Origin of the sequence: Streptomyces sp. NPDC005794, assembly GCF_042871445.1 — a bacterium.
Taxonomy (GTDB): Bacteria; Actinomycetota; Actinomycetes; order Streptomycetales; family Streptomycetaceae; genus Streptomyces.
Genome location: NZ_JBIAIN010000011.1, coordinates 168487 through 264396 on the forward strand (window position 1 = coordinate 168487; position 95910 = coordinate 264396).

A 95910-nucleotide genomic window follows, 5' to 3' on the forward strand; every position below is an offset into this window, starting at 1 on the left:
CGCGACGTCCTCCTGCGCGGTCTGCGGGACGAGGGCTTCGACGCGGTGTATGCGTCGGCGACCAAGAGGAGCCACTCCGTGTCCGCACGGAGGTCCTTGCGGGAAGCCGCCTCTGCCAACGGCAGGGCAACCTCGCTGGCGAGTCGGCCGACCTTCGAAGCGGCCAGCGCCGCTTTCACGACAGCCGCCTCGACCGCTGCGGCTCCTTCTTCTGTCCCAGGGTCGAACGCGCCGTGGGCCCTCTCTCGCTCCTTGCGGGACCGGTACGGCCGGAGTGCGAGGATACCGTCGCTGATCTCGATGACCCGCCGCTGGAGGAAGAAGTCCGAGTCGTTGGACGCGCCCTGGGCGAAGTCCGCGGACGACAGGACGATCTCCGGCATCGTTGCCGAGAGGTCCTGCCAGAGGGAACTGAGAGCTTCGAAGGACTGTGCCTCCCAGCGGCGACGGTGAGCCTGGCTGATCGGAAAGACCACAGTTGGCAGCGTGAGACCGAGACAGATCAACAGGACGGCGAGCGCTGGAGACGTCACGCTGAAGACGCACGGTGTGGACACGAGCGACGAGCACTTCGAATGGTCGGGTACCAGGTTCAAGCCCGGGCCCAGGGAGACGGGGACCGTCAGCTTGTGCACGGTGTTGATCCACGGTGGCGCGGGCCGGTCGAGCGCCTTCGCTCCTGGCTATGGTCCAGACCCTCCATGTGACGGTCCTCACGGACGCCCTTCGGAGGTGCTGCGTAGGCTTGACCCATTGCCACGGTGGGGTTGCGAGGGCGGGCGAAGCCCCCCTGCGGCCACCTGACGCGACGTCAGTAAAGTCAGCAAGTGGTCAGCATGAGGCCTGAAAAACTTGGGGAAAGCTGCCCGGACGTGCGACTCGTTGTAGGGTGTCGAAACAGCCCTTGACCTGCATAAACGCAGGCAGGGAGCCTACTTGTGGGAGTGCCTCGATGATGCGTACCATGTTCAAGTCCAAGATCCACCGGGCCACCGTGACCCAGGCTGACCTGCACTATGTCGGCTCCGTGACGGTCGACGCCGACCTGATGGACGCAGCAGATCTGCTGCCCGGCGAGCTCGTACACATCGTGGACATCGACAACGGCGCCCGCCTGGAGACGTACGTCATCGAGGGGGAGCGCGGCTCCGGTGTCATAGGGATCAACGGCGCCGCCGCCCACCTGGTACACCCCGGTGACCTGGTCATTCTCATCAGCTACGCGCAGGTCGACGACGCGGAGGCGCGTGCGCTCGTGCCCCGCGTCGTGCACGTCGACGCCGGGAACCGCATCGTGGAGCTGGGAGCCGACGCCTCGGCGCCCGTCCCGGGTACGCGCACCGAGCGCAGCCCGCAGGCCGTGCCCCGGAGCTGATCCGCCACGCCGTCCACCGTACGAGGGAGTACCTGCCATGGCGCCGGAGAACACCGCAGTGGAGATCCAGGACGACCGTGAACACGGCAAGCTGGTGGCGTACGAGGACGGCACAGCCGTGGGGTACATCGCGTACTTCGCGATGTACCCCGAGCCCGGCGCACTCGTCGCCGTGCACACCGTCGTCGAGCCGGAACACGAGGGCAAGGGCATCGGTGGTGCCCTCGTGCGTGCCTTCTACGCCACGGCGGCCCGCGAAGGAGTCCCCGTCGTCCCTTTCTGCCCGTACGTCGTCAGGTGGGCACAGAGCCATCCGGAGGAGGCGCCGGAGGCCCCGGAAGAGCTGGTGCGCGGGGCCGAGCGGCAGCTCGAGTCGCATCCCGAGCTGTTCTGAGGCGGCTGGGCGCAGCGTCCGGGGGGACAGGAGCCACGGCGCGTACGTGTGGACTCGGCAGGCGAGGGCAGCCGCTCGGGGAGACGGTGGAGATGCGATCCACCCGTCCCGTTCGTCGCTGTTGGAGGACCGAGATGACACACCCGAATCCCGACCCCCTACCGCCCGCGCCGACGCCCCCGCCCGTGCCGGGGCCGCCGACACCGGTGCCCTCCCCGCCGCCCGTACCGCCGGGACCCCTGCCGCCCGGTCCCGCGCCTGACCCGATTCCGCAGCCGCCGAACCCGCACCCCGAACCGGTACCCGAGCCGGAGCCCTCCCCCCAGCCGGCGGGGTGAGCCGCTGTTTCTAGGGCCTCTCGTGCAGGCCCGTCAGCGCGTCGGCGTGGCGCAGCCCGCTCTCTGCTGCCACGGAGTCCAGTGACTGCGCCTCGCGCACCTGGGCGAAGCGCAGGCCGCTGGTATCTCCCGCGAAGCCGTACACCGCCGGCCTGGGCAGACTGTTGTAGGCCCACGGGGTGGAGAAGTAGTACGCCCCCGTGTCGTACAGGGCGACGAAGTCTCCCTCCCGCAGTTCGGGCAACTCCCTGGCATGGGCCACGATGTCCCCGGCGAAGCAGCACGGCCCCGCGATGTCCTGCACCATCGGCGGGCCTGTCCGGGGACGTCCGCCGCTGTCGAACGCGCCGACGCGGAGCGGCCAGGCATCGGGCATGAGGACGGTGCGGGTCGCGATCTGTGCCCCCGCGTGGGTGAGCGCGATGCGGCGCCCGCCCGCATCCTTCGTGTACTCGACACGCGCTCCGATGAAGCCGTTCTTTGCGAGCAGGGACCGGCCGAATTCGGTGACCAGGTCGTAGCGCCCGTCGAAGATACCGGGAGCCGCCTTCCTGAGCGCCGCCACGTACTCCGCGAAGGTGGGCCGGGTGTCGTCGTCGGCGAAGTTGACCGGCAGCCCGCCCCCGATGTCGAGCCCGGTGACCCGGCGCATGCCCAGCGACTCGTTGATCTCCTCGGCGAGCCCGTACGTCTCCGCGATGCCTGCGGCGATCAGCTCCAGCGAGCAGCCCTGCGAGCCGACGTGGGCGTGCAGCCGGGTCAGCCAGGGACGCTCGGCGAAGGCTTGGACGACCTGCTCACGGGCGCCGGGGTCACGCAGGGCCACGCCGAACTTCGAGGTGGCCGTCGCCGTGCTCATCGCTGCGATGGAACCGCCTCCCACCTGCGGGTTCACCCGGAGTCCCAGGACGGACGCCGAGCTGGGGGAGCGGAGCTCCTCGATGCGGCGGATCTCACCTAAGCTGTCCGCGTTCACGGCGACACCGAGCGCCAGCGCCAGCCGGAGTTCGTCGCGGGTCTTGGCGGGTGAGTCCAGCACGATCCGCGCCGGGGGGAAACCGGCCTCGACCGCGAGCCTCAGTTCGCCCGGCCCGGCCACCTCGCAGCCCATGCCGCAGTCGGCGAGCAGCCGCAGCACCGGAATCAGCGAGGCGGCCTTCGCGGCGAAGGTGTGCAGTACCCGTACGCCCGGCTCGGCGGCGAAGGCGTCCCGTAGCGCGCCGACGGAACCGCGTATCCCGTCCGCGTCCAGGAAGCCCGCGAGGGGATGCTCCTCGCCGAGCAGTCCTTCCGCCACCGCGAGGCGGAGCGCCTCGGCGAAGCGGTGCGGGCGCGGTGAGCGCGGGGGGCCCTCGGCTGCCGCGGAGCTCGACGCCGGCGTGGGGCGGGTGTCGTCGATGGGAGCCTCCCAGGTCGGCGCGTTCAGGCGATGAGCGGGACCACGGCCTCGGGTGTCAGCATCCGGAAGGTGAACGCCTGGTGGAAGTAGAGCCGGATGCTCGTCGCGTCGTGGTCCAGGTATCCGATGGACAGATCCTGGCCCAGGCACAGCTCGAAGTCACCCCCACGGGTGGACAGCAGGAGCCCGCCGGCGACGGCGGGCGCCCACAGGATGGGATCGTCGAGCTGCCGGGCCAGATGGGTGGCCACCGGATAGCCGTGGTCGGAGGTCTCGGTGGCCTCGGTGAACGCGTCGGCGCCGAGCAGCAGCCGGTACGGACCGTCGACACCCGCGAGCCGAAGCCGGGTCAGGGCTTGGCCCACCGCCGCCGGATAGTCCCGGGCATCGGCGGGCAGGGGCAGCGGGGTGTGCGAGGAACCGTCCCGCAGACCCGTGATGCCTGCCGCCGCGTACCCGTCGATGACGGCCATGTCCTCGGCGAACGCACAGGTGCGGGCCGCGTCCTTCACCGGCTGCCAGTCGCTGTCCGCCGAGCCGCGTTCCACGTCGTCGACGGCCGCTCTGGTCACGGTGAACGGCACCCGCCACTCGATGACCGGTGTCGCCGTCCGGGCACGGGCGATCACATCAGGGGTCGGCGGGTCGATGTCACGCAGATGCCCGTCGCCGATCGCCGACAGTTCCGGTCCCTGCGGGGCGCCGACGTCCACCACCCGGCGGCCCGCCACATGACGGCTGAAGGTGCGTCTGGCCTCTTCCTCGATCTGCTCCCAGGCGGAGCCGGTGACGGGGGCGAGCTCACGGTGCAGATTGTTCATCGCGGGGCGCTTTCTCGCAGGCTGCCGATACGCAGCGAACCGTCAAGGACCACTGCCGGGGCCGGGGACCGTTCCTCCGAGGGCTGAGGCTCCGGGACGGCTGTGGTTCCGGCAGGGGAGGGCGGCGGAGGAGGAGCGTCGAGGAAGTCGGCGCCGGGGGCGTGGAACAGCGTGCCGGTGACCGCCGTGGAGAAGTCGAGAATGCGGTCATGGGTGCCGGGCGGGCTGCCCAGGAACATGTTGCGGAGCATCTGCTCGGTGACCCCGGGGTCAGCCGCGTACCCGATGAAGTACGTGCCGAACTCGCCTTGTTCGAAGCTGCCGAAGGGCATGTTGGCGCGCAGGATGTCGCGTTCGGTGCCGTCGTCCTCGATGATGGTGTTCAGGGCTACATGCGAATCCGGCGGCTTGACGTCGTCGGCGAGCTCGATGTCGGTGAACTTCGTACGGCCGATGATCCGTTCCTGCTCCTCGGTGCTCAGCGTGTTCCAGCCGGTCAGGTCGTGCAGGTACTTCTGCACGACGACGTAACTGCCGCCCTGGAACGCCGGGTCCTCCGGTCCGACGACGGCCGCGGCCCTGGCGTCGTCCCCCACCGGGTTCTCCGTGCCGTCGACGAAGCCGAGCAGATCGCGGTGGTCGAAGTAGCGGAAGCCGTGTACCTCGTCGACGACCTTCACCGCACTGCCGAGCCGCCCGAGGAGCTGGGAAGCCCATTCGTAACAGACGTCCATCTGTTCGGCGCGGACGTGGAACAGCAGATCGCCCGGTGTGGCCGGAGCGTGGTGCAACGGCCCCCGCAACTCCTGGAACGGGTGGAGGCGGGCCGGCCTGGGACCGGCGAACAGCCGGTCCCAGGCGTCCGAGCCGATCCCCGTCACGCACGCGAGACCGGCGCTCGGCACCCGGAAGCCGATCGACCGCGCGAACGCGGCGAGATCGGGCAGTACGTCGCGTACGGCGGATTCGCCGCCCGGCTCGATCGTCGCGACCAGCACCACTGCGGCACTGGTCAGCGGCGTCACGACGGGCTGGACCGCAACGGGTTCCGGTACGGCGTCGGACATACGCGCACTCCGTGGGTGGTGGACAGGATCCCCTGCCACTTATCCACACCAAGCCCCCGGTCGCACCCCGGCCCGGCCCGGCCGGGCTATGCGGGCCTCCTCAGCCGTCCGTGGTCTCCGCCCTGTCGCCGCCCCACAGCGTGTACACGGCACCGTCCGGAGAGGACGCACGTCGTCCGGCCCGCTTCGGGGTCTTCTCGCCGGGTGCTTCATCCAGCGGACGACCGCTCCCGGGGCACAGGGGCCGCGACGTGGGGGCCGGTCGTCCCAGGCGGTGGTGCCTGAGGTACTGCGACCCACCTTCCCCACGACGTGACCCGGTCCGGACCGGGAGCACATGGAGCCCATGGGGGGAACGGGTCTTCACCGCGCTGGTGGCTCAGGCAGCCTCATCGCGGTCGCGCTACTCGGTAGTCTCCTCGCCGCCGTGTACACCGCGACTGTCGACCTGCCCTCCGGAGTCCCGGACTCCGCACGTGACCGCCTCGACAGTGCGCTCGCACTGGTCGGGGACGACAACCCGTCTTTGATCACCGCCGCATCCACCGCGTTCGACGACGCCTACGTCGCTGTGATGATCGTGGTCACCGCCGTCCTGGCCATCGCCGCGATCGTGACCGGCCTCCTCCTGCGCCGCTACGGCCCCGGATCGGCCCTGTCCACCCCCACCCATCACTGACGTGGAAGGCGAAGGCGTCAAGAGCGTCATGTTCGACTCCGTCGCCGCCGTGGCCGGCCTGACCAAGGGCGGATGTGGCGGTGCTCAGGGCCAGGAGGCCCGGGCGAGCGGCAGACGGCCGCATCCCGCCTCGGTCGGTCACCTCTGGGTGAGGCCGCGTGGTCGGCCTGTCGTACCTGTGGCATGCCCCTATGCGGTCGGTCGGGACATGCCACTATCTCACCATGGCGGAACTTCTTCCGAGGGCGGACTGATGCTGGACATCGAAGAGGCGACCGCGCTGGCCGAGAACTTCCTGGACCAGGAAGTCAGCCACGAGGGCATGACCTTGGCGCTCATCGAAGGGGAACGCGCCCCGGTGGGACGCAAGTTCTATTTCGACTGCCAGTCAGCTGCCTATCTGCGCAGCGGGGACCCCCGGGACATGGCCGTCGGTACGGGCTACGTCTGCGTGGACGGCGAGACCGGGGAGTGCCGCCTCCTGGGCGCGGTCGAGTCTGCCGAGCTCGACCTCTTCTGACCTCACCGGTCACAGCTCTCACGAAACGGCGTGAAGTGACAGGCCCGTGGTCTGCGGACCCGCCGGAACAACACCCACAACTCATCCGGCACCGACCGCTCCACCTGATCCGTCATGCAGTTGAGTCGCCGAGGATCCGCTCCCACAGCAGCCCGTCCCGCCAGCTTCCGTCGAGAAGGATCGAGGAGTGCGCGACGCCGTACGGGCTGAACCCGTTGCGGCGCAGCACCCGTTGAGACGGCAGGTTCTCCAGATTGGTGGACGCCTCGGCGCGGTGCAGCCCGAGTTCGTCCGTCATCACCCGGAGTGCGAGCCCGACGGCGCGCCCGGCGTGCCCTTGATTCTGGGCGACGCCGGCGATCCAGTATCCGACGGAGCCGCGGCGCAGATGCGGCTGAGGCAGGATGCCTCCGACGGTGACCTGCCCGATCAGCCGGTCGCCGGCGAGCACCACGCCCGGCCAGACCGTTCCGGCCCGGTATCCGGCCAGCAGGCCGTCGATGCGCTCCGCCTGGCCCTCCGGGGTGAAGAAGGCGGCCGGCTGGGCCGGTTCCCAAGGCCGGAACGCGTCGAAGTCCCGCACCCGGTGCTCGGCTATCAGGGCGGCGTCGGTGGGCTCGATCAGGCGGATGCTGGTGCTGCTGCGCATGGGCTGATCCTCGTCGCGGTGCGTCGGCTGAGCTGGCCAGCCTATGCGAGGGTGCCACAGCTGCCGCACCCCACGCCCGCCGGAGGATCGAGTCGAACGCACAGCTCGTGTCCTCGCCGGACAGGTCCGGATACCGGGTGTCGAGCTGATGCTGATGCGTGCTGTCCTCGACCAGGAGGCAGTGCCCGGCGGCCAGTCAGACGTCGAAGAAGCCGACCCCGGCTCGGACACGCGCGCCCTCGATCACCAGCGAGGGCCTGGACAGATCGTCGCAGCCGGCGTGCACCTCGCTCACCCGGTGTAGCTGAACTCGTTGCTCCCCGCGGTGGGGGTCAGATAGCCGTTGGTCAGCGCCCTGACGTTCACGGTCGTGGGCGCGATCGGGCTCTGGTCGGGCAGTGGCGCCCGCACGGTGATCTCGGTCGCGGTGGCGGAAAGGATGTCGGCGGTCTTGTTCCCGAAGTACACGACGGGGTCGGCCGCGAAGCCCACGCCGCTGATGAAGACCTTTGTCTCGAACGTTCCCGAGGACGGGGAGATGTCGTAGATCACCGCAGGCTGCGGCCCGTCATAGGCGAACTGGTTGAACAGCGAGGCCGGCGAGGTGCCCAGGATGGTGGTCACCCGGACGTCGACGACACCGGTTCCTTCGGGCACGGAGCAGGAGATCTGCGTGCCGCCCCCGCTGACGGTGACGCTCTGGCACGGGACGGTGCCGAAGTCGACCACGGTCTCGGACGATGCGGGATCCGTACCGAAGCCGCTGCCGTAGATGGTGATTTCCCTGCCGGCGGGTCCGTAGGTGGGGCTGAGACCGCTTACCACCGGACCGGAGCTCACCGCGGGTGCCCCGACCTGCCCCAGGTACGTGGAATTGGCGTGCTGGAAGCCCACCTGGGTCAGGAAGTCCTCGACCGAACTCCGTGTCGCGTACGGGTCGTACGTGCCGGGTCGCCCGTAGTCGGTGTTCATGGCGTACGAGCAGCCCGGCTGGACGTAGACGTTGGGCCCGGCGAGGGAGGCGATGGTCGACATGAGCGCCTTGACGTCGAAGTTGGCCGCCGGCCCGGGGGAGGGGTACCAGTTCTTGGCGGCGGCGAGATTCGCCCAGGCCTGCGGAATCAGGTCGTACGTGTTGTAGCAGTGCTCGTTCGCGCTCCACTGCAGCGAGTTGACGAAGTCGGCGAAGCCCTGATCACCAGCTGTGGGCGCGGCGAACGTCGACAGCGCGAACTGCGGTGTGCTGGGGCTCCAGTCCACCGTTTTCAGGTAGGGCGCGACCATGCTGGCGATACAGCCGCCCAGGCTGTGACCGGCGACATAGACGGTCGGTTCCGCAGGCAGCACCGCGAGGATCGCCTCGCCGAGCGCCTGCACAAGGCTGAGTCCGTCCGTGCTCATGCCGGCGATCTGCGTGAACGCGTCCATGGCGCCCTTCGACACGGAAACGGGCTGCGGCGATCCGCCGGCGGTGAACGGGACGACGGTGCCGACGCCGAGGTCCTCGAGCATGTCGGTCGCGTTGGTGGCGACCGTGCCGCGAATGACGACGGCGAACTCGGCCGAGCCGTTGGAGGCGAGGTACGCCAGGTTCGCGTTGTCCGGGCTCAGCCCGAGCCACAGCAGCTGCCAGGTGCCCCGCGTCGCGAGGGAGGTGTCGGCCAGCTGGGCGGTGATGCCCTTCCTGATCCGTGCCGCCTGGTCCGACAGGGTCTCCCCGGACGGACGAGGGGTCGCGCCGGCGGCCGCGATCGCTGTCAGGGTCATGGTCACCTGCCGGGTAGCCGGATCCAACGGCGGCACTGTCATGCCTGCTCCTCTGGTACTCGTCCGATGATTCGTGGCCAAGCTATGTGTCGAGCGGAATCCTGATGTTCGGCCGGCCATGCGGCGGGGCCGCGTTCAGGCGTTCGGCCCAGCGCGCATCACGCGCGCGATCCGCTTGTGGTTGACGCGCTTGAACCTCCGGAGGAGCCCAGGTGGAGTCATCTCGCCCTGGGCGTACGGGAAATGACTGGGTGTTCAACAGTCATGAGCGTTGCCCGTGAGGCGAGCTCGGCAACTCCTCAGAGGGGGAAGCCGTGTCTTCGCGGAACGCTCGCGGCACCGAGGGCTGACTCCTGTCCAGGGATTTAAAATCCCAAATCTCCCCTTATGACTTACTGTCATAAGTCATTGTTGGACAGAGCATTGATGTCGCGCCCGCCATCCGTACGCGAGGACCCGTCGCCGAAAGGGTGTGGCGCGGGTCACTGTTGACCATCCAATCGGCGGGCATTTAATATCGGCGGAAATGAGCCACCGTAGGGGAAGTCGAAAAAACGGACACGTCCTCGACCGGTCCCCTCCTCATGGCTCTGACGCAATTTTATGGACTTCTGGTAAGGAATGGCGATATCCAGCAAGCTCGCGCGAGGCGCCGCTGAACCATGAGGATATCTGCCTGAGAACCGCAGTGGCCCATCGTGCTTTCGTCAATCGGCTCCGTAAGGGAATCGGCCACGTCAGATCGCCGATCGCCCCCGCTGCACTCCCGCCGGAGACCCTCTGTCGTACGCACAGTTTCTGTGTGCACCTTCCGGATGTCGGGCCGAATCGTTCTCCATGGCCTTGCCTGCCGTACTCGCGCGCGACTGCCTCGACCGTTGGTCCTTCGTAAACGCAGGATCCGATTTACACCGCGTTCTTTTTCTAGTGAGGGGTAACCCGTGCCTTCCCCCCGAATCGCAGTCACCCATCACTCCGACAGAGAGACATCTCCCGCGCCCCTGTCACTGGCGCAGGAGCGGCTGTGGGTCGCGGCGCGCATGGACGGAGACGCCAGTGCCGCCTACAACGAGCCGATGCCCTTCGACATCCGGGGGCTGCTGGACCGGGACCTGCTCATCCAGGCGCTGCACCTGCTCGCGGTTCGGCACGAGGCCCTGCGCACCCGGCTGGTGCCCTCCGGCGGCTCGGCGCTCCAGGTCGTCGATCCGCCGGAGACCGGGTTCCCGGTGACCTTCGAGGACCTGACGGGACTGCCGGACGCGGCCGAGCGGTTCGCGCGGACACGGCAGGAGGTGGAAGGCACCCCCTTCCGCCTGGGCGAGGAACCCATGGTGCGTGGCTGCCTGGTGGCGCTCGAACCGGACCACCACGTGCTGCTCCTGACGGCCCACCACATCATCTTCGACGGCGCGTCCCGCACCCTGCTGCTGCGAGAGCTGGGCCTCTTGTACACCGCGCTCCAGCAGGGGCAGGAGGCGTCGCTGCCGGAACTGACCTGGCAGTACAGCGACTACACCCGCTGGCAGTGGGACTGGATGTCGGGTGAAGAGCCCGCCGAGCACGCCGCCTACTGGGCCGCCACGCTGGCCGGCGCCCCGGCCGTACTCTCCCTGCCCACCGACCGGCCTCGCCCGCCCGAGCAGGTCTTCCACGGCGACCGGGTGTCCGTGACGGTGGACGAGGACCTGACACAGGCCCTGCGCGACCTCGCCGCAGACAACGGTGTCTCCCTGTACGCGACCGTCCTGACCGGCTGGACGGTGCTGCTGTCCCTGCTCTCCAGCCAGGACGACATCGTTGTCGGCGCCCCTACGTCGAACCGCCGTCGCGGGGACGTCGAGGGCCTGATCGGCCTGTTCGTCAACACGCTCGCCCTGCGCACGGACCTGTCCGGCTCACCCGGTGTCAGCGACGTCCTGAAGCAGGTGAACCAGCGGATCCGCGACGCCCTCAAGCACGTCGACCTGCCCTTCGAGCGGGTCGTGGAACTGGTCAACCCTCCGCGAAGCCCGGCCTACACCGCACTGTTCCAGACCATGTTCGCCTGGGTCCCCTCCATGCGGAGCGAACTCGCACTCCCTCGTACAGAGGTCGAGTTGCGGGAGGACGCCGCTCACGTCCCCGCGAAGTTCGACGTGGCCCTGGCCCTTGCCGACGAGGGCCGAACCCTCACGGGGGAGATCGACTACGCGATTGCGCTCTTCGACCGGACGACCATCGAACGGTACGTACGCCAGTTCCTCCGGGTGCTGCGTCTGATGACCGAACGGCCGGAAGCCGAGATCGCCGACCTGACGTTGCTGGACGAGGACGAGCAGCGGGAACTCCTCGCCACCTTCAGCACAGGGCCCGCAGCTGCCGTACCGGGCGTGCCGGCACCGGCGGGCGTGCTGGAGCGGTTCGCGGCGCAGGTGCGCGAACGGCCGCAGCAGCCCGCGGTGGTGGCCGGGGACGAGGAGGTGGACTACGCGACGCTGGACCGCCGTGCCAACCGGCTCGCCGGTGCGCTGATCGCCCGCGGTGCCGGGCCCGACCGCGTGGTGGGCCTGCACGCCGGACGCACGGCCGAACTCGTCGTCGGCGTGCTCGGCATCCTCAAGGCCGGGGCCGCCTACCTGCCCCTCGACCCCGGACAGCCCTCGGAAAGGCTCACTGCCATGGTGAGCGACGCCGCACCGGTACTCGTGCTGACCGATCAGGCGCACGCCGCGGGCGACGACCGGCAGCTGTGGGAGAACCTGGCGAAGGTGGAGGCCGAGGGAACACGCGACGAAGCGCCGGCCATCGACGCGGACCCCACCCGGCTCGCCTACGTCATCTACACCTCGGGATCGACCGGCCGCCCCAAGGGCGTGGCGGTGACACACGGCAGCGTCGTCAATCTCTTCGAGCACTGGCGTGAACTCATGGGAGACGCTCCCGGTGAGGCGTCATCGGCCTGGTCGAGCATCGGCTTCGACGCGTCGGTACACGAGCTCCTCGTACCGTTGACCACCGGAGCGGTGCTCCTCATGGTCCCCGACGAGCTCCGGGGCGACCCCGCAGCGCTGATGGGCTGGCTGCGCGAGCACCACGTGACCCAGGCGTTCCTGCCTCCGTCCTACGTCCTGTGGATCGACGAGGATCCCGCCACGCGACTGGCCGGGCTGAGCCTGCGCCAACTCCTCACCGGAGTGGAGTCCCTGCCCGAGAGCGCCCTGTACCGCATGCGCGAGCTGCTGCCCGGCCTGCGCATCTGCTTCGGCTACGGACCGACCGAGGCGACGCTCTACTCCACTGCCTACACCGACCCGCAGCCGTACGAGCGGTCGTGCCCCATCGGGCGGCCACTGCGCGGCACCCGCCTGTACCTGCTCGACGACCGTATGCGCCCGGTACCGGCTGGGGTCCCCGGTGAGGTCTACATCGGCGGAGCGAGCCTGGCCCGCGGATATCTGAACCGGCCCGACCTCACCGACGAGCGTTTCGTACCCGACCCGTTCGTGCCCGGCGAACGCGTCTACCGGACCGGCGACCTGGCGCGCTGGCTGCCGGACGGCAACGCCGAGTACGTCGGCCGCCGCGACGACCAGCTCAAGCTGCGCGGCTTCCGCATCGAACCCGGCGAGGCCGAGGCAGCGCTGCTGGCGGTGCCTGGCGTGCGGGAGGCCGTGGTGCTGGCCGACCGCGACACCCCTGGTGGCCCCCACCTGGTCGCCGGCGTGGGATGCGACGCCGACGCCACACGGACGGCGTACGAGTGGTGCGCCGCCCTCAAGGACCGCCTGCCGGACTACATGATCCCCGTCGTGGTGGCAGAGTTCCCGCGGCTGCCGCTCAACCGCAACGGCAAGGTGGACCGGGCAGCAGTGCTGCGCGCCGTGGCAGGGGCCCACTCCGGGCGGGTCAACACGGCGGCGCCCCGCGACCGCGTCGAGATGGCGCTGTACCGGATCTGGCGGCGGGTGCTGCTGCACCCGGACGTCGGAATCGGCGACAACTTCTTCGAGCTCGGCGGTACGTCGATCTCGGCGATCAAGATGACGTCCGCCGTCCAGGAGGAACTCGGCGTGACGCTGCCGGTCCGGGACGTGATGCTGCACCCCACCATCGAGGCGCTCGCCGAGCGGCTGCGCAGCAACGGCACCGAGGCCTCGCGGACTGCGGAGCCCGGCAGTCTGGTGGTGGAGTTCCGGGCCGGTGCCGGCCGGCAGCGCTTGGTGTGCGTACATCCCGCCGGCGGCACCGCGTTCTGCTATCTGCCGCTGTCCACGGCGCTGCCCGACGACGTCGGCGTGGTGGGACTTCAGGCGCCCGGTATCAACCCCGGCGAGTCCACCCTGCCCGGTGTCGAGGCGATGGCCCAGGAGTATCTGCGGCTCGTCGGCCCCCGCCCGGACGAGGCACTGGTGCTGTGCGGGCTTTCCTACGGCGGCCTGATCGCCTACGAGATGGGCCGCCACCTGGTGGCGGCCGGACATACGAGGGTGAGCGTGGTCCTGCTCGACACCCATGGCACGGAGGACGTGGAACAGCGCGCCGCGATCGCGCCGGTCGGCATGGAAGAGTTCCGGGAGAAGCTGGTGCGCTTCAACGGCATGTACCCGGGCATCGACGACGACCAGGTGGCCCGATACCTGACCGTCTACAACCACCACCGCGAGACGGCGCGCGACTACGCCGTACCCGACTCGGCGGCTCGTGTCGTGCTGATGCAGGCGACGGCCGTGGAGGACGAGGACGGCGACGGTACGGCCGCCCGCCTTCGCGCGTTCTGGCGGCGCCGCGTCAGCGGTCAGTTCGTCGTGGAGCCGGTGGCCTGCGGTCACTGGGACATGTTGGAGAGCGACGAACTACCACGTGTTGCCGCCGTCCTTGCCGCGGAACTGGACCGGCTGGCAAGCGGTCCGGACGTGACCGAGCCGGAGCGCACGACACTTTCTGGTACGTCGGAGGCATGATGGAACCGCGCGTCGAACCTTCCCCCGCCGGCGTGGCCGAGGGCCTGAGCGCGCCGGTCGGGCTCGCCCTCGAGATACACCGACAGGCCCTGCGCTCACCGCAGGCGGATGCGGTGGCCGACGGCGACGTACGGCTGGACTACACGGCGTTGAACGCCGCAGCCGCCGCCGTGGCCGAGGCTCTGGGCCGCCGGGGCGTGACTGCGGGGCAGGCGGTGGCTGTGGCGCTGCCGCGCTCGTGGCGGCTGGTCTGCGTGATGCTGGGCATTCTGCGACTGGGCGCCCGAGTGGTGCCGCTGGACACACAGAGCCCTGCCGAACGCCGCCTCTTCATCCTGCGGGATTCCGCAGCGGCCGCCCTGGTGTACGCCGCCCCCGAGAGCGCTACCGGGCTTCCGCAGGGCGTGAAGGCGCTCGCCCTGGACACGCTGCTGCCCGGCCTCCCGGATGCCGCGGCCACCGTGCAGGCGCCGCCCGCCACCGGCGATGTGTCCTTCCTGTTCTACACCTCCGGGACGACCGGACGGCCCAAGGGCGTAGAGGTCCGCGACGCCGGAGTGATGCGGCTGGCACGGCCCGGCTACATCCGTGTCGAGCCCGGTCTGCGCTATTCCTGCCTGGCGAATCCGGCGTTCGACGCGCTGAGCTTCGAGGTCTGGGTGCCCCTGCTGACCGGTGGCTGCTGTGTGGTCCTGCGCGACGCGGAGGCGCAGACCCCGGAGCGTCTCGACACGGCGCTGCGGCGCGAGCGGGTGGACACCGTCTTCATCACGACCGCGCTCTTCAACGCGATGGTCACCGCCGTGCCGGACTGCTTCGCCGCGGCCGGCGAGGTTCTGGTGGGCGGTGAGCAGCTCGACGCCCAGGTGATGCGCCGCTGGTACCGGGACAACGCCGACAGCGGCACCCGCCTGTTCAACGTCTACGGGCCCACGGAGTCCACCACCTTCGCCCTGTTCCACCCGATCCCCAGGGACTTCGACGGTGAGGTGGTGCCGATCGGCCGGCCCCTGCCGCAGACCGGTGCCATCCTGGTCGCGCCGGGCCAGGAGAAGGTTGCCGCAGCCGGTGAGGTCGCCGAACTCCTGCTGAGCGGCGCGGGGCTCGCGGTCGGGTACCGCAACCTCCCCGAGGAGACCGAGCGGCGCTTCGTGCGGCTCGCATGGCTCGACGGCGGCGAGGAGCGGTACTACCGCACCGGTGACCTCGTACGAGCCGACGACGAAGGCCGGGCGGAATACGTCGGACGAACCGACCGTCAGGTCAAGGTCCGTGGCTTCCGGATCGAGCCCGGTGAGGTGGAACGGCGCGTTCTCGTCCACCCGGCGGTCCGGCGGGCCCATGTGTGCACACGCCGCGCGAGCCACGAGGGGCCGAACGAACTGCTGGCGTTCGTCGTCCTCCAACAGGAGTTGTCCTACGAAGAGTTCGACAGTCACATGGCTGCCCTCCTGCCCGCCTATATGCGCCCGCACCAGATTCATCTCGTGGAGGAGCTGCCGCTCAACGCCAACGGCAAGGTCGACCAGGCCGCGATGCTGGCGCAGGCTGACCGGCCCTGGCGGCCGGCGGCCTCCGACGGACCGGCCGCGACGGAAGCCGAGCGCGAGGTCCTGGAGCTGGCCGAGGAGATCCTGGGTGTCACCGGCCTGGGGCTCGGCGACCGGTGGATCGCCGCCGGCGGCGATTCACTGAAGGCACTGCGGTTCTGCTTCGCCATCCGGCAGCGGTGGGGCTGCGACCTGACACAGGCGGCTGTCCTCCGTAGCGACCTGGCCGCAATCGCCCAGGCCGTCACCACGGCCGGCCCCGACGAGGAAAGCGCCTATCCGGCACCGGTGGTCGCCGGTGCCCACTCGGCGCCCGCCACGAGCGAGCAGCAGCGGCTGTGGCTGCTGCAGCGCCGCGCACCAAGGTCCCGCGCGTACTCCGTCAACCAGGCCTTCCGGGTGGACGGGCCCGTCGACACCGCTGCCCTCCGGCGAGCCCTGCGGACCCTGGTGGCACGCCACGCGGCCCTGCGGACAGGCTTCGCCCTCGGGCCGCAGGGACTCCGCCAGACAGTCGGCGCACCGTACGACCCCTGGCACGAGCCGGGCACACAGCAGGCATGGGACGAGGACGAAGCGCACGCCTTCGCCGGCTCCTTCTTCGCCGAGCCCTTCGACCTCGCCGACCCCCGTATGCTCCGGGCCTGCTGGCTGCCCCGTGACGGCGGCGGAACGCTTCTGCTGCACCTGCACCACATCGCCGTCGACGGCTGGTCACTGAGCATCCTGCTGCAGGACCTGTCCGCCGACTACGCCGACGCCGATGTCGGAACCGGCCGGAACGCGGCATCAGTTCCGACCCCACTGGACTTCGCCGACTGGCAGAGCGACTGGTTCGCGACTCCGGCCTACCAGGCACAGCGCGATGAACTCCTGGCGTACTACCAGGGTCTGGAGGAGCCCCAGGAACCGCTGCCCGCCCCTGACGCGGATCCGGCACCGCGCGCGCGGCTGCTGCACACGTCACTCGACGCCGTACACCGGGCCAAGGTGGACCAACTCTGCGCAGAGCTCGGGCTGACCCGCTTCCAGGTGCTGCTGAGCGTGTTCTCCTGGAGTCTGTACGGCGTGACCGGAGTGCTCCGCCCGCGCATCGCCGCCCCGGTCGCCAACCGCCCGGTACGCGAGTTCGCGGACAGCGTGGGCATGATGGCGAACACCGTGCTGCTGCCCGTCACCGTCGCGCCCGGTGAGGACCTGCGCTCGCACCTCGCCCGCACAGCGACCGGCACCGGGCAGGTGCTCCGGCACCAGGACGTGGCGCTCGCGGACGTACTTACCGGCTGGGAGGCCGTCGGCGACGGCACCCCGTTCGATCTCCTGTTCGTCCTGGAGAACACCGACTTCGAGGGGCTGCGGCTGCCCGGCTGCGTCCAGCGCCCCCTGTGGTGGGCCGCGCCGGAGGCCAAGTGCCCGATGACGGTCTCCGTTCTCGAGCATCCCGACGGACTCGACCTCCTGTGGGAGTACGCCGAGGACCGATTCACCGGCGAGGCCGTCGAGGCGATGGCCGAGCTGTTCCGGCGGGGCGTGGACGCGCTCGCGTCCGGTGGCCGCTCCACCGCGCGGGAGCTGGTCGCGCCGTACCGGCGGTCCCTGCCGGAGCACGGGCGCGGCCCCGTCCAGGAACCGGGCTTCACCACCGTCGCCGAGGGCTTCGCACGGCAGGTCGCCCGCACACCGGACACCCCCGCGGTGATCACGGCCGACGGGAGCACCCTGAGCTACGCGGCACTCGACGCCCGCGCCGCGGCCCTCGCCGCGGAACTGGCCGACCGCTACCCGATCCCGGCCGACGGCAGCCCCTGCCGGGCGGCCCTGTACCTGGACCCGTCCGCCGAGCACGTGGTGGCGCTGCTGGCGCTGGCGCTGCTCAACGTCACCGCCGTCCCCCTCGACCCCTCCTACCCGGTCGACGTGCTGCGCGGCGTACTGGAGAGGGTCGACCCGCTGTGCGTCCTGGTCACGCCCGCCGGCGCGCCGGCGCTGGACACGCTGCTCCCCGACGGCGTGGCGCGCCACCCCGTCGTCCTGACGGACCCGGCGCCGCAGGAGAGCGTCGGCGCGAGCGCACCGTACGACGGGCGCCCGCACGACGGCACCCGACCGCTGTACACACTGTTCACCTCCGGCTCCACCGGCGTCCCTAAAGGCGTCCAGATCTCCGACCGGACGCTGTGCGACCTCATCCGGTGGCAGTCCGGCCCCGGCGGCCTGACCTCCCCGGCGGCCACCCAGCAGTTCTCGATGCTGGCGTTCGACGTGTCCTTCCAGGAGATCTTCGGGACGCTGTGCACCGGCGGCAGCCTCCAGCTCATACGCCCCGAGTGGCGCCAGGACGTCCCCGCGTTGCTGGAGCGACTGGAGTCTGCGGGGACCGAGCGGATCTTCATGCCCTATGTGGCCCTGCAACTGCTCGCCGCATACGCGGTCCGCCTGGGCAGGTTCCCCTCCCGGCTGCGCGAGGTGGTCACCGCGGGCGAGCAGCTCGTGTGCACCGACACCATCCGTCGCTGGTTCGCCGGACTGCCCGGCGCCCGGCTGTTCAACCACTACGGGCCGACCGAGACGCATGTGGTCAGCGCTCTGTGCCTGGACGGCGACCCGGGTCAGTGGCCCGAGCTGCCCGCCATCGGACACCCGGTGGCCGGCGCCGACCTGCGCGTGGTGGACGCCCAGGGCGACCCGGTTCCGTCCCGGTGCACCGGCGAGCTGCTGATCGGCGGCACCATGGCCACCCGCTGCTACCTCGACGAACCCGCTCTCGACGACACCCGCTTCGTCGAGCTGCCCGGTGAGGGCCTGTTCTACCGCAGCGGCGACCGGGCGTGGTTCGACCGCGAGGGCCTGCTGCACTACGCGGGCCGCGACGACCAGCAGATCAAACTGAGCGGACACCGGCTGGAACTCGGCTCCGTCGAAGCGGCCTTGCTTCGCCATCCGGCGGTGGCCAACGCCGTCGTCGCGCGTGAGGACGACCGGCTGACGGCCTGTCTGGAGGTCCGTGGCGAGAGCCCGTCCGCCGACGACCTGACCGCGCATCTCTCCGCTCTGCTGCCCTCCTACGTTCGCGTGGACCGCTTCCGCAGACTGAAGACGCTGCCGCGCACCCCCAGCGGCAAGCTGGACCGGCAGGCGGCGCTTCGGGCGCCGAGCGGGGAGATAGGCCGTTCGGCTGCCGCCCGCACAGTGCTGTCGACCGAGGAGGAGCGGCTCACCGCCGCCTTCGAGGAGGTCACCGGGGCGACGATCGAACCGGACCAGACCTTCTTCGAGGCGGGTGCCTCCAGCCTCACTCTCATGCGTTTCCACCTGCGCTGTACCACGGCACTCGGTCTGCGCTTCAGCGTCGCGGACCTGTTCGAGCACGTCACTGTCCGCTCCCTGGCCCGCCACCTCGCCGCCGGCGACCTCCCCGGCACCGGGACACCCGCCGCACCGGCCAGGAGACACAGCGGGACCATGGAGCCAGGCGAACCGATCGCGGTCGTCGGCATGGCGGTGCGGGTGCCCGGCGCCCCGGACCTCGCGGCCTTCTGGGACCTGGTGGTCTCCGGCGGCACCGGGATCCGACGGGTCGACGCCCCGGAGGGCGTCATCGGCGCGCACAGCACCCTCGACGGGATGCTCGACTTCGACCCGGGCCACTTCGGCATCAGCCCTCAAGAGGCGCGCCTGATGGACCCCCAGCAGCGTCACCTGCTGATGGCCTGCGTGCAAGCACTGGCACACGCCGGAGTCGCGGACACCTCGGCCGCGCGCGTGGGTCTCGTGGCCGGTGCCGGGGAGAGCACCTACTTCCAGTCCATGCTGCGGGAAGCCGACCCCGGCCGGCTGCCCGACGGCTTCCAGCTCGCCCTGCACCACGAAAAGGACTTCCTGGCCACCAAGGTGGCTTACCACCTCGGGCTGACCGGTCCCGTCTTCAGCGCCCAGACCGCGTGCTCGAGTTCCCTGGTCGCCGTGCACCTCGCGGCCGGCATGCTCCGGCAGGGCGAGGCCGAGACGATGCTCGCCGCAGGAGTGCTCGTCGACCCGGGGCTGACCGGCGGCTACCGCTACCGCCCACAGCACATCTTCTCCGCGGACGGCGACTGCCGCCCATTCAGCGACGACGCCACCGGGACGGTCGGCGCGAGCGGCGTCGGCGTCGTGGTCCTCAAGCCGCTGCGGCAGGCACGCCGCGACGGCGACGCCGTCTACGCGGTCATCACAGGCTCCGCGGTCAACAACGACGGTGCGCAGAAGATGAGTTACACCGCACCGTCCCTGGCCGGGCAGCGCGAGGTGATCCGGACCGCCCTGGCCCGCGCCGGACGCACAGGTGCCGACCTCGGCTACGTGGAGGCGCACGGAACCGGTACCCGACTGGGCGACCCGATCGAAGTGGGCGCGCTCCGGCAGGCATTCGACGTGAGCGAGTCCGGTCGCTGCGCGCTCAGCTCCGTCAAGAGCCAGCTCGGCCACATGGGCGCGGCCGCCGGTGTGGTGGGCCTGGTGCGCGCCGTCCTCGCCGTGCACCACAGCAGCATCCCGCCCCACATCAACTTCCGCGCCTTCAACCCGGAGATCGGCCCCGACCCCACCCCCTTCCACGTCCCGGCCCAGGCCACGCCCTGGCCCGCGGGACGCGAACGGGTGGCCGCCGTGAGCAGCTTCGGGATCGGCGGCACCAATGCCCACGTCATCGTGGAACAGGACACCGGGACCGGCGCCGCCGCAACCGGCGCGGTACCGAAGTGCCTGGTGCTGTCCGCCTCCAGCGCGGACGCCCTCGCCGCCGACGCAGCCCGGATCGCCGACTACCTGCAACGGCGGCCCGAGCGCTACGAGTCCGTGCTGCGCCATCTGCAGACCGGACGTGCGGCCCGCCACCTGCGGATCGCGGCACCTCTCGAGGACGCCGCCGCCGCCGCGCACTGGCTGCGCGCGGTGGCCGGGGGACAGATCGCGCACGGCACCGCGGCCCCGGACGCCGCGCCGGTTTCCGCCGTCGGCCGCACCGCCCACGACCTCGCCGAGGACTGGACCGCCGGAAGATCCGTCGACTGGCAGGCGGGCTCCGCCCCGGCGCCCTGGGACTTCCCGCCCCCGTCCTTCGCGCTCGCGGAGTACGACTTCGACCGCACGCCCAAGGCGCCGGCGGCGCGACCCCAGCGGCTGCCCCAGACCGACTGGCTGCACCAGCCGCACTGGGTCCGGCTCCGCCGTGCCGCCGTCGCGGGCACCACCGCACGCGCCGACCGCGCGTCCGTCGTGGTCGTCGTCGCCTCCACGAGCACGCCGCAGGCAGCCTTCGTGCCGTTCCAGGCCGTGGCGTCACGGCTGGTACGGGTGCACCCGTCCAGCGCGTTCGCCCGCAGGGGACCCGACGTCTTCGACGCCGACCCGGCCGACCCGGCGTCCCTGCGCCTGCTGCTCGACGCACTGTCCGAGGACAGCACCGACGACACCCTGGCCGACGCGGAGTGGGTGCACGCGCTGCCCCTGGACGTGACGGGGCCGGTCGGTCCCGGCACGCTGGGACATGCCCGCCACGCCTGCCTGGACACCACGGCGGCCCTGGCCCAGGCACTGCTCGGGCGGACCGGATCCCCGCGCGTGTGGTGGCTGTCGTACGGCGCCCGGCCCGTGGCCGGGACGGTGGACAGGCCCGAACTGGCGCTCCTCGCCGGGCCGGTCGAGGTCGCCCCCCAGGAGGCCGCCCTGGACGGCCACTGGCTGGACCTCCCCGACGGTGACCTCACCCGCTGGGCCGGACACGTGGCCTCGGCCGTCGCCGACGCACGCCGAGCCGGGCATCCCGGCGGCCAGGCTCTGCCCCGGCAGCTCGCGCTGCGGCAGGGCTACTGGTGGCGACCGGGCACCACGCCCGTGCCGGTGCCGTCCGGCACAGAGCCCCGCGTACCGTCCGGTGACGACACGGTCCACCTGGTGCTGGGCGGCACAGGGGGCATAGGCCGCGCCGTCGCCGCCTGGCTGCTGGAGCACACCGGCGGCAGGATCCTGCTGCTGTCGAGGAATCCGCGGCTGCCCGCCGAACTGACCCACTGGGGCGACCGCGTCGGCCTCGTCCCTGTGGATCTGGCGGCCGTGCCCGTGCACGAAGTGGTGGCGGCCGTCGCCGAGCACACACCGCGGCTGGACGGCGTGATCCACGCGGTCGGCCTCGGATACGGAGGGCTGCTCGTACGACGCGACACCACGGAGATGCGCGAGGCCGCCGCAGCCCGGGAGCAGGGCGCACTCGTCATGGAGCACCTGATCGGGACCTTCCGGCCGGAGATCGCGGTCTACTGCTCGTCGATGTCCGCCCTGCTCGGCGGCGTAGGCCAGAGCGACTACGCGGCCGGCGCGAGCCTCCTCGACGGCTTCGCCCACCACCGCGCCGGAGAAACGGAGACGACCGTCCGGATCGGAATCGACTGGGACATCTGGAGCGAGACCGGAATGGCGACCCGGGTCCTGAACACCGACAGCCGCCATCAGGCCCACCTGGAGGTCGGTCTGACGGTCGAGGAAGGCAAGGCGGTCTTCGCCCACGCCCTGGCCCTGCAACTGCCGCAGCTTCTCGTCTCCACCACCGACATCGATGCCTCCCGCGCGTTCTACGACCCGTCCGCCGGCGGCCGGGCGGAACCACTCGTCTCGCGGTCCGGGCCGGCGCTCCGCACGGACGGCGAGGCGGGTTCTTCGGACCAGGGCAGTGACACGGACCGAGCCGGCGCCATGGCCCGGGTGGTCCAGGACCTGCTGGGCGTGGACGAACTGGACCCGGAGGACTCGCTGTACGACCTCGGCGCCGACTCGCTGACCCTGATCACCCTGATCGCCCAGATCGAGGACGACTACGGCGTCGAATTCGACCTGGCCTCCTTCAGCCACCGGGTCAGCCTCGCCGAAATCCTGAAACACATCGAGACGGCCCTCACTCGCGCCGAGCCCACCGCAAGGGCGGCGGGGAACACCGCCTCGCAGGTCGTCCTGGACATCTGGCAGGAGGGAACCGGCTCGGCTGTCCTGTGTCTGGTACACCCCGTGGGCGGAGACATCCAGGCCTACCGGTCGCTGGTGGCAGCGCTCGGGCCGGCACCGACCGTGTGCCTCATCGCCGATCCGGCACTCCGCGACGCCGCGATGCCCGCGTGGTCACTCGCCGAACGCGCCCGCCAGTACGACGCGGAACTCCGGGACCAGTTCGGCGGCTCCGGCCACCGGCTCCACCTGGCCGGGTGGTCCTTCGGCGCCCGGGTGGCCATGGAGATGGCCGGCCTGGCCGAGTCGGCCGGACGGCCGTTGGAGGCGCTCCACCTGCTGGACCCACCACCGCCGCAGGCGGACGGGCTGGTTGCCGCCTACGACGAGACGCACCTCGAGCAGGTGTTCGCCGCCGAACTCGGCACCGGCGTCCCGTCGACGTCGGCGGAACACGCGCAGGCGTACGCCGAAAGGCTGGCCCGCTGCTGCCGGGCGAACCTGCGCAGCCTGGGTGAGCACCGGGTGCGGCCGCTCATGTCCACCCCCACGTTCCTGTGGCTGGCCGAACAGCCCACGGCGGGCATGCCCGCACCCGGCGATCCACAGGAGACGGACCGGCAGTGGAGCGCCTGTCTGCCCCCCTCCGCCGTGCGGCGGTCCCTGCCCACCGACCACTACGGCATCGTCGCCACGCCCCATGTGCGCACGGTGGCCGAGACCATCACGGCAACGTGGGCGGACCCGGCAGCCGATACCCGTCGCGAGCAGGACCCGGAGGGCGCCCGGTGAACCGCTGCCGGTTTCCGACCGTCCGGTGGTCGCGGCGGCCCGCGGTCGCCGAGCCGGACCCGCTGGACCTCGAGATCGTGGACCTGCACCGTCGGACCACCGGTTGGGACGGACGGCAACGCACCGGGCCGTGCGAGGCGGACGACGCGGTCCACGGCCCCCTCGCCTCGGGCCGCACCACCCTCGCCGAACTGCTCGACCGAGGCCTGTAACCCCCTCTGGAGGATGTCATGGAGTCATACGAGCGCGAAGCACTGGAAGCGGTGACCACGCGTCCCGTGTACCCCCACCGCACGCTCACCGTCGAACGGATCACGCCCGTTCTGGGCGCGGAGGTCTCAGGCGTCGACCTCTCGAAGGAGATCCCGGCGGAGCAACTGGAGGAGATACGCACCGCGTTCCGCGATCACCACGTCCTCGTCTTCCGCGATCAGACGATCACCGTCGAGGACCACAGGCGTTTCGCCGCGGCCTTCGGCGAGTTGCGTCCGGTGAACCCGCCGCCGCCCGAGGGCGACCCCTACGTCCTGGAGATCCGCACGACGTCAGCCGCGGCGAACGTGGCGGGCAACGGCTGGCACGCCGACGGCACCGCCGACGCCGAACCGTCGCTGGGGTCGATGCTCTACATCACCGAGATCCCCGAGCCGGGCTGCGGCGGCGACACCCTCTTCGCCAACATGCACCTCGCCTACGACATGCTCTCGCCGGCCATGCGCTCCCTGCTGGACCAGCTCACCGCGATACACGACGGCGCCCAGGCTCTGGCGGGTTACACCCCACCCGCCGACTACGTCATCCCCAAGAGCGAGCACCCGCTCGTCGCCCGGCACCCCGAGACCGACCGCAAGCTGCTCTACGTCAACAAGGCTTACACCAGCCGCATCCCGCAGCTCTCCCCCCAGGAGAGCCGGGCCCTGCTCGACATGCTCTTCGACACCATCGCCAGCAGGCCGGTCCTGCACTGCCGCGTCCGCTGGACCCCGGGAACTCTCGTCATCTGGGACAACCGCTGCGTTCAGCACCACGCGACGTACGACTACTACCCCTACTCCCGCTACGGCCGGCGCATCGCCATCAACGGCGGCCCGGTCAAGAGCTGACGGCGCGACCGGAGGAGGCGTTGCGCGGGACCGTGGGATCCGTGCACAACGCCTCACCGGTACCTGCTCACGCCGTGGCGTTCCCCCCGCGTCGGAGGAGCCGTCAGGAAGGCGCACACGGGCCTTCTGGGCCGAGCCGGTCCGGCCGCGACAACGGGTCGCGGCGCGGGACCGGTTCCGCCGGTCCGTGGGGGAGTCAGCCCGCGACGGTGTTGTAGTTGACGATCCCCTCCACCATGAGGGCGACCGCACCGGCCAGAGGGCTGGCCACGCCTCTCCCCACCACGTCAGGGAGCCTGTGCGCCTCGTCCTCGGTGACGGCCACCATGCCCCAGAACGCGTTGAAGCCCGAAGGATCCGTCGGCTTGTCGGCAGCCGCCGCCACTGTCACGACACCGCCTGCCTCGGCCACGGCCAGCGCGCCCATCTGCTGCAGCGTGTCAGGATCCCGCTCTTCAGTGGCCACTACGCTCCAACCGCTCACCTCTGTGCGCCGCACTGCGGCGAGGAGAACGCCGGCCGTGTCCGCACCGGTCACAACGATGTCAGGCAGGACAAGGGCCACCGGCCCTCGCGTCATCGGCAGAGCGGACCGGATCGCTCCGTCGAGACCCGGTTCGAACGATTCGTCCTGGTAGACGAAGACCATTTGGAAGGTCTCGGCATAGCGCGTGAGGTAACTCACCGTCTCCAGCTTGTGCGTCCCGAACACGACGACCACGCGCACATCGAGCCCGCCTTTGGCCAGTTCGACGACGGCTTCCAGACTGCGGTCCAGCACGGTGACCCCAGGAGACAGACAGTGCAGCTCCTTCGGGTACGGCGCCCCGAAACGCGTTCCGAATCCAGCGCAGGGCAAGATGACCGAAACGTCAGGGACGGCCACGGACGAACTGTGCATCGAGGAGCTCTCCGATTGTGTTGACGATCGGGAACCTTGCGCACCTCGCCGGTACGGGCAGCCCAAGGCAGGTTGACGCTGCACCGTCGACCCGAAAAGACACGTTGGCGCTCAACGTAGTCGCTGAGGTCGGCTCCCACGAGAGAAACGTAGCGCTGATCGACCAGATCGTTCGCGTGGGGCCCGGCGGATGCTCGCCGCCCCACCGGCCCCACCGCGGCCACCGTCGCGGGAGTGGGGGACCACCGATCCGTTCAGCTTCCCGCGACCTGGACTGCTGCCGCATACTCGTGATCACCGATACATCGCCGTCAACGGGCCTTGTTCGAAACCTGGGCAGACACGGGCCCACACGCAGGGGAAGACGCAACGGAAGAGGACGCGGAATGCGGGTGCTGTTGTCCACATACGGGACGCGTGGCGATGTCGAACCGCTGGTGACACTCGCGGTGCGCTTGCGGGCGCTCGGTGTGGAGGTGCGGATGTGCGCCCCGCCGGACGAGGAGTTCGCCGAGCGGCTCGCAGGTCTCGGGGTGGGACTGGTGCCGGTCGGGCCACCGGTGCGGGAGTTGATGCGCGGGACGACTCTGCCGTCGGCGGCGGACCTGTCCCGGTACAGGACCGAGATGGTCGAGACACAGTTCGACGTGTTCCCCACTGCGGTCGACGGATGTGACGCGCTGGTGGCGGCCGGCCTGGCGCAGATTGCCGCACGGTCGGTGGCCGAGGCTGCGGGCATCCGCTACGTGTACGCGAGCTATGCGGCGGTACACCTGCCGTCGCCGCACCATGCGCCGCCACCGAGGCCGGGCTGGCCGGAGCCGGAGGTGAACGACAACCGGACGCTGTGGGAGCTGGACGCCCACCACGTGAACGCGCAGTTCAGTGAGACGCTCAACGCCCACCGGGCGGCGATCGCCCTGCCACCGGTGGACAACGTCCGCGACCACGTCTTCACCGACCAGCCGTGGCTGGCCGCGGACCCTGTCCTGGGACCGTGGCGGGAGACGCCGGGCCTCGACGTGGTGCAGACAGGTGCATGGAGCCTGGCGGATGAACGCCCGCTCCCGGCCGACCTGACGACGTTCCTGGAGGCGGGCACGCCGCCGGTCTACGTGGGCTTCGGCAGCCTGCGCCCGTCGAAGGACATCGTCCGCATGGCCGTCGAGGCGATCCGTGCACAGGGGCGCCGCGTTCTCGTGTCCACCGGTTGGGCGGACCCGGACCTGGTCGACGGGGGAGACGACTGCCTCGCCACCGGTGAGGTCAACCACCAGCGCCTGTTCGGCAGGGTGGCCGCCGTGGTGCACCACGGCGGCGCGGGCACGACGTCGACGGCCGCCCGGGCGGGCACGCCACAAGTGGTGATACCTCTCCAGTTGTCGGACAACCCGTACTGGGCAGGCCGGGTGGCAGACCTGGACATCGGTGCGGCCCTCGATGGTCCGCCTCCCACCATCGAGTCCCTGGGCCGCGCGCTCAGGACGGCCCTGACACCCGAGACCCAGGCGCGGGCAAAGGCTCTGGGAAGCCGGATCCGCACCGACGGAGCGGCGGTGGCCGCGAGCCTGCTGGTCGAGGCTCTCCGGTGAGCGGGGCCGACCGGTGTGGCGACCTCATGTGGGCTGTTCGATAATCCGGTGCTGGGGAGTCGTGCACAGCGCGTGGACCTGCCCCCCCGACGCTGAGGCCGCCGCACGCGGATCGCTGGCGTCCGCGAGCAGCCGCCGCTCGTTGTACGGTGACCCGGCCCGGTGGACCGTCCTGTACGTCCGAGCAGCGGACCGCGATGACTCCGGCGGGAGTGCCCACCCGCAGCCTCTCGCCGGTGGGGCGACCGGTGGCCCGACGGACGGCGAATCCGCCCCGTCATCAGCTTTCGCGGGTGTCGGTCAGCTTTCGACTTCGGTTCTGTCGCCGCCCCAGAGGGTGTGGAACACGCCGTCGCGGTCGATGCGGTGGTAGGTGTGTGCGCCGAAGTAGTCGCGCTGGCCTTGGGTGAGGGCGGCGGGGAGGCGTTCGGCGCGCAGGGAGTCGTAGTAGGCGAGGGTGGCGGCGAAGGCGGGGGTGGGGACGCCCTGGGCGACGGCGGTGGCGACCACGGTGCGCCAGTCGTTCTGTGCGGCGGCGATCTCTTCGGCGAAGCTCTTGTCGGAGAGGAGGCTCGGCATCTGAGGCTGGGCTTCGTAGGCGCTGGTGATGCGGTCGAGGAACGCCGCCCGGATGATGCATCCGCCGCGCCAGATCGCGGCGACCTTGCCGAGGTCGATGTCCCAGTCGTATTGCGCGCTGCCGGCCGCGATCTCGTGGAAGCCCTGGGTGTAGGCGACGATCTTCGAGGCGTACAGTGCCTGCTCGACCTGGTCGGCGAAGGCCGCCGCCTCGTCCTCACCGAGTGTGCGGGCGGTCGGTCCGGCGAGGTGGCGTGAGGCGTCACGGAGGTCGGCGTGGCCGGAGACGGAGCGGGCGAAGACGGCCTCGGCGATGCCGGAGACGGGAACGCCCAGGTCGAGGGCGATCTGCACGGTCCAGCGACCGGTGCCCTTCTGCTCCGCCTGGTCGAGCACGACATCCACGAAGGGCTTACCGGTCGCCGCATCGATATGCGAGAGCACGTCCGCGGTGATCTCGATGAGATAGGAGTCCAGGCGCCCGGTGTTCCACGCGCGGAAGATGTCCGCGATATCCGCGGCGGAGTATCCGGCCACGTCGCGGAGCAGTTGGTAAGCCTCGCCGATGAGCTGCATGTCCGCGTACTCGACGCCGTTGTGTGTCATTTTCACAAAATGTCCGGCGCCGTCAGGGCCGATATGCGTGACGCACGGGGCGCCGTCCTTGGCCTTCGCGGAGATCTTTTCCAGCATAGGCCCAAGCGAGTCGTAAGACTCCTTGCTGCCGCCTGGCATGATGCTCGGTCCGTTGAGTGCGCCTTCTTCGCCGCCGGAGACGCCGGTGCCGACGAAGTGGACGCCCTGTTCGCGCAGCTCGCGTTCTCGGCGGCGCGTGTCCGCGAAGTGCGCGTTGCCTCCGTCGATGATCACATCACCGGGTTCCAGGAGAGGCGTGAACTCCGCGATCACTGCGTCCGTGGCCTCTCCGGCCTTCACCATGACGACCAGGCGTCGTGGCCTTTCCAGGGCTGCGACGAAATCCTCGGCACTCTCGGTCGCGATGAAATCACCCTCATCGCCGAACTGGTCGACGAGTTCGCGGGTGCGAGCAGCCGTGCGGTTGTGCACAGCAACGGTGTATCCGTTGCGTGCGAAATTCCGGGCCAGGTTCCGCCCCATGACGGCAAGGCCCGTGACACCGATCTGTGCTGTGCTGCTCATTGTGGCTCTGCCTACTTCCCGTTTCGTGGTTTCAGCAGGTCGACCCGACCGCCATGGTGGAACGGCTACCGAGCTTACGAGGTGCAAGCGATCGCGGACCGGGAGGCTGCGATGGTGTCGCCCATGTTCTCCGGACGGTTGTCGATGCTCTGTGGCACGACCGTCCGGTCCGTGCGGAGTGCGGCCCGCGGACCGGTGCGGTTGTGGACGGCGACGGTGTGACCGTGAGGGCGAGGCCGCTGCCCATGACAGCGCGCCCGGTGACGCCGATCCGGGGCGTGCCCTCGGACGAGGGAGTGGTGGGCATGCGGTGGCCCACTCCTGTTGCCATCGACGCACTCTTGCGCCGGGCGGGCGCAGGCCAGGGCGGACGGGCGGCGCCCGGGCCTGCTGTCCGTACGCAGCCCGGCCGTGTCCGCACGCCCGGCCCGGGGGAGGCCGATGCGCGCGGAACGTGGGCCGGGCGTGTCACACCGACCGGTCGGACGGTGCCGGGGTCCTCACCGCGCCTGTTCGGCCGTGGCGACACGCTCGCCGGTGGCGGTGTCGACGAGGAAGCCGCCGGACTGGTGGTGCCAGAGCTTGGCGTAGGCGCCGTCGGTGTGCAGAAGCTCGTGATGCGTGCCCTGCTCGACGATGCGGCCGTGGTCGAGCACGATGAGCTGGTCCATGGCCGCGACCGTACTCAGGCGGTGCGCGACGACCAGGGCGGTCCGGCCCTCCATCAGCTGCCACAGCGCCTGTTGGACGAGGGTCTCGCTCTCGGAGTCCAGCGCGCTGGTCGCCTCGTCGAGCAGCAGGACCGGTGCGTCACGCAGGATCGCCCGGGCGAGGGCGACCCGCTGACGCTGCCCGCCGGAGAGCTTGACGCCCCGTTCCCCGACCATCGTGTCGAAGCCGGACGTGAGTTGGTCGGCGAACTCGGTGACGTGGGCCGCGTCGGCGGCGGCGCGGATCTCCGCGTCGGTGGCCTCCGGTCGGGCGAACTGGATGTTCTCGCGCAGGGTGCGGTGGAACATGGCCGGTTCCTGCGGGACGTACGCGATCAGGCTCCGCAGATCGGACTGACGCAGCCGGCTGATGTCCTGACCGCCGATCAGGATACGGCCGGACCGGACGTCGGCCATGCGCAGCAGCAGCCGGGTGAGCGTGGTCTTGCCACCGCCGGACCGCCCGACGAGACCGATCCTCGACCCGCTCGGCACGTCGAGATCGAGCCCCTCGAAGATGGGGTCACCCCCGTCGTGAGCGAAGGTGACCTGTTCGAAGCGGACGCCCGCGGACTGCGGGCTCAGCGGCTCCGGTGCCGCGGGGTCCAGCACGGTGGGCTCGACGAGGAGCAGTTCGGTGAACTGCGCGGCCTCGGTCATCGAACTCTCGAGGCGGCGGTAGATCTGATTGAACTCGAACATGATGCGGGTCGAACCGGTGTAGTACGTGAAGGCGACCACGATCGCCTCCACGCTGCCGCCGCCGGCCCCGATCCCGACGGCGAGGAGCAGACCCAGTGCGTTGGTGAGCACGGACAGCGGAGCTACGAGGGTGTCGATGCGCAGATTGCCGTAGTCCCACGAGCGCAGCGTCAGCCGCCGGGACTCCGCGACCCGCGCCCGGTGCTCGGCGGCCTCGCGTTCCTCGGCCGCGAACGCGTGCACGGTGTCCATGTTCATCAGCGCGTCGGACACATGGCCCGCCACCCGGGCGATCGCCTCCTCGCGCCGGTTGACCAGTTTCTGCCGGCGCCGGATGAGCGGTGCGGCGCACACGGCGGTCACGGCGATCATCGTCAGCAGGCCGGCCACCAGCAGGGGATCGTAGGTCCACAGGATCACCGTGCCGAACAGCAGCGGAGCCAGGCTTCCGACGACGTTGAACGTGAGGGTGTCGACGAACTCCTCGAAGCGTGAGGCGAAACTCAGCACTCTCTTGGTCAGTGATCCGGCGAAGTTGTCCTGGAAGAACGAGGCGTCCTTGGCGAACAGCTCGTCCATTCCGGTGACGTACAGGTGCTCGATGCCTCGGGCGTCGACGCGGTTGAGGCAGTGGAGGCCCAGCCGCCACATCGCTTCCGCCAGGAGCAGCACTCCGGCGAACACCCCGACGTAGGGGAGCGCCTCACGGAGGCTCAGGGCCCCGTCCTCGGCGATCCGGCCGACGAGTTTGGCGACGACCAGCGGCGCGATGTAGGTGATCCCGATGTTGCCGAAAGCCGGGAGCATGAGCCCGGGGACGGAAAGTCTGCGCTGGCGGGAGAGCTCCCGCAGGTAGTGGCGGAGTGCGAGCTGGACCGGGCCCTTGCCCGGTCCGGTGCCGTGAGACTGCTGCGATCCCATGCCGACCTCATGTCGTTTCGCGGGCAGTTGCTCCGGACTCCGCCGTGGCGGGATCTCCGCGCCGAAGGCGCGACACGGTACCGGGCGGAAGCGCCGGCAGCGCGTCCATGGCAAGAGATCCGGGGGAGAAGAGTCTTGCGTGGCCGGACCGTCGGCGTCCAAGCGTTTTCCGGGGCGCAGGCAGCGCAACGGTGCGTTTCGGCCGGTCCTTCCGTGCCCCTTTGCACCGCGGGCGCACATGTGTTCACCGGTCGGGCCTCGCGCGGGCCGGCTCGCATGTTCTGTGCAGCAGTACGCCGGTGTGCCCGCCGCCCTCAGGGGCAGCCCCTGTCCAGCAGGACTCGTTCGCGCTCGCGCTCCGGGGTCGGCGACGGGCCCGGCGCAACTCGTCGTCAGGGTGCCGAGGGCGGTCGTACCGCTTCGTTCTCGGAGTCGCTCAGCAGCGCTTCGAGTGCGTTCAGGGAACAGGCTCCTCCCCGAACAGGTCTCGTTCCTCGGGGATCAGGTGCATCGCCGCTTCCTCTGCGGACGCCGCCGCGCCGTCGATGCCGACGTCCTGGGCGGTGAGGGTGGAGGGCACGTGCCCGTCGCCCTCCTGTGTGAGTCTGCCCGCGCGGTCCGTCCCCACTTCGTCCATGTCGTAGAGCTCCCCGTCGTCGTCCGCCGGATCGCCGGGACCGTCGGGTGCGGGATCGGTGCTCTCGGGGACTTCCCTGGTCAGCCGGCGGTCGAGGGACTCGCCCGTGTACTGCTCCGAGGCGGTGGTGCCCTCGTCGTCGACAGCCCAGGGCCGGTCCGGCGGGGAGTAGCCCTCGTCCAGGACGTCGGTGAGCCCGGACGTGTCCAGGGTGTCCTCCAGATCCAGCAGGTCTGCGGGGTCGGAGGCCTCCGGCTCCTGCGGCTGGTAGACGTCGTCCCCCCGGTCGCTGTCGCTCATGGCGTGTCCCTTTCTCCGGGTCCCCCTGTATGCAATTCCACTCCGGTCCGGCGACGGGCGCAACGGAAGCCGGATTCCAGGAGCAGCGACGCCATTCAGATGACAATGAAAACGATTATCGATAGCGTGTGTGCGGCCGGTCCGGCAGCCCCCGTACGGGGGTGATTTCTGCCTGCCCGCACTACCGACGGCACTGTGAACAGGGGGAGTTCGTGGCTCATCTACTGGTGGTCGAGAGCTGGGTCGGGTCGATGAGCAGACTGTTGCCACGGGCCCTGGAGGAGGCGGGCCACCACTTCACCTTCCTCACCCGCGACCTGCACCACTACCTCCGGTCGGCACCGGAAGGCGCGGCGCATCCGCTGCTCACCGCACGTAATGTCGTCACGGCGCCCACCAATGACGTCGACGAACTGCTTCCGCAGGTCGAGCAGCTGCACCGGGTCCTGCGTTTCGACGGAGTGGTCACGTCCTGTGACTACTACCTGCCGACCGCCGCCCGGATCGCCGCCCGGCTGGGCCTGCCGGGGCCCTCGGCCGAAGCCATGGAGAACGCCTGCCGAAAGGACGCCACCCGACGCGTCCTGGCCGCCGCGGGCGTCCCCGGCCCCCGCTTCGCGGTGTGTGCGGACGAGGCCGAGGCTGTCGTGGCCGCCCGTGACATCGGCTACCCACTGGTGGTCAAGCCGGTGGACCTCTGTGCGGGCATGTTCGTACGCCGGGTCGACGAAGCGGAGCAGCTGACCGCGGCCTGCCGGGCGATGGAGGCCTTCCCGCGCAACGCCAGGGGGCAGCGACGCGCGCCCCACGTCCTGCTCGAGGAGTTCCTCCGCGGCCCGGAGGTGAGCGTCGAGACCGTGATCTGCCGCGGCGTCGCGCACGTCGTCGGCGTGACGGACAAGAGCATCGGCGGAGCCCCGTCCTTCGTCGAGACCGGCCACATGTTCCCGGCCGCACTGGCCCCCGACGAGCTCGCCGCCGCGACCGGCACCGCGGTGCGCGCCGGGGTGGCGCTGGGACTCGACGACGTCGTCGCGCACACCGAGATCAAGCTGACGGCCGACGGCCCCCGGGTCGTGGAGGTCAACCCCCGTCCTGCGGGCAACCGCATCACCGAGCTGGTCCGCCATGTCACCGGGATCGACCTCGCCGCCGCCTGCGTCGATGTGGCGCTCGGCCGGGAACCCGACCTCCGCCGCCGGGAGACGGCCCTGCGCAGCGCGGCCGTCGGTTTTCTCGTTCCTGACGCGGCGGGCACGCTCGTATCCATGGAGGGCGCCGACGGTGTGCGGGACGCCGACGGTGTGCTGGAGGCGCAGTTCGCCGAGGCGGGCCGCACCGTCGAGGTGGCGGACAGTAACAACGCGTATATCGGTCACATCATGGCCGGTGACGCCACCGGCCTCGGTGCCCGCGACCGCGTCGAGACGCTGCTCGCGGAAGTGCGTCCGCTGCTGGTGCGCTCATGACGACGACCTCGCGCGCCCTCGTCCCGAGCCTCGACGCCCTGCTCTGCCAGGCCCTCCGCGGCGAACTCGGCCCGGACCCGCTGACCCGCCGTATCGCCGTGGCCTTCACGACGTCGCAGACCGCCCGGCACGACGGGCGGCGCGGCGGATACCGCAACGAGGTCCTCAGCCTCCGCCTCGACCGTGCCGTCGGCTCGTGCGCGGTCGAACCGGGCGCGCTTCCCGACGGAACCGCCGAGGACTGCGCCGGCGCGGACGTGGCCACGCTCCTCACCCACCCGCTGCTGCCGGTCCGGGTCGCGGCACTGGACGCGTACCTGATGGACGTCATGCCGCACACCCCGTCCCACGGCGCGAAGCCCGTGACCGTCCCCGCCGGAAGTTCGCTGGAGCGTTCGCAGGCACGGGCTGCCGCAGTCGTCGACCTGCTGGACATGCCGTCCGGCGGCACCGTCCTGGTGGTCGGCGTCGTCAACTCCCTTCTGGCCGAGCTTCGTTCCCGTGGGCTGACCGCTATCCCCTGCGACCTGAAGGGGGGCACCACCGAGTGGGGAGAGCCCATCCGTACGGACGCCCTCGGAGAGATCAGCCGTTGCGACGCGGTGCTGGCCTCCGGCATGACGCTAGGCAACGGGACCTTCGACCCGCTGCGCCGGAGGGCCCTGGAGCACGGGAAGCCCCTGGTCATGTTCGCCCAGACCGGAAGCGCGGTCCTGCCCCGCTTCATGGGTGCCGGAGTGGCCGCGGTGTGCGCGGAGCCCTACCCCTTCTTCTGGCTCGACGGCGGACCCGGCACCATCCACCACTACCGCACGGACGACGGAGGCACCTCGTGACCACGGCATCCCTGCCCGCCGCAGGACCAGTGCCGAGTTCTGGGCCGAATCAGCAAGCGGGGTCATGCGGCTTCGTGTCCAAGGCGGAGGAGGCCAACCGCGAGCTCCTCGCCCTCCTCGGCCGCACCCCGCTGGCCAGGATCACCACCGGACTGCCCCTGCCCCACCCCGGTTTCTGGGCCAAGCTCGAAGGGCACGCCGTCGGAGGAATGAAGGCACGGGCCGCCGTCTCCATGCTCCTGGGCGCGGAAGAACGCGGCGAACTGCTTCCGGGCGCACCGGTCGTGGAATCGACCTCCGGCACGCTCGGCATAGGCCTCGCCTTCGCCGGACAGGCCCTCGGGCACCCCGTCGTACTGGTCGGCGACAGCGAACTGGAAGCCCCCATGCGGCAGTTGCTCCGTTCGTACGGAGTGCGCCTCGAACTGGTGGACCGCCCCGCGGCGCGCGGCGGCTGGCAGGGCGCCCGTCTGGAGCGGCTGCACGACCTGTTGACCCGGCTGCCCGGCGCGTACTGGCCCGACCAGTACAACAACCCTGACAACACGGCGGGTTACGCCTCGCTCGCGGCCGAACTGGCCACCCAGCTCGACCACCTCGACATCCTCGTCTGCAGCGTCGGCACCGGAGGCCACAGCGCCGGGGTCGCCGGGCCGCTGCGCAGGCACTGGCCCGGCCTGCGCCTCATCGCCGTCGACTCCACAGGGTCCACGATCTTCGGCCAGGCCGCCGAGCCCCGGCTGATGCGAGGTCTCGGCAGCAGCATCCATCCGCGTAACGTCGCCTACGACGCCTTCGACGAGGTCCACTGGATCGGCCCGGCCGAGGCCGCCGACTCCTGCCGTCGCCTGGCCCGTGGCAACTTCGTCAGCGGCGGCTGGAGCACCGGCGCCGTAGCCCGCGTCGCCGCCTGGGCCGCGCGCACCCATCCCGGGGCCGCCGTCGCCACCGTCTTCCCCGACGGACCGCACCGCTATCTCGGCACCGTCTACGACGACGACTTCATGACCGCCCACCACCTCGACCCCGGCCGTGCGGCCGGATCCCCCGTCGACGTCCCGCACCCACGCACGCCGCATACCGGGGGATGGGCCAGGTGCACCACCGTCACCGATCCGCTGGCGGAACGAGTGGAGAGCCGGCCGTGAAACTCACCCAGCAGACCGTGCGGCTCGTCCTCGCCGAACCGCTGCGCATCTCGCGGTCGACCATGACCGCCCGTGACGCCGTGTGCCTCACCGTCGAACACGAAGGGCTCAGCGGCCATGGCGAGGCCGTCACCAGCGTCTTCTACGGCCTTGACACACCTACCCTGCAACGTCTCGCCACCCGGGCCGGTGAGCGGCTCACCCGCTTCACCGGGCCGGAGACCGCGCTGCACGCCCTGCGGGTCGGCGAACTCACCGCGCCCGGCACCCCGGCCGCCATGACCGCCGCCGTAGAGGCGGCGCTCCTCGACCTGGTCGGCAAACGCACCGCCACCGCCGTCCACCGCTTCCTCGGGTCGGCCGTGGCACCCAGGGCCGCCACCGCCCGCACGATCTCCCTGACCTCGCCGGGACGGGCAGCCGCCCAGGCCAGGGAACTGGGCGAGGCCGGATTCTCCGTCATCAAGATCAAGGCGGGCGACCGGGACCAGGAAGCCGATCTCGACCGGGTGCGCGCCGTCCGCGCCGCGGCCCCGGCCGCCCGCCTCCTCCTCGATCCCAACGGGGCCTGGTCGGCGGGCCAGGCACGCGCGCTCCTGCCCCGGTTCGCCGACCTCGGCATCGAGGCCGTGGAACAGCCCCTCACCCCCGGTGACCCGGAAGCCCTCGCACGGCTCGCCGCCCGGTCACCCGTGCCCGTCGTCGCGGACGAGGACGCGGTCACCTACGAGGACGCGCGCAGGCTCGCCGGAAGGGTCCACGGAATCAACGTCAAACTCGCCAAATGCGGTGGCGTCCACGCCGCTCTCCGTATCGCCGCCCTGATCGAGGACAGTGGCACGGACCTGATGCTCGGCTGTCTGACCGCCAGCAGCCTCGGGATCGCCCCCGCCGTCCACATCGCCGACCGCGCCCGCTGGACCGACCTCGACGGGCACCTCCTGCTCGCCCACGACCCCTGGACCGGCATCGGCGGCGAGGACGGATTCGTCGCGGCGGCGAGCCGGCCGGGGCTCGGCGTACGGCCCCGCACCGAAGCCGGGGTCCGGAGCGCGGCCTCATGAAGACCTGGCAGGAGATCCGAGGATTCCCGCTCGCCATCCGCCTGTTGCTGATCAACCAACTCGGCGTCAACACGGGCTTCTACCTCCTCATCCCCTACCTCGCCACCCACCTCGGTGGCAACCTGGGCATGTCGGCGGCCGTCGTCGGCGTCATCCTCGGCGTACGCAACCTGAGCCAGCAGGGCCTCTTCCTCATAGGCGGCTCCGCCGCCGACCGGCTCGGCGCCCGAGGCGTCATCATCGCCGGCTGCGCGATACGCACCGTCGGCTTCGCCCTCTTCGCGCTCGGCGACGGGCTGCCCGTACTGCTCGCCGCCTCCGTGCTCAGCGGAGTGGCCGGCGCCCTGTTCAACCCCGCCGTCCGCACCTATCTCGCGCAGGAAGCGGGGGAGCGCAGGGCCGAGGCGTTCGCCCTGTTCAATGTCTTCGCGACGACCGGCGCCCTCATCGGCCCTCTCCTGGGCAGCGCCCTGCTGCTCGTCGACTTCCGGGCCTCCGCGCTCACCGCAGCCGCGATCTTCGCCGTGCTCACCGTCGCGCAGGCCCTGGTGCTCCCGGCCCGGGATGTGCCACCGGCCACCAGCAGCGTCACCGCCGACTGGAGGGAAGCCGTCGGCAACCGCGCCTTCCTCGCCTTCGCACTGGCCATGGTCGGCATGTTCACCCTCGAGAACCAGCTCTATCTGCTGCTGCCCGCCGGCGCCCGTCAGGCCACCGGCTGGGACGGAGCCGCCGGACTCGTCTTCCTGGTGGGCACGCTCGCGGGCGTCGCCTTCCAGCTCCGGATCACCCGCGCACTGAAGGGCCGGGGGACCAGGGGGCGTTGGATCGCCGCAGGACTCGTGCTGATGGGGCTCGCCTTCGTACCGCCGATGCTCGTCACGGGCACGGACACACCACCGGACGGGGCCCTGGACGCCACGCTGCGCGCCCTGCCCGTACTGGCCGGAGCGCTCCTGCTGCATCTGGGAGTCATGACCGCACAGCCCTTCGTCATGGAACTGATCCCAGGGTTCGGGAGGCAGGCGCTGACGGGTACGTACTTCGGGATCTTCTACGCGGTCTCCGGCATCGCCGCGGCCGTCGGCAACGCGGCTGTCGGCTGGGCCATGGACGCCGCCCAGCGAGGCGGGGACGGCGGCCCGGCCGTGCTGCTCCCCTGGGCCTGCTGCGTGGCGGCCGGGCTGGCCTCGGCTGCCGGCGTGACCTGGCTGCAGCGCAACGGCACCCTGCCTCCCACACGGCCCGCCCCCGTGGAGGTGACGGCATGAAGCGCCGGACAGGGAATCTGCTCACCGACCGCCCGGAGCTCTACGAGGCCAGGTTCCCCGACCCCGAACGCCTCGCCGGGCGTTGGACGGAGGACCTCCTGCGACGGTACGGCGCGGGGCCGGCCGTCCTGGACCTGGGCTGCGGGACCGGCCGCGACGCGGCCTGCCTCCAGGACGCCGGACGGCGTGTCACCGCCGCCGACCTCTCCGCCACCATGCTCGACCACGCCCGCGCCCACCACCCGGGGCCGGTCTACGTACAGGCCGATCTCAGCCGGTTCGATTTCGGTCAGAGGATCTACGACGCCGTGGTGTGCCTGGACAGCTCACTGCTGTACTGCCACACGAACGAGCAGCTCGACGGATTCCTGACGTCCTGCCGACGCACCCTGGTGCCCGGCGGCCTGCTGGTCGCGGAGATGCGCAACGGCGCGTACTTCCTCGGCCGGGAGGAACCTCCCACCGGGCCCGCAGTCTCCCGCTTCACCTGGCAGGGCACGACGTACCGCTCGACCACCGCACTGCACGTCGACCGTGCCGCCCAACTCCTGCGGCGTACCCGCGGCTGGACCGCCGACGACGGCAGCCCACCCGTCGAGGAGCACTCCGCGTGGCGGCTGCTCCTGCCCCAGGAACTGCGCCACTTCCTCACCGTCCACGGCTTCGACGTCCTCGCCCTGTACGACGGCCCCGGGCCGCGCACCGAGCCGCCCTGGCGGCCGGGCGCCGAACCCGGTACCGCAGCCGACGGCGACCGGCTCCACCTCGTCGCCAGGAAGTCCGCCCATCCAGCAACAGGAGAACAGCCATGACCGCACCGGCCGACAGACACGAACGCTTCCCCGGCCTGCGCAGGCGCGGCTTCCTCGCCGCTGCCGGAGGAGCGGCAGGCCTCGGCGCTCTCACGCTCGCCGGATGCTCCACGCCCCCCGCAGGGAACGCCACCGGCAAGGGGGACGGCACCCCTCGGCGTGGCGGACGGCTGCGCGCCGCCTTCGCCGGAGGCGGCGCGAGCGAGACCCTCGACCCGCACCTCGGGAACCTCTTCGCCGACGCCGCCCGGAGCAAGGCGCTCTTCGACAAGCTCGCCGACTACGGCGCCGACCTGGCCGCGGTGCCACGCCTGGCCGAGACCTGGGAGCCGAACGCCGGCCTCGACCGCTGGACCGTCACCCTGCGGCAGGCGGAGTTCCACGACGGGAAACCGGTCACGGCCGCCGACGTCCTGTACAGCTACCGCCGCATCGCCGACCCGGCCGAGGCGTACCGCGCCCGCGCCTCCCTGGAACCCATCGACCTGAAGGCGAGCCGCGCCACGTCGGAGCGGACCGTCGAATTCGTACTCAAGCGGCCGACCGCCGAATTCCCCAACGTGATGGCCGCCTTCGGGGCCTACATCGTCCAGGACGGCGCCACCGCGTTCGACGACGAGCCGATCGGCTCCGGCCCGTTCCGCTTCGTCTCCTTCACCCCCGGGCGCTCCACCGTCCTGCGGCGCAACGACACCCACTGGGAAGGCGCACCGCACCTGGACGAGCTCGAATTCGTCGTCGCCAACGAGGAGTCCGCCCGGATCAACGCCCTCCTCGGCGGACAGATCGAGTACGCGCACGAGCTCAACCCCGCCACCGGACGCGCCCACGAGAAGGCGGGCAGCATCGAGATCGTCCGGCTGCGGAACAGTGCCATGCAGGCCTTCGCCATGAAGACCGACCGCCCGCCCTTCGACGACCCCCGGGTCCGCGAGGCGTTCTTCCTCATCGCCGACCGTCAGGAACTCGTCGACGGCGCCCTGTCCGGTGCGGGCGAGAAGGGCAACGACCTCTTCGGCAAGGGATACGAGTACTACGCGGACGAACTCCCGCAGCGCGAACAGGACATCGGCCGCGCCCGCAGCCTGCTCAAGCAGGCCGGCGCGCAGGACCTGAAGGTCACGCTCGACACCTCCGCCGTCGCCGCCGGTTTCACCGAGGCCGCCGGGATCTTCCGGGACCAGGCAGCACGCGCCGGAGTCACCGTCGACGTACGGATGGGCAGCAAGGACTCCTACTGGAAGGACATCCTCGACGCCGGCACCCTGTGCTGCTACCGGTCCGGCGCCATGCCCATCGAGTCGCACATCTCCCAGCGGCTGCTCACCGGCTCCACCACCAACGCCACCAAGTGGCAGGACAAGGCCTTCGACACGCTCTACCAACAGGCGCAGTCCACCAAGGACAAGGCGGCGCGGAACACCCTCTACGGGCGGATGCAACGGCAGCTGCACGCCGAAGGAGGCTTCCTCGTCTGGGGCTTCGGCGACTGGATCCTCGGCACCGCACGCTCCCTGCGTGGCGTCTCCCGCGAAGCACCCGCCAACACCCTGGACTGGGCGCGCTTCGACAAGGTCTGGCTGGCGTGAACGGACTGCGTTCCTGGATCGCCCGACGGCTGCTCCTCGGTGCCGTGCAGACCGCGGCCGTGGTGCTGCTGGTCTTCGCCCTCACCGAGGCGCTGCCGGGTGACGCCGCGGTGGCCTTCGCCGGGGATCAGCCCGACCCGCAGCGCATCGCGGCCGTCCGCGAGGCGATGGGACTCGACCGGCCCGCCCACGAGCGGCTGGCCGAATGGGTCACGGGGCTGCTCCACGGCGACTTCGGCACCTCGCTCACCTCCGGACGGCCCGTGGCCGGATTCCTCGCGGACGGCTTCGGCCCCACCCTGCTGCTCGCCACGGTCACGGTCGCTCTCCTGATCCCGGTGGGGGTGGGCCTCGGCGTACTCGCAGCCCGCCACGAAGGGCGGTTCACCGACCGGCTGATCAGCTCCGCGACCCTCGGCGTCTACGCGGTGCCCGAATTCGCCCTCGGAGTGCTGCTGGTGAGCGTCTTCGCCCTGCGGCTCGGCTGGTTCCCGCCGACCGCCGTCGGATACGGCACCGGTCTGCTCGCACACCCCGCCGTGCTCGTCCTCCCCGTCCTCGTGCTGCTCGCCCGGCCCGTCTGTTCGCTGGCCCGGCTGGTCAGAGCCGGCATGATCGAGGCGCTCGCCGCCCCCTACACCGCCCATGCCGAGCGGTACGGAATCCCCGGGGCCCGCATCCGCTACGGGCACGCCCTGCCCAACGCCCTCGCTCCCGCCACCCAGCAGCTCGCCCGCACCATCGACTGGCTGCTGTGCGGCGTCATCGTCGTGGAGGCCCTCTACGTGATCCCCGGACTCGGCACGGTCCTCATGAACGCGGTGGCCGACCGCGACATCCCCGTCGTGCAGGGACTCGCGGTGGTCTTCGGTCTCGCCACCGTCGTGCTCAATCTCGGCGCCGACCTCGTCACCCACCGGCTCGCGCCACGCACGGGGGCGGCGGCATGAAGCGGTTTCGCAGATACGCACCCGGAGCTGCTGTCGCCGCGATCCCGCTCGGCCTCGCCCTGGCCGGGCCGCTGTTCGTGGGGGAGCCCTCGGCCCGCGCCGCCTCCTTCACCCTCGGCGGCGGGCACCTGCTCGGTACGGACTTCGTCGGCCGGGACGTCATGCACCAGGTGCTGCTCGGCGGGCGGCCCGTGGTGCTCGTCGCACTGGCGGCCACCGCCCTGGCCTACCTTGTCGCCCTGCCGATCGGCCTGATCAGCGCGCTCACCCAGCGGAGATGGCTGGAGGACGTGCTGATGCGCCCGCTGGACGTGCTGCTCGCCGTTCCCTCGCTCCTCATGATCCTGCTGGTCGCCGCCGCCTTTCCGCCCGGAGCGGCGGGGCTCGCGCTGCTGGTGGCCTTCGTCTCCATCCCCGACGCGGCCCGGATCGTGCGCGCGGCCGCCGCTGAGGCGGCGTCACGGCCCGCCGTGGAGGCGCTGCGCATGCAGGGGGAGAGCTGGTGGCGCCTCGCCGTCGGGTACGTCGGGCGATCCATCCTGCGCACCCTCGCCGCCGACGCCGGGATCAGGCTGACCGGCGTGCTCTACCTGGTCGCCACCGCGGCCTTCCTCGGCATCGGGGTCGCTCCGGACGCCGCCGACTGGGCCGTGATGGTGGACCGCAACCGCACCGGACTGCTCATCCAGCCCTGGGCGGTCGTCGTGCCCGCCCTGCTCATCGTCGCGCTCACCATGGGCAGCAATCTGCTTGTCGACGCCGCCATGGAGAAGAACCGCACCCCCTCCCGGAAGGCCCGTAGGCCATGAATGAGAACCCCGTGATCGCCACCGTCACCGGGCTGACCGTCGAGGTCGGCGGGCGGACGATCGTCGACCGGGTCTCGCTGCGGGTCCGGCCCGGCACCGTCACCGCCCTGGTCGGCGCGTCCGGCAGCGGCAAGACCACCACCGGCCTCGCGCTGCTCGGTGAGTACCCCACGGGAGCGCGGGTGACCGGCGAGGTGGTCGTGCACGACACCCGGATCGGCTACATCCCCCAGCACCCCGCTGCCGTCCTCAACCCGGCCCGCCGCACCGGAGCCCTCCTGCGGGACATGGCGCGGCAGCAGGTGCGCGACCTGCCCCGGCCGCGACGCCGGGCCACGGCACGACACCGGGTGGCCGAGGCTCTCGCCGATGCCCAGCTCGCCGATTCCGGCGAGGTGCTGGGCCGCTACCCGCACCAGCTGTCCGGCGGCCAGCAGCAGCGTGTCGTCCTGGCACAGGCGCTGCTCCTCGGCGCCCGCGTCATCGTCGCCGACGAGCCCACCACCGGGCAGGACACCCTGACCAAGCGTCGTGTCGTCGACCAGCTCGCCGCGGTGGCGGGACGCGGCATCGCCGTACTGCTGCTCAGCCACGACCTCGACGTCGTACGCGAACTGGCCGACGAGGTACTCGTGATGCGCGGCGGACGTGTGGTGGAGCAGGGCCCGGCCCACCGGATCCTGGGCGCCCCCGCACACCCGTGGACCAAGGAGCTCCTCGCCGAACCGAGGACCGTGCCGTACGCGGACCCCGGGGGCACCGGCGCGGAGCTGCTGACGGTCAGCGGACTCGTCGCCCGCCACCGGACCGGCGGCGCCCGCGTCCCGGTGCTGAACGTGGACAGGCTCGCCCTCCGCAGCGGCGAATGCCTCGCCGTCGTCGGCCGCTCGGGCAGCGGCAAGACCACCCTCGCCCGCTGCCTCGCCGGTCTCCACCGCGACCACACGGGGCAGGTCCTGCTCGACGGCACAGTGCTGCCGCGCAGTCTGCGGGACCGCAGCCGTGCGCAGCTCGCCGCCGTGCAGTACGTCTTCCAGGACGCGCGGGCCGCCTTCGACGAGCACCGCCCTGTCCTGGACCAGGTGGCCCGCACAGCGGTACGCCTGCACGGCGTCGAGCGCCACGAGGCAGCGGCGGAGGCCCGGCGGGTGCTGACGGAGCTCGGACTGGACGAGGACCTCGTCCTCCGACCGCCCGGCCGGCTGTCCGGCGGCGAACTCCAGCGCGCGGCCCTCGCCCGAGCGCTCCTCGCGCGGCCACGCGTGCTGATCTGCGACGAGATCACCTCGGGCCTGGACCCCGTGACCAGGCGCTCCCTGCTGGACCTGCTCGCCACACTGATCCGCCGGCCGGGCGGGCCGAGCGTCGTGCTGATCACGCACGACCTCGACACCGCGGCACCGGCCACACGGGTGGCGGTGCTGGACGGCGGAGAGGTGGTCGAGGAAGGGCCCGGAGAGCGGATCCTGACCGTTCCCCGGCACCCCTTCACGGTCTCGCTGCTCGATGCTTCGAGAGAGTGGGGAGCCGCCGTACGTCGCTGAAGCGGAATCCGCACCACCTGTCCGGACGTACACTCGGCCCATGGGTCGCACCGTGTTCATAGGGAAGTGCCTGCACCAGGCCGCCCTCGGTGTGCCCACGAGCTGCCGTAACGCCCTGCACGGGCACGGCTAGCGACCTTCAAGCGGTCACCGCTCCCCGGGCGACGTCTCGCCCCGCTCCTCCGCGTACTTCCGCGCCCGAACCGAGCGCGCAGCACGGGCTCCACTTCCCCACCGCTGCTTCGGCGCACCGCCGTCGCGGCATTCCGGCGACGGCCGCACCACGGCTCGAGCCACCCCTCGAAGGGACCATCTTGAAGCTGAGCGAGCTGCTGGCCGGACAGACCCACCACGTCCTCCAGGGCGACCCGCAGAGGACGTACATCACCGCCGGAACGGCCTTCGACGCGGACCGGGTGGCGCCGGGATCGCTGTTCATCGCGGTGCCCGGGCACCTGGAGGGCGGCCCCGGCGCGGTCGCCCCGGCCCTCGCCCGGGGCGCGGCGGCGGTCGTCGTGGAGGACGGCTTCGAGCTGCCCGCGACCGTGGGCGACGTCTGTGTCGTGCAGGTGCCGGACACCCGGAGCATGGCCGCCGTCGCCGCCTCCCGCTACTACGGCGAACCCGGTCGCCGGATGGACATGGTGGCGATCACCGGCACCAACGGGAAGACCTCCGTGTCGTACATGGTCGAGTCCGTGCTGCGGATCTCCGAGGGGGCGAAGGCCGGGGTCATCGGCACGGCAGGCAGCCGCATCGGCGACGAGCTGATCCCGATGCCCCGGTCCGTGCTGACCACCCCGGAATCCCCCGACCTGCAGTACCTGCTGGGCTGCATGCGCGATCGCGGGGTGGGCACCGTGGTGCTGGAGGCCACGTCCATGGGCCTGCTGACGCACCGGGTCGACCGCACGTTCGTCGACGTGGGGGTCTTCACCAACCTGAGCCAGGACCACCTGGACGACCACGGCACCATGGAGAACTACCGGGACGCCAAACTCCGGCTCTTCCAAGGGCTGTGCAAGCAAGCCGTGGTCAACGCCGACGACCCGGTGGGCACCCTCGTCGGCACGATGATGCCCGGTGCGGTGACCACGTACGCCCTCGACGCCGAGGCCGACTACCGTGCCACCGACCTGGTCGTCGACGCCTCGGGTACCCGCTTCACGCTGCACCACGACGGCCGCAAGTACCCCGCCGCGATCCCCGCACCCGGCAGGTTCTCCGTGTCCAACGCGCTGGCCACGGTGGCGGCCTGCCACACCCTGGGCCACGCCCTGCCGGGCCTGGTCGCCGCGCTCGAACGGATGCCGCAGATCCCGGGCCGGTTCGAACGTTTCACGACCGAGGGCGACATTTCGGTGATCGTGGACTACGCGCACTCCCCGGACTCCCTGAACAAGGTGCTGAGCACCATCCGGGGTTTCGCCCGGTCCAAGGTCATCACCGTCTTCGGGTGCGGCGGGGACAGGGACACCACCAAGCGCGCCGAGATGGGCGAGATCGCCGGAACCCATTCGGATCTCTGCGTGCTCACCTCGGACAACCCGCGCGGCGAGGACCCCGAGAGGATCATGGACCAGGTCGCACCTGGCATCGAGGTCACCGGAACCCGCTACGAACGCTTCGCCGACCGCCGTGGGGCCATCGCCTTCGCCCTGTCGGAAGCCGGCCCGGACGACGTCGTCCTGATCGCGGGCAAGGGCAGCGAGCCCTACCAGATCGTCGGTGACGCGCTGCTGCCCTTCAGCGACATGGCCACCGTGCGGGAACTCGTCGGAAGCTGACCCCGGGGAGCAGACCGCCCCCGGGGCCAGAGGGCTCGATGCCCGGCATCCGTCTCCGCCGGAGCCCTCATGTGCGCGCGCCCCTGCCGGAGACCGCCGTCGTACGGAACCGTGCGCGGCAGACCGTGGGGGACACCCCCAGCACCTGCTGGAACGTCCGCCGCACGGTCTCCGCCGAGCCGAACCCCGCCCCCTCGGCCACCGAGTCCACCGGATCACTTCCCCCGGCGAGCAGGGCCTGCGCCGCTTCCAGGCGCACGGACTCGACGTACTGGCCGGGGGTCATTCCCGTCTCCGCGCGGAAGAGCCGCCCGAGATGACGGGCGCTGACGCCCGCACCCCGCCGCGCCGAGGGGGCGCGCCGCCATGGCCGGAGGGCCGTACATCCCACAGATCCGGACAGAGGTCGCGCCGGAGCGGGGAAGCAGCGGCCCGGCGTGATTCACCTCGGGTCTGCGTCAATCGACGCGACAACGGTGTTGGCCCCGACCGCCCTTCCGCTGCGAAGCTGAGCACCGTGCCCGCCCGGTCGGCGGCGGGACCGCGGTGGCGGGGGAGTGCGGATGAGGGTGTTCACGACGAGGAGCGGTGCGGTCGCGGGAGGTGCGTCCGTACATGCGCCCGGAGTGGTCGTGCTGCGCGGGATTCCGTACGCCGCACCGCCGTTCGGCGCCGACCGGTTCTGTGCCCCGCGCCCGGCGGCGGCCTGGGACGGAACCAGGGACTGTGCCGCCTTCGGGCCCGTGGCGCCGCAGTCGGCGCGGTTGCCGGGAGCCCCGGCCTGGTCTCCCGGGGACGAGGACGTCCTCAGCCTGAACATCTGGACGCCGGGTCACGAGGGCGACGCGCTGCCCGTGCTCGTCTGGATCCACGGCGGCGCCTACGTCTTCGGTTCCTCCGCGCAGCCGGACTTCGACGGTGCCGTCCTGGCCGGCCACGGGCTCGTGGTCGTCACGTTCAACTACCGTCTGGGCTTCGAGGGGTTCGGTCATGTCCCGCCCACCGCCGGCACGGACCCCTGCCCGGACAACCGGGGCCTGCTCGACCAGATCGCCGCGCTCGAGTGGGTCCGGGACAACATCGCCGCGTTCGGCGGTGCCCCCGGTCGGGTCACCGTGGCCGGACAGTCCTCCGGAGCGACCTCGGTCGCCTGCCTGATGGCGATGGACGGGGCGCGCGGACTGTTCCGGCGCGCCATCGCGCACAGCGCCGTGAACGCCTGCGCCTCGCCCGGGTCCGCCTCCCGCACCACGGCGGAGGTGGCGGCGGAGGCCGGTGTGCGCGCCACGTACGACGGGCTGGTGTCCGCCTCCCCGAAGGTGCTGGTCGAGGCCTCCGACCGGGTTGCCGACGGATACCGGCGCGACCCCGGATCCGGAGCGCGCCACTACGACCCGGCGATCTACGGACCGGTGGCAGGGGGCGCCGACCTGCCCCTCGATCCGCTCACGGCGTTTGCCGCGGGTGCCGGCCGAGAGGTCGAACTGCTGGTCTGCCATACAGCGGAGGAATACCGGCTGCTGGACGAGGTGGGCAGCTGTGCGAGGGTCACCGAGGAGGATCAACTCGCTGTCTTCGCGGCAGACTTCACGATCCCGGAAGCCGTGTTGGACGCCTATCGCGCGCTCGATCCGAAGGCCTCCGTACACGACCTCTATCTGGCCGTGTACGGGGATCTGCTGTTCGGCGAGTACAGCTGCAGACTGGCCGAGGCCCATACGCGGCGAGGTGGCCGGACCCGTCTCTCCCGCTTCGTCCGCCAGCGTGACGGCCGGGGGAAGCCGGTCAGGGCCTGGCATTGCGCCGACATCCCGTTCGCCTTCGGCACGGTGGACGACGAGAACGTCCACTTCCTCATCGGGGGGCCTCCGGGCGCAGCCGACCATGCTCTCGCGTCGCGCATGACGCGTGCGTGGGCGGAGTTCGCGGCCACCGGCGACCCGGGCTGGCCGCCGCTCATCGCGGCGGATGGCCCCGTACGGATCTGGGACACCTCCACGGAGACCCCCGTCGGCCAGTGGGACGCGTTCCGCGCGCCATGGCGCGCCTCCGGGCTGCCGCTGCTCATGCCCTGATCTTCCGGTGGCTGACGGGGAATTCGGACGGCGCCATTGGCATGGACCTGCCCGTCGAACTGGACTACAGTCCCCAGCGATACCTCTGAGAGCGCTCTCAGGTGCCTCTCGGACGCTTTCTGTTCCACCCCCACGATGCTGGAACAACAGAAGGGCACTTCCTTGAGACAGACGACGATGGTGCGGACCGGTCTCTCCGCACTGCTCATCATCGGAACCTGGGCGACCGCAGGGATGACCCAGGCCTCCGCTTCCTCCGGCTCGCCCTCCTCGGCCGAGCCTCAGGCCTCGGCCGGGATCATCACGGCGATGCAGCGCGACCTCGGGCTGACGAAGAGTCAGGCAGAGGCGCGGCTCACCGCGGAGAAGGCGGCAACAGCACTGCAGGGAAAGGCGCGTAGCGCAGCCGGGGCGTCGTTCGGCGGCACCTGGTTCGACGCGAACAGCGGCAAGCTGACGGTGGCCGTCACGGACAGCGCCAAGGCCGGTGCCGTCCGTGCGACCGGCGCGGAGACCCGTGTCGTCGACCACACGGCGCGCGAGCTCGACGCCGTCAAGAACAAGCTGGACGCACTCCCTGCCCCCGATGGTGTCAGCAGCTGGCACGTCGATCCCCGGGCGAACAGTGTGGTGGTGAACGTCGTCGCCTCGGAGCAGGGTGACAACGATGTCCGCGCGTTCGTGGCCAAGGCGCGCGAGGCCGGCCCCGTCACGGTGAAGCAGACCGCCGAGGCCCCGCAGACCTTCGCCGCGGGAACGGTCGGCGGTGACCCGTACTACACCGGCAACGTCCGCTGTTCCATAGGCTTCTCGGTGCACGGCGGCTTCGTGACGGCCGGCCACTGCGGCCAGGCCGGCGGAGCGGTCAGGGGCTGGGACGGCTCGGCCATCGGAACCTTCCAGGGCTCGTCCTTCCCCGACAACGACTACGCCTGGGTGAACGTGGGCAGCGGCTGGTGGACCGTCCCGGTGGTACTCGGCTGGGGCACCGTGTCCGACCAGTTGGTCCGCGGTTCCAACGAGGCCCCGATCGGCGCCTCGGTCTGCCGCTCCGGTTCCACCACCCACTGGCACTGCGGCAACGTCCTCGCCAAGAACGAGACCGTGAACTACAGCCAGGGCGCCGTCCGCCAGATGACCAAGACCAGCGTCTGCGCCGAACCGGGTGACTCGGGCGGCTCGTTCATCAGTGGCGACCAGGCGCAAGGAGTCACGTCGGGCGGCTGGGGCAACTGCAGTGGCGGCGGTGAGACCTGGCACCAGCCCATCAACGAGATCCTCAACCGCTACGGGCTGACTCTCCACACGGCCTGACCGAAGACCCCGCAGGGTCCCGGTGACCCCGCGCACGCGACCGGTCTGCTGCGGCAGGGGTGGCCCCCTGCCGCAGCAGACCTCGCCGGTGAGCCGCCCTTCGGCCCGCCCCCGGCCCCGCCCCCTGCCCAGCAGCCGTTCGCAGGGGCTCGGTGGCCCCGTGCGGGTGAAGCCCGGCGCCGGAGCCCCTCCCGTCCTGGCCTTGTTGTGTTGCCTGGCAGCGGAAGCGTTCCTTGATCCTGGAGAGTCACGTGCGGCTGCGCCCCGCCATGGCCGCCCGTGCGGCCGCGGCTGTCATCCTCGTAACCGCTCCTGCCGGACAGATGGCCGCGCACCGGACCGCCTCATCCTCGGGTGCCGTCGCATCCCTCCAGGAGGCCCGGGCAGAGGCTCAGGTCGGAGCCTTCTTCCGGGCTTACCGTCAGGCTGCCCTCGGGCGGGGGACCTGACCGGCCGGCAGGTGCGCGCCCGCTACCTCGCTCCCGAGCTGGACACGCGGCTGGACGCGTGGGCGGCCCGGCACGACGCGGATCCTGTCTTCCTGAGCTCGGTGCGGCCGGGGAAACCCACGGCGGGACACGGACATCCGGGGCCCGCCGCGGGCTCGTGAGAGCGGGAGACCCGGCCCTGCGGCGGACCGTCAGGAAACCTCGGGTCCCTCAGGCCCTTCGGACCCTTCGTCCCCCGAGCTCAGTTCCTCGGCCCGCAGCGCCAGATCCTGCAGCACATCGGCAGAGGTCACGTCCCCCTGCCCGGAGTCGTGGATCTGCGCGAGCGCGATGAAGGCCAGTGTGAACGCTCCGACGAGCTGTTCGACGGCGCCGCCGACCTCGCGCCCCACCAGGGCGGCCATCTCCTCGACGGTGGCGTCCGAGGGAATGGCGATGTGCGGCATCGTCTCGTTGAGGAGCGTCGTCACCATGCTTCCGCCGGTGTCCGCGTCGCCGCCCGTGTCCTCCTCGGCATGGCGCTGTATCTCTCCCGCTTCCGTGAGGATGCCGATCACTCGCTTGAGGACTTCGCTCTGCTCCATACGGCGAGCATAAGCGTCGGACCTCTCACGTCCGATCGCCCTTCCGCGGTGTGCCGAACGGCAGATGCCGCCGCCCGCCGGCGGGCGGGGCTGCCGGTGTCCGGAGGCCCGGGCCGGCGCCCGGGGGAGTGGCTCAGGCCGCCGTGCGGGGGCCTGAGCCCGAGAACCGGGGATCCGAACGCCCCTTCGTTCTTAATTTAAGGTGTGATTTAAGGGGTGAGGAAAGTGACCTCAAGGGGCGGGGCCGAGGTATGTTGCCGGAGCGAAGGGAGCAACATGGCTGAGCGCAGCAGACGGACCGTGCGGGACCTGCGAAGAGGCAATCGCGCGCGAGTACTGCAACGGTTGTACTTCGACGGCCCGCTGAGCCGTCAGGAGCTGGGGCCCGCGACCGGGCTGAGTTCGGGATCCATCAGCAACGTGGTCGCCGAACTGGCCTCGGAAGGGCTGCTGGAGGAGGCGGGCATCGTCGACTCCGACGGCGGGCGCCCCCGGACCCTGCTGCGGATCGCTCCTGGCGGAGGGTTGTTCGTCGGCATCGACATAGGCGAGACCCGGGTGCGCGTCGAGCTGTTCGACCTCTCGCTGACGGAGCTGGCTCGCACGGACCGGCTGCTGGCCCAGCACGGATACGACGTCGAGCGCATCGTCGGTCATGTCCGTTCGGGCGTCTCCGACGTCCTGCGCGACGCGGGTGCCGACCCCCGCATGCTGCTCGGCATCGGTATCGGGGTGCCCGGCATCATCGAACGTGACGCCCCGGCGGACGCCGGCGGCCCGGGTGCGGTCGTACACGGCCAGACCATCGGCTGGAGCGCCGTCCCCTTCGAGCGGCTGCTCCGCGAGGCCGTGGCTGTGCCGGCGGAGGTGCCGTTCTTCATCGACAACGGCGCGAAGACGCTCGGACAGGCCGAGATGTGGTTCGGCGGTGGCCGGGGCGCCGGTGCGGCCGCCGTCGCCCTCATCGGCTCCGGAGTGGGCGCGAGCGTCAACCGGGGGGACGTCCTCGACGAGGACCTCTCGAACGCGGCCCTCGAGTGGGGTCACACCACGGTGCAGCTACGGGGCCGCCGGTGCCGTTGCGGCTCCACCGGCTGCCTGGAGGCCTACGCCGGCGCGGAAGCCATGCGCGAGCGCTGGCAGGAGGCGGGCGGTCCGCTCTCCCCGGACGCCGACGACGAGACCGCCCTCGCCGCACTGCTCGAGGCCGCCTACCCGGGACCCGGTGGCGCGGCCCCGGACCCGGTGGCGGTCTCCATCCTGGACGAGACCGCCGAGTGTCTGGGTGCTGCCCTGGCGGACCTGGTCAACCTCTTCCTGCCCGAACGCATCCTGGTCGGTGGCTGGGCGGGCCTGCTCATCGGCCCCCACCTGCTCCCGGAGATCCGCCGGTACGCCCGGGCGTACGCCCTCGAGCACGCGGCCGCCCGGACCACGATCGATCTGGGCCACCTGGGTCCGGACGCGGTCACCGTGGGCGCCGCGACCCTGCCCCTGGCCGACTTCCTGGCGCGCGGCGGCACCCGCCCCGCGCCGAAGCCCTTCCCGGACGCCGTCGCCGGTCCTGGGGCGGGTTTCGAAAGTCCCGCCTCGCCGGGCCCTTCGCCGTCCGGCTCGGCGGCCCCCGCACCCGACACCACCAGCGCGATGGCGTCCGCGCGCCGGGTGACCAGGGAGCGGGCCGCGCGGTTGGGCATGTAGCCGGTGACCGAAACCGCCTGCCGTACGGCCTCCTGGATCGCCGGATCGACGTTGCGCACCCCGTTGACGACCCGCGACGCCGTCGCTCGCGAGACACCGGCGGCCCGTGCCACGTCCTCCGGGGCGGGCGCCGCGCCGGGCACCCGCAGAGCATCCGTCATGAGCGCATTTATACAGGAAGGAAGCGGGCGGGATAGAGCGCTCTCCCGTGGTGGGTAAGGGCCCGACGCCGGGCGTGCGCTCGGTTCGCGGGGTGGTGCGCAGGGGCGCACGGGTGGCGAGCGACAATTGTTCACTTGTCACCACCCGTCGTATGACCATAAGTTGGCAGCTTGCGACGTGTCCTATTTGCCAGTGGGGGAGCCTGATCATGGCCGCGAACGGACGGCACCGCAGATATCAGCCCAGCCGGATCAATCGTGTTTCGCTCACGGTGACGGCGGGAGGCGCGGGCATCGCGCTCCCGCTCCTCACCGCTGCCTCGGCGGGCGCTGCCACGTCAGACGTATGGGAAAAGGTCGCCGCCTGCGAGTCGACCGGAGACTGGCACATCAACACGGGCAACGGCCATTACGGGGGCCTGCAGTTCACCCGGTCGACCTGGGCTGCCTACGGTGGTACGGCCTACGCGGCACGGGCCGACCTGGCGACCAAGGACCAGCAGATAGCCGTTGCCGAGAAGGTGCTCGACGGGCAGGGGCCGGGAGCCTGGCCGACGTGTTCCGTACGGGCAGGCCTGGAGAAGGGCGGCGACGCGCCCGACACCGCCCCGCAGCCGACGCGCCGGGCCGCCGACGAAGCCGGCCAGGACAAGGCGTCGGAGTCCGGCTCCCCTGCGAAGAAGGCCATGCGTGAAATCGGTGGGGCGAAGGCGACACCGACCGCCGTGCCCGGACAGCACGAGTCCTACACCGTCGCGCGCGGTGACTCGCTCTCCGGTATCGCGTCCGCCGAACAGGTCCAGGGCGGCTGGCAGCGGCTGTACGCGGCCAACCGCACCGTGGTGGGCACCGACCCCGACCTCATCATGCCGGGACAGCGGCTGAGCCTCGACGTGGCCGCGACGCCGCCGACGGCTCCGAAGCAGAGGGCCGCCCCGAAGGCCACCACTCCGAAGGTCACCACTCCGAAGGCCACGGAGAAGGCGGCACCCAAGGCCACTCCGAAGGCCACGGAGAAGGCCACGGAGAAGGCGGCACCCGAGACCGCTCCGAAGGCCATGGCGAAGCCCGCCGCTCCCAAGGTCACGGCGAAGCCCAGGACCGCCGCCCCCAAGAAGGAGGCGAAGCCCGCCCCGGCCCAGAAGCAGGCTTCCAAGCAGCGGACCGGCCTCACAACCCCCGTGTCGGCTGGCACCGGCACGCCGTACCACCAGGCCGGTTCATGGTCCAGCGGCTATCACACGGGCGTCGACTTCCCGGTCCCCACCGGCACCTCGGTCAAGGCCGTGGCGTCCGGAACGGTGGTCTCGGCCGGCTGGGCCGGCGCGTACGGCTACGAGATCGTCATCCGGCACATGGACGGCAAGTACAGCCAGTACGCCCACCTCTCCTCGCTCCATGTGCGCGAGGGCCAGCAGGTCGGCAGCGGCCAGCGGATCGCGCGCTCGGGATCCACCGGCAACAGCACCGGACCTCACCTGCACTTCGAGATCCGTACAGGCCCCGGCTACGGATCCGACATCGACCCCGTGGCCTACCTCAGAGCCGGTGGCGCCAGCGTCTGAACGGCCCCTTCCCGGCCCTCTGAGTCACCCCGGCGAGCCTGGCCGGCGGCAGGCCGACTGCCGCCGAACTCCAGGCGCCCGCCGGCGTGGTCCAACGGCAGGGTCAGCGGGAGGGAGAGCGCCGTGGGCGCCGGGAAAGGGTCCGGCAGCACCGCCACCCCCTGGGGGGCGGCGGGCTTCGTCGGCTCCGGCAGCACCATGGTGCGCGGCCCGCCCGTGTCCTCGGCCGGGGCGTCGGTGTCCGCTGCCGCCATCCGCTCCTGCGTGCGCCGCTCCGCCCCCACCCGCTCCGTCGTCAGCAGCACCAGACCGGCCGCCGCGAGCGCACCGCAGCCGAGGGCGAGCAGAGAGCCCGCCAGACCGTAGCGGAACTGCTCCCCGAACATCGTGAGGCCCACGGCGGCCGCCACGACCGGGTTGACCACGGTGACCGTCGCGAGCGGTGCCGTCAGCCCGGCGCCCCGGTACGCGGCCTGGGAGAGCAGCAGTCCCGCGGCGGCGAGCCCGGCGATCACCAGGAGCGTCGGCAGCCCGGAGGTCACCGAGCCGGAGGTCCACTCCATCGCCACGGTCTTCGTGAACACCGACGCCATCCCGAAGGCGACACCGGCGCCGGTGGCCAGCACCACGCTGTGCAGCATCGGCCGGCGCAGGCCCCTGGCGAGAACGATCAGGACGACCACGGCACAGAGCGTCCCGGCCGCCAGCGTCAACTGCTCCGGACCGGCCAGCGTGTGGGACCCGGCACTCCCGGTGAGAGCCAGCAGCCCGGCCAGACCGACCGTGGCCATCAGCGCCCCGCGCCAGGCGGTCCGCCCCGCCCGACGGCGGACGAAGAGCGCCGCCATCGGAAGCGCGAAGACGATCGTGAGGGCTCCGAGCGGCTGCACGAGACTGAGCGGCCCGTACGCCAGTGCCACGACGTGCAGCACCGCTCCCACGCCGTTGAGCGCCACCGCGATCCACCAGGTGCCGTTGCGCAGCGGTGCGTACGGTCGGCTGTCACCGGCCGAGGCCACGCGCTCCTGAACGATCGCACCGGCCGCGTAGGCGACCGCGGAGACCAGGGACAGCAGCACGGAAAGCGCGAGGGAACTCATGTACACCACGATGTCCCGTCGGAGCCGCCGAGTCGTCAGCCCGGAGGCGGCGATTCGACGTACTGCTCCAGTAGTACGTCCATCACTCCAGGGTCCTCCTCCTGACGGTAGTCCTTCCAGCGTGAGGACTCAGAAGTTCACCGGGGAGGTTGACGTGGAGCCACGGTCTGGTCACGCCAGGTGCGCGGCATCGTGCCGGACACTCCGGCCACGAGGCCGTTCAGGTGCTGAGCGTGAACTCGGCGCGGATGCGTTTGCCGACGGGAACCCGCTCGGCCGTGAGCCGGTCGCAGAGCGCGACCACGATCTCCATGCCGTGACCGCCGAGGCGGGCCGGGTCGGGGGAGAAGAGCACCGGGAGCGCGGTGCTGCTGTCGTACACGGTGACGGTGATGCGGCGGGCGTCGCCCTCCAGCTCCAGCAGATACGGACCGTGGCTGTAGCGATCGGCATTGGTGACGAGCTCGCTGACCGCCAGCATCAGATCGCTGCGGGTGTGCTCACCGAGCACCGCGAGCCACTCCGCCGCCAGCCGCGCCAGGAAGCGGTCGGCGAGCGCACGGGCCTGCGCTATGCATCCGGGCTCGCCGTCGAACACCTCAGCGGTGAGCAGAACCTCCATGGACGGGGACCCCTGGAAGGGGTCGTCCGGCCGTGAGGTGGCCTGTTCTTTCATGTGCTCCAGCCAGGGCGCCGCAGGGGGAGGTCTTCGACCTCTTCTCGGCGTTCGTCTACCCGCGTCGAGAGATCCCACTCCGGGAGATCCCTGCAGATCTTACGCACGAGGAGGCAGCCGGACCACGCTCACGAAGAAGTCGTCGATCTGGCGTACCGCTGCGATGAACTGCTCCAGGTCGACCGGCTTGGTGACGTAGGCGTTCGCGTGCAGTTTGTAGCTGCGGAGGATGTCCTCCTCGGCCGACGACGTCGTGAGGACCACGACCGGGATCAGTGCGAGTTCCGGGTCGGTCTTGATCCGCTCGAGCACCTGCCGGCCGTCGTACTTGGGCAGATTCAGGTCGAGGAGCACAAGGTCAGGGCGCGGGGCGTCGCCGTACTCGCCCTGACGGTAGAGGAAGTCCAGCGCCTCCTGTCCGTCGCGCACCACATGGAGGGTGTTGCGGATCTTGTTGTCCTCGAAGGCCTCACGGGTCATCAGTTCGTCGCCGGGGTCGTCCTCGACGAGCAGGACCTCGATGGGCTTGACGGGGTCGTTCACGGGGTGTCTCCCGACCGGGGGGTGAGCGGGGCGGGGGCGAGCAGCTCCGCCGTGGTGTGCGTGGGCGCCTCAGGGAGGACGGGCAGGGTGAAGTGAATGAGTGTGCCCTCGGCCCGTTCCGGATCCAGCCAGATCCGGCCACCGTGGAATTCGATGATCTTGCGGCAGAGGGAGAGCCCGATCCCGGTCCCCTCGTACTCGTCACGGGCGTGCAGGCGCTGGAAGATGACGAACACCTTGTCGGCGAATTCCGGCGCGATCCCGATGCCGTTGTCGGCGACCGTCAGATGCCAGTTCTCGTCCTCCCTGACACATTCGACGGTGATCCGGCACGGCACATCGGTCCGGCGGAACTTGACGGCGTTGCCGACGAGGTTCTGCCACACCATGGTGAGCGACGTCGAGTCACCGAGCAGTTCCGGCAGCGGATCCTCACGTACGACGACGGCTCCGGACTCCTCCACGGCCAGGGTGAGGTTGGACAGGGCCCGGTCCAGGGCCGTATCCAGGTCGACGGGTCTCCAGCTCTGCCGCACCCGGCCCACCCGGGAGAAGGTCAGCAGGTCGTTGATGAGGACCTGCATCCGCTTGGCGCCGTCGACCGCGAAGTCGATGTACTGCCGGCCGCGGTCGTCGAGCTCCGAGCCGTACCGCTTGTCCAGCAGCTGGCAGAAGGACGCGACCTTCCGCAGCGGTTCCTGGAGGTCGTGGGAGGCCACGTAGGCGAACTGTTCCAGTTCGGAATTGGACCGGCGGAGTTCCGTGGTCTGCTCGGCCAGCAGGGTCTCCCGCTCCTGGGACTCGGCCAGCTCCGCGACCAGACGCCGGCGCATGTCCTCGGCCGCGGCGGCCACCGCCCTGACGTCCGACGGGCCCCGGACCTCGATCCTGCTGGTGAAGGCGCCCGACCTCACCTTGTCCGACGCCTCGGTCAGCGCGTACAGCGGCCGGCCCACCATGCGCTGCAGCAGCAGACTGAGTGACACGACGGCCAGCACGAAGCCGATCAGCAGGGCGATGAGCACCCGGTCACGGGTGGTGCGCGCGTCATCGAGCCCGGCTCGCGCGTGGTCCCGTGCGTCGTCCAGGTGGCTCTGCTGGGCGCTGTACATCACGCGCAGCGCGTCGAACTCCTCCTTGCTCCGCAGGATCGGGACCGAGGACGCGCCGGTGGGCCCGCTCGCCCGCACCGTGGCGATCAGCGGCTCGGCCCGCAGGGTCCGCCACTGCTGGGAGGCCTTCTCGATCCGTTGCAGATCATCGAGGTAGGGCTGTTCGTCGCCGATCAGCGAGCGCACCCGGGCCAGATACTCCCGCTCGGTCCGCACGCCCGACTCGTAGGGCTGCAGGAACGAGGTGTCACCGGTGAGCGCGAAGCCACGCACCCCGGTCTCCTGGTCCACGAGCGAGTTCTGCAGCTGGAACGAGGTGGAGCGGGCGGGCTGGATGCGGTCCACCAGATCCGTGGTCCGGTCGGAGATACGGGAGAGGACGATCCCGCCCACGGCGAGGCATCCGCAGACCACCAGTACGAAGCCGGCCAGAATCAGATGGACCCAGTTCTGCACCGACAGCCGGGATATCCGGCTCGTCGGTCCCACCGTGGACCTCTCCTCCGCGCTCAACTGCCCGTCTTCCAGCCCAGATGGAGGACGGCGACGTCATCGGCCAGTCCGCCGTAAGGGGAGGCGCTCTCGGTGGCCTCGGCGACCAGCGCGTCGACGAACGCACGGGGTTCGAGCGCGCCGTACCTGCCGGCCATGGCCAGCAGACCGTCCTCGCCCAGCCGGGAACTGGGCCCCGTACGACCCTCGAACAGGCCGTCGGTGAACAGGACGAGCTCGCTGTCGGGGAAGAGCTCCAGCTCCGTGATCGTCCAGCGGCCGGCGCCGGGCAGGAGCCCGAGCGCCATGCCCGCGTCGGGCTCCACCCAACTGACCTCCGCGCCGCGCCGCAGCAGCAGCCCGGGGTGACCGGCCCGCGCGACGAGCACCCTGTCCCTGTCGGGCGGGAAGACGAGCGTCGTCACGGTGGCGAACACATGGGGGTCCGACCGCTCGGCGACGAGTATCCCTTCCAGCAGACCGATCTTCTCGAGCTGCGTGACACCGGTCAGTACGGCCGTGCGCCAGGCGACCCGCAGGCAGACACCCAGGGCGGCCTCCGCGGCACCGTGCCCCGAGACATCGCCGATCACCGCGTGCATCGCGCCGTCGGCGGTCTGCACCACATCGTAGAAGTCGCCGCTCAGCAGCCCGTGGGCGCGCCCGGCCTCGTAGCGCGCGGCCACCTGGAAGCTGTCGTCCAGCAGCAGCGGAATCGGCAGCAGCGCACGCTCCAGACGGGCGTTCTCCTGAGCGATCAGCCGGCTGGTCCGCATCGCGGACGCCGACCGCTCGGCGTGCTTGCGCTGTAGGGCGTAGCGGACCGCACGGCCCAGCACCTCGGGATCGATCCGGCCTTTGACGAGGTAGTCCTGGGCGCCCTGCGCCACCGCGGACAGCCCGGTCTCCGACTCGTCCAGGCCCGTCAGCACGATGACGGCCGCGTCAGGCGCGGACTCGACGAGCTGACGGACGGCGTCGAGACCGTTCACATCCGGCAGGTGCAGATCCAGCAGGACACAGACCGGGGTGTCGCAGTCCAGCAGGAACCGCCGCGCCTCGGCCAGCGTCTTGCACCAGGTGAGCGGGGCGTCCAGCTCGCTGTCGGTGAGCAGCTCCTCGACCAGGAGTGCGTCCCCGGAGTCGTCCTCGACCAGGAGAAGCGCCGCGTCGACGTCCCAGACGGACGCGGCAGTGGCGATCGGCACCTTCTGCTGCTGTGGAACCCCACCCAGCTGCTGCACGCGCGCAGAGGTGTCCAACGGCGACTCGGCCACACTCCACCCCCTCCGACGGACGGCACGGGAGACCCTCGGCCGTTTCGGCGTGAAGCATATGTGACTGAGGCCCGGCCACCAGGCCGGGCCTCAGTCCTCACGCGCGTACCGTGTCGATCAGGCTTCGACGCTCATACCCTGGCGCAGGCGCTGGACGATCCTGCCGAGCAGGCGCGACACATGCATCTGGGAGACGCCCAGCTCCGCACCGATCTGCGCCTGAGTCATCTCCTGGCCGAAGCGCATGCGGACGATCGTCTGTTCCCGCTCGTCCAGCTGTCGCAGCAGCGGAGCCAGGGTGTGCAGATTCTCGACGCTCGCCATCCCCGGGTCGTCCTCGCCGAGAAGATCGGCGTACGCGCGCTGTTCGCTGCCCGACTCGCTGTCGGCGCTCGGGGTGTCCAGCGAGCCCGCCGAGTAGCCGTTGGCGGCGACGAGCCCTTCGATGATCTCCTCCTCGGGGAGGTCGAGATGCGCGGCGAGCTCCGCGACGGTCGGGTCGCGGTCGAGCTCCGCCGACAGCTGCTCCTTGGCCTTGGCCAGCTCGACCCGCAGCTCCTGCAGCCGTCGCGGCACGTGCACGGACCAGGTCGTGTCGCGGAAGAATCGCTTGATCTCACCGACGATGTACGGCACCGCGAACGTCGCGAATTCGACCTCGCGTGACAGGTCGAACCGGTCGATGGCCTTGATGAGGCCGATCGTCCCCACCTGGATGATGTCCTCGACGTCGTCACCGCCCCGGTTGCGGAACCGGGAGGCGGCGAAGCGCACCAGCGAGAGATTCATCTCGATCAGCGTGTTGCGCGCGTACTGGTACTCGTGGGTCCCCTCTTCGAGGACCTGGAGCCGGTTGAAGAAGAGCTTCGACATGGCTCGGGCATCCTGCGGTGCCACCTTGCCGGCGTCCTCGATCCAAGGCAGCGCGGCCGCGTCGGAAACCGCCCCCGCCTCGTCGCGCCGCGTAGCCGCTGCGCCGATCGCTTCGGTGGTTCGCACTGACATGGCCGTCATGGTGTCACCCTCCCTGGAGTCCGATGCAGTGACGGGCGCATGCCCGGCTATGCGGAAGTAATGCCTCCCAGCGCCGAAGTTTTTGGTGAAGAGGCAGGGCGGGGCGGGACGAAACAGACTGCTGTAACACAGCGTGACCGCGTGGATGGGTTGTGTTACTCGTTTCGACCGCGGTGTGAGCCCCGGCCTCGTTCCGGGTGGAGGGGCAGCGGTCCGTGAGCGCTACCGGCACGGCGACCGCGAGTCTTCGCGGACCTGAATGCGAGCGGGGCGGTCGGCGACACCGTCCTGGCGTTCTGCGTCGGAGCAGCCCTCATGGTGGCCGGGGGTCAGGTCGTGTTCTTCCTCGCCGTGCCGGCCGGGCAGGAGTCGATCGAGGACATCGCGCCCCCCTCTCGGTCAGCGACGACGGGGGATGGCGGTCGAGCGGAGCAACGCCCGACTCATGGCAGACTTGACCGGGGCATCCGGCCCGTGCGCGCCTGCCCTCGCCGGCTCCCGGCCGGATCACTCCCCACCGAAGCCCGAACAGCGGCATGAGTGACGAGTGACAGAGGAACGGCAATGACGGTGACAGAGGACAGCCAGGAGTTCGCTCCCGGTATCGACGAGTTCGGTCCCGGTATCGACCCGGAGCGGCTGGCCGTCTGCCTGAGCGTGCTCGACGAGCTGGACTCCATCGAGGTCGACCACCCGGATGCCGTCGCCGTGCGCCGTGCCACCGCCGGTGTCTACCGCACCGTGAAGCAGCGCCGCCGCCAGGAGCGTCGCGCCGCCAAGACCGCGCACGACAAGGCCGTCACCGAGGCCACGGCGACCGGCTCCGCCGAGCGCATCGACGACGAGACGCAGGGCGTCCTGCCGTCCTCCTCGGCCGGTGCCGAGATCGCCGGCATACTCCAGCGCCCCAGGTCCTGCTACATCTGCAAGACCCGGTACGTCGAGGTGGACGCGTTCTACCACCAGCTCTGCCAGCAGTGCGCCAAGGAGAACCGAGGCCGGCGCGAGGCGCGCGCCGACCTCACCGGGCGCCGGGCCCTGCTCACCGGCGGCCGCGCCAAGATCGGCATGTACATCGCACTGCGGCTGCTGCGTGACGGCGCCCACACCACCATCACCACCCGCTTCCCCAACGACGCCATCCGCCGCTTCAAGGCGATGCCGGACAGCGACGAGTGGATCCACCGCCTGAAGATCGTCGGCATCGACCTGCGCGACCCCGCCCAGGTCGTCGCGCTCGCCGACTCGGTCGCCGCCGAGGGCCCGCTGGACATCCTGATCAACAACGCCGCGCAGACGGTCCGCCGCTCCCCGCAGGCCTACAGCGAACTGCTCGGTGCCGAGTCGGCACCGCTTCCCGCCGGTGAGCTCCCTGCCGCCCAGGTCATCGGTACGTTCGGCAGCGGCGCCGTCGACCGGGTCGCCGCGCTGCCCGGAGCCCGTCAGGAGGACCGGGGGCTGAGCGCGCAGGACGTCACGGACCTCGCCCTGGTGACCGGTTCCGCCTCGCCGGCCCGCATCGCCGCGGGCACCGCGATCGACGCCGGAGGTCTGGTCCCCGACCTCCATGACACCAACAGCTGGATCCAGACCGTAGAGGAGGTCGAGCCGATCGAGCTCCTCGAGGTGCAGCTCTGCAACTCCACGGCCCCCTTCATCCTGATCAGCCGGCTCCGCCCGGCGATGGCCAGGACGGAGTCGAAGCGTGCCTACGTGGTGAACGTCTCCGCGATGGAGGGTGTGTTCAGCCGTGGCTACAAGGGCGCGGGGCACCCGCACACCAACATGGCCAAGGCCGCGCTGAACATGCTGACGCGCACCAGTGCCCAGGAGATGTTCGAGAAGGACCGCATCCTCATGACGGCCGTCGACACCGGCTGGATCACGGACGAGCGGCCGCACCCCGACAAGATCCGCCTCGCGGAGGAGGGTTTTCACGCCCCCCTCGACCTCGTCGACGGAGCCGCCCGCGTCTACGACCCGATCGTGCGCGGTGAACACGGTGAGGAGCTGTACGGCTGCTTCCTGAAGGATTACGCCCCTGCGGGCTGGTGAGCTCGGGCGGCTCCGCGCCTCCGGTCCCTTGCTCATGCCTCCAGCCCCCTTCGCCACCTGAGTGACAGGCGGCACAGCGGCGGCCCCGTGGATCACGGGGCCGCCGCTTTACTGTTGGCTGAAAGTGACCCAGGCCACACGTTCTGTCGAGCGGGATGGTGCTCATTTGGTTAGGCTGGGGTGAACGGACGCCACCAAGGGACCCACGAAACTTCCTCGGCCGTCCTGGGACAGGTCTGTAAGCAGCCCGCCGTCCCACCCCGTACCGGCGCCACCGCGACCGAACTGTTTCTGCCCCTGCCCCGCAGAGGGCGGTCGACACGGTTCTCACAGCCGCAGCGTCGCCACCGCCCGGGGTTACGCGACACAAAGGAGTCCGCGGTGACACCTGAAATGACGAAGACCGAGACGCGCCCGGCCGGACTGGCCGAAACGCAGACCCGTAGGCCCGAGAAGCTCCGGAACATCGAGGTCTGGGCCCGGTCGGCACCGATCAGGCTGGCCGGCTACGAGGATGATCTGGCCGAGCCGCACATCCTGCCCGGAATCGACTGATCGCCCCGCGTCTGTTGGACCAGCACCTCGGTCCCTGCCCCCGTCTCCGGACGGGGGCAGGGGTATTTCGAGCCACCGGCCGGTCCTGGTGCCCCTGTGTATCCAGGGCGTGGCGCGCGTGCGAAGCGGCGACAATCGGGCCTCATGTGGTCAGTGACGCGTCGCCCTGCCGGGGGTCAGACACGCAGATGTGGCCCGGTGGCGGTGTGCGTCGGACATCCACCGCACTCTGACAACGTTGTCGAGGGCAACGGCAACGACTTCGTGATGCGAGGCGTGAACCACGCCCACACCTGGTACCCGAGCCGCACCGGCGCGATCGGCGACATCAAGGCCAAGGGGGCCAACAATGGGGTGACCGCCTGTTCAACGGGAACAACGGCATCGCGTCGACCGCCCGCGAGGCGACCGTGTACGGCGGTGGCGGCAGCACTGGTTCCGGAACGGCGCCGAACGGCTATCCCTACTGCGTCCAGGGCGGCTCGACCGACCCGGACGGTGACGGCTGGGGCTGGGAGAACAGCCGGTCCTGCGTCGTGCCCGGCTGCCAGGCCGACTGACCGCGCGAGTGCCGTCGTCCCGTCCCGGGTGCGTCAGGGGCGGGGCGGCGGACCGTGCGCCCGCTGCCCCGTCCGCGCGGACCACGGGTCTCAGCGGTGGCCGTCCCCGTTCCCCGGGGTGCGCCCGTCCGGCCGGAGCGGAACCGGCCGGGCCACCGGCCGCATGAAGTCGCGTACGTACGTCCGGTCCCACCAGCGTCCGGTGGCCCGCAGCTCCTGCCGATCGGTGAACCGGTAGTGGAAGACCCTGGCCCGGATGTGGGCGGGCGGGCCGCCGGGAAACGGGTTGTGGCCGAGCAGTCGCAGGGTGTCCCGGTCGCCTTGCAGGAGCCGCTCGACGAACGGACCGAACCAGGCCCGGGCGTACGCGGGGGAGAGCGCCGCGAACCACATCATCCAGTCCAGCCGAAGATGGTATGGAGCGAACTGGCGCGGCAGCCTGCGCGGATCACCGGGCTTGCCCCGGAAGCCGTACTCCAGCCAGCGCGTCCCCTCGTGGAGCACCGCTTCGTCGGTGCCCTCCACCACCACCTCCAGCCGCATCCTGCTGATGCTCCCGAAGGCCCCGTAGGTGTTGACCAGGTGCAGCGGGTCGAAGGACCGGTTCATCACCTGGCGGCGGGACAGCAGATTGCGCGCCGGTCGGTAGCTGAGCGCCAGGACGAGGACGGTGACCGCGATGACCACCACTTCGTACCAGAGGGGTGACCCCGGCTGGGCGGGCGGCGGGCCGGCGATCGGTGACCAGTCGACCGCGGCGAGGGCGATCACGATGGTCAGCCAGTTCAGCCAGGCGAAGTTCCCCGACAGGACGAGCCACAGCTGGGTGATGACCATCAGCCCCGCCGCGACGCTCGCCACCGGCTGCGGGGTGAACAGCAGGAACGGCACCACGAGCTGGGTGACATGGTTGGCGGCGACCTCCATCCGGTGCACGGGCTTCGGCAGCCGGTGGAAGAACCAGCTGAGCGGTCCCGGCATCGGCTGGGTCTCATGGTGGAACTCCAGACAGGTCAGCCGTCGCCAGCACTCGTCCCCCCGGATCTTGATGAGGCCGGCGCCGAATTCCACCCGGAAGAGCAGCCAGCGCAACAGCCACAGCACCAGCACCGGTGCCGCTGTGTCGCCGTTGCCGACGAACACGGCGAGGAAGCCCGTTTCCAGCAGGAGCGACTCCCATCCGAAGCCGTACCAGACCTGGCCGACCTGGACGATCGACAGGTACAGCACCCACGGCACCGCCCACAGGGCCATCGCGGCCCCCAGCGGCACGTACGCGTCCAGGCCGGCCAGGAGGGCGAGCGACACCGCGGCGCCCGTCCAGGCGACCAGCGCGAAGAAACGGTCGGAGTAGTGCAGCCGGAAGAGCCCGGGCGCGCCCCTCCACGAGGTGCGCCGCAGGAGGTCGGGCACGGGGAGCATGCCCCGGGAGCCGATCAGCGCCCGGAACTGGAGCGCCGCGCCGACGAACGCGACCAGGTAGACGACGGCGAGCGCCCGTTGGAAGATCAGCCTGCTCAGCCAGTAGCCATCTGCGGTGAACCACTCCATCGCCTCCAGTATCCGGCGCGCCCCGCCCGTCAGACAGCCGACACGACCCGGCGCAGCACGGTGGCGAGCCGACGGGCGTACCACCGCTGGACCATCGGGACGAGAGGACCGGCCAGGCGGGTGTACCAGGAGGCGGGCCGTGAGAACGCCACGACGGTGAACCACACCGTTCCGTCGTCCGCCAGGTCCACCACGAAGCTCTCCTCCCCGCGCTCCGGATGCCGCACCAGGGTGCCGTACGCGAAGCCGGTGCGGTCCCTCTCGTACGCGGTCCAGACGATCTCGCAGGGGGCGGTGAGGCGGAGCGGTCCGATGCCGGCCGACACCTCGACGGTGACGCCGGCGTCCGCCCGTGCGGCAGAGGCGTTCACCCGGGCCCCCGAGGCGCGGTGCATGCGCCACTCGGTGACGGCGGCGCCCGCGGCTTCGAAGTCCGCCCTGCCCCTTCCGACCGCGACGCGGTGGCGCAGGTGGTTGTAGCCGTCCGGGAGCGGTCCGAGCCGGGTGGCTCCGACCTCGGGGTACGTCAGGGTGCTCATGCGGTCCTGCCTTCCGGGTGGTTGAGGTCCTGGAGCCTGCGCCGGGCGAGCAGCGCGCAGAGTGCGAAGCCCAGCGCGTTGCCGAGCCCGTGCGTGGCCGCCATCCAGGTCAGGGTGGGATGCGGCAGCCCGGTGACCTCACCGAGCGCCCAGCTCAGTGCGAGCACCATGGTCCCCGCGAGTACGCCGGCCGATACGGCGAGCAGCACGCGGGTGACGCGGTCCCGCCCGCAGGCACCGGCGGTACGCCAGGTCAGGAGGGCTACCGTCCACATTCCCGCGGTGAGCAGGACCGCCCCGGCCAGTTCGACCCAGTCCCCGGTGAAGTAGCCGACGAGGACGAGCAGCGTGCCGAGCGGCACGCTCAGGGCTGCGAACCGGCTTGCCCCGCCGTCCTCCGCCCGGCAGACGAGACCTGCGACGAGGGCGGCGGCGAAACCGGCGAAGTGGAAGTGGGGCACGGTCAGCGCCAGGATGCCGAGCCCGAATCCGAACAGTTCGTGGCCGGAGCGCTCGGCGACGAGGGCGAGCGCGGCGACCGCAGGGGTGACCAGCGCGGTGAGCAGCGCGGCTTCCGCCGGGCGTGCGCTGTGTGTACGGGCGAGGCGCCGGGGCGCGTGGGCGGCGAGAAGCAGCGTCCCCACCGCGTAGCAGAGGGCGAGCGTGGTGGCGGCGCCACCACGTGGCAGCCACAGGGACACGGTGCCGGGCACCGCGAAGAGCGGCCACAGGCGTCGTATCCGGTCGAGCGCGGGGTCGCCGACGAGGCCCAGGCCCAACGGGACGATCACCAGCATGCCCAGCATCACGATCAGTCCGACCACTACGGACATCGTGCCCACCCCCTCCATACGTGAGAGAAACCATGAATTGAACATGTTCAATTCATGGTCGAGCACAGGGGTCGCGTTGAACGCGTTCAAGATGCCGGTTCGATGGAGGAATCGGATAAATGATGGCAGAGTTGCCCACATGGATGATCGGGTAGCGGGTGCCCTGTCACTCCCGGACGACTGGCCCGCCCACCCGGACCTCAGCCTCGCCCTGAACCGAATGGGCAGCTTCGACTGGGATCTGGACAGTGGCCTCATGCACATGGACGAGCCCGCCCTCGATGTGTTCGACCTGCACCCCGAGGAGTACGACGGCCGCCCGGCGGCTCTCGCGCAGCGTGTTCCCGCCGACGAGGCGATCCGGCTCGACGGCATGGTCTCGCAGGCCCTCAAGGGCGGCAGCAGTAACTACGGCGTGTACTTCCGGCGGACGCGGCGCGACGGCTCCGTGTGCTGGACCCATACGCAGGGGTTCATCCGCCGCGACGGCACCGGGCGGCCCCGCCGCATCATCGGGATCATCCGGGACGCCACCCAGGAACTGGCCGAATCCACCGCCCGCCGGACCGTCGACGAGGAACGGCGTCGCCGCACCAGCCTGGTCGAGGGCACCACGGCGGCGCTGGCCCACGCCCGGACGGTCAAGGACGTCACCGACGTGCTGAAGAACTCCCGGGGCCTGGCCAACCTCGGTGCCACCAGCCTCGTCATGGGGCTGCTCGAATCCGGGCGCATCCATCTGGTGGCGGACGGTCCGGAAGGGGCGTACGTGCAGGGCACCCGCTACACCCGCACCGACGAGCCCTATCCGATGAGTGAGGTGATCCGCACGCTCACGCCCCGTTTCATCGAGACGCCCGAGGACTTCGCCGCCTCGTACCCCACCCTGTGGCCGCACATCAGTCACCTCGGCATCACCGCCGCCGCCTATATGCCGCTCATCGCCCAGGCCCGCCCGATCGGCGCACTCGGACTCCTCTACGGCAACAAGGCCGGCTTCACCAGCGACGAGCGGAACCTGCTGGTGGCCCTCGGCAGTTCGATCGCCCAGAGTCTCCAGCGGGCCATGCTGTACGAGCAGGAGCACGATCTCGCCGAAGGGCTCCAGCAGGCGATGCTGCCGCGGCGGATCCCCGACGTGCCCGGGGCCCAGGTCGCCGTCCGCTACCGCTCGGCACGGCTCGGCAGGGACATCGGCGGCGACTGGTACGACATCATTCCGCTGCCGGGCGGCCGGGTCGGCGCCGTCATCGGTGACGTACAGGGGCACGACACGCACGCGGCGGCCGTCATGGGGCAGCTCCGGATCGTGCTGCGCGCCTACGCGGCCGAGGGGCACAGTCCGGCCACGGTCATGGCGCGGGCGTCCGTCTTCCTCCACGAACTCGACACCGACCGCTTCGCGACCTGTACCTACGCCGAGGCCGACCTGACCACCGGAGTGGTCCAGATGGTCAGGGCCGGGCATGTCGATCCCGCCCTGCGGGACGTCGACGCGAGCTGCCGCAGACTGCCGGTCGACGGCGGGCTCCCGCTGGGGCTCTCCGCGGAGTTCGGGCAGCTCGAGTACCCCGTCAGCACCATCGATCTGGACCCGGGGCAGACGATGATCCTCTACACCGACGGCATGGTGGAGCTGCCCGGTACCGACCTCGACGAAGGTATGGCGCTGCTGGTCTCGACGGTCCGCGACGGTCCGCAGGACCTCCAGAGGCTTGCCGACCGGCTCTGCGCCGTCGTCGACGAGCGCGGGGGCGAGGACGACATGGCGGTACTGCTGCTGCGGCGCAACGCGGCCCACGCCCCCCACCCGGGCGGCCGGCTCCAGCAGCACGTCGCGCAGAACGACCCGGAGGCGCTGACCTCCGCCCGCCACATGATCCGGGCGGCGGTGCGCGCCTGGGGGGCGAAGGGCCGGGCGGACGATGTCGAGCTCGCGGCCGACGAACTGATCACCAACGCGCTGATGCACACCGACGGCGGCGCCATCGTCACCATCCGGGTGCTCACCGGACCCGAACGCCGCCTCCGGGTCGACGTCGAGGACCGTTCCAGCGCGCTGCCGCGCCGCAGGGACGCGGGGGAGTCCGGAGTCTCGGGCCGCGGGCTCATGCTCGTCGACCGGCTGGCCGACATCTGGGGAGTCGAGCCCCGGGGCAACGGCAAGTGCGTGTGGTGCGAATTCCTCACCCCGGTGCAGCGGTAGCGGCCCGGCCTCGGCACCCTGAGACTGTAACAGTACGTAACATGTCCTCACTTGACCGTAACCGACCCTGCGGGATTGACTGCGATCCCGCGGATCCGCTGTCGACGACGCGAGGCCCCGTTGAGTACCGAGCTTCTGGCACCTCTTGATCTGGCTTTCTGGCACCTCGAATCCGACACCCATCCGATGCATCTCGGCGCGCTCGCCGTCTTCGACCCGGTGCCCGGCGTGGCCCCGCAGGACCTGCTCGAGCTGCTCGGCGCCCGTGCGGCCGCCATTCCCCGGCTGCGGATGCGGGTGCGCGACGTCCTGCTGCCCGTCGGCGGTGCGGCCTGGTTCACCGACAAGGACTTCGACGTGCACCGGCACGTCAGGCGGGTCGTGCTCCCCGCCGGCGACTTCATGACGGAGACGACCCGGCTCGCCGGGGCACTCATGGAGGGGCCGCTCGGGCGGGGCCTGCCGCCCTGGGAGATGTACCTGCTCGACAGCCCGGGTGACGGCCCGTTCGCCGTACTCGTGAAGCTGCACCACGCGCTCGCCGACGGGATGCGGGCCGTCGCCATCGGCGCGGGGATCTTCGACCAGATCGCCTCCGCCGGTGCCGGCCGTGGCGCGGTACGCCGCCGGACACCTGTACCGCCCCGCTCCTGGCCGCCCGGCCCGTACGAAGCTGCGGGCATGGCGATGGGCCGCCTCGGGGACGTCGGCCGGGCACTGGGGGTCGGCGCCTCCGTCGTACGCGCCAGCCGCCTCGACCTGCGCGCCACCACGGCTCTGACCGCGCGCTCCAGCGGTACGCGCCGGCTGGCCACCGCCGAACTCGACGCCGAGACGGTGCAGCGCGTCCGGCGCACCGAGGGCGGCACGGCCAACGACGTCCTGCTCGCGGTGGTCGCCGGTGCGCTGCGCCGCTGGATGATCGAACGCGGCGAGCCGCTCCCCGGGGCCGACCCGCGCGCCCTGGTCCCCGTCTCCCGGCGCCGGCCCGGCGGAGCGGCCACCGGCAACAGGCTCTCCGCCTACCTCCTCGGACTGCCCGTCGGCGAACCCGACGCCCGGGAACGGCTGCGCCTCGTGCGCACGGGCATGGACCGCAACAAGGCCGCAGGGCCGCTGCGCGGCGCGGGTGCCGTCGCCGTACTGGCCGACCAGCTGCCCGCCCTGGCCCACCGGTTCGGAGCGCCACTGGCGGGGAACGCGGCGCGGATGCTCTTCGACATCCTGGTCACCAGCGTGCCCCTGCCCCGCTCGGCCCTCTCGCTCGGCGGCTGTCCGCTGCGCGCCGTCTACCCCATGGCGCCGCTGGCCCGCGGCCAGTCACTGGCCGTCGCCCTGTCGACGTACGGCGGACGTGTCCAGGTCGGACTGGTCGCCGACGGAAAGGCGCTGCCCGATCTCGACCGGCTGGCCTCCGCGGTCCACGAGGAGCTCGACGACCTGCACGCACTCGTGCCCACGGTGCCCGCCCCGGCGTGAGAGCGGATCCGCCGGATCCTGTTGACGCGGCCGATTGATCCGATGAATAGTCCTGTACGGACCATCAGGGATCACCGGCGGGGGCGGCATGAGCATGCGGCGCATCAGGCTCGGACACAGCGCGGTCGAGATCACCGAACTCGCCTTCGGGGCGGCGGCCATCGGCAACCTCTTCACCGAGGTCGATCCGGGGCAGGCAGCCGCCGCCGTGGACGCGGCGTGGGACGAGGGCATCCGCTACTTCGACACCGCACCGCACTACGGCCTCGGGCTCTCCGAACGCCGTCTCGGTGAGGCGCTGCGTGACCGGCCCCGGGACGCCTACGCGGTGTCCACGAAGGCAGGCCGCCTGCTCGACCCGCTGACCCCCGCCGAGGCGGCCGCCCACCACGGCCTGTCCGACGGGTACGCCGTCCCGCACACCCACCGGCGCCGCTGGGACTTCAGCGCCGACGGCATCCGCCGCAGCATCGAGGAGAGCCTCGGACGCCTCGGCCTCGACCGGGTCGACATCGTCTATCTGCACGACCCCGACGACCACGGGGAGCAGGTCTTCCGCGAGGGCTACCCGGCGCTGGAGGAACTGCGCGCGGAGGGCATGGTCGGTGCCATCGGCGCCGGCATGAACCAGACCGCGATGCTCACCCGTTTCCTGCGCGAGACCGACGTCGACGCCGTCCTCTGTGCGGGCCGCTTCACCCTCCTCGACCGGAGCGCCCTCGACGCGCTGCTGCCGGAGGCGGCCGCCCGGGGCCGCAGCGTCGTCGTCGGAGGTGTGTTCAACTCCGGCCTGCTCGCGGACCCGCGCCCCGGCGCGACGTACGACTACGCGGCAGCCCCCGCTCCCCTCCTGGAGCGGGCTCTGCGCATCCGGGGCATCGCCGAAGGGCACGGTGTTCCCCTGCGCGCCGCCGCCCTGAACCATTCGCTGGGCCACCCGGCCGTCGCCGGGGTTCTCGTCGGCACCCGCTCCCCGGACGAGGTGCGGGACGCGGCGGCGCAGCTCCGTACGCCGGTCCCGGAGGCGCTCTGGGACGACCTGCGTGCGGAAGGCCTGCTGTGACATGACGTCCCTGCCGGTCATCGACGCCCACCATCATGTGTGGGACCTCGCGGTGCGCGACCAGGACTGGATCACCGGCGAGGAACTCGCCCCCATCCGCCGTACCTTCACCCTCGCCGACCTGGAGCCCGAAGCCCGCACCGCCGGCGTGGTCGCGACCGTCCTCGTCCAGACGGTCACCGTCGCCGAGGAGACCCCCGAATTCCTCGCGCTCGCCGACGACAGCACCCTCGTCGCAGGCGTCGTCGGCTGGACGGACCTCACCGCGCCGGACGTCGCCGACACCCTCGCAGCACTCCGCGCCCTGCCCGGCGGCGGCCGGCTCGTCGGGATCCGCCACCAGGTCCAGGGCGAATCCGACCCGGAGTGGCTGCTGCGCCCCGACGTCCTGCGCGGGCTTCGGGCCGTCGCCTCCGCCGGACTCGTCTACGACCTGATCGTCCGGCCCCACCAGCTGCCCGCCGCCGTCCGCGCCGCGGCCCTGCTGCCGGAGCTCACCTTCGTACTCGATCACGCGGGCAAGCCGCCGGTGGCACGGCGGACGACGCACCCCTGGGCCGACCACCTGCGGGCACTCGCCGCACGGCCCAACACCGTCTGCAAACTCTCCGGCCTGGTCACCGAGGCCGATCCACGGTCCTGGACCGTCGAGGACCTGCGCCCCTACGCGGACACCGTCATCGAGGCCTTCGGCCCAGGCCGGCTGATGTTCGGCTCCGACTGGCCCGTGTGCCGCCTCGCCGCCGGGTACACCGATGTCCTCGACGCGGCACGCGAGCTGACCGGCGGGCTGGGGGAGGACGGACGACGGGCGGTCTTCGCAGGCACCGCGCAGCGGGTCTACGGGCTGCGGGTACCCGCCGTCTGAACACGGGCCGTGCGTCCGGCGGGCACTCGCCGGGCCGTTGCGGCACGCTGGAGCAATGCCCGAACTGCCGGAAGTCGAAGCCCTGCGGGACTTCCTCGACGACCATCTGGTCGGCAAGGAGATCGCGCGCGTCCTGCCGCTCGCGATCAGCGTCCTGAAGACGTACGACCCACCGCCCACCGAACTGCACGGCGCGACCGTGACCTCCGTGGCCCGGCACGGCAAGTTCCTCGACATCACGGCCGGCCGGCTCCACCTGCTCATCCACCTCGCACGGGCGGGATGGCTGCAGTGGAAGGACACCTTTCCCGCCGCCCCGCCACGGCCGGGCAAGGGGCCGCTCGCCCTGCGGACGGTCCTCACCGGCGGCGACGGCTTCGACCTGACGGAGAGGGGGACCACCAAGCGCCTCGCCGTCCACCTGGTGCACGATCCGGCGGACGTGCCCGGGGTGGCGCGTCTCGGGCCCGACCCGCTCGCCGACTCCTTCGACCGGGACGCGTTCGCGACGGTGATCGGCGGGGCACGCCGCCAGGTCAAAGGAGCTCTGCGCGACCAGTCGCTGATCGCGGGCATCGGCAACGCCTACAGCGACGAGATCCTGCACGTCGCGAAGATGTCACCCTTCAAGCTCACCACCAGCCTCGGCGACAACGACATCACCCATCTGTACAACGCGGTGCGCACCACGCTCCAGGACGCGGTCGAACGCTCCCGGGGCGTCGCCGCGGGGCGGCTCAAGGCCGAGAAGAAGAGCAGCATGCGCGTCCACGGCCGTACCGGGCAGCCCTGTCCCGTCTGCGGCGACACCGTATTGGAGGTCGCGTTCAGCGACTCGTCTCTGCAGTACTGCCCCACCTGCCAGACCGGTGGCAAACCCCTTGCCGACAGGAGGCTGTCCCGCCTGCTCAAGTAGCGGACCCCGCGGTCGCTCCCCGATCCGGCCCCCTCCGAACGAAAGGCCCTAAACTCCGGCCTCATGCTGCGCGTACTCGCCGTCGACGACGAAGAACCCGCTCTGGAGGAGCTCCTCTACCTCCTGCGCGCCGATCCCCGCATCCGGAGCGCCGAGGGCGCCACCGGCGCCACCGAGGCGCTGCGACGCATCGGGAGTGCCGTCGACGCCGGACCCGATGACCCCTCGGCGATCGACGTCGTGTTCCTCGACATCCACATGGCGGGGCTGACCGGACTCGATGTCGCCCAGCTCCTGGCCGGGTTCGCCGCACCGCCGCTCATCGTCTTCGTCACAGCCCACGAAGGCTTCGCCGTACACGCCTTCGACCTCAAGGCCGTCGACTACGTGCTCAAGCCCGTCCGCCGCGAGCGTCTGGCCGAGGCCGTCCGCCGCGTCGCCGAGCAGGTCGGTGAGCGTTCCGCGTCCGTCCACGACGCGGCGGCCGACCAGGTCGCGGTGGAACTGGGCGGAGTCATCCGGTTCGTGCCCGTCGACGACATCGCGTACGCCGAGGCCCAGGGCGACTACGCCCGGCTGCACACCGCGACCGGCAGCCATCTCGTCCGCATCCCGCTCACCACCCTGGAGGAGCGCTGGCGCTCCAGGGGGTTCGTACGCATCCACCGCCGCCACCTCGTGGCGCTGAACAGGATCGACGAACTCCGGCTCGACGCCGGCAGCATGAGCGTCCGCATAGGGGAAGCGGAGCTCGCCGTCAGCCGCCGCCACACCCGCGCCCTCCGCGATCTCCTGATGCGGCAGACCGGCCGCTGACCTGGCTCTACCGACCCGTCCCCCTTCCCAGACGACCCCTGCCCGGCCTAAACTCCGGCCCCATGTCCGCAGAGAGCACACCCCGGCGCGAAGTGGTCATGGGTGAGCCCCGGCGGGTACGTCCGCTGCCCCGCTACCGCGCCCAGTCGGAGATCGACGAGCAGACCGCGCTCGGCGGCGCCTACGTCCGCTCGCTGATGCGCAGCCAGCTGCGAGCCGGACTCACCGTCTTCGCCGTGCTCGCGCTCGTCGCCGGAACCCTGCCCCTGGTCTTCGAGGCGCTGCACAGCAACGCCCTCGTCTGGGCGGTGCTCGGCTTCGCCACCTGCCCGCCGCTCACCCTCGCCGCCTGGTGGTACGTACGCCGGGCCGAGCGCAACGAGCGCGACTTCGCCCGACTCGTGGAAGGCCGCCCCGCGCCGTGAGCGCCCCGGACCACCCGGCAGCGGTGGTGGCGGTCGCCCTCGTCGTCCTCGCCACCGTCCTCGTCGGCGGTTTCGGGCTGCGGATCTCCCGGACCACCTCGGACTTCTACGTCGCGTCGCGGACCGTGCGGCCGAGGCTCAACGCCGCCGCGATCAGCGGCGAGTACCTGTCCGCCGCCTCCTTCCTCGGCATCGCGGGCCTGGTGCTGGTGCACGGCCCCGACATGCTCTGGTACCCGGTCGGCTACACCGCCGGATTCCTCGTGCTGCTGGTGTTCGTCGCCGCTCCACTGCGCCGCTCGGGGGCGTACACACTTCCCGACTTCGCCGAGGGACGGCTCGAGTCACGGCAGGTGCGCCGGCTGGTCAGTGTGTTCGTCGTCGGCGCCGGGTGGGTGTACCTCGTGCCGCAGCTCCAGGGCGCCGGCCTCACCCTGAAGATCCTCACCGGTGCACCCGGCTGGCTCGGCGACGTGCTCGTCTCCTCCGTCGTGGTCGTCGCCGTGGCGGCGGGCGGCATGCGCTCGATCACCTTCGTGCAGGTGTTCCAGTACTGGCTGAAGCTCACCGCCCTGCTGGTGCCCGCGATCTTCCTCGTGCTGGCCTGGCAGGGCGACGGGCGCCCCCGGGTCAGCTTCGACGAGCAGATATCCGTCTTCCGCGCGGACCATCCGCTCTACGCGACGTACGGACTGATCGTGGCGACCTTCCTCGGCACCATGGGCCTGCCGCACGTGGTCGTCCGCTTCTACACCAGCCCCAACGGTCGCGACGCCCGCCGCACCACCGTCGCCGTCCTCGCCCTGGTCGGCCTGTTCTATCTGCTGCCCCCGGTGTACGGGGCCCTGGGCCGCTTGTACGCGCCCGAACTCATGCGTGGCGGTGACTCCGACGCCGCCGTGCTGCTGCTGCCCGCCCAGGTGATCGGCGGCCTGGGCGGTGATCTGCTCGGCGCCCTCCTCGCCGGCGGAGCGTTTGCCGCGTTCCTGTCCACGGCGTCCGGACTCACCATGGCCGTCGCCGGGGTGATCACCCAGGACGTCCTGCCCTCTCGGGGCGTACGGAACTTCCGGCTGGCCACCGTCCTGGCCATCGCCGTGCCGCTGGGCGGCTCGCTGCTGGTCGGCCGGGTGCCGGTGGCCGACGCCGTCGGGATGGCCTTCGCGGTCTCCGCCTCGTCCTTCTGCCCGTTGCTCGTCCTCGGCATCTGGTGGCGACGGCTCACCCCGCCGGGCGCGATCGCCGGGCTGCTGCTCGGCGGCGGCTCCGCGCTGCTGTCCGTGGCCATCACCGTCAGCGGCGCTGTGCGCCCGCCGGGCTGGCCACACGCCCTGCTGGCCTGGCCCGCCGTCTGGTCCGTACCGGTCGGCTTCCTGGCGATGATCCTGGTCTCCCTGGCTACGCCGGGACGGATACCGCCGGGCACCAACGCGGCGATGACCCGCTTCCATCTGCCGGAGGCGCTGACTTCGGGACGCGTGCGATGACCGGGGCCGGGGTCGCCGTCATCGCCGTGCTCGCCCTGCTGCTCTTCGGTACGGGCTTCCTCCTGGGCCGCACCGCCCGTCCCGTACGCACCAGCGATGTGGGCACGCCCGTCGAGCACGCCACCTTCGAGACCTTGCACACGGCCTCGCTCGCGGCGCCGCCGCTGCGCGCGGGACTCACCGAGGAGAGCGCGCGCAGGTCGGCGCGCCGGCTGCGCTCACTGCTCGGCACCGACGCCCTGTGCCTCACCGACCGCGACGGCGTACTGGTGTGGGACGGCGAAGGCGACCACCACGGCAAGGACGTGATGCACCATGTGCAAGGGCTCCTCGCCAGCGGCCGGGACACCGCCTTCCACAGCGACTGCGGCGACCTCGACTGCCCGCTGCGCTGGGCCGTCGCCGTACCACTGACGGTCGACCACCGGGTGCTCGGCACGCTCGTCGCCTACGCTCCCCGCGAATCGGCGGTACTGGCCAGGGCGGCGGGGGAGGTGGCCCGCTGGGTCTGCGTACAGCTGGAACTCGCCGAGCTCGACCGCTCCCGCACGCAGCTCATCGAGGCCGAGATCAAGGCCCTGCGAGCCCAGATCTCCCCCCACTTCATCTTCAACTCGCTGGCCGCCATCGCCTCGTTCGTCAGGACGGACCCGGAGCGGGCGCGCGAACTGCTGCTGGAATTCGCCGACTTCACTCGCTATTCGTTCCGCCGGCACGGTGAGTTCACCACCCTGGCCGACGAACTCCACTCCATCGACCAGTATCTGGCGCTGGTGCGGGCCCGCTTCGGCGAACGGCTCTCCGTGACCCTTCAGGTGGCCCCCGAGGTGCTTCCCGTCTCGCTGCCCTTCCTCTGTCTCCAGCCCCTGGTGGAGAACGCCGTCAAGCACGGCCTGGAGGGCACCGTCCCCCTTTCCCGGGCTCACGGTCCGGTCCGGGCGGGGGACGCCCCGATCCGCATCACGATCAGCGCGCTGGACGCGGGCGCCGAGGCCGAGGTCGTCATCGAGGACGACGGCACCGGGATGGAGCCCGAGCGGCTTCGACAGATCCTGCGCGGTGAGGGCGGCGCCTCTTCCGGCATCGGCCTGCTCAACGTGGACGAACGGCTTCGCCAGGTGTACGGGGACGACTACGGGCTCGTCATCGAGACGGGCGCCGGAGCGGGCATGAAGATCACCCTGAGGCTGCCCAAGTACCGTGCGGGCGTACACGGTTCATGACCGCTGCCCGTCCGGCGCCGTTCAGTACAGATGGACCGCCAGATGCCCCAGAGGCAGTCCGAGCCGCCAGGCCGGCGTCCACACCCGCGTCTCGCCCTCCTCCCCGCTGTCCACCGGCTCCCACGAGGGCGGGCCGAGCGCGTCGAGGTCCGCGGCCAGTAGTTCGGTCTCCTCCAGCCACCGCCAGGCGGCCCGCGCCAGGGTGAGGTCGGGGTCCGGAGGCCCGGCCGGAGCACACGGCCGCTCCAGTGCCTCCAGCCGCGCGCAGACCCAGCGCCTCCAGCCGGCGCCGTACGCCGTGAGCAGCCGCAGCTGGTGCACGCGTGCCACGCAGAGCTCATCGGCGACCGGCCCGTCGGAGAGGAAGATCGTCAGGGCGAGCGCGTCACGCCCCGCCCGGTACTCCAGGGTCGTCGGCTCCATCAGGTCGCCGGTCGCCAGTACTTCGTCAGCGATGTACTCGGAGTACATCCACGCCATCGGGACCAGCAGCCCGCCCCCACCGGTTCCTTCGTGATCTTCGGGACGCATCCCGTCTCGCCTCTTTCGTCGACTCGGCACCGGGCCACACGCAGCATTGAACCGGGGGCACGCGCCCCGCGTGGGCAGAAGAGCAGGATCCGTAGGGAGATTCGAGGTGCGATGACTGCCGACCGCGGCGACGGCCCGCATGTACGGCTACTGCTGGGCGCCTATGTGCTCGATGCGCTGGAAGCGGACGAGAGCTGCTCGGTCGCCCGGCATCTCCAGCGGTGCGGGGCATGCGCCTCGGCCTATGTGGAGGTGGCGGACGCCGTCTCCCTGCTCGCGCTGCTCCACGCGGACGACCTGCTGGAATAGCCGGGCAGATTGCGGCTCAACAACCGCAGTGCGTAGTACGAGCGGGACTTGACGGTGCCCGCGGGTATGCCGAGGGCCTGCGCGGTCTCGCCCACGCTGAGCCCCCGGAAGTAGATCTGCACGAGCACCGCGCGGTGCTCGGGGCTGAGCATCCGCACGGCCTCGCGCACATCGAGCGCGTGGACGGCCGAGTCCGCGGTGTCGTCCTGGGCGGGGGCACTCTCCAGAACCACATCGCTGACCTCCGTCGGCCGGGCCTGCCGGGACCTGCGGGCATCGATGGCCAGCCGGCGGGCGACGGTGAAGAGCCAGGGGCGCATCGAGTCGTAATCGGCGTCGAACGCCTCCGGGTGCAGCCAGGCGCGTACCAGCGTCTCCTGCAACAGGTCCTCCGCCCGTTGCCGGTCGCCGAAGGTCAGTCCCAGCAGGAAGTTGAACAGGGCGGGCCCGTGTTCCCGCTGCAGCTCCGCCAGGGCCCGCTCATCGGTTGTCGCAGTGGTCATCGTGAACGTCCTTTCCCGAAGAGGCCTCTGACGCCTCGCTCCCGCCTGGCGTATACGAACGCATCGGGGAGCGCGGGAACAGGCGACGCACCGAGGTGTGCGCCGAGCGGTCGCACGGAGCGGCGAGTGGTGCGGTGAACGGTCGGCGGGCGGCGATACGGCTGATTCAGGTACTTTGCGGCTTTTGTCCTTGACTAGTCAGTATGAATATATGTGTATTCGGATGGCCGAAATCGTCCGAACTGGGAGTCGTGCAGATGACGAAGCGCATCCGACAGGGCGCGGCGATCGCCGTCGCCGGTCTGCTCGCCACCGCAACAGCCTGTGCCGGTCAGCCGTCTTCGCCCCCCGGGTTCGCCGGCCGGCACCTCTCCGCCGAGCGGGATGCGAACGGGGCGGGAGCCGGGGGAGCGGAAAGCGCGCGCGCCTTCACACTGCTGGCCTCGGGCGACATCCTGCCGCACTCCGCGATCATCGACCGGGCTGCCGCCGACGCCGGTGGCGGTGGCTACGATTTCCGCCCGATGCTCAAGGGTGCCGCTCCCGCGGTCTCGGGTGCGGATCTGGCCATCTGCCACATGGAGACGGTGTACGGCCAGGACGGCGGCCCCTATACCGGCTATCCGTCCTTCAAGTCGCCCCCTGAGGTGGCGACCGCGCTGCGCGCCACCGGCTTCGACTCCTGCTCCACCGCCTCCAACCATTCCCTGGACGACGGCGCCCAGGGCATCGGGCGCACGCTCGACGCGCTGGACCGCGCGGGCATCGCTCATGCGGGATCCGCGCGTTCGGCGGAGGAGGCGTCACGCCCCACCCTGCTCACAGCCGGCAAGGGCAGGAACGCGGCGAAGGTGGCCCACCTCGCGTACACCTACGGCACCAATGACATCCCGTTGCCCGCCGGGCAGCCCTGGGCGGTCGACCTGATCGACAAGGACCGGATCCTCGCGGACGCCAGGGCCGCCCGCAAGGCGGGCGCAGACGTGGTCGTCGTCTCGCTGCACTGGGGCACCGAGTGGCAGGACGCCCCGGATGACGTCCAGCTCGGACTCGGCCGCGAACTCACGGCCTCCGGGGCCGGGGACCGGCCTGACATCGACCTGATCCTCGGCACCCACGCCCATGTCCCGCAGGCCTACGAAAAGGTCAACGGAACCTGGATCGTGTACGGCATGGGCAATCAGGTCGCCGGTGCCATGGTCAACCACGAGGGGGCCCGGGACCCGCGCGCCCATGAGAGCTCGATGGGCCGCTTCACCTTCGAGCCGCCGGCGAAACCCGGGCAGCGATGGGCCGTCAAGAAGGCCGAATTCATTCCGCAGTGGTTCGACATCGAGGCGGGGCGCGTCGTCGGCCTGGATCCCAAGGCCCCCGCCCCGGCCGGAGATTCCGGCGGCCGGCTACGCGAGATCCGGGACCGGATCCAGGACGTCGTGCTCAGCCGGGGAGCGGCCCAGGACGGCCTCGCCGCCGGGAAGTGACGCCCGGCACCCGCCGGAGGGTCACGGCACGACGGTGACCGGCCAGCGCCCCGCCTTCACGAGGCGGACCGCCACCGAGCCGACGAAACGGTGCCCGGCGGACTCCGACGCGCCCACGACCACGGCGTCCGCCTTCAGCTCGTCGGCCGCCGTCACCAGCCCGTTGTACGGATCCCCGTGGAACGTGTGGAACTCCCATCGGACATTCCATATGTCCTTGAGCCGTTCGGTCGAGGCCCTGATCTCGTTCACCAACTCCTCGGCGACCTCCCCGGTCGCTTCGGCGACCGGGGCTCCCAGCGCGGCGCCGGCCGACATCACCGGCTGGACGTAGACGAGCGCGAGCATCGCGTTCTGCCGACGGGCGAGGCCCGCCGCATACGCCGCGGCGCGCATCGAGGACTCGGACCCGTCGAGACCCGCGACGATCACCTTGGGGCCGTCCGTGCCGCGCTCGAAACGGTGGGGTTGCTGGTCAGTCACGGCCTTGAGGGTAGCCGCTCCCGACCGTCGTCCTCCGGGCGCCTCCGCGAGGCCCCGGGATCTCTCCGCCGGGCGACGCCGAGGCGCTCCATCCATCGGGTGTAAATCATCTCATATCAGGTGTCGACGGCAGGTGCGGTCCTGACTCCGTGCGAGCAGTTGGTCATGAAGCATGATCAGATTCCAGCGGAACGCCGCACCTTGCTGCGCCTCGCGCTCGCGCTGGGAGCCGCCACAGCCGTGCACATGGTCGCCGCGGATCCGGCCGGGACGCCCGCACGTCCCGGCGGCGAGCCGCCGGCTCCGGCCGCCGGTCCTCCGGCGGGGGCCCAGGCGGCCCCCGGGGCCTACCGGCTGCGGCCCATGACCTCGCACACGCCGCCCCGCTTCCGCCCCTCCGCGCCGCCCGTCCGCACCCGGCCGTTCGAGGAACTGTCCGAACTGGGGAGTGACGCCATGGTGCTCAGCTTCGACGACGGCCCCGACCCGCGGTACACCCCGGACATCCTGGCCACGCTGCGCAGGTACGGCGTCCGGGCGATGTTCTTCGTCTGCGGCGAGATGGCGGCCGACAACCGCGACCTGCTCCGTGAGATGGCCGACGACGGGCACGTGGTCGGCAACCACTCCTGGTCGCACCCGCTGATCCCGAAGCTCTCCCGAGGCGAGATCCGCGACGAACTGGGCAGCACCAGCGAGGTGATCGAGCAGACGCTGGGCGCCCCGCCGCTCTGGTACCGGGCCCCGTACGGTGCCTGGAACCGCAATTCCTTCGAGATCGGTGCCGCCATGGGCATGGAACCGATGGCCTGGACCGTCGACACGCTGGACTGGACGACGCCGGGCACCGGCACCATCGTCCGCAGGGTCGAGAAGGGTGCGGCGCCCGGCGTCGTGGTGCTGTCCCACGACGCGGGCGGCGACCGGTCCCAGAGTGTGGCCGCTCTCCGGCGGTACCTCCCCGCGCTCATCGAGAGGGGCTACCGCCCGACCGTGCCGTACCGCAACTGACGGCCGTGTGAGAGGTTCGTACCGTTATCGCGTCTCGATCAGCCGCGCGAAGACCACCACGTTCGCGTCGTAGCCGTCGGCCTTCGAGTAGGCCCCGCCGCAGGTGATGACCCGCAGTTCGGCGTGTCCCGTGTCGCCGTACACCCGGGCCCCGGGAAAGTCGTGCTTGGAGAAGACTTCGACGCCGTAGATCTCGAACACCGCGATTCGGCCGTCGTAGCGGGAGACCTCGACCTGCCGGCCCTTGCTGAGTGAGCCCAGTCCGTAGAAGACCGCAGGACCGGCGAGGTTGTCGACGTGGCCGACCATCACGGCGGTCCCGCGCTGGCCCGGGGCGATGCCGTTCTGGTACCAGCCGGCGAGGTTCGGGTCCTGCGCGGGCGGTGCCTCGATCCAGCCGGCCGGGTCGAGGTTCACGTCGACGACGGGCGCGTCGACCTGGATCGACGGAATCTGGATGCGTGCGGCGGGGGCGTACGCAAGCGGCGGTACCGGCTCGCCGTCGACCGGCGTGGACACCGCGGTGTCCCGGGGGCCGGCCACCGAGGCCGCGGCGGCGGGCTGGGGCGGCCCGGGGGACGTCTCCACGCCGTTGCGCATGAGAGCGAGCCCGGTGAGCATCACCAGGGCGATCGCGCCCCATGGTGTGCGTCTGCTCCGCTCGGCGCCCCACTGGTCCCGGCCCATGGTTCTCCCTTCGTCGCGACACCGCCACGCTAGGCGGGGGTCTGTGCGGCGGCGATCAGAGAAGGGCGAACGGGTGGCGGCCGACCGGGCGGCGACGCCGGCGTCTTCTCTTCGGAGTAATGAGCGGATAAAAATCCTGACGGTCCGTGACCTGCGGCTCCGTCAGATTCCCGACGCGGCCCACGGCGTGTCGGATCACCGGGGTGGAGCAGTGCCGAAGTGCGGACATGTGCGGTATCTGGTGAGGGTTCGTCATGGGACGCGTACTCGTCGACCGAACCCGGAGAACATGACTCCGGGGCGCTTCCCGCTGGAGGTTCAGAAGATGCGTGCTTCACGCGCTCTCGCGGTGACCGCTACCGCATTCGCGGCGGTCGGGCTGGCTGCCCCGCTGGCCACCGCCGGCGGTGGCCCGGGCAGCAACCCGAGCAACTTCCCCACCAATGTCACCGTCAACCCGTCCTCGGTCCACCAGGGCGCCACCATGCAGGTCAGCGCGGAGGGCTGCGGCCGCTCCGGCGGCAAGGTGTGGTCGAACGCGTTCCCGACGGTGAACCTCTCGCCGGGCCGGGTCGGCTACGCCACGGCGCACATCCGGGACAACGCGACGCCCGGTCAGTACAGCCTGTCCGTGAAGTGCAACGACAGCGACAACAACTTCGGCGGCAGGGGAGGTGACGGTGGTCAGGGCGGCGGCAACGGCAACGACGGCGAGCGCGGCCAGGGCGGCAACGGCGGCCAGGGTGGCAACGGCGGCAATGGCGGCAACGGCAACGGCAACGGCAATGACGGCGAGCGCGGCCAGGGCGGCAACGGCGGCCAGGGTGGCAACGGCGGCAATGGCGGCAACGGCGGCGACCCGGTCGCGACGGCCCGCTTCACGGTGCTTCCCTCGCGGGGTGCGCAGGGCGGCCTCGGCGGCTCGATGGGCCCCAGCTCCGTCGAGATGCAGGTCGGTGGCGGTCTCGTCGCGGCGGCAGCCGCCGGCGGCGCGGCCTTCGTCCTCCGTCGCCGGATGAGCAATGCGGGGATCTGACGCGTCGAACCTCCTGCCCGGTCCGATACGCCCGTCGCCCCGAGTCCTGGATGAGGACCCGGGGCGACTGTCGTGTGCCTGTATGCGATGCCTGACCGTCAGTGCTGACGGCTGGTGCGGCGCTTGCGCAGAACGTAGAAGGCGCCGGCCGAGGCGACCGCCACCAGCGCGGAACCGGCGGCGATCTCCGCGGGGTCCATCGTGTCGACGCTGCCGCCGAGACCGCCCAGTACGCCGCTGGGGGAGGCGGTGGAACTGGTCGTGGGGGCCGTGGTGGGAGCGGTCGTCGGGGAACTCGTGGCGCCGCTCGTGATGGTGAGGTCGGCCGACCGCGTGGTGGTGCCGCAGCGGAAGGTCACCTCGTAGACCGCACCCCGCTTGGCGTCCCGGTCGACCGTGGCCGTGGCAGACCTCCCGCTCGGGATGGTGGTCGTGTCGAACACGCCTGAGAACGCGGTCGCATCGGTGCTGCAGCCCATGGCGCCGAGCGTGACCCGGCCTCCCGGCGCGACCGTCGACGGAGTGATGGTCGGCGTGAACGAGGTGGACGTGCCGCCGTTGAGTACATCGGCCGATGCGGCCGGTGCCGTCAGTAGGCAGGCGGCGGCGCCCAGCAGGGCGACGGGTGCGACACGTATCGCGCGCATGGTGAATCCTCCGGGTCCCGAGGGGCAGCCGCGGAACGGATTTCCGCGAGACGTGAGAAATGCACCTCGATGCACGAAACAGTAGAAGTGCCGCATACCACCCGCGATCGGTGTCAGGCGAATGGGGCAGCCTTGTCCCCCGGCCGGCGGACCGCCCGGCGGACGGCCCAGGGGGGCGTGGGCAGGCGTGCTCCTATGTGCCTGCGGCGTGCGGGAACAGATCCACGAAGGGAGCCGTGGTCGCCGAGATGCCCCGGCCGAAGGGGGCGTCGAAATCCCAGATCAGGAAGAGCAGGAACGCGATCAGGACGCTGAAGAGGCCCGCCAGCAGCAATTCACGGAACGTTCTCCGGATCTGGAGCGTGAAGATCAGCCCGACCGTGACCACGGCCCCGGTGATCAGACCGAACCAGACGACTCCCGGCATGGTCGCACCGGCGTTCTGCCCCCGGGCCCCCCGCGCGTCGTCCACCGCGGCAACCTGGTCCACCAAGGGCTGGTACGCCTGCCCTTCGTGGTCCGTCCGTGGCTTGTACTCCGTCACGTCGGCCCGCACCCGGTCGAGAAGTCTGGTGCCCTCCTCGGTGAGGCGTCCGTGGTCCGTCATCGACCTCCATTCGTCACCGATCACATGAGTGACGTACGCGTCGACGTCGGCTCGGATACGTTCGCGGGCCTCGGCCGGGTAGACGGCGGACCGCGCGCTCACCTCGTGCAGGGCCTGTGCCTCGAGACGTACCGACTCCTGGGCGGCGCTGCGGCCCTCCCAGACGCCTGCGATGGCCAGGCCGAGCACGATCGCGTACACCACGCCGATCATCATCGTCATGTACTCGATGACGTCGGGGGTCTGGGACGGATCGTCGTCGTCCGCGAGGCGGCGGTTGCTGAGGACGGCGATGGTCAGGACGACAGCGCATGCCGATGCCATCGCGATGGTCAGAACAAGCCATTCCGACATGGGTTCCCCTCTTCGGTCAACTGGACGAGCGGGGCCGCAGCACCGCCACGGCGAAGACAGCGGGTGCGGTGATCAGAAGGGTGAGCGAGACCAGTGACGGTCCGGTTCGGGGTGCCTTGCGCGGTGGCTTTCTGTAGGCGGGGAGCGCGACGGGTGGCGGGGCCACTGGGGTGGGGCGCACGGTGGGCCGTGGTGACGACGGTTCCGGATCCGGTTCGGGGGGCGTGGGGGCAGGCGGAGGCGGGGGAGGTGAGGGAGGAGGTGGTGGAGGTGCAGGAGGCGGAGGCGGGGGAGGCGAGGGAGGAGGTGGTGGAGGTGCAGGAGGCGGAGGCGGGGGAGGCGAGGGAGGAGGTGGTGGAGGTGGCGCGGGCTCGGGTTCGGGTTCTGGCTGGGGTTCTGGCTCGGTGATGACCGCGCCGCACCGCCCCTCGCCCGCCACGGCGACGGACGAGCCGTCCCCTTGTCCGATGGAGGCGACCGCACAGTCGTCACCGGCCGCCGGCAGCGGGACGGCGAGCAGCAGGAGCAGGGTGGCGGCCGTCAGCCGCCCTATGAGTGATCCGTACACGGCGGGGAGCATGTTCCCTCCAGCTGCCGGACACGCCGAGCATGGGGCTGATTCGCCTGATGGAGGGGACATCGGACTGTTCGCGTTTGCGCTCGTCGGAACTTTTTCGGGCTCTCGTTGAACACCGGGGCGTCGGCCGACCCTGCCCAGGGCCACGAAAGACGCGGATTCGGGTGACGAACGGCAGGGAAAACAAGGGGAGTCGGCAGCGGCTACGGCTCGGACGGTGGCTACGGATCCCCCGCACCCGAACCGTCCACCTCGCATGGCGCAGGTGACTGTGTGAGGGCGTGGCCCCTCGTGCCCGCCCGGAACGCTGTACCGAGGACACCCGGCCCGGTGACGCCAACGGGCAGGGCGTCGGCGGGACATGGTTCGCCGCCTCGCCAGACGGAGCGAAAGCGGCGCCGAACGCGGACGTATCCGCCCGCGGTGAGCAGGCCGGCCGTGCCGGACTTTCGGTCTGTGAGGATCCGGAACTCGGAGACATCGTCGCCGACAGGCGTGGCCTGACTGTTTTCCGCTTCAAGAAGGACGCGGCGTGCCCGATGAAGTCCGCGTGCACGGGAGACCGCCTCAAGAAGTGGCCGGTCGTCGGTCCCGTACCGAAGAATGACGTCGCAGGCGTCACCACGAAGGGATTCGTCACCTTCAACCGTCCGGACGGCATCCACCAGCAGTCGCTCGACTGCTGGCCCCTCTGCGTCTTCTCCGGTGACGCGGAGCCGGGAGACGTCAACGGCCAAGGTGCCAGCGGCACATGGAACGCGGTCTTGCCCGACGCGAAGCTCGTCGGAGCCCTCAAGTAGAACGCAGAAAACGCTTGCTGTTTCCGGTCCGTCGTCGAATGCGCACACGCAGCGACGAGCAGGCCGCACATGCCTCTGGTGTGTGACCAATAACGGATCTCTAATTTCCGTTTCCACTCGCTCTCTTGGCGGTCGGTCAGTAGCCTCTGGTCAACACTGACCATGAACATGGCCGGATCACCGTGGCGACTTGTTGGAGACATCGATGGAGCGTCCCGCCTGGGCACCGCGAGGCATTGACATCTCGATGCCGAGCGTGTCTCGCATGTACGACTTCTACCTGGGCGGTTCGCACAATTTCGAGGTGGACAGGGAAGCGGCCCGCAAGGCCATGGAGTTCGTGCCTGGCCTGCCCAAGGTCATGCAGGCGAATCGCGCCTTTATGCGGCGGGCCGTGCACTACGCCACGGCGTCGGGCGTCAATCAGTTCCTGGACATAGGCTCCGGCATCCCGACCTTCGGCAATGTGCACGAAGTCGCCCAGGGAGCCGACCCCGAGGCCCGGATCGCCTACGTCGACCACGACTCGGTCGCGGTCGCACACAGCCGTGCGGTGCTCGAGGGCAACGAGCGGGCCGTCATCGCCGCGGCGGATCTGCGCAAGCCCCAGGAGATCCTGGCGCACCCGGAGATCGACGGATTCCTCGACCTGGACAAGCCGGTGGCGCTCCTCCTGGTGGCGGTGCTCCACTTCGTCGAGGACGCCGACGATCCGTACGCCGCGGTCGCCGAGTTGCGCGACGCGCTGGCTCCCGGCAGCCTGCTGGTCGTGACCCACGCCTCGTACGAGGGGATCCCGCTCGCCCAGGAGGAGGCGGGCGGGGCGGTCGATGTCTACCGGTCCATCCGCAACCCGCTGAGCATGCGTTCGCGCGTGGAGATCAGCCGCTTCTTCGAGGGGTACGAGATGGTCGAGCCCGGGCTCGTCGCGATGCCCGCGTGGCGTCCCGAGTCCCCGGCGACGCTCGCTCAGGAAGATCCGTTCGCCTTCTCGGGCTTCGCCGGGGTTGGGCGCAAGGCGTGAACATTCCCGCCCAGCCGTCCGGCACGCCGGACGCCGAACCCGACGGCCCTGAGGGTCGGCTCCGGAGATTCGCCACCATCTGGAGCCGGGCCATCTTCCCGTCCACGGCCACCTCCCTGACCCGCCTGGAGTTCGAGGAGCATCTGCTGCCGCTCGCCCGGGACCTCAGCACCATCCTGCACACCAGGGTCTTCGACGCGACGCCCGCGCACGGCGTCGGAGCCGCGCTGGTCGCGGCACACTGCACCGATCCCGACGCCCTGAGCTCCACCCTCGGTGTCATCGACTCCTACCTGGTCCTGTACTGCGGCGGCAACGGGCCGGTGGAGCTGTCGACCGAGGACAGCCGGGCTCGTTGCGCGCGGATCCAGCACGCGCTCGCCGGCGGGTTCACCCAGGCGCTGCGTGAGCGGACCCTTGCCGAGCAGGAGGCGATCGCCCGCTCGACGTTCGCCGCCCGCTCGGACGCGGAGCAGGCGCTGCACGCCACCGAGGCACGCTTCCGCGCCGTGTTCAAGGACGCCGCCATCGGAATCGGCATCGCCGACCTCGAAGGCAACATTTTGGAGATCAACGACACCCTCACCCGGATGTTCGGCGGCCTGGAGAACCACGTCCGCAGCCACAAGCTGAACGAGTGGGTGCACCCCGAGGACTCGCCGTACGTATGGAAGTACTACGACGAGCTGGTGCGCGGCGAGCGTGAGCACTACAGCGTCGAGAAGCCGTACTACCGGAACGACGGCACCGTCCTGTGGACCAATCTCACCGTCTCGCTGCTGCGGGACTCGGAGGGGCGGCCGGAGTACCAGCTGGCCCTCATGGAGGACACCACCGAACGGCGGCTGCTCAATCTGCGGCTGCGCTACGAGGCGACCCATGACGCGCTGACCGGCCTGCCCAACCGCACGCTGTTCTTCGAGCGTCTGGAGAAGGCCCTCGCGCCCAGGGAGGGCATGCGCTTCGGGCTCTGCTATCTCGACCTGGACGGTTTCAAAGCGATCAACGACAGCCTGGGTCACGCGGCGGGGGACCGGCTCCTGGTCGAAATCGCGGACCGGCTGCAGAGCTGTGCGACCGCCCCCGGCGAGATGGTCGCGCGGCTAGGCGGTGACGAGTTCGTGGCCCTCACGACCGGACCGCGTACCCAGGACGAGGTCCACGAGCTGGCCGGACGCATCCTCCTGGCGCTCGCCACGCCCGTCCGTCTCGACGGCCGCGAGCTGACGGTACGCGGATCAGTCGGCGTCGTCGAAGGCCCGTCGGGAGAGCGCACCGCCGCCGAGGTGCTGCGCAGCGCCGACATCACGATGTACCGGGCCAAGGCGGCGGGCGGGAACCGTTTCGCGCTCGCCGACGCCGAGGCCGACGCCCGCGCCATCACCCGGCACGGACTGACCACGGCGCTGCCCACGGCGCTGGACCGCGGCGAGTTCTTCATCGAGTACCAGCCGCTGGTGCACCTCGGGGACGGCAGTGTGCACGGCGCGGAGGCACTGGTGCGCTGGTGCCATCCGCAGCACGGAGTGCTCGGTCCGGACCGGTTCATCCCGCTCGCCGAGCACACCGGGCTGATCGTTCCGCTCGGCCGCTGGGTCCTGGAGGAGTCCGTCCGCCAGGCGAACTTCTGGCAGGAACGTCACACCGACGGCGGCCCCCTGCGGATCAACGTCAACCTCTCGCCGACCCAGCTGCAGCACCCGGGGCTGGTCGCCGAGACCGTCGACGTGCTGGAACGCTCCGGTCTGGAGCCCGGCGCACTCTGTCTGGAGGTCACCGAGTCCGCGCTGATCGGCGCGGACGACGATCTGCTCAAGCCGCTGCGCCAGTTGGCGGAGATGGGCGTCGACATCGCGCTGGACGACTTCGGCACCGGCTACTCGAATCTGGCGAACCTCCGCCGCCTGCCGGTGAGCGTGCTCAAGCTGGATCGTTCCTTCACCCGTGGCATGCAGCACCACCCGGCCGACCCGGTCGATCTGAAGATCGTCGAGGGCATCGTGTCGCTCGCCCACAGCCTGGACCTCGCGGTCACGGTGGAAGGTGTCGAGACCGGCGCCCAGGCCGACCAACTGCGTCAGATCGGCTGTGACACCGCCCAGGGCTGGTACTACGCGCGGCCGGGCGCCCCGGACCGGATCCACTCGCTGCTGCTGGCGGACGCGGTCTGAAGGTGCCGCCCTCAGCCGCCGGCCGGGCCCGGCCCGTCGGCGGCCGAGGGCACGGCCGCAGGCCCCGCACCCAGCAGCATCCGCTGCAGCTCGCGCGCCGCACGCGGCGGTTCGACGTCGCTGCGGTGCGCCAGCGCGATCGTGCGCCGCAGGCCCGGTGAGGCAAGTGGCGTCGTCCGCAGGTCCTGGCCGGCCCGCACGGCGACCATGCGGGGTACGACGGCGATCCCGAGGCCTGCCCGCACGAAGCCCAGTACGGCGTCCATCTCGCCGCCCTCCACGGTGAACGACGGCTCGAAGCCCTCCGCCCGGCACGCGGCGACGGTCAGCTCCCGCAGGTCGTAGCCATGGCGGAACATCACCAGCGGTTCGTTCTCCAGGTCGGCGACGTGTACGGAGCCCTTCCGCCCGGGTGCCTGCCGTGAGGCCGACGACACCACCACCAGGTCCTCGTGCAACAGCTCCACCGTGGTGAGCGCGGGCGAGGCGGCGGGCAGCGGCAGCACGAGCAGCGCGAGATCCAGAGCGCCCCGGGCCAGCTGCCGCACGAGGTCGTGGGAGCCGCCCTCCTCGATCAGGAGCTGGATCCCCGGGTGCGCGCCGTGGAAGGCGCGCAGCACATCGGGCAGCAGGCCGGTGCAGACACTCGGGGTGGCGCCGAGCCTGATCCGTCCCCGGCGCAGCTGGACCAGCTCCTGCACCTCGTGCCGTGCGGTGTCCGCGTCCGCCAGGATCCTGCGGGCGAGCGGCAGCAGCGCCTCGCCCGCGTCGGTCAGTGCGATGTTGCCGCGCGCCCGGCTGAACAGCTCGGCACCCAGCTCGTTCTCCAGGGCCTTGATCTGCTGGGAGAGCGAGGGCTGCGACACGTGCACCGCTTCGGCGGCCCGGGTGAAGTGCCTGGCCTCTGCCACGGCCACGAAGTAGGCGAGCTGCTGGAAGTGCATGAAGCCGACGATAGCGAACGTCATAGGGACTGCCTATGGAGATGAGTCATTTCATGTCTTGGACTGATGATGCCCTTCGCCTCTAGCGTCGTGTTCATGGCATTGGCAACGCGGGCGGACCGACGGCCGTCCATGACGCGTACGCTCTGGGACTCGTCCGTCGGGAAGAAGACGATCATGGCTGTGAGCGGCCTGATCATGCTGGGTTATCTGGTGGTCCACATGCTGGGCAACCTGAAGATCTTCTTCGGATCAGACGAGTTCAATCACTACGCCCATTGGCTCCGGACCCTCGGCGAGCCCTTCCTGCACTACGAGTGGGCGCTCTGGATCGTCCGCGTGGTGCTCGTCGCGGCCGTCGTCCTGCACGCCGTCTCCGCGTACCAGCTGAGCCGCCGTGACCTCAGGGCGCGCCCGACCGCGTACGTCCACAAGAAGGCGCGCTCGAGCTACGCCACGCGCACCATGCGCTACGGCGGCGTCATCCTCGCGCTGTTCATCGTGTGGCACATCCTCGACCTGACGACCGGCACCGTGCACACCGGCGGATTCCAGTCCGGCCACCCCTACCAGAACGTGCTCGACACCTTCTCGACCTGGTACGGCAACGTGATCTACATCGTCGCCGTGCTCGCCCTGGGACTGCACGTCCAGCACGGATTCTGGAGTGCGGCGCAGACCCTCGGCGTGGGCAGCGCGACCCGGGACCGCGTCCTGAAGACCCTCGCCACTGTCCTCGCAGTGGTGCTGACGGCCGGCTTCGTGTCCGTGCCCGTCGCCGTGATGACCGGAGTGGTGAGCTGACATGAGCGACTACACGAACTACCGCACCGGCGAGCCCGTCGTCGACGCCAAGGCGCCCGGGGGTCCCGTCGCCGAGCGCTGGGACACCCGCCGCTTCGAGGCGAAGCTCGTCAACCCGGCCAACCGCCGCAAACACACCGTCATCGTCGTCGGCACCGGCCTGGCCGGCGGCTCGGCCGGCGCGACGCTCGCCGAACAGGGCTACCACGTCGTCCAGTTCTGCTTCCAGGACTCACCCAGGCGGGCCCACTCCGTCGCCGCTCAGGGCGGGATCAACGCCGCCAAGAACTACCGCAACGACGGCGACTCGGTGCACCGCCTCTTCTACGACACCGTCAAGGGCGGCGACTTCCGCGCCCGCGAGTCCAACGTCCACCGCCTGGCCCAGATCTCGGTGGAGATCATCGACCAGTGCGTCGCCCAGGGCGTCCCCTTCGCCCGCGAGTACGGAGGGCTCCTCGACAACCGCTCCTTCGGTGGCGTCCAGGTCTCCCGGACCTTCTACGCCCGCGGCCAGACGGGGCAGCAGCTCCTCCTCGGCGCCTACCAGGCGCTCTCGCGCCAGATCGCCGCGGGCAACGTCGAGCTCCACTCCCGCACCGAGATGCTCGACCTGATCGTCGTCGACGGGAAGGCCCGCGGCATCGTGGCCCGCGACCTGGTCACCGGGAAGACCGACACGTACTTCGCCGACGCGGTCGTCCTGGCCAGCGGCGGCTACGGCAACGTCTTCTACCTGTCGACGAACGCCATGAACTCCAACGCCACGGCGATCTGGCGCGCCCACCGCCGCGGCGCCTACTTCGCGAACCCCTGCTTCACCCAGATCCACCCCACCTGCATCCCGCGCACCGGCGACCACCAGTCGAAGCTGACGCTGATGAGTGAATCCCTGCGCAACGACGGCCGCATCTGGGTCCCGAAGGCCAAGGGCGACGACCGGCCCGCCGGCCAGATCCCCGAGGACGAGCGGGACTACTACCTGGAGCGCATCTACCCGGCCTTCGGCAACCTCGTGCCCCGCGACATCGCCTCCCGCGCCGCGAAGAACGTCTGCGACGAGGGCCGCGGCGTCGGCCCCGGCGGCCAGGGCGTGTACCTCGACTTCGCCGAGGCCATCGCGCGCATGGGCAGGAAGAAGGTCGAGGAGAAGTACGGCAACCTCTTCGACATGTACGCGCGGATCACCGCGGAGAACCCGTACGAGACACCGATGCGCATCTACCCGGCCGTGCACTACACGATGGGCGGGCTCTGGGTCGACTACGACCTCCAGACCACGATCCCCGGTCTCTTCGCCATCGGTGAGGCCAACTTCTCCGACCACGGCGCCAACCGTCTCGGCGCCTCCGCGCTGATGCAGGGCCTGGCCGACGGCTATTTCGTCCTGCCGTCCACCATCAACGACTACCTGGCCCGCAACCCGCACACCGAGGAGATCGACGCAGGCCATCCCGCCGTCACGGAGGCCGTCGCGGAGACCGAGGACCGGCTCAACCTGCTCCTCGCGGTCGACGGGGACCGCACCCCGGACTCCTTCCACCGGGAGATCGGTGAACTCATGTGGGAGTTCTGCGGGATGGCCCGCACCGAGGAAGGGCTGCGCAAGGCGCTGGACCGGATCCCGCAGATCCGCGAGGAGTTCTGGCGCCGCATCAAGGTGCCCGGCACCGGTGAACAGTTCAACCAGTCGCTGGAGAAGGCCAACCGCGTCGTCGACTACCTGGAGCTCGCCGAGCTCATGTGCCTCGACGCCCTGCACCGCGCTGAATCCTGTGGCGGCCACTTCCGTGAGGAGTCGCAGACCCCGGACGGCGAAGCCGCCCGCCGCGACGAGGAGTTCTCCTACGCCGCGGCCTGGGAGTTCAGCACCACCGGCGACGCTCCCGTCCTGCACAAGGAAGACCTCGTCTTCGAGTACGTCCACCCCACTCAGCGGAGCTACGCATGAAGCTCACCCTGCGCGTCTGGCGCCAGCAGAACGCCGAGGCGCCCGGCGCCATGGCCACCTACGAAGTCGACGGCATCTCGCAGGACATGTCGTTCCTGGAGATGCTCGACACCCTCAACGAGGAACTCATCCTCAGCGGGGACGAGCCCGTCGCCTTCGACCACGACTGCCGCGAAGGCATCTGCGGGGCGTGCAGCCTCGTCATCAACGGCGACGCCCACGGCCCGGAGCGGACCACCACCTGCCAGCTCCACATGCGGTCCTTCGACGACGGCGACACGATCGACATCGAGCCCTGGCGCGCCTCGGCCTTCCCGGTCGTCAAGGACCTCGTCGTCGACCGCTCCTCCTTCGACCGGATCATCCAGGCCGGTGGATACATCTCCGCCCCCACCGGTACGGCGCCCGACGCGCACGCCACCCCGGTGCCCAAGCCGGACGCCGACTCGGCCTTCGAACACGCCGAGTGCATCGGCTGCGGTGCCTGCGTCGCCGCCTGCCCGAACGGCTCGGCGATGCTTTTCACCTCCGCCAAGGTCAACCACCTCAACGTCCTCCCGCAGGGGGCGCCCGAGCGCGAGACCCGGGTGCTCGACATGGTCGCCACCATGGACGACGAGGGTTTCGGCGGCTGCACCCTCACCGGGGAGTGCGCCACGGCCTGCCCCAAGGGCATCCCGCTGCCGTCGATCACCGCGATGAACAAGGAGTGGCTGCGCGCCAACCGCAAGGTCCGCCGCTGATCCCGTCCCCGCCGCGGGGAGTCAGCCCGTCCGCAGCGCCTTCGCCAGGTACGCGGCCGTACGGCTCCCCGCCGCGCGGGCGACCTCCCGCGGTGTGCCGGTGGCGACGATCCGGCCGCCCCGGTCACCGCCGCCGGGCCCCAGGTCGATCACCCGGTCCGCACCGGCCACCACCGCCATGTCGTGCTCCACGACCACCACGGTGTTCCCCGCGTCGACCAGGCCGTGCAACTGCCGCATCAGCACGTCCACATCGGCTGGATGCAGCCCCGTAGTCGGCTCGTCCAGCAGATAGAGCGTGTGCCCCCGCCGGGCGCGCTGCAGCTCCGTGTCCAGCTTGATCCGCTGTGCCTCACCACCCGACAGCTCCGTAGCCGGCTGGCCCAGGCGCAGATAGCCGAGCCCCACATCCAGCAGGGCCCGCAGACTGCGCTCGGCAGCCGGAGTCCCGGCGAGGAACCCGGCCGCCGCCTCCACCGTCAGGTCCAGCACCTCGGCGATCGTGAGTCCGCGCAGGGTCACCTCCAGCGTCCGAGGGTTGTAGCGCGCGCCATGACAGTCCGGGCAGGGAGCGTACGTACTGGGCAGGAAGAGCAGCTCGACCGAGACGAAGCCCTCGCCCTGACAGGTCTCGCACCGCCCGCCCGCCACATTGAACGAGAAGCGGCCCGCCCGGTACTTCCGGGCCCGTGCCGTCTCCGTGTCCGCGAACAGCTTCCGCACGACGTCGAACAGCCCCGTGTACGTGGCCAGGTTGGACCGGGGCGTACGGCCGATGGGCCGCTGGTCGACCTGCACGAGCCGGTCCACCGCCTCCAGTCCCTCCGCCGACGTACAGCCCCGCGCCACCGGCGCGGCAGGATCCTCCGCGGTCTCCGCCGACCGCCGGTCGGCGAGTACACCCGCCAGCACCTGGCCGACGAGGGTCGACTTGCCCGACCCCGACACTCCGGTGACCGCAGTCAGCACACCGAGCGGGAACGCGGCGTCGACGCCGCGCACATTGTGCAGGTCCACACCGCGCAGCGTGATCCAGCCGGACGGGGTGCGCGGCTCGCGCGCCGGCGCCGGGCCCTCGTCGAAGAGGAACCGCCGGGTCGCCGACGCGGCCACCCCCGCCAGTTCCGCCGGAGGGCCGCTGTGCAGGACCCGGCCTCCGTGCTCGCCCGCCAGCGGTCCCACATCCACCAGCCAGTCGGCCTGCCGCACCACATCCATCTGGTGCTCCACCACGAACACCGAGTTCCCCGCCTGCTTGAGCCTGCCGAGCACACCGAGCAGGGACTCCGTGTCGGCGGGGTGGAGGCCCGCCGACGGCTCGTCCAGGACGTAGACGACGCCGAACAGCCCCGACCGCAGCTGCGTGGCGAGCCTCAGCCGCTGCAGCTCGCCCGAGGACAGCGTCGGGGCCGTACGGTCGAGGCTGAGATACCCCAGGCCCAGCTCGGTGACCGGCTCGATGCGTGCCAGCAGGTCGGCCGTGAGCACCCGCGCCGTGTCACTCCCGCCGCCCGCCTCCAGCAGCACCTCGGTGAGGGAGGTGAGGGGCAGCGCGACGAAGTCGGCGATCGTACGGCCGGCGAAGGTGACCGCCATGGCCTCCGGCCGCAGCCGGCCGCCGCCGCACACCGGACACGGAGCGCTTGTCAGGAAGCGCTCCGCTTTCGCCCGCAGCGTCCGGCTCCTGGAATCGGCGAACGTGTGCATCACATAGCGGCGCGCACTGATGTACGTACCCTGGTACGGGCGTTGGATACGGCCCGCGTCGCGTACCGGATGGACCGTCACCACGGGCTGCTCGTCGGTGAACAGAATCCATGCGCGGTCCGTGGGCTCCAACTCCCGCCACGGACGCTCGATGTCGTACCCGAGCGCGTCCAGCACATCGCGCAGGTTCTTGCCCTGCCAGGCCCCCGGCCACGCCGCGATCGCCCCCGCCCGGATCGACAACGACGGGTCCGGTACGAGCAGTTCCTCGGTGGTGCGATGGATCCGCCCCAGGCCGTGGCACTCGGGGCACGCGCCGGCCGCCGTGTTCGGTGAGAAGGAGTCGGAGTCGAGCCGCTCGGCACCCGGCGGATACTCGCCGGCCCGCGAGAAGAGCATGCGCAGGGAGTTGGACAGTGTGGTCACCGTACCCACCGAGGAGCGTGATCCGGGTGCCGACCGGCGCTGCTCCAACGACACGGCGGGCGGCAGGCCGGTGATCTCACCGACATCGGGCGCCCCGACCTGATGGATCAGCCGGCGGGCGTACGGCGCGACGGACTCGAAGTAGCGGCGCTGGGCCTCCGCGTAGATCGTCCCGAAGGCGAGGGAGGACTTTCCCGAGCCCGAGACGCCGGTGAAGACCGCGAGTGTGTCGCGCGGGATGTCGACGTCCACGTCGCGGAGGTTGTGCTCGCGCGCGCCGCGCACCCGGACGTACGGATCATGGGGGGTGGACATCGGCGTTCCGGCTCCGTGGGGGATCGGTGGGCTGGGCATGCTTCTGCCGGTGATCCTCCCGCACGCGTGAGGACCACCGGCAGCGAGGGGCGCCGGACCTACACCATCGGGTCCATGCCGCGGTCGCGCATGGAACTCTCCTGCTCGCTCTGCTCCCGCAGGCGGCGGGCCTTGTCCTGCAGCCGCTGCCGCTGCTCGGGATCGGTGGCGCGTTCCGCGGCCTCGTTCAGTTCCTGTGCCTTGGCACGCAGCTGCTGGGCGCGGCCGCCGGACTCACCTGCAACACTCATGATCACTCCTGGATCTGTGGGGGGAGCGGACACCGTCAAGCGAATCAGCGACCGGGCCCGCCTGCATCTCGACGGCCACGTTCCGCGACGCGCACGGCCGGAGGTGTGCCTGCCCCCGTGCCCCGTTCGGATCGCCCGCCCGGCAGGCGTACCCAGGAGGGTGTGGGGTAGTGGGTGCGGCGGTGCACCACCGTCGTCCGACAGTGAGGAGCGGCGCCCATGCCCGCAGGATCCAGTTCCAAGCGCGAACGTCAGTACGAGCACATCAAGGAGGGTGCCGAGAAGCGCGGCACATCCACGAAGCGCGCCGAGGAGATCGCGGCGCGCACCGTCAACAAGGAGCGCGCCCGCTCGGGCGAGTCCAGGACCGCGAGCCGGACGTCCCTCCGGGACCCCAAATCGTCCTCCGAGCGCGGTGGACAGCGCTCCCACAGCGGAGCGGAGGGGCCGACCAGGGACCAGTTGTACGAGGAGGCCAAGAAGCGCAACGTGGAGGGCCGTTCCTCGATGAACAAGGAACAGCTGCGCAAGGCCCTCGGGCGCTGACCGAGCCGCGGATCCGGCGGCTGCCGAGAGCGCCCTGCCGTCAGCCGCCGTCCTTCCGCCGACCCTCGACACGGCTCTAGGCCCGGACTTCGCGGGTCGTTGATTCGTATGATGTGACCGGTCCGGGCGTGTCCCGGACCGGTGGTGTGGCGTTGGGTGGGGTGTGTCGA

Annotated in this window: 75 protein-coding genes and 5 pseudogenes (1 of these 80 only partly in view); 49 read left to right on the plus strand and 31 right to left on the minus strand. The window is 70.9% G+C overall.

What is annotated here, in order from left to right; translation table 11 throughout:
• A pseudogene (locus ACFYQ5_RS19630) lies at positions 1-54 on the plus strand (DNA-binding response regulator) (its annotated part extends 45 nt beyond the left edge of the window); the annotation flags it as partial.
• 50 nt (positions 55-104) lie between these two features.
• Here the strand turns inward: ACFYQ5_RS19630 and ACFYQ5_RS19635 are convergent.
• Positions 105-635 (minus strand): annotated as a pseudogene (locus ACFYQ5_RS19635) (DUF6545 domain-containing protein); the annotation flags it as partial.
• Between the two features lie 317 nt (positions 636-952).
• Between ACFYQ5_RS19635 and panD the strand changes: the two are divergent.
• Both panD and ACFYQ5_RS19645 read left to right on the plus strand, forming a co-directional pair.
• On the plus strand, positions 953-1375 hold the full coding sequence (gene panD / locus ACFYQ5_RS19640; protein WP_389198974.1) for an aspartate 1-decarboxylase: 423 nt from the start codon (positions 953-955) through the stop codon (positions 1373-1375).
• 37 nt (positions 1376-1412) lie between these two features.
• Positions 1413-1769, plus strand: coding sequence for a GNAT family N-acetyltransferase (locus ACFYQ5_RS19645; protein WP_389198976.1), 357 nt, complete (start codon positions 1413-1415; stop codon positions 1767-1769).
• Positions 1770-2117: 348 nt separating this feature from the next.
• Here the strand turns inward: ACFYQ5_RS19645 and ACFYQ5_RS19650 are convergent, their stop codons facing one another.
• Genes ACFYQ5_RS19650 through ACFYQ5_RS19660 form a run of 3 tightly spaced genes read right to left on the minus strand, consistent with a single transcriptional unit; the run spans position 2118 to position 5394 of the window.
• Positions 2118-3506 (minus strand): diaminopimelate decarboxylase, encoded by a 1389-nt coding sequence (locus ACFYQ5_RS19650; protein WP_389199104.1) that lies wholly within the window; start codon positions 3504-3506, stop codon positions 2118-2120.
• Positions 3507-3529: 23 nt separating this feature from the next.
• Positions 3530-4327, minus strand: a complete 798-nt coding sequence (locus tag ACFYQ5_RS19655) for a family 1 encapsulin nanocompartment shell protein (protein WP_389198978.1) — start codon at positions 4325-4327, stop codon at positions 3530-3532.
• Complete coding sequence (locus ACFYQ5_RS19660; RefSeq protein WP_389198980.1) at positions 4324-5394, minus strand: Dyp-type peroxidase; 1071 nt, start codon at positions 5392-5394, stop codon at positions 4324-4326. The genes ACFYQ5_RS19655 and ACFYQ5_RS19660 overlap by 4 nt, the downstream gene beginning before the upstream one ends.
• 382 nt (positions 5395-5776) lie before the next feature.
• On the opposite strand from ACFYQ5_RS19660, the pseudogene ACFYQ5_RS19665 reads away from it, so the two are divergent.
• Positions 5777-6073, plus strand: a pseudogene (locus ACFYQ5_RS19665) (MFS transporter); the annotation flags it as partial.
• 253 nt (positions 6074-6326) lie between these two features.
• Positions 6327-6593, plus strand: coding sequence for a hypothetical protein (locus ACFYQ5_RS19670; protein WP_389198982.1), 267 nt, complete (start codon positions 6327-6329; stop codon positions 6591-6593).
• Positions 6594-6705: 112 nt separating this feature from the next.
• Here the strand turns inward: ACFYQ5_RS19670 and ACFYQ5_RS19675 are convergent, their stop codons facing one another.
• Together ACFYQ5_RS19675 and ACFYQ5_RS19680 are read right to left on the minus strand one after the other, a co-directional pair.
• Positions 6706-7242, minus strand: coding sequence for a GNAT family N-acetyltransferase (locus ACFYQ5_RS19675; RefSeq protein ID WP_389198984.1), 537 nt, complete (start codon positions 7240-7242; stop codon positions 6706-6708).
• A gap of 291 nt (positions 7243-7533) precedes the next feature.
• Positions 7534-9051 (minus strand): IPT/TIG domain-containing protein, encoded by a 1518-nt coding sequence (locus ACFYQ5_RS19680; RefSeq protein ID WP_389198986.1) that lies wholly within the window; start codon positions 9049-9051, stop codon positions 7534-7536.
• An 899-nt stretch (positions 9052-9950) separates the two neighbouring features.
• Here ACFYQ5_RS19680 and ACFYQ5_RS19685 point away from each other — a divergent pair.
• From ACFYQ5_RS19685 to ACFYQ5_RS19700, 4 genes are read left to right on the plus strand one after another with little or no spacing between them, the layout of a single operon-like run.
• The gene (locus ACFYQ5_RS19685; RefSeq protein WP_389198988.1) at positions 9951-13952 is read left to right on the plus strand and encodes an amino acid adenylation domain-containing protein; all 4002 of its coding nucleotides are present in this window, start codon (positions 9951-9953) and stop codon (positions 13950-13952) included.
• Positions 13949-23269, plus strand: coding sequence for an amino acid adenylation domain-containing protein (locus tag ACFYQ5_RS19690; protein ID WP_389198990.1), 9321 nt, complete (start codon positions 13949-13951; stop codon positions 23267-23269). The genes ACFYQ5_RS19685 and ACFYQ5_RS19690 overlap by 4 nt, the downstream gene beginning before the upstream one ends.
• A complete protein-coding gene (locus ACFYQ5_RS19695) occupies positions 23266-23481 on the plus strand; it encodes a hypothetical protein (RefSeq protein ID WP_389198992.1) in 216 nt (71 codons plus the stop codon). Before ACFYQ5_RS19690 ends, ACFYQ5_RS19695 begins: the two co-directional genes overlap by 4 nt.
• Before the next feature lie 18 nt (positions 23482-23499).
• Positions 23500-24372, plus strand: coding sequence for a TauD/TfdA dioxygenase family protein (locus tag ACFYQ5_RS19700; protein ID WP_389198994.1), 873 nt, complete (start codon positions 23500-23502; stop codon positions 24370-24372).
• A 196-nt stretch (positions 24373-24568) separates the two neighbouring features.
• Here ACFYQ5_RS19700 and ACFYQ5_RS19705 read toward each other — a convergent pair whose 3' ends face one another.
• Entirely contained in the window at positions 24569-25153 is a 585-nt protein-coding gene (locus ACFYQ5_RS19705) for a hypothetical protein (protein WP_389198996.1), read from the minus strand.
• A 506-nt stretch (positions 25154-25659) separates the two neighbouring features.
• Between ACFYQ5_RS19705 and ACFYQ5_RS19710 the strand changes: the two genes are divergently transcribed.
• Positions 25660-26865 (plus strand): glycosyltransferase, encoded by a 1206-nt coding sequence (locus tag ACFYQ5_RS19710; RefSeq protein ID WP_389198998.1) that lies wholly within the window; start codon positions 25660-25662, stop codon positions 26863-26865.
• A 300-nt stretch (positions 26866-27165) separates the two neighbouring features.
• Here the strand turns inward: ACFYQ5_RS19710 and gndA are convergent, their stop codons facing one another.
• The 3 genes from gndA to ACFYQ5_RS19725 form a co-directional block, all read right to left on the minus strand.
• The gene (gene gndA, locus ACFYQ5_RS19715) at positions 27166-28605 is read right to left on the minus strand and encodes an NADP-dependent phosphogluconate dehydrogenase (protein ID WP_389198999.1); all 1440 of its coding nucleotides are present in this window, start codon (positions 28603-28605) and stop codon (positions 27166-27168) included.
• Positions 28606-29105: 500 nt separating this feature from the next.
• Complete coding sequence (locus ACFYQ5_RS19720; protein ID WP_389199000.1) at positions 29106-30938, minus strand: ABC transporter ATP-binding protein; 1833 nt, start codon at positions 30936-30938, stop codon at positions 29106-29108.
• A gap of 457 nt (positions 30939-31395) precedes the next feature.
• Positions 31396-31875, minus strand: coding sequence for a DUF5709 domain-containing protein (locus tag ACFYQ5_RS19725; RefSeq protein WP_389199002.1), 480 nt, complete (start codon positions 31873-31875; stop codon positions 31396-31398).
• Positions 31876-32087: 212 nt separating this feature from the next.
• On the opposite strand from ACFYQ5_RS19725, the gene ACFYQ5_RS19730 reads away from it, so the two are divergent.
• The 11 genes from ACFYQ5_RS19730 (at position 32088) to ACFYQ5_RS19780 (ending at position 45154) form a co-directional block, all read left to right on the plus strand.
• Positions 32088-33344, plus strand: coding sequence for an ATP-grasp domain-containing protein (locus tag ACFYQ5_RS19730; RefSeq protein WP_389199004.1), 1257 nt, complete (start codon positions 32088-32090; stop codon positions 33342-33344).
• Positions 33341-34180: a Rossmann-like domain-containing protein gene (locus ACFYQ5_RS19735; RefSeq protein WP_389199006.1), complete on the plus strand. Its 840-nt coding sequence runs from the start codon at positions 33341-33343 to the stop codon at positions 34178-34180. The genes ACFYQ5_RS19730 and ACFYQ5_RS19735 overlap by 4 nt, the downstream gene beginning before the upstream one ends.
• 74 nt (positions 34181-34254) lie before the next feature.
• On the plus strand, positions 34255-35328 hold the full coding sequence (locus ACFYQ5_RS19740) for a PLP-dependent cysteine synthase family protein (protein ID WP_389199007.1): 1074 nt from the start codon (positions 34255-34257) through the stop codon (positions 35326-35328).
• Positions 35325-36392 (plus strand): enolase C-terminal domain-like protein, encoded by a 1068-nt coding sequence (locus ACFYQ5_RS19745; RefSeq protein WP_389199008.1) that lies wholly within the window; start codon positions 35325-35327, stop codon positions 36390-36392. The genes ACFYQ5_RS19740 and ACFYQ5_RS19745 overlap by 4 nt, the downstream gene beginning before the upstream one ends.
• Entirely contained in the window at positions 36389-37663 is a 1275-nt protein-coding gene (locus tag ACFYQ5_RS19750; protein ID WP_389199009.1) for an MFS transporter, read from the plus strand. Before ACFYQ5_RS19745 ends, ACFYQ5_RS19750 begins: the two co-directional genes overlap by 4 nt.
• Positions 37660-38475, plus strand: a complete 816-nt coding sequence (locus ACFYQ5_RS19755) for a class I SAM-dependent DNA methyltransferase (RefSeq protein WP_389199011.1) — start codon at positions 37660-37662, stop codon at positions 38473-38475. The genes ACFYQ5_RS19750 and ACFYQ5_RS19755 overlap by 4 nt, the downstream gene beginning before the upstream one ends.
• A complete protein-coding gene (locus ACFYQ5_RS19760; RefSeq protein WP_389199013.1) occupies positions 38472-40064 on the plus strand; it encodes an ABC transporter substrate-binding protein in 1593 nt (530 codons plus the stop codon). The genes ACFYQ5_RS19755 and ACFYQ5_RS19760 overlap by 4 nt, the downstream gene beginning before the upstream one ends.
• Positions 40061-41014 (plus strand): ABC transporter permease, encoded by a 954-nt coding sequence (locus ACFYQ5_RS19765; protein WP_389199014.1) that lies wholly within the window; start codon positions 40061-40063, stop codon positions 41012-41014. Before ACFYQ5_RS19760 ends, ACFYQ5_RS19765 begins: the two co-directional genes overlap by 4 nt.
• Positions 41011-41823, plus strand: a complete 813-nt coding sequence (locus ACFYQ5_RS19770) for an ABC transporter permease (protein WP_389199015.1) — start codon at positions 41011-41013, stop codon at positions 41821-41823. The genes ACFYQ5_RS19765 and ACFYQ5_RS19770 overlap by 4 nt, the downstream gene beginning before the upstream one ends.
• Positions 41820-43367 (plus strand): ABC transporter ATP-binding protein, encoded by a 1548-nt coding sequence (locus ACFYQ5_RS19775; RefSeq protein ID WP_389199017.1) that lies wholly within the window; start codon positions 41820-41822, stop codon positions 43365-43367. Before ACFYQ5_RS19770 ends, ACFYQ5_RS19775 begins: the two co-directional genes overlap by 4 nt.
• A gap of 314 nt (positions 43368-43681) precedes the next feature.
• Positions 43682-45154 carry a UDP-N-acetylmuramoyl-L-alanyl-D-glutamate--2,6-diaminopimelate ligase gene (locus ACFYQ5_RS19780; protein WP_389199019.1) on the plus strand — a complete coding sequence of 491 codons (1473 nt, stop codon included), beginning with the start codon at positions 43682-43684 and terminating at the stop codon, positions 45152-45154.
• A gap of 67 nt (positions 45155-45221) precedes the next feature.
• Here ACFYQ5_RS19780 and ACFYQ5_RS19785 read toward each other — a convergent pair whose 3' ends face one another.
• Positions 45222-45545: a helix-turn-helix domain-containing protein gene (locus ACFYQ5_RS19785; RefSeq protein ID WP_389199021.1), complete on the minus strand. Its 324-nt coding sequence runs from the start codon at positions 45543-45545 to the stop codon at positions 45222-45224.
• A gap of 172 nt (positions 45546-45717) precedes the next feature.
• On the opposite strand from ACFYQ5_RS19785, the gene ACFYQ5_RS19790 reads away from it, so the two are divergent.
• On the plus strand, positions 45718-47229 hold the full coding sequence (locus ACFYQ5_RS19790; RefSeq protein ID WP_389199022.1) for a carboxylesterase/lipase family protein: 1512 nt from the start codon (positions 45718-45720) through the stop codon (positions 47227-47229).
• Between the two features lie 177 nt (positions 47230-47406).
• Positions 47407-48543: a S1 family peptidase gene (locus ACFYQ5_RS19795; RefSeq protein WP_389199106.1), complete on the plus strand. Its 1137-nt coding sequence runs from the start codon at positions 47407-47409 to the stop codon at positions 48541-48543.
• A 640-nt stretch (positions 48544-49183) separates the two neighbouring features.
• Here ACFYQ5_RS19795 and ACFYQ5_RS19800 read toward each other — a convergent pair.
• Positions 49184-49576: a hypothetical protein gene (locus tag ACFYQ5_RS19800; protein WP_389199024.1), complete on the minus strand. Its 393-nt coding sequence runs from the start codon at positions 49574-49576 to the stop codon at positions 49184-49186.
• A gap of 276 nt (positions 49577-49852) precedes the next feature.
• Here ACFYQ5_RS19800 and ACFYQ5_RS19805 point away from each other — a divergent pair, with 276 nt between their 5' ends.
• Positions 49853-51277, plus strand: coding sequence for an ROK family protein (locus tag ACFYQ5_RS19805; protein WP_389199025.1), 1425 nt, complete (start codon positions 49853-49855; stop codon positions 51275-51277).
• Here ACFYQ5_RS19805 and ACFYQ5_RS19810 read toward each other — a convergent pair.
• A pseudogene (locus ACFYQ5_RS19810) lies at positions 51184-51438 on the minus strand (LacI family DNA-binding transcriptional regulator); the annotation flags it as partial. The gene ACFYQ5_RS19805 and the pseudogene ACFYQ5_RS19810 overlap by 94 nt on opposite strands.
• Before the next feature lie 209 nt (positions 51439-51647).
• Between ACFYQ5_RS19810 and ACFYQ5_RS19815 the strand changes: the two are divergent.
• Positions 51648-53003 (plus strand): transglycosylase family protein, encoded by a 1356-nt coding sequence (locus ACFYQ5_RS19815; protein ID WP_389199026.1) that lies wholly within the window; start codon positions 51648-51650, stop codon positions 53001-53003.
• Here the strand turns inward: ACFYQ5_RS19815 and ACFYQ5_RS19820 are convergent.
• The 6 genes from ACFYQ5_RS19820 to ACFYQ5_RS19845 all read right to left on the minus strand — a co-directional run bounded on the left by ACFYQ5_RS19820 (position 52973) and on the right by ACFYQ5_RS19845 (position 59217).
• The gene (locus ACFYQ5_RS19820) at positions 52973-54103 is read right to left on the minus strand and encodes a DMT family transporter (RefSeq protein ID WP_389199028.1); all 1131 of its coding nucleotides are present in this window, start codon (positions 54101-54103) and stop codon (positions 52973-52975) included. The two genes, ACFYQ5_RS19815 and ACFYQ5_RS19820, sit on opposite strands and share 31 nt — an antisense overlap.
• Positions 54104-54323: 220 nt before the next feature.
• Positions 54324-54779: an ATP-binding protein gene (locus ACFYQ5_RS19825; protein ID WP_389199030.1), complete on the minus strand. Its 456-nt coding sequence runs from the start codon at positions 54777-54779 to the stop codon at positions 54324-54326.
• Between the two features lie 99 nt (positions 54780-54878).
• Entirely contained in the window at positions 54879-55322 is a 444-nt protein-coding gene (locus tag ACFYQ5_RS19830) for a response regulator (RefSeq protein WP_389199031.1), read from the minus strand.
• Complete coding sequence (locus ACFYQ5_RS19835) at positions 55319-56947, minus strand: CHASE3 domain-containing protein (RefSeq protein WP_389199032.1); 1629 nt, start codon at positions 56945-56947, stop codon at positions 55319-55321. The genes ACFYQ5_RS19830 and ACFYQ5_RS19835 overlap by 4 nt, the downstream gene beginning before the upstream one ends.
• Positions 56944-58170 (minus strand): PP2C family protein-serine/threonine phosphatase, encoded by a 1227-nt coding sequence (locus ACFYQ5_RS19840; RefSeq protein WP_389199034.1) that lies wholly within the window; start codon positions 58168-58170, stop codon positions 56944-56946. The genes ACFYQ5_RS19835 and ACFYQ5_RS19840 overlap by 4 nt, the downstream gene beginning before the upstream one ends.
• Positions 58171-58320: 150 nt before the next feature.
• The gene (locus tag ACFYQ5_RS19845) at positions 58321-59217 is read right to left on the minus strand and encodes an RNA polymerase sigma factor SigF (protein WP_389199036.1); all 897 of its coding nucleotides are present in this window, start codon (positions 59215-59217) and stop codon (positions 58321-58323) included.
• Between the two features lie 564 nt (positions 59218-59781).
• On the opposite strand from ACFYQ5_RS19845, the gene ACFYQ5_RS19850 reads away from it, so the two are divergent.
• The 3 genes from ACFYQ5_RS19850 (at position 59782) to ACFYQ5_RS19860 (ending at position 62387) form a co-directional block, all read left to right on the plus strand.
• The gene (locus ACFYQ5_RS19850) at positions 59782-61272 is read left to right on the plus strand and encodes an SDR family NAD(P)-dependent oxidoreductase (RefSeq protein ID WP_389199037.1); all 1491 of its coding nucleotides are present in this window, start codon (positions 59782-59784) and stop codon (positions 61270-61272) included.
• 381 nt (positions 61273-61653) lie between these two features.
• A complete protein-coding gene (locus ACFYQ5_RS19855; protein WP_389199116.1) occupies positions 61654-61827 on the plus strand; it encodes a hypothetical protein in 174 nt (57 codons plus the stop codon).
• Between the two features lie 410 nt (positions 61828-62237).
• Complete coding sequence (locus ACFYQ5_RS19860; RefSeq protein ID WP_389199039.1) at positions 62238-62387, plus strand: carbohydrate-binding domain-containing protein; 150 nt, start codon at positions 62238-62240, stop codon at positions 62385-62387.
• A 90-nt stretch (positions 62388-62477) separates the two neighbouring features.
• On the opposite strand, the gene ACFYQ5_RS19865 is transcribed toward ACFYQ5_RS19860, so the two are convergent.
• Genes ACFYQ5_RS19865 through ACFYQ5_RS19875 form a run of 3 tightly spaced genes read right to left on the minus strand, consistent with a single transcriptional unit; the run spans position 62478 to position 65310 of the window.
• The gene (locus ACFYQ5_RS19865) at positions 62478-63938 is read right to left on the minus strand and encodes a lipase maturation factor family protein (RefSeq protein WP_389199041.1); all 1461 of its coding nucleotides are present in this window, start codon (positions 63936-63938) and stop codon (positions 62478-62480) included.
• A 29-nt stretch (positions 63939-63967) separates the two neighbouring features.
• The gene (locus tag ACFYQ5_RS19870) at positions 63968-64477 is read right to left on the minus strand and encodes a DUF1990 family protein (RefSeq protein ID WP_389199042.1); all 510 of its coding nucleotides are present in this window, start codon (positions 64475-64477) and stop codon (positions 63968-63970) included.
• Positions 64474-65310: a YndJ family protein gene (locus ACFYQ5_RS19875; RefSeq protein WP_389199044.1), complete on the minus strand. Its 837-nt coding sequence runs from the start codon at positions 65308-65310 to the stop codon at positions 64474-64476. Before ACFYQ5_RS19875 ends, ACFYQ5_RS19870 begins: the two co-directional genes overlap by 4 nt.
• A 139-nt stretch (positions 65311-65449) precedes the next feature.
• On the opposite strand from ACFYQ5_RS19875, the gene ACFYQ5_RS19880 reads away from it, so the two are divergent.
• The 9 genes from ACFYQ5_RS19880 (at position 65450) to ACFYQ5_RS19920 (ending at position 75793) form a co-directional block, all read left to right on the plus strand.
• Entirely contained in the window at positions 65450-67516 is a 2067-nt protein-coding gene (locus ACFYQ5_RS19880; RefSeq protein ID WP_389199046.1) for a SpoIIE family protein phosphatase, read from the plus strand.
• Between the two features lie 120 nt (positions 67517-67636).
• Complete coding sequence (locus ACFYQ5_RS19885; protein WP_389199048.1) at positions 67637-68995, plus strand: wax ester/triacylglycerol synthase family O-acyltransferase; 1359 nt, start codon at positions 67637-67639, stop codon at positions 68993-68995.
• Positions 68996-69089: 94 nt separating this feature from the next.
• Entirely contained in the window at positions 69090-70058 is a 969-nt protein-coding gene (locus ACFYQ5_RS19890; RefSeq protein ID WP_389199108.1) for an aldo/keto reductase, read from the plus strand.
• Position 70059: 1 nt separating this feature from the next.
• Positions 70060-70926: an amidohydrolase family protein gene (locus ACFYQ5_RS19895; RefSeq protein WP_389199050.1), complete on the plus strand. Its 867-nt coding sequence runs from the start codon at positions 70060-70062 to the stop codon at positions 70924-70926.
• 55 nt (positions 70927-70981) lie between these two features.
• Positions 70982-71842: an Fpg/Nei family DNA glycosylase gene (locus ACFYQ5_RS19900; RefSeq protein WP_389199051.1), complete on the plus strand. Its 861-nt coding sequence runs from the start codon at positions 70982-70984 to the stop codon at positions 71840-71842.
• Positions 71843-71905: 63 nt separating this feature from the next.
• On the plus strand, positions 71906-72658 hold the full coding sequence (locus tag ACFYQ5_RS19905) for a LytR/AlgR family response regulator transcription factor (RefSeq protein WP_389199053.1): 753 nt from the start codon (positions 71906-71908) through the stop codon (positions 72656-72658).
• A gap of 62 nt (positions 72659-72720) precedes the next feature.
• Positions 72721-73083: a hypothetical protein gene (locus ACFYQ5_RS19910; RefSeq protein ID WP_351271132.1), complete on the plus strand. Its 363-nt coding sequence runs from the start codon at positions 72721-72723 to the stop codon at positions 73081-73083.
• A complete protein-coding gene (locus ACFYQ5_RS19915; protein WP_389199055.1) occupies positions 73080-74570 on the plus strand; it encodes a cation acetate symporter in 1491 nt (496 codons plus the stop codon). The genes ACFYQ5_RS19910 and ACFYQ5_RS19915 overlap by 4 nt, the downstream gene beginning before the upstream one ends.
• Positions 74567-75793: a sensor histidine kinase gene (locus ACFYQ5_RS19920; RefSeq protein WP_389199057.1), complete on the plus strand. Its 1227-nt coding sequence runs from the start codon at positions 74567-74569 to the stop codon at positions 75791-75793. The genes ACFYQ5_RS19915 and ACFYQ5_RS19920 overlap by 4 nt, the downstream gene beginning before the upstream one ends.
• 21 nt (positions 75794-75814) lie before the next feature.
• On the opposite strand, the gene ACFYQ5_RS19925 is transcribed toward ACFYQ5_RS19920, so the two are convergent.
• Positions 75815-76324, minus strand: coding sequence for a hypothetical protein (locus ACFYQ5_RS19925; protein WP_389199059.1), 510 nt, complete (start codon positions 76322-76324; stop codon positions 75815-75817).
• 111 nt (positions 76325-76435) lie between these two features.
• Between ACFYQ5_RS19925 and ACFYQ5_RS19930 the strand changes: the two genes are divergently transcribed.
• Entirely contained in the window at positions 76436-76633 is a 198-nt protein-coding gene (locus tag ACFYQ5_RS19930) for a zf-HC2 domain-containing protein (RefSeq protein ID WP_389199061.1), read from the plus strand.
• On the opposite strand, the gene ACFYQ5_RS19935 is transcribed toward ACFYQ5_RS19930, so the two are convergent.
• A complete protein-coding gene (locus ACFYQ5_RS19935) occupies positions 76567-77136 on the minus strand; it encodes a sigma-70 family RNA polymerase sigma factor (protein ID WP_389199062.1) in 570 nt (189 codons plus the stop codon). The two genes, ACFYQ5_RS19930 and ACFYQ5_RS19935, sit on opposite strands and share 67 nt — an antisense overlap.
• A gap of 257 nt (positions 77137-77393) precedes the next feature.
• Between ACFYQ5_RS19935 and ACFYQ5_RS19940 the strand changes: the two genes are divergently transcribed.
• A complete protein-coding gene (locus ACFYQ5_RS19940) occupies positions 77394-78617 on the plus strand; it encodes a CapA family protein (RefSeq protein WP_389199064.1) in 1224 nt (407 codons plus the stop codon).
• A 21-nt stretch (positions 78618-78638) separates the two neighbouring features.
• On the opposite strand, the gene ACFYQ5_RS19945 is transcribed toward ACFYQ5_RS19940, so the two are convergent.
• Positions 78639-79100, minus strand: a complete 462-nt coding sequence (locus ACFYQ5_RS19945) for a universal stress protein (protein WP_389199066.1) — start codon at positions 79098-79100, stop codon at positions 78639-78641.
• Positions 79101-79265: 165 nt separating this feature from the next.
• Here ACFYQ5_RS19945 and ACFYQ5_RS19950 point away from each other — a divergent pair, with 165 nt between their 5' ends.
• On the plus strand, positions 79266-80111 hold the full coding sequence (locus tag ACFYQ5_RS19950; RefSeq protein ID WP_389199067.1) for a polysaccharide deacetylase family protein: 846 nt from the start codon (positions 79266-79268) through the stop codon (positions 80109-80111).
• A gap of 24 nt (positions 80112-80135) precedes the next feature.
• Here ACFYQ5_RS19950 and ACFYQ5_RS19955 read toward each other — a convergent pair whose 3' ends face one another.
• On the minus strand, positions 80136-80798 hold the full coding sequence (locus ACFYQ5_RS19955) for a class F sortase (protein ID WP_389199069.1): 663 nt from the start codon (positions 80796-80798) through the stop codon (positions 80136-80138).
• A 325-nt stretch (positions 80799-81123) separates the two neighbouring features.
• Here ACFYQ5_RS19955 and ACFYQ5_RS19960 point away from each other — a divergent pair, with 325 nt between their 5' ends.
• Positions 81124-81834: a hypothetical protein gene (locus tag ACFYQ5_RS19960; protein WP_389199071.1), complete on the plus strand. Its 711-nt coding sequence runs from the start codon at positions 81124-81126 to the stop codon at positions 81832-81834.
• A 98-nt stretch (positions 81835-81932) separates the two neighbouring features.
• Here the strand turns inward: ACFYQ5_RS19960 and ACFYQ5_RS19965 are convergent, their stop codons facing one another.
• Complete coding sequence (locus ACFYQ5_RS19965; RefSeq protein ID WP_389199072.1) at positions 81933-82481, minus strand: hypothetical protein; 549 nt, start codon at positions 82479-82481, stop codon at positions 81933-81935.
• A gap of 193 nt (positions 82482-82674) precedes the next feature.
• Complete coding sequence (locus tag ACFYQ5_RS19970; RefSeq protein WP_389199074.1) at positions 82675-83442, minus strand: hypothetical protein; 768 nt, start codon at positions 83440-83442, stop codon at positions 82675-82677.
• A 189-nt stretch (positions 83443-83631) separates the two neighbouring features.
• Here ACFYQ5_RS19970 and ACFYQ5_RS19975 point away from each other — a divergent pair, with 189 nt between their 5' ends.
• From ACFYQ5_RS19975 to ACFYQ5_RS19990, 4 genes and pseudogenes are all read left to right on the plus strand, one after another.
• A complete protein-coding gene (locus ACFYQ5_RS19975) occupies positions 83632-83850 on the plus strand; it encodes a hypothetical protein (RefSeq protein WP_389199075.1) in 219 nt (72 codons plus the stop codon).
• A 370-nt stretch (positions 83851-84220) separates the two neighbouring features.
• A pseudogene (locus tag ACFYQ5_RS19980) lies at positions 84221-84819 on the plus strand (hypothetical protein); the annotation flags it as partial.
• A 205-nt stretch (positions 84820-85024) separates the two neighbouring features.
• Entirely contained in the window at positions 85025-85843 is an 819-nt protein-coding gene (locus ACFYQ5_RS19985; RefSeq protein ID WP_389199110.1) for an SAM-dependent methyltransferase, read from the plus strand.
• On the plus strand, positions 85840-88014 hold the full coding sequence (locus tag ACFYQ5_RS19990; RefSeq protein ID WP_389199077.1) for a putative bifunctional diguanylate cyclase/phosphodiesterase: 2175 nt from the start codon (positions 85840-85842) through the stop codon (positions 88012-88014). The genes ACFYQ5_RS19985 and ACFYQ5_RS19990 overlap by 4 nt, the downstream gene beginning before the upstream one ends.
• Positions 88015-88025: 11 nt before the next feature.
• Here the strand turns inward: ACFYQ5_RS19990 and ACFYQ5_RS19995 are convergent, their stop codons facing one another.
• Positions 88026-88958, minus strand: coding sequence for a LysR family transcriptional regulator (locus ACFYQ5_RS19995; RefSeq protein ID WP_389199112.1), 933 nt, complete (start codon positions 88956-88958; stop codon positions 88026-88028).
• A 96-nt stretch (positions 88959-89054) separates the two neighbouring features.
• Between ACFYQ5_RS19995 and ACFYQ5_RS20000 the strand changes: the two genes are divergently transcribed.
• From ACFYQ5_RS20000 to ACFYQ5_RS20010, 3 genes are read left to right on the plus strand one after another with little or no spacing between them, the layout of a single operon-like run.
• Entirely contained in the window at positions 89055-89762 is a 708-nt protein-coding gene (locus tag ACFYQ5_RS20000) for a succinate dehydrogenase (RefSeq protein WP_389199079.1), read from the plus strand.
• Position 89763: 1 nt separating this feature from the next.
• Entirely contained in the window at positions 89764-91713 is a 1950-nt protein-coding gene (locus tag ACFYQ5_RS20005; protein ID WP_389199080.1) for a fumarate reductase/succinate dehydrogenase flavoprotein subunit, read from the plus strand.
• Complete coding sequence (locus tag ACFYQ5_RS20010; protein WP_387391812.1) at positions 91710-92456, plus strand: succinate dehydrogenase/fumarate reductase iron-sulfur subunit; 747 nt, start codon at positions 91710-91712, stop codon at positions 92454-92456. The genes ACFYQ5_RS20005 and ACFYQ5_RS20010 overlap by 4 nt, the downstream gene beginning before the upstream one ends.
• Before the next feature lie 21 nt (positions 92457-92477).
• On the opposite strand, the gene ACFYQ5_RS20015 is transcribed toward ACFYQ5_RS20010, so the two are convergent.
• Entirely contained in the window at positions 92478-94904 is a 2427-nt protein-coding gene (locus ACFYQ5_RS20015; RefSeq protein WP_389199082.1) for an ABC transporter, read from the minus strand.
• Positions 94905-95002: 98 nt separating this feature from the next.
• Positions 95003-95194: a DUF6381 family protein gene (locus tag ACFYQ5_RS20020; RefSeq protein WP_389199084.1), complete on the minus strand. Its 192-nt coding sequence runs from the start codon at positions 95192-95194 to the stop codon at positions 95003-95005.
• 219 nt (positions 95195-95413) lie between these two features.
• Between ACFYQ5_RS20020 and ACFYQ5_RS20025 the strand changes: the two genes are divergently transcribed.
• Complete coding sequence (locus ACFYQ5_RS20025) at positions 95414-95740, plus strand: plasmid stabilization protein (RefSeq protein ID WP_389199086.1); 327 nt, start codon at positions 95414-95416, stop codon at positions 95738-95740.
• The last annotated feature ends 170 nt before the right edge of the window (positions 95741-95910 follow it).

Coding starts and splice junctions, on each gene's coding strand:
- ACFYQ5_RS19815 (WP_389199026.1), top strand. CDS start 51,648: ATGGCCGCGAACGGACGGCACCGCAGATATCAGCCCAGCCGGATCAAT.
- ACFYQ5_RS19720 (WP_389199000.1), bottom strand. CDS start 30,938: ATGGGATCGCAGCAGTCTCACGGCACCGGACCGGGCAAGGGCCCGGTC.
- ACFYQ5_RS19930 (WP_389199061.1), top strand. CDS start 76,436: ATGACTGCCGACCGCGGCGACGGCCCGCATGTACGGCTACTGCTGGGC.
- ACFYQ5_RS19895 (WP_389199050.1), top strand. CDS start 70,060: ATGACGTCCCTGCCGGTCATCGACGCCCACCATCATGTGTGGGACCTC.
- ACFYQ5_RS19995 (WP_389199112.1), bottom strand. CDS start 88,958: ATGCACTTCCAGCAGCTCGCCTACTTCGTGGCCGTGGCAGAGGCCAGG.
- ACFYQ5_RS19920 (WP_389199057.1), top strand. CDS start 74,567: ATGACCGGGGCCGGGGTCGCCGTCATCGCCGTGCTCGCCCTGCTGCTC.
- ACFYQ5_RS20010 (WP_387391812.1), top strand. CDS start 91,710: ATGAAGCTCACCCTGCGCGTCTGGCGCCAGCAGAACGCCGAGGCGCCC.
- ACFYQ5_RS19875 (WP_389199044.1), bottom strand. CDS start 65,310: ATGTCCGTAGTGGTCGGACTGATCGTGATGCTGGGCATGCTGGTGATC.
- ACFYQ5_RS19670 (WP_389198982.1), top strand. CDS start 6,327: ATGCTGGACATCGAAGAGGCGACCGCGCTGGCCGAGAACTTCCTGGAC.
- ACFYQ5_RS19770 (WP_389199015.1), top strand. CDS start 41,011: ATGAAGCGGTTTCGCAGATACGCACCCGGAGCTGCTGTCGCCGCGATC.
- ACFYQ5_RS19825 (WP_389199030.1), bottom strand. CDS start 54,779: ATGAAAGAACAGGCCACCTCACGGCCGGACGACCCCTTCCAGGGGTCC.
- ACFYQ5_RS19655 (WP_389198978.1), bottom strand. CDS start 4,327: ATGAACAATCTGCACCGTGAGCTCGCCCCCGTCACCGGCTCCGCCTGG.
- ACFYQ5_RS19755 (WP_389199011.1), top strand. CDS start 37,660: ATGAAGCGCCGGACAGGGAATCTGCTCACCGACCGCCCGGAGCTCTAC.
- ACFYQ5_RS19750 (WP_389199009.1), top strand. CDS start 36,389: ATGAAGACCTGGCAGGAGATCCGAGGATTCCCGCTCGCCATCCGCCTG.
- ACFYQ5_RS19900 (WP_389199051.1), top strand. CDS start 70,982: ATGCCCGAACTGCCGGAAGTCGAAGCCCTGCGGGACTTCCTCGACGAC.
- ACFYQ5_RS19960 (WP_389199071.1), top strand. CDS start 81,124: ATGCGTGCTTCACGCGCTCTCGCGGTGACCGCTACCGCATTCGCGGCG.
- panD (WP_389198974.1), top strand. CDS start 953: ATGATGCGTACCATGTTCAAGTCCAAGATCCACCGGGCCACCGTGACC.
- ACFYQ5_RS19940 (WP_389199064.1), top strand. CDS start 77,394: ATGACGAAGCGCATCCGACAGGGCGCGGCGATCGCCGTCGCCGGTCTG.
- ACFYQ5_RS19955 (WP_389199069.1), bottom strand. CDS start 80,798: ATGGGCCGGGACCAGTGGGGCGCCGAGCGGAGCAGACGCACACCATGG.
- gndA (WP_389198999.1), bottom strand. CDS start 28,605: ATGAGCAGCACAGCACAGATCGGTGTCACGGGCCTTGCCGTCATGGGG.
- ACFYQ5_RS19820 (WP_389199028.1), bottom strand. CDS start 54,103: ATGAGTTCCCTCGCGCTTTCCGTGCTGCTGTCCCTGGTCTCCGCGGTC.
- ACFYQ5_RS19985 (WP_389199110.1), top strand. CDS start 85,025: ATGGAGCGTCCCGCCTGGGCACCGCGAGGCATTGACATCTCGATGCCG.
- ACFYQ5_RS19660 (WP_389198980.1), bottom strand. CDS start 5,394: ATGTCCGACGCCGTACCGGAACCCGTTGCGGTCCAGCCCGTCGTGACG.
- ACFYQ5_RS19690 (WP_389198990.1), top strand. CDS start 13,949: ATGATGGAACCGCGCGTCGAACCTTCCCCCGCCGGCGTGGCCGAGGGC.
- ACFYQ5_RS19805 (WP_389199025.1), top strand. CDS start 49,853: ATGGCTGAGCGCAGCAGACGGACCGTGCGGGACCTGCGAAGAGGCAAT.
- ACFYQ5_RS20015 (WP_389199082.1), bottom strand. CDS start 94,904: ATGTCCACCCCCCATGATCCGTACGTCCGGGTGCGCGGCGCGCGCGAG.
- ACFYQ5_RS19845 (WP_389199036.1), bottom strand. CDS start 59,217: ATGACGGCCATGTCAGTGCGAACCACCGAAGCGATCGGCGCAGCGGCT.
- ACFYQ5_RS19890 (WP_389199108.1), top strand. CDS start 69,090: ATGCGGCGCATCAGGCTCGGACACAGCGCGGTCGAGATCACCGAACTC.
- ACFYQ5_RS20025 (WP_389199086.1), top strand. CDS start 95,414: ATGCCCGCAGGATCCAGTTCCAAGCGCGAACGTCAGTACGAGCACATC.
- ACFYQ5_RS19935 (WP_389199062.1), bottom strand. CDS start 77,136: ATGACCACTGCGACAACCGATGAGCGGGCCCTGGCGGAGCTGCAGCGG.
- ACFYQ5_RS19760 (WP_389199013.1), top strand. CDS start 38,472: ATGACCGCACCGGCCGACAGACACGAACGCTTCCCCGGCCTGCGCAGG.
- ACFYQ5_RS20020 (WP_389199084.1), bottom strand. CDS start 95,194: ATGAGTGTTGCAGGTGAGTCCGGCGGCCGCGCCCAGCAGCTGCGTGCC.
- ACFYQ5_RS19800 (WP_389199024.1), bottom strand. CDS start 49,576: ATGGAGCAGAGCGAAGTCCTCAAGCGAGTGATCGGCATCCTCACGGAA.
- ACFYQ5_RS20005 (WP_389199080.1), top strand. CDS start 89,764: ATGAGCGACTACACGAACTACCGCACCGGCGAGCCCGTCGTCGACGCC.
- ACFYQ5_RS20000 (WP_389199079.1), top strand. CDS start 89,055: ATGGCATTGGCAACGCGGGCGGACCGACGGCCGTCCATGACGCGTACG.
- ACFYQ5_RS19710 (WP_389198998.1), top strand. CDS start 25,660: ATGCGGGTGCTGTTGTCCACATACGGGACGCGTGGCGATGTCGAACCG.
- ACFYQ5_RS19675 (WP_389198984.1), bottom strand. CDS start 7,242: ATGCGCAGCAGCACCAGCATCCGCCTGATCGAGCCCACCGACGCCGCC.
- ACFYQ5_RS19870 (WP_389199042.1), bottom strand. CDS start 64,477: ATGAGCACCCTGACGTACCCCGAGGTCGGAGCCACCCGGCTCGGACCG.
- ACFYQ5_RS19790 (WP_389199022.1), top strand. CDS start 45,718: ATGAGGGTGTTCACGACGAGGAGCGGTGCGGTCGCGGGAGGTGCGTCC.
- ACFYQ5_RS19850 (WP_389199037.1), top strand. CDS start 59,782: ATGACGGTGACAGAGGACAGCCAGGAGTTCGCTCCCGGTATCGACGAG.
- ACFYQ5_RS19645 (WP_389198976.1), top strand. CDS start 1,413: ATGGCGCCGGAGAACACCGCAGTGGAGATCCAGGACGACCGTGAACAC.
- ACFYQ5_RS19880 (WP_389199046.1), top strand. CDS start 65,450: ATGGATGATCGGGTAGCGGGTGCCCTGTCACTCCCGGACGACTGGCCC.
- ACFYQ5_RS19680 (WP_389198986.1), bottom strand. CDS start 9,051: ATGACAGTGCCGCCGTTGGATCCGGCTACCCGGCAGGTGACCATGACC.
- ACFYQ5_RS19950 (WP_389199067.1), top strand. CDS start 79,266: ATGAAGCATGATCAGATTCCAGCGGAACGCCGCACCTTGCTGCGCCTC.
- ACFYQ5_RS19925 (WP_389199059.1), bottom strand. CDS start 76,324: ATGCGTCCCGAAGATCACGAAGGAACCGGTGGGGGCGGGCTGCTGGTC.
- ACFYQ5_RS19735 (WP_389199006.1), top strand. CDS start 33,341: ATGACGACGACCTCGCGCGCCCTCGTCCCGAGCCTCGACGCCCTGCTC.
- ACFYQ5_RS19965 (WP_389199072.1), bottom strand. CDS start 82,481: ATGCGCGCGATACGTGTCGCACCCGTCGCCCTGCTGGGCGCCGCCGCC.
- ACFYQ5_RS19795 (WP_389199106.1), top strand. CDS start 47,407: ATGGTGCGGACCGGTCTCTCCGCACTGCTCATCATCGGAACCTGGGCG.
- ACFYQ5_RS19905 (WP_389199053.1), top strand. CDS start 71,906: ATGCTGCGCGTACTCGCCGTCGACGACGAAGAACCCGCTCTGGAGGAG.
- ACFYQ5_RS19700 (WP_389198994.1), top strand. CDS start 23,500: ATGGAGTCATACGAGCGCGAAGCACTGGAAGCGGTGACCACGCGTCCC.
- ACFYQ5_RS19970 (WP_389199074.1), bottom strand. CDS start 83,442: ATGTCGGAATGGCTTGTTCTGACCATCGCGATGGCATCGGCATGCGCT.
- ACFYQ5_RS19775 (WP_389199017.1), top strand. CDS start 41,820: ATGAATGAGAACCCCGTGATCGCCACCGTCACCGGGCTGACCGTCGAG.
- ACFYQ5_RS19910 (WP_351271132.1), top strand. CDS start 72,721: ATGTCCGCAGAGAGCACACCCCGGCGCGAAGTGGTCATGGGTGAGCCC.
- ACFYQ5_RS19725 (WP_389199002.1), bottom strand. CDS start 31,875: ATGAGCGACAGCGACCGGGGGGACGACGTCTACCAGCCGCAGGAGCCG.
- ACFYQ5_RS19865 (WP_389199041.1), bottom strand. CDS start 63,938: ATGGAGTGGTTCACCGCAGATGGCTACTGGCTGAGCAGGCTGATCTTC.